This window comes from Streptomyces sp. NPDC015532 (genome assembly GCF_043078065.1).
GTDB lineage: Bacteria > Actinomycetota > Actinomycetes > Streptomycetales > Streptomycetaceae > Streptomyces.
This window is the reverse complement of sequence record NZ_JBIBSY010000014.1, coordinates 168,165-282,503: the sequence shown is the minus strand read 5'-3', so window position 1 is coordinate 282,503 and position 114,339 is coordinate 168,165. Positions and strand designations below refer to the sequence as shown.

Annotated in this window: 95 protein-coding genes and 1 pseudogene (1 of these 96 cut by a window edge); 45 read left to right on the top strand and 51 right to left on the bottom strand. The window is 72.6% G+C overall.

Annotation, left to right across the window (positions count from 1 at the left end):
* Positions 1-296 precede the first annotated feature (296 nt).
* Positions 297-2,522: an acetate--CoA ligase family protein gene (locus ACF07B_RS33405; protein ID WP_392181700.1), complete on the top strand. Its 2,226-nt coding sequence runs from the start codon at positions 297-299 to the stop codon at positions 2,520-2,522.
* Between the two features lie 73 nt (positions 2,523-2,595).
* Positions 2,596-3,456, top strand: a complete 861-nt coding sequence (locus ACF07B_RS33400) for an enoyl-CoA hydratase/isomerase family protein (protein ID WP_392181699.1) — start codon at positions 2,596-2,598, stop codon at positions 3,454-3,456.
* Between the two features lie 73 nt (positions 3,457-3,529).
* On the opposite strand, the gene ACF07B_RS33395 is transcribed toward ACF07B_RS33400, so the two are convergent.
* A complete protein-coding gene (locus ACF07B_RS33395) occupies positions 3,530-4,498 on the bottom strand; it encodes a hypothetical protein (protein WP_392181698.1) in 969 nt (322 codons plus the stop codon).
* Between the two features lie 165 nt (positions 4,499-4,663).
* On the opposite strand from ACF07B_RS33395, the gene ACF07B_RS33390 reads away from it, so the two are divergent.
* Positions 4,664-5,299, top strand: a complete 636-nt coding sequence (locus ACF07B_RS33390) for a flavin reductase family protein (RefSeq protein WP_392181697.1) — start codon at positions 4,664-4,666, stop codon at positions 5,297-5,299.
* 112 nt (positions 5,300-5,411) lie between these two features.
* Here the strand turns inward: ACF07B_RS33390 and ACF07B_RS33385 are convergent, their stop codons facing one another.
* On the bottom strand, positions 5,412-6,749 hold the full coding sequence (locus ACF07B_RS33385) for an MFS transporter (RefSeq protein WP_392181696.1): 1,338 nt from the start codon (positions 6,747-6,749) through the stop codon (positions 5,412-5,414).
* A gap of 71 nt (positions 6,750-6,820) precedes the next feature.
* Here ACF07B_RS33385 and ACF07B_RS33380 point away from each other — a divergent pair, with 71 nt between their 5' ends.
* The gene (locus ACF07B_RS33380; protein ID WP_392181695.1) at positions 6,821-7,822 is read left to right on the top strand and encodes a GlxA family transcriptional regulator; all 1,002 of its coding nucleotides are present in this window, start codon (positions 6,821-6,823) and stop codon (positions 7,820-7,822) included.
* 108 nt (positions 7,823-7,930) lie between these two features.
* Here ACF07B_RS33380 and ACF07B_RS33375 read toward each other — a convergent pair whose 3' ends face one another.
* The 3 genes from ACF07B_RS33375 to ACF07B_RS33365 all read right to left on the bottom strand — a co-directional run bounded on the left by ACF07B_RS33375 (position 7,931) and on the right by ACF07B_RS33365 (position 11,232).
* Positions 7,931-8,980: a Zn-dependent alcohol dehydrogenase gene (locus ACF07B_RS33375; protein WP_369486478.1), complete on the bottom strand. Its 1,050-nt coding sequence runs from the start codon at positions 8,978-8,980 to the stop codon at positions 7,931-7,933.
* A gap of 109 nt (positions 8,981-9,089) precedes the next feature.
* Positions 9,090-10,289, bottom strand: coding sequence for an acyl-CoA dehydrogenase family protein (locus ACF07B_RS33370; RefSeq protein WP_392181694.1), 1,200 nt, complete (start codon positions 10,287-10,289; stop codon positions 9,090-9,092).
* A 31-nt stretch (positions 10,290-10,320) separates the two neighbouring features.
* Positions 10,321-11,232 (bottom strand): SDR family oxidoreductase, encoded by a 912-nt coding sequence (locus tag ACF07B_RS33365; RefSeq protein ID WP_392181693.1) that lies wholly within the window; start codon positions 11,230-11,232, stop codon positions 10,321-10,323.
* Positions 11,233-11,328: 96 nt separating this feature from the next.
* On the opposite strand from ACF07B_RS33365, the gene ACF07B_RS33360 reads away from it, so the two are divergent.
* The gene (locus ACF07B_RS33360; protein ID WP_369483008.1) at positions 11,329-12,264 is read left to right on the top strand and encodes a cyclase family protein; all 936 of its coding nucleotides are present in this window, start codon (positions 11,329-11,331) and stop codon (positions 12,262-12,264) included.
* 676 nt (positions 12,265-12,940) lie between these two features.
* Here the strand turns inward: ACF07B_RS33360 and ACF07B_RS33355 are convergent.
* The 4 genes from ACF07B_RS33355 to ACF07B_RS33340 all read right to left on the bottom strand — a co-directional run bounded on the left by ACF07B_RS33355 (position 12,941) and on the right by ACF07B_RS33340 (position 17,246).
* The gene (locus tag ACF07B_RS33355; protein ID WP_392181692.1) at positions 12,941-13,402 is read right to left on the bottom strand and encodes an ATP-binding protein; all 462 of its coding nucleotides are present in this window, start codon (positions 13,400-13,402) and stop codon (positions 12,941-12,943) included.
* Positions 13,403-13,881: 479 nt separating this feature from the next.
* Positions 13,882-14,895 carry an acyl-CoA dehydrogenase family protein gene (locus tag ACF07B_RS33350; protein ID WP_392181691.1) on the bottom strand — a complete coding sequence of 338 codons (1,014 nt, stop codon included), beginning with the start codon at positions 14,893-14,895 and terminating at the stop codon, positions 13,882-13,884.
* Positions 14,896-14,904: 9 nt separating this feature from the next.
* Positions 14,905-16,059, bottom strand: a complete 1,155-nt coding sequence (locus tag ACF07B_RS33345) for an acyl-CoA dehydrogenase (RefSeq protein ID WP_392181690.1) — start codon at positions 16,057-16,059, stop codon at positions 14,905-14,907.
* The gene (locus tag ACF07B_RS33340) at positions 16,059-17,246 is read right to left on the bottom strand and encodes an amidohydrolase family protein (RefSeq protein WP_392181689.1); all 1,188 of its coding nucleotides are present in this window, start codon (positions 17,244-17,246) and stop codon (positions 16,059-16,061) included. Before ACF07B_RS33340 ends, ACF07B_RS33345 begins: the two co-directional genes overlap by 1 nt.
* A gap of 256 nt (positions 17,247-17,502) precedes the next feature.
* Between ACF07B_RS33340 and ACF07B_RS33335 the strand changes: the two genes are divergently transcribed.
* A complete protein-coding gene (locus ACF07B_RS33335) occupies positions 17,503-19,035 on the top strand; it encodes a class I adenylate-forming enzyme family protein (protein ID WP_392181688.1) in 1,533 nt (510 codons plus the stop codon).
* Positions 19,036-19,059: 24 nt separating this feature from the next.
* Here the strand turns inward: ACF07B_RS33335 and ACF07B_RS33330 are convergent, their stop codons facing one another.
* Complete coding sequence (locus ACF07B_RS33330) at positions 19,060-19,572, bottom strand: EF-hand domain-containing protein (RefSeq protein ID WP_369483003.1); 513 nt, start codon at positions 19,570-19,572, stop codon at positions 19,060-19,062.
* 260 nt (positions 19,573-19,832) lie between these two features.
* The gene (locus tag ACF07B_RS33325; protein WP_392181710.1) at positions 19,833-20,246 is read right to left on the bottom strand and encodes an STAS domain-containing protein; all 414 of its coding nucleotides are present in this window, start codon (positions 20,244-20,246) and stop codon (positions 19,833-19,835) included.
* 445 nt (positions 20,247-20,691) lie between these two features.
* On the opposite strand from ACF07B_RS33325, the gene ACF07B_RS33320 reads away from it, so the two are divergent.
* Entirely contained in the window at positions 20,692-21,273 is a 582-nt protein-coding gene (locus ACF07B_RS33320) for a sigma-70 family RNA polymerase sigma factor (protein WP_392181687.1), read from the top strand.
* Positions 21,274-21,380: 107 nt separating this feature from the next.
* Positions 21,381-22,667 carry an MDMPI N domain containing protein gene (locus tag ACF07B_RS33315; protein WP_392181709.1) on the top strand — a complete coding sequence of 429 codons (1,287 nt, stop codon included), beginning with the start codon at positions 21,381-21,383 and terminating at the stop codon, positions 22,665-22,667.
* Between the two features lie 74 nt (positions 22,668-22,741).
* On the opposite strand, the gene purU is transcribed toward ACF07B_RS33315, so the two are convergent.
* Both purU and ACF07B_RS33305 read right to left on the bottom strand, forming a co-directional pair.
* Entirely contained in the window at positions 22,742-23,626 is an 885-nt protein-coding gene (gene purU, locus ACF07B_RS33310; protein ID WP_392181686.1) for a formyltetrahydrofolate deformylase, read from the bottom strand.
* A 100-nt stretch (positions 23,627-23,726) separates the two neighbouring features.
* Entirely contained in the window at positions 23,727-24,227 is a 501-nt protein-coding gene (locus ACF07B_RS33305) for a hypothetical protein (RefSeq protein WP_369482999.1), read from the bottom strand.
* A 117-nt stretch (positions 24,228-24,344) separates the two neighbouring features.
* On the opposite strand from ACF07B_RS33305, the gene ACF07B_RS33300 reads away from it, so the two are divergent.
* The gene (locus ACF07B_RS33300; RefSeq protein ID WP_392181685.1) at positions 24,345-25,643 is read left to right on the top strand and encodes an ABC transporter substrate-binding protein; all 1,299 of its coding nucleotides are present in this window, start codon (positions 24,345-24,347) and stop codon (positions 25,641-25,643) included.
* An 83-nt stretch (positions 25,644-25,726) separates the two neighbouring features.
* Here ACF07B_RS33300 and ACF07B_RS33295 read toward each other — a convergent pair whose 3' ends face one another.
* Both ACF07B_RS33295 and ACF07B_RS33290 read right to left on the bottom strand, forming a co-directional pair.
* On the bottom strand, positions 25,727-27,364 hold the full coding sequence (locus tag ACF07B_RS33295; RefSeq protein WP_392181684.1) for a hypothetical protein: 1,638 nt from the start codon (positions 27,362-27,364) through the stop codon (positions 25,727-25,729).
* 590 nt (positions 27,365-27,954) lie between these two features.
* Positions 27,955-29,340 (bottom strand): transcriptional regulator, encoded by a 1,386-nt coding sequence (locus ACF07B_RS33290; protein ID WP_362392855.1) that lies wholly within the window; start codon positions 29,338-29,340, stop codon positions 27,955-27,957.
* Positions 29,341-29,646: 306 nt separating this feature from the next.
* On the opposite strand from ACF07B_RS33290, the gene ACF07B_RS33285 reads away from it, so the two are divergent.
* From ACF07B_RS33285 to ACF07B_RS33275, 3 genes are all read left to right on the top strand, one after another.
* The gene (locus ACF07B_RS33285; RefSeq protein WP_362392857.1) at positions 29,647-30,306 is read left to right on the top strand and encodes a bifunctional DNA primase/polymerase; all 660 of its coding nucleotides are present in this window, start codon (positions 29,647-29,649) and stop codon (positions 30,304-30,306) included.
* Positions 30,307-30,392: 86 nt separating this feature from the next.
* On the top strand, positions 30,393-31,190 hold the full coding sequence (locus tag ACF07B_RS33280) for an ABC transporter ATP-binding protein (RefSeq protein WP_369482996.1): 798 nt from the start codon (positions 30,393-30,395) through the stop codon (positions 31,188-31,190).
* Entirely contained in the window at positions 31,187-32,800 is a 1,614-nt protein-coding gene (locus ACF07B_RS33275; protein WP_392181683.1) for a transporter, read from the top strand. Before ACF07B_RS33280 ends, ACF07B_RS33275 begins: the two co-directional genes overlap by 4 nt.
* A 230-nt stretch (positions 32,801-33,030) precedes the next feature.
* Here the strand turns inward: ACF07B_RS33275 and ACF07B_RS33270 are convergent, their stop codons facing one another.
* Both ACF07B_RS33270 and ACF07B_RS33265 read right to left on the bottom strand, forming a co-directional pair.
* Complete coding sequence (locus tag ACF07B_RS33270; protein WP_392181682.1) at positions 33,031-33,909, bottom strand: alpha/beta fold hydrolase; 879 nt, start codon at positions 33,907-33,909, stop codon at positions 33,031-33,033.
* A gap of 703 nt (positions 33,910-34,612) precedes the next feature.
* On the bottom strand, positions 34,613-35,305 hold the full coding sequence (locus ACF07B_RS33265) for a metal-dependent transcriptional regulator (protein WP_326787123.1): 693 nt from the start codon (positions 35,303-35,305) through the stop codon (positions 34,613-34,615).
* Positions 35,306-35,698: 393 nt separating this feature from the next.
* Here ACF07B_RS33265 and ACF07B_RS33260 point away from each other — a divergent pair, with 393 nt between their 5' ends.
* A complete protein-coding gene (locus ACF07B_RS33260; protein WP_362392868.1) occupies positions 35,699-36,454 on the top strand; it encodes an SIS domain-containing protein in 756 nt (251 codons plus the stop codon).
* 61 nt (positions 36,455-36,515) lie between these two features.
* On the opposite strand, the gene ACF07B_RS33255 is transcribed toward ACF07B_RS33260, so the two are convergent.
* Positions 36,516-37,898, bottom strand: a complete 1,383-nt coding sequence (locus tag ACF07B_RS33255) for a PAS domain-containing protein (protein ID WP_392181681.1) — start codon at positions 37,896-37,898, stop codon at positions 36,516-36,518.
* Between the two features lie 718 nt (positions 37,899-38,616).
* Between ACF07B_RS33255 and ACF07B_RS33250 the strand changes: the two genes are divergently transcribed.
* Complete coding sequence (locus ACF07B_RS33250; RefSeq protein WP_392181680.1) at positions 38,617-39,681, top strand: isopenicillin N synthase family dioxygenase; 1,065 nt, start codon at positions 38,617-38,619, stop codon at positions 39,679-39,681.
* Between the two features lie 21 nt (positions 39,682-39,702).
* Here ACF07B_RS33250 and ACF07B_RS33245 read toward each other — a convergent pair whose 3' ends face one another.
* Positions 39,703-40,803, bottom strand: a complete 1,101-nt coding sequence (locus ACF07B_RS33245) for a citrate synthase 2 (protein ID WP_362392877.1) — start codon at positions 40,801-40,803, stop codon at positions 39,703-39,705.
* Positions 40,804-41,257: 454 nt separating this feature from the next.
* Here ACF07B_RS33245 and pdxH point away from each other — a divergent pair, with 454 nt between their 5' ends.
* Positions 41,258-41,896 (top strand): pyridoxamine 5'-phosphate oxidase, encoded by a 639-nt coding sequence (gene pdxH / locus ACF07B_RS33240; RefSeq protein ID WP_369483014.1) that lies wholly within the window; start codon positions 41,258-41,260, stop codon positions 41,894-41,896.
* A 52-nt stretch (positions 41,897-41,948) separates the two neighbouring features.
* On the opposite strand, the gene ACF07B_RS33235 is transcribed toward pdxH, so the two are convergent.
* The 11 genes from ACF07B_RS33235 to ACF07B_RS33185 form a co-directional block, all read right to left on the bottom strand.
* Entirely contained in the window at positions 41,949-42,566 is a 618-nt protein-coding gene (locus ACF07B_RS33235) for a TetR/AcrR family transcriptional regulator (protein ID WP_369482990.1), read from the bottom strand.
* Positions 42,554-43,288: an enoyl-CoA hydratase family protein gene (locus tag ACF07B_RS33230; protein WP_392181679.1), complete on the bottom strand. Its 735-nt coding sequence runs from the start codon at positions 43,286-43,288 to the stop codon at positions 42,554-42,556. Before ACF07B_RS33230 ends, ACF07B_RS33235 begins: the two co-directional genes overlap by 13 nt.
* Positions 43,285-44,850 carry a 4-coumarate--CoA ligase family protein gene (locus tag ACF07B_RS33225; protein WP_392181678.1) on the bottom strand — a complete coding sequence of 522 codons (1,566 nt, stop codon included), beginning with the start codon at positions 44,848-44,850 and terminating at the stop codon, positions 43,285-43,287. Before ACF07B_RS33225 ends, ACF07B_RS33230 begins: the two co-directional genes overlap by 4 nt.
* A 17-nt stretch (positions 44,851-44,867) precedes the next feature.
* A complete protein-coding gene (locus tag ACF07B_RS33220; protein ID WP_369482987.1) occupies positions 44,868-46,028 on the bottom strand; it encodes an acyl-CoA dehydrogenase family protein in 1,161 nt (386 codons plus the stop codon).
* Positions 46,029-46,143: 115 nt separating this feature from the next.
* On the bottom strand, positions 46,144-48,021 hold the full coding sequence (locus ACF07B_RS33215; protein ID WP_392181677.1) for an acetyl/propionyl/methylcrotonyl-CoA carboxylase subunit alpha: 1,878 nt from the start codon (positions 48,019-48,021) through the stop codon (positions 46,144-46,146).
* Between the two features lie 8 nt (positions 48,022-48,029).
* Positions 48,030-49,628: an acyl-CoA carboxylase subunit beta gene (locus ACF07B_RS33210; RefSeq protein WP_392181676.1), complete on the bottom strand. Its 1,599-nt coding sequence runs from the start codon at positions 49,626-49,628 to the stop codon at positions 48,030-48,032.
* Positions 49,625-51,298 carry an acyclic terpene utilization AtuA family protein gene (locus ACF07B_RS33205; RefSeq protein WP_392181675.1) on the bottom strand — a complete coding sequence of 558 codons (1,674 nt, stop codon included), beginning with the start codon at positions 51,296-51,298 and terminating at the stop codon, positions 49,625-49,627. The genes ACF07B_RS33210 and ACF07B_RS33205 overlap by 4 nt, the downstream gene beginning before the upstream one ends.
* On the bottom strand, positions 51,295-52,089 hold the full coding sequence (locus tag ACF07B_RS33200; RefSeq protein WP_392181674.1) for a TIGR03084 family metal-binding protein: 795 nt from the start codon (positions 52,087-52,089) through the stop codon (positions 51,295-51,297). Before ACF07B_RS33200 ends, ACF07B_RS33205 begins: the two co-directional genes overlap by 4 nt.
* Before the next feature lie 95 nt (positions 52,090-52,184).
* The gene (locus tag ACF07B_RS33195; protein ID WP_384233651.1) at positions 52,185-53,141 is read right to left on the bottom strand and encodes a DMT family transporter; all 957 of its coding nucleotides are present in this window, start codon (positions 53,139-53,141) and stop codon (positions 52,185-52,187) included.
* A gap of 236 nt (positions 53,142-53,377) precedes the next feature.
* Positions 53,378-54,502, bottom strand: coding sequence for a lipid II:glycine glycyltransferase FemX (locus ACF07B_RS33190; protein ID WP_369482982.1), 1,125 nt, complete (start codon positions 54,500-54,502; stop codon positions 53,378-53,380).
* Between the two features lie 46 nt (positions 54,503-54,548).
* On the bottom strand, positions 54,549-57,713 hold the full coding sequence (locus ACF07B_RS33185) for an FAD-binding and (Fe-S)-binding domain-containing protein (protein ID WP_392181673.1): 3,165 nt from the start codon (positions 57,711-57,713) through the stop codon (positions 54,549-54,551).
* A 229-nt stretch (positions 57,714-57,942) separates the two neighbouring features.
* Between ACF07B_RS33185 and ACF07B_RS33180 the strand changes: the two genes are divergently transcribed.
* The 7 genes from ACF07B_RS33180 (at position 57,943) to serC (ending at position 64,995) form a co-directional block, all read left to right on the top strand.
* The gene (locus tag ACF07B_RS33180) at positions 57,943-59,724 is read left to right on the top strand and encodes an ATP-binding protein (protein WP_392181672.1); all 1,782 of its coding nucleotides are present in this window, start codon (positions 57,943-57,945) and stop codon (positions 59,722-59,724) included.
* Positions 59,721-60,128, top strand: a complete 408-nt coding sequence (locus ACF07B_RS33175; protein WP_261701833.1) for a roadblock/LC7 domain-containing protein — start codon at positions 59,721-59,723, stop codon at positions 60,126-60,128. Before ACF07B_RS33180 ends, ACF07B_RS33175 begins: the two co-directional genes overlap by 4 nt.
* A complete protein-coding gene (locus tag ACF07B_RS33170; protein ID WP_384241464.1) occupies positions 60,125-60,481 on the top strand; it encodes a DUF742 domain-containing protein in 357 nt (118 codons plus the stop codon). Before ACF07B_RS33175 ends, ACF07B_RS33170 begins: the two co-directional genes overlap by 4 nt.
* Positions 60,462-61,100, top strand: a complete 639-nt coding sequence (locus tag ACF07B_RS33165) for an ATP/GTP-binding protein (RefSeq protein WP_392181671.1) — start codon at positions 60,462-60,464, stop codon at positions 61,098-61,100. Before ACF07B_RS33170 ends, ACF07B_RS33165 begins: the two co-directional genes overlap by 20 nt.
* A complete protein-coding gene (locus tag ACF07B_RS33160) occupies positions 61,097-62,317 on the top strand; it encodes a cytochrome P450 (protein WP_392181670.1) in 1,221 nt (406 codons plus the stop codon). The genes ACF07B_RS33165 and ACF07B_RS33160 overlap by 4 nt, the downstream gene beginning before the upstream one ends.
* Before the next feature lie 108 nt (positions 62,318-62,425).
* On the top strand, positions 62,426-63,649 hold the full coding sequence (locus ACF07B_RS33155; RefSeq protein ID WP_362392916.1) for a cytochrome P450: 1,224 nt from the start codon (positions 62,426-62,428) through the stop codon (positions 63,647-63,649).
* 227 nt (positions 63,650-63,876) lie between these two features.
* Positions 63,877-64,995: a phosphoserine transaminase gene (serC, locus tag ACF07B_RS33150; RefSeq protein WP_369482978.1), complete on the top strand. Its 1,119-nt coding sequence runs from the start codon at positions 63,877-63,879 to the stop codon at positions 64,993-64,995.
* 164 nt (positions 64,996-65,159) lie between these two features.
* Here serC and ACF07B_RS33145 read toward each other — a convergent pair whose 3' ends face one another.
* Positions 65,160-66,158, bottom strand: a complete 999-nt coding sequence (locus tag ACF07B_RS33145) for a WD40 repeat domain-containing protein (protein ID WP_392181669.1) — start codon at positions 66,156-66,158, stop codon at positions 65,160-65,162.
* Between the two features lie 176 nt (positions 66,159-66,334).
* Here ACF07B_RS33145 and ACF07B_RS33140 point away from each other — a divergent pair, with 176 nt between their 5' ends.
* On the top strand, positions 66,335-67,018 hold the full coding sequence (locus ACF07B_RS33140) for an SGNH/GDSL hydrolase family protein (RefSeq protein ID WP_392181668.1): 684 nt from the start codon (positions 66,335-66,337) through the stop codon (positions 67,016-67,018).
* A gap of 76 nt (positions 67,019-67,094) precedes the next feature.
* Entirely contained in the window at positions 67,095-68,087 is a 993-nt protein-coding gene (locus ACF07B_RS33135) for an aldo/keto reductase (RefSeq protein ID WP_369486143.1), read from the top strand.
* Between the two features lie 122 nt (positions 68,088-68,209).
* On the opposite strand, the gene thpR is transcribed toward ACF07B_RS33135, so the two are convergent.
* The 3 genes from thpR to ACF07B_RS33120 all read right to left on the bottom strand — a co-directional run bounded on the left by thpR (position 68,210) and on the right by ACF07B_RS33120 (position 70,931).
* The gene (thpR, locus tag ACF07B_RS33130; protein ID WP_369486141.1) at positions 68,210-68,800 is read right to left on the bottom strand and encodes an RNA 2',3'-cyclic phosphodiesterase; all 591 of its coding nucleotides are present in this window, start codon (positions 68,798-68,800) and stop codon (positions 68,210-68,212) included.
* Positions 68,801-68,892: 92 nt separating this feature from the next.
* Complete coding sequence (locus ACF07B_RS33125; protein ID WP_369486139.1) at positions 68,893-70,257, bottom strand: MFS transporter; 1,365 nt, start codon at positions 70,255-70,257, stop codon at positions 68,893-68,895.
* 236 nt (positions 70,258-70,493) lie between these two features.
* Positions 70,494-70,931 carry a MarR family transcriptional regulator gene (locus ACF07B_RS33120; RefSeq protein WP_362392952.1) on the bottom strand — a complete coding sequence of 146 codons (438 nt, stop codon included), beginning with the start codon at positions 70,929-70,931 and terminating at the stop codon, positions 70,494-70,496.
* Positions 70,932-71,075: 144 nt separating this feature from the next.
* Between ACF07B_RS33120 and ACF07B_RS33115 the strand changes: the two genes are divergently transcribed.
* Positions 71,076-71,258 (top strand): ribbon-helix-helix protein, CopG family, encoded by a 183-nt coding sequence (locus ACF07B_RS33115; RefSeq protein ID WP_103551026.1) that lies wholly within the window; start codon positions 71,076-71,078, stop codon positions 71,256-71,258.
* Positions 71,259-71,307: 49 nt separating this feature from the next.
* Here the strand turns inward: ACF07B_RS33115 and ACF07B_RS33110 are convergent, their stop codons facing one another.
* Positions 71,308-72,759 carry an NCS2 family permease gene (locus ACF07B_RS33110; protein WP_384238765.1) on the bottom strand — a complete coding sequence of 484 codons (1,452 nt, stop codon included), beginning with the start codon at positions 72,757-72,759 and terminating at the stop codon, positions 71,308-71,310.
* A gap of 238 nt (positions 72,760-72,997) precedes the next feature.
* Here ACF07B_RS33110 and ACF07B_RS33105 point away from each other — a divergent pair, with 238 nt between their 5' ends.
* Together ACF07B_RS33105 and ACF07B_RS33100 are read left to right on the top strand one after the other, a co-directional pair.
* On the top strand, positions 72,998-73,264 hold the full coding sequence (locus ACF07B_RS33105) for a DUF2530 domain-containing protein (RefSeq protein ID WP_392181667.1): 267 nt from the start codon (positions 72,998-73,000) through the stop codon (positions 73,262-73,264).
* Positions 73,265-73,391: 127 nt separating this feature from the next.
* Complete coding sequence (locus ACF07B_RS33100; protein WP_392181666.1) at positions 73,392-75,791, top strand: cation-translocating P-type ATPase; 2,400 nt, start codon at positions 73,392-73,394, stop codon at positions 75,789-75,791.
* Positions 75,792-75,836: 45 nt separating this feature from the next.
* On the opposite strand, the gene ACF07B_RS33095 is transcribed toward ACF07B_RS33100, so the two are convergent.
* From ACF07B_RS33095 to ACF07B_RS33075, 5 genes are all read right to left on the bottom strand, one after another.
* On the bottom strand, positions 75,837-76,688 hold the full coding sequence (locus tag ACF07B_RS33095) for a calcium-binding protein (protein ID WP_392181665.1): 852 nt from the start codon (positions 76,686-76,688) through the stop codon (positions 75,837-75,839).
* Between the two features lie 263 nt (positions 76,689-76,951).
* Positions 76,952-77,881: a hypothetical protein gene (locus ACF07B_RS33090; protein WP_392181664.1), complete on the bottom strand. Its 930-nt coding sequence runs from the start codon at positions 77,879-77,881 to the stop codon at positions 76,952-76,954.
* A 267-nt stretch (positions 77,882-78,148) separates the two neighbouring features.
* The gene (locus ACF07B_RS33085; protein ID WP_369486101.1) at positions 78,149-78,946 is read right to left on the bottom strand and encodes a hypothetical protein; all 798 of its coding nucleotides are present in this window, start codon (positions 78,944-78,946) and stop codon (positions 78,149-78,151) included.
* Positions 78,947-79,393: 447 nt separating this feature from the next.
* On the bottom strand, positions 79,394-82,555 hold the full coding sequence (locus tag ACF07B_RS33080) for a sacsin N-terminal ATP-binding-like domain-containing protein (protein WP_392181663.1): 3,162 nt from the start codon (positions 82,553-82,555) through the stop codon (positions 79,394-79,396).
* A 411-nt stretch (positions 82,556-82,966) separates the two neighbouring features.
* Positions 82,967-83,893 (bottom strand): DUF3027 domain-containing protein, encoded by a 927-nt coding sequence (locus ACF07B_RS33075; RefSeq protein WP_362392977.1) that lies wholly within the window; start codon positions 83,891-83,893, stop codon positions 82,967-82,969.
* Positions 83,894-84,314: 421 nt separating this feature from the next.
* On the opposite strand from ACF07B_RS33075, the gene ACF07B_RS33070 reads away from it, so the two are divergent.
* The 4 genes from ACF07B_RS33070 to ACF07B_RS33055 all read left to right on the top strand — a co-directional run bounded on the left by ACF07B_RS33070 (position 84,315) and on the right by ACF07B_RS33055 (position 87,890).
* Positions 84,315-85,739, top strand: a complete 1,425-nt coding sequence (locus ACF07B_RS33070) for an MFS transporter (protein ID WP_392181662.1) — start codon at positions 84,315-84,317, stop codon at positions 85,737-85,739.
* A 75-nt stretch (positions 85,740-85,814) separates the two neighbouring features.
* Positions 85,815-86,318 (top strand): DUF2771 domain-containing protein, encoded by a 504-nt coding sequence (locus ACF07B_RS33065; protein ID WP_362392983.1) that lies wholly within the window; start codon positions 85,815-85,817, stop codon positions 86,316-86,318.
* Positions 86,319-86,344: 26 nt separating this feature from the next.
* Entirely contained in the window at positions 86,345-87,043 is a 699-nt protein-coding gene (locus ACF07B_RS33060) for a futalosine hydrolase (protein WP_392181661.1), read from the top strand.
* A complete protein-coding gene (locus ACF07B_RS33055; RefSeq protein ID WP_369486104.1) occupies positions 87,027-87,890 on the top strand; it encodes a 1,4-dihydroxy-6-naphthoate synthase in 864 nt (287 codons plus the stop codon). The genes ACF07B_RS33060 and ACF07B_RS33055 overlap by 17 nt, the downstream gene beginning before the upstream one ends.
* Positions 87,891-87,959: 69 nt before the next feature.
* Here the strand turns inward: ACF07B_RS33055 and ACF07B_RS33050 are convergent, their stop codons facing one another.
* Positions 87,960-88,343 (bottom strand): cold-shock protein, encoded by a 384-nt coding sequence (locus tag ACF07B_RS33050; RefSeq protein WP_362392990.1) that lies wholly within the window; start codon positions 88,341-88,343, stop codon positions 87,960-87,962.
* A 197-nt stretch (positions 88,344-88,540) separates the two neighbouring features.
* On the opposite strand from ACF07B_RS33050, the gene ACF07B_RS33045 reads away from it, so the two are divergent.
* A complete protein-coding gene (locus tag ACF07B_RS33045; protein ID WP_362392992.1) occupies positions 88,541-88,792 on the top strand; it encodes a hypothetical protein in 252 nt (83 codons plus the stop codon).
* 136 nt (positions 88,793-88,928) lie between these two features.
* Here ACF07B_RS33045 and ACF07B_RS33040 read toward each other — a convergent pair whose 3' ends face one another.
* Positions 88,929-89,549: an HAD family hydrolase gene (locus tag ACF07B_RS33040; protein ID WP_369486106.1), complete on the bottom strand. Its 621-nt coding sequence runs from the start codon at positions 89,547-89,549 to the stop codon at positions 88,929-88,931.
* Between the two features lie 135 nt (positions 89,550-89,684).
* A complete protein-coding gene (locus ACF07B_RS33035) occupies positions 89,685-90,695 on the bottom strand; it encodes an HAAS signaling domain-containing protein (protein ID WP_392181660.1) in 1,011 nt (336 codons plus the stop codon).
* 192 nt (positions 90,696-90,887) lie between these two features.
* Here ACF07B_RS33035 and ACF07B_RS33030 point away from each other — a divergent pair, with 192 nt between their 5' ends.
* Positions 90,888-93,434, top strand: a complete 2,547-nt coding sequence (locus ACF07B_RS33030; RefSeq protein ID WP_392181659.1) for a helicase-associated domain-containing protein — start codon at positions 90,888-90,890, stop codon at positions 93,432-93,434.
* An 87-nt stretch (positions 93,435-93,521) separates the two neighbouring features.
* Here the strand turns inward: ACF07B_RS33030 and ACF07B_RS33025 are convergent.
* A pseudogene (locus ACF07B_RS33025) lies at positions 93,522-93,732 on the bottom strand (RNA-guided endonuclease TnpB family protein); the annotation flags it as partial.
* Here ACF07B_RS33025 and ACF07B_RS33020 point away from each other — a divergent pair.
* Both ACF07B_RS33020 and ACF07B_RS33015 read left to right on the top strand, forming a co-directional pair.
* On the top strand, positions 93,656-93,853 hold the full coding sequence (locus ACF07B_RS33020; protein ID WP_392181708.1) for an Arc family DNA-binding protein: 198 nt from the start codon (positions 93,656-93,658) through the stop codon (positions 93,851-93,853). The pseudogene ACF07B_RS33025 and the gene ACF07B_RS33020 overlap by 77 nt on opposite strands.
* A gap of 84 nt (positions 93,854-93,937) precedes the next feature.
* Positions 93,938-95,584, top strand: coding sequence for a DNA repair helicase XPB (locus tag ACF07B_RS33015; RefSeq protein WP_369485370.1), 1,647 nt, complete (start codon positions 93,938-93,940; stop codon positions 95,582-95,584).
* Between the two features lie 197 nt (positions 95,585-95,781).
* Here the strand turns inward: ACF07B_RS33015 and ACF07B_RS33010 are convergent, their stop codons facing one another.
* Positions 95,782-95,976 (bottom strand): hypothetical protein, encoded by a 195-nt coding sequence (locus ACF07B_RS33010; RefSeq protein ID WP_362393005.1) that lies wholly within the window; start codon positions 95,974-95,976, stop codon positions 95,782-95,784.
* Positions 95,977-96,514: 538 nt separating this feature from the next.
* Between ACF07B_RS33010 and ACF07B_RS33005 the strand changes: the two genes are divergently transcribed.
* Complete coding sequence (locus ACF07B_RS33005) at positions 96,515-98,479, top strand: HelD family protein (protein WP_392181707.1); 1,965 nt, start codon at positions 96,515-96,517, stop codon at positions 98,477-98,479.
* Between the two features lie 130 nt (positions 98,480-98,609).
* Here ACF07B_RS33005 and ACF07B_RS33000 read toward each other — a convergent pair whose 3' ends face one another.
* Together ACF07B_RS33000 and ACF07B_RS32995 are read right to left on the bottom strand one after the other, a co-directional pair.
* Positions 98,610-99,824 (bottom strand): trypsin-like serine peptidase, encoded by a 1,215-nt coding sequence (locus tag ACF07B_RS33000; RefSeq protein ID WP_384237921.1) that lies wholly within the window; start codon positions 99,822-99,824, stop codon positions 98,610-98,612.
* A 434-nt stretch (positions 99,825-100,258) separates the two neighbouring features.
* Positions 100,259-100,963: a copper homeostasis protein CutC gene (locus tag ACF07B_RS32995; RefSeq protein ID WP_392181658.1), complete on the bottom strand. Its 705-nt coding sequence runs from the start codon at positions 100,961-100,963 to the stop codon at positions 100,259-100,261.
* Between the two features lie 238 nt (positions 100,964-101,201).
* Between ACF07B_RS32995 and ACF07B_RS32990 the strand changes: the two genes are divergently transcribed.
* Positions 101,202-103,682 carry an N-acetylmuramoyl-L-alanine amidase gene (locus ACF07B_RS32990; protein ID WP_392181657.1) on the top strand — a complete coding sequence of 827 codons (2,481 nt, stop codon included), beginning with the start codon at positions 101,202-101,204 and terminating at the stop codon, positions 103,680-103,682.
* A 95-nt stretch (positions 103,683-103,777) separates the two neighbouring features.
* On the opposite strand, the gene ACF07B_RS32985 is transcribed toward ACF07B_RS32990, so the two are convergent.
* Entirely contained in the window at positions 103,778-104,455 is a 678-nt protein-coding gene (locus tag ACF07B_RS32985) for a maleylpyruvate isomerase family mycothiol-dependent enzyme (RefSeq protein ID WP_392181656.1), read from the bottom strand.
* Positions 104,456-104,534: 79 nt separating this feature from the next.
* Complete coding sequence (locus ACF07B_RS32980) at positions 104,535-105,566, bottom strand: saccharopine dehydrogenase family protein (protein WP_392181655.1); 1,032 nt, start codon at positions 105,564-105,566, stop codon at positions 104,535-104,537.
* 110 nt (positions 105,567-105,676) lie between these two features.
* Between ACF07B_RS32980 and ACF07B_RS32975 the strand changes: the two genes are divergently transcribed.
* The 4 genes from ACF07B_RS32975 (at position 105,677) to ACF07B_RS32960 (ending at position 109,953) form a co-directional block, all read left to right on the top strand.
* Positions 105,677-106,774 carry a helix-turn-helix domain-containing protein gene (locus tag ACF07B_RS32975; protein WP_392181654.1) on the top strand — a complete coding sequence of 366 codons (1,098 nt, stop codon included), beginning with the start codon at positions 105,677-105,679 and terminating at the stop codon, positions 106,772-106,774.
* On the top strand, positions 106,732-107,415 hold the full coding sequence (locus ACF07B_RS32970; RefSeq protein WP_392181653.1) for a hypothetical protein: 684 nt from the start codon (positions 106,732-106,734) through the stop codon (positions 107,413-107,415). Before ACF07B_RS32975 ends, ACF07B_RS32970 begins: the two co-directional genes overlap by 43 nt.
* A 259-nt stretch (positions 107,416-107,674) precedes the next feature.
* Entirely contained in the window at positions 107,675-108,826 is a 1,152-nt protein-coding gene (locus ACF07B_RS32965) for a Cmx/CmrA family chloramphenicol efflux MFS transporter (RefSeq protein WP_369485388.1), read from the top strand.
* Positions 108,827-108,870: 44 nt separating this feature from the next.
* Positions 108,871-109,953: a GNAT family N-acetyltransferase gene (locus ACF07B_RS32960; RefSeq protein ID WP_392181706.1), complete on the top strand. Its 1,083-nt coding sequence runs from the start codon at positions 108,871-108,873 to the stop codon at positions 109,951-109,953.
* A gap of 43 nt (positions 109,954-109,996) precedes the next feature.
* On the opposite strand, the gene ACF07B_RS32955 is transcribed toward ACF07B_RS32960, so the two are convergent.
* The gene (locus ACF07B_RS32955; RefSeq protein ID WP_362393028.1) at positions 109,997-110,260 is read right to left on the bottom strand and encodes a DUF4031 domain-containing protein; all 264 of its coding nucleotides are present in this window, start codon (positions 110,258-110,260) and stop codon (positions 109,997-109,999) included.
* Entirely contained in the window at positions 110,257-110,652 is a 396-nt protein-coding gene (locus tag ACF07B_RS32950) for a hypothetical protein (RefSeq protein ID WP_369485380.1), read from the bottom strand. Before ACF07B_RS32950 ends, ACF07B_RS32955 begins: the two co-directional genes overlap by 4 nt.
* A 56-nt stretch (positions 110,653-110,708) precedes the next feature.
* Here ACF07B_RS32950 and ACF07B_RS32945 point away from each other — a divergent pair, with 56 nt between their 5' ends.
* The 4 genes from ACF07B_RS32945 to ACF07B_RS32930 form a co-directional block, all read left to right on the top strand.
* Positions 110,709-111,629 (top strand): MurR/RpiR family transcriptional regulator, encoded by a 921-nt coding sequence (locus tag ACF07B_RS32945; RefSeq protein ID WP_362393034.1) that lies wholly within the window; start codon positions 110,709-110,711, stop codon positions 111,627-111,629.
* Positions 111,630-111,816: 187 nt separating this feature from the next.
* A complete protein-coding gene (gene murQ / locus ACF07B_RS32940) occupies positions 111,817-112,752 on the top strand; it encodes an N-acetylmuramic acid 6-phosphate etherase (RefSeq protein WP_392181652.1) in 936 nt (311 codons plus the stop codon).
* Positions 112,753-112,768: 16 nt separating this feature from the next.
* Positions 112,769-114,283 carry a PTS transporter subunit EIIC gene (locus tag ACF07B_RS32935; protein WP_392181651.1) on the top strand — a complete coding sequence of 505 codons (1,515 nt, stop codon included), beginning with the start codon at positions 112,769-112,771 and terminating at the stop codon, positions 114,281-114,283.
* 46 nt (positions 114,284-114,329) lie between these two features.
* Positions 114,330-114,339 carry the 5' end (the start) of a hypothetical protein gene (locus tag ACF07B_RS32930; protein ID WP_392181650.1) on the top strand. Its footprint extends 578 nt past the window's final position, so 10 of the gene's 588 nt are visible here — the first part of the coding sequence; the start codon lies at positions 114,330-114,332; the stop codon falls past the right edge of the window.

The following is a 114,339-nucleotide window of genomic DNA, read 5'->3' as shown; positions in this document are numbered from 1 at the left end:
GGGCCGTGCCGGTACATCGATGCCCGTCGCCACCGACGCCCACCCCTCACCCAACGGCGACGGGCTGATGCACCGGCACGGCCCCGACCCACAACGCACCCGAAGACGCCGACGCCGACGCAAGCGAACCCGCGAACGCCGGCGCAGCGAACCGGTCGGGACCGCGGTACGTCAGAACCCCCGCCGGGTACCTAACAGAAGCCCACCCCTGCACAACGGTTCCTGACACGGCGTCAGTTGCGTAATCTGACAGTGCGTCAGTTAACCATTGGCTGTCACACAGGAGCGGCGGACCGATGCTTGGATCAACCCACGGCACCCTCACCACCGACTCCCGCCGGGCCAGGGTCATCGCCTGCGGCGAGCAGCCCTCCCCGGTCGTGCACGGCCGGCCGGCCGAGGTCGACGACCTGGACGTCAGCGGTCGCCCGCTGTACGCCGCCGTACCCGACCTGGACCGCTTCTTCCGTCCCGAGTGCGTGGCCGTCATCGGCGCCTCGGACGCCGAAGGACGGCCGAACACCGGGATCACCCGGCAGCTGATCGACTGGGCCGGGCGGGTCGGCGCCCGGCTCCACCCGGTGCATCCCACGCGTCGGTCCGTCTTCGGTCTGCCGTGCCTCCCGTCCGTCGCGGACCTGCCGGAGCAGGTGGATCTGGCGGTGCTCCTCGTCGGTGACCCCCTTCCGGTGATCGGCGAACTGGCCGAGGCCAAGGTGAGGTTCGCCGTCGCCTTCGCCTCGGGATTCGCCGAGACCGGGGCCGAGGGCGCCGCCGCCCAGACCCGGCTCGCGGCCGCCGTGCGCGGCTCCGGCCTGCGGCTGCTCGGGCCCAACACCAATCTCAACGCGTTCGAGAACTTCCGCGACGACCTCGACGGCCCGGCCATCGCGCTCATCACCCAGTCCGGCCACCAGGGCCGCCCGGTGTTCGCGATGCAGCAGCTGGGCGTCCGCATCTCGCACTGGGCGCCCACCGGCAACGAGGCCGACCTGGAGACCGCGGACTTCATCTCCTACTTCTCCGAGCGGCCCGAGGTCGGCGCCATCGCCTGTTACGTCGAGGGACTCAAGGACGGCCGCTCCTTCCTGCTCGCCGCCGACCGCGCCGCCCGGCGCAAGGTGCCCGTCGTCGCCGTGAAGGTCGGCCGCACCGAGACCGGCGCCCGGACCGCCGCCTCGCACACCGGCAAGCTGACCGGCGCCGACACCGTGGTGGACGCGGCGATGCGGCAGTACGGCGTGATCCGCGTCGACGGACTCGACGAACTCCAGGACACCGCGGCCCTGTTGGCGCGGGCCCGCCCGCCGCAGGCCGACGGGGTCGTCGTCTATTCGATCTCGGGCGGCACGGGCGCGCACTTCGCGGACCTGGCGACCGAGGCGGGCCTTGACCTGCCGGTCCTCTCGGAGGCCAAGCAGGCCGAACTGCACACCTGGATACCGGAGTACCTGAACGTCGCCAACCCGGTCGACAACGGGGGCCACCCGGTCGGCGACTGGCGCGGCCGGAAGATCATCGACGCGATCCTCGCCGACCCCGCCGTCGGCGTGCTGATCTGCCCGATCACCGGACCCTTCCCGCCGATGAGCGACAAGCTGGCGCAGGACCTGGTGGACGCGGCGGAACAGACGGACAAGCTGGTGTGCGTGGTGTGGGGCTCGCCGGTCGGTACCGAGGCGGCCTACCGCGAGACCCTGCTCGGTTCCTCCCGGGTCGCGACCTTCCGTACGTTCGCCAACTGCATCACCGCGGTCCGCGCCCACCTCGACCACGCGCGGTTCACCGCCGCCTACCGCTCGCCCTTCGACGAGGCCCCGCGCACCCCGTCGCCCTCCTTCCGCAAGGCGCAGGCCCTGATGCGTCCGGGTCAGCAGCTCAGCGAGCACGGCGCCAAGCAGCTTCTGCGGGCGTACGGGATCCGCGTGCCGCGCGAGCAGTTGGTGACCAGCGCGGCGGCGGCCGTGCGGGCGGCGAGCCAGGTCGGCTACCCGGTGGTCATGAAGGCCTCCGGCGCGCAGATCGCCCACAAGACCGAACTCGGCCTGGTCAAGATCGGCCTGACCTCCGCCAGCCAGGTCCGCGACGCCTATCGCGAGCTGACCGACATCGCCCGCTACGAGGGAATCTCGCTCGACGGGGTCCTCGTCTGCCAGATGGTCGAGCGGGGCGTCGAGATGGTCGTCGGTGTCACGCACGACCAGCTCTTCGGACCGACCGTGACCGTCGGGCTCGGCGGGGTCCTCGTCGAGGTGCTGCGGGACACCGCCGTGCGCGTGCCGCCGTTCGGTGACGACCAGGCGCGGGCCATGCTGTCCGAGCTGCGGGGCCGGGCCCTGCTCGACGGGGTGCGCGGGGGCCCGCCGGTGGACGTGGACGCACTGGTCGAGGTCGTGATCCGGGTCCAGCGGATGGCGCTGGAACTCGGTGACGAGATCTCGGAGCTGGACATCAATCCGCTGATGGTGCTGCCCCGGGGACAGGGAGCCGTGGCCCTGGACGCGCTGGTGATGTGCCGCTGAGCCGAGGCCGACCCCGACGCGGGCCCGCCCCCGGACGAGACGGGCCCGTCCCCGGACGAAACGGAGCATCTTCATGACCGACTCCCCCCATATATCCCATGAAGCTCCTGATTCGCCTGAAACTCCCGCACCAGCCGAAAAGTCCCTCGACTCATTGATACGGCACGCCACTGACAACGCGGTCTCGTGGATCACCCTCGACCGGCCCGAGACGATGAACGCGCTCACCTGGGACCAGCGCGAACGCGTGATCGATCTGCTCGCGGCGGCCTCCGCCGACCCCGGCGTGCGGGCCGTGGTGATCACCGCCACCGGCCGCGGATTCTGCGCCGGAGCGGACCTGCGGGGCGGTCCACCCGCCGGGGAACGGGTGCCGGGTGATGTCGCCCGCACCATCCGGCTGGGCGCACAGCGCCTGATCGCCGCCGTCCTCGACTGCGAGAAGCCGGTGATCGCGGCGGTCAACGGCACGGCGGCCGGGATCGGCGCGCACCTCGCCTTCGCGTGCGACCTCGTCCTCGCGGCCGAACCGGCGCGGTTCATCGAGGTGTTCGTGCGCCGCGGTCTCGTACCGGACGGCGGCGGGGCCTATCTGCTGCCCCGCCTCGTCGGCCCGCAGCGGGCGAAGGAGCTGATGTTCTTCGGCGACGCGCTGAGCGCTTCGGACGCCGAGCGGATCGGGCTCGTCAACCGGGTCGTACCGGCCGAGGAGTTGGAGAAGACGGCCCGCGCGTGGTCCGAGCGGCTCGCCGCCGGGCCCACCCGCGCCCTCGCCCTCACCAAGCAGCTCGTCAACGCCTCCCTCGACACCGACCGGGCCGGCGCCTTCGCGGCGGAGGCGGCGGCGCAGGAGATCAACATGACGACGGCGGACGCCGCCGAAGGCGTGGCGAGCTTCGTGGAGCGCCGGGCCCCCCGCTTCAAGGGCCGCTGACAGACCGCACCCGGCGCACCCGGCGCGGCCCGACCCCCCCACCGGCCGAACCCGGACGCCCGGCCGGCCCCCTTCACCCCCGCCGCAATATGCGCAGATCCCCCGCGTCGGGGTCGCCGAACAGGACGAAGAGTTCCGGGTGGGCCTCGGTGCCGCCGATGGTCCAGTACGTGTCGTGGCCGCAGTCGCCGACGCGCACGACCACGCCGTCCCGCCGATCGGAGGCGGGCTCGTCGGCGTACGGGTCGTAGTGGCCGGCGGTGTCGAGGAACCACGTGCCGACGCCGTCGCAGCGCGTGAAATCCTTGGTGGCCACGTCCCCGAACTCGGGCTGCGCGGGCACGCCCGAGAGCTCGGCCCGCCCGTCGGCGCGCAGCCGCAGCTCGGCCCCGTGATCGCCGCGCCAGACGCCGGTGAGCCGGTCGACGCCGAGCTTCGGGGGCTCGTACTCCTGGACGAGTCCCGTGGCGAGCCCCACGGTGCCCGCCGCCACGACCAGGGCGCACGCCCCGAGGCTCACGAGCGCCCAGCGGAACCAGACGCGGTCGGCGCTCGGCGGGCGTCCGGTGACGCGTTCGCGCCGCCGCACGAAAGCGACACCCAGCGTCGGCGGGACACCGGACACGGCGATCAGCAGGGCCGTGGCGCCGGTGGGGGCGAGGCCGCCGAGTGCGACCGCGAGAGCGGCCCAGAGCGTGCCGAGCGCGAGGACGAAGGCCAGGTGCCAGGCGCCCTCGGGACCGGGTGCGCGCCGGGTCGCCCAGCGGGCGAGCGTGGCCGCCGGCATCGTATACATCGCCGTGTGCAGCAGTCCGAGGACGGCGAGCAGCTGCGGCCCGAAGACCAGCATGCACAGGAACCCGGCGCCGGCGAGTCCACCGCCCAGCCCCACGCCGTGGTCGTCGTCGTCGAACGTGGCGACCCACCGGACGGTGAGGGCGACCGCGAACTGCGCCGCGCAGATCGCCGCGGCGAGGTTCACCTCGCCGTCCGCCCATGTCAACCGGGAGCGCGCCCGCCTCCCTGAGTCTCCCCACCCCATGAGGCGAAAGATACGCGGGCGAAACACACGGCTCCCCGAGGGGTTCCCGCGGGCCGCTGCGGCGGGCTCCGCGGGGCCTTCGCCCCTGACCCGTCGCGATCCCGCCCTCCGGGCCTCGCCCACCCCTTCCTATCTGACATGCCGTCAGCTTCAATGGAAGGCGTGATGGGACACGCAGGGATGGCCGCCGCCGCCGTCCGCTACCTCAGGTCGGCCGGGGCCCCCACCGTCGCGGGGCCCGTCGAGGCGCTGCCGCGCCCGGATCTGCGCGCGGTCGGCGAGGACGAGCGGGCGCCGGTCGATCCGGCCCGGTTCCGGTACGTACTGGGCCACTTCGCGACCGGCGTGACCGTCGTGACGGCACCGGCCGCGGACCCCGAGGACCCGGCGGGCCCGGCCGGGTTCGCCTGCCAGTCGTTCGCCGCGCTCTCCCTGGACCCTCCGCTGATCTGCTTCATGGTCGGCCGTACGTCCACGACGTGGCCGCGCATCGCCCGTGCCGGCGTGTTCTGCGTCAACGTACTCGGCGCGCACCAGGGCGACTTGTGCCGCGGCTTCGCGGTGAGCGGTGCGGACAAGTTCGCCGGGGTGGTCCACGACGCCGCTCCGGTGTCCGGCTCCCCCCGCCTCGCGGGCGCCGCGGCCTGGATCGACTGCACGATCCACGCGGTGCACACGGGCGGGGACCATCTGATCGTGGTGGGCCGCGTGGACGCCCTCGGGGCGAGCGGCGACGGCGACGGCGACGAGGGCGCGGACGTGCCGCCGCTGCTCTTCCACAAGGGCCGGTTCCTCACCTGACGCGAGGACGGGTCGCCGGTTCCGCACCGCAGCCCGGCGGGCCGGGACGGGAGCGGCCCCGCCTGACGCGGGGCATGCCCCGCCCCACCGGACGCTGGGCGGGGCGCGACCGTCACGCGGGAGCCGGAGACACCGCCGGGGTCGCGGCCGCAACCGCGGGACGGTGGCGGCGGATCACCAGGGCCATCAGCGCGGCCGCGGCGCACAGCGCGCCCGAGGCGTACCAGACCACGTCGTACGAGCCGAAGCGGTCGCGGGCGACGCCGCCGAGGAAGGCGACGAGCGCGGCGCCGACCTGATGGGAGGCGAGCACCCAGCCGAAGACGATGGCGCTGTCCTCGCCGTAGCGCTCACGGCACAGGGCCAGGGTGGGCGGGACGGTGGCCACCCAGTCGAGGCCGTAGAAGACGATGAAGAAGATCATCGGCGGGTGCACGGCCGGGGCGAGCAGCATCGGGAGGAACAGCAGCGAAATGCCGCGCAGGGCGTAGTACACCGCCAGCAGACGGCGCGGCTCGAAGCGGTCGGTGAACCAGCCCGAGGCGATCGTGCCGATCACGTCGAAGACACCGACGACGGCGAGGAGCGAGGCGGCCGCGGTGATGGGCATCCTGTGATCGTGGGCGGCGGGCACGAAGTGTGTCTGGACCAGGCCGTTCGTCGAGGCGCCGCAGATCGCGAACGTCCCGGCCAGCAGCCAGAAGGGGCCCGTGCGGACGGCGGAGAACAGCACGGTCACCGCGCGCCGGGCGGCCCCCCGTACGGGCTCGGGCTTCGGTACGAACTCCTTCGCCCCGTAGGGCATCTGGCCGACGTCGGCCGGGTGGTCGCGCAGCAGCAGCCAGACGAAGGGGACGACCGCGAGGGCGGCGAGGGACACGGTCACCGCGGCCGGACGCCAGTCGTGCTCCGTGACGATCCAGGACAACAGCGGCAGGAAGATGAGCTGTCCCGAGGCCGAGGCCGCCGTCAGGATGCCCGTCACCAGGCCCTTGCGCTCGGTGAACCAGCGGTTGGTGACCGTGGCCGCGAAGGCGAGCGCCATCGAACCGGACCCCAGGCCCACCAACAGGCCCCAGCACAGGAGCAGTTGCCAGGCCGCCGTCATCCACACCGTCAGCCCGGAACCGACCGCGATGACGGTCAGGGCGACCGCCACCACGCGCCGGATGCCGAAGCGGTCCATGAGCGCCGCGGCGAACGGCGCCGTGAGTCCGTAGAGCGCGAGGTTGATCGAGACGGCCGCGCCGATCGTGCCGCGCGACCAGTGGAACTCCTCGTTCAGCGGATCGATCAGCAGCCCCGGCAGCGACCGGAAGGCCGCCGCGCCGATGATCGTCACGAAGGCGACGGCGGCGACGAACCAGGCGCGGTGGACGCGGTGAGACGGGGCGGGGCGGACGGGCCGGGAGTCCTCCGGGGCCTGCGCGGCTTCGGTTGTCTGGGTCACGTCATCGAGCTTCGGGGAACGGGCGCCGGTGGACCACTGGCCCGAAAGACAGCATTCGTTAGGATCGGGCCATGGCCCCTTCCGGTACGTCGCCCCGGCACCGCGTCGCCGTCCTCGCTCTGGACGGTCTGATCCCCTTCGAGCTGGGCATTCCGCAGCGCATCTTCGGCAAGGCGCGGGACACCGACGGGCGTCCGCTGTACGAGGTCGTCACCTGCTCGGTCCGGCCGCCGGGCCCCGTGGAGACGGACGCGGACTTCTCGGTCCTCGTCGGCAACGGACCCGAGACGCTGGCCACCGCCGACACCGTCATCGTCCCGGCCTCGTACGAACTGGGCCCCGTGCAGCAGGAGGGCATCCTGACCCCGGAGCTGGCGGCCGCCCTCACCCACATCCGTCCCGGCACCCGCCTCGTCTCCATCTGCACCGGCGGCTACGTCCTCGCCGCCGCCGGATATCTCGACGGGCGCCCCGCCACCACGCACTGGATGCACGCCGAGCACTTCCAGCGGCTCTTCCCGAACGTCGACGTCGACGCGGACGTGCTCTTCGTCGACGACGGGGACGTCCTCACCTCGGCCGGGGTCGCGGCCGGGATCGACCTGTGCCTGCATCTCGTACGCCGCGACCACGGGGCCGCCGTCGCCAACGAGGTGGCCCGCCGGACCGTCGTACCGCCGCACCGCGACGGCGGCCAGGCGCAGTACATCCAGCGCCCGGTCCCGGAGGCGCGGGCGGCCACCACGACCGCCGCCCGCGCCTGGGCGCTCGGCCGCCTCCACGAGCCGATCCAGCTCCGGGACATGGCCGGGCAGGAGTCCATGTCGGTCCGCACCTTCACCCGGCGTTTCCGCGAGGAGGTCGGTGTCAGCCCCGGCCAGTGGCTCACCCGGCAGCGCGTGGAGCACGCCCGCCATCTCCTGGAGTCCAGCGACCTGTCCATCGACCAGGTGGCCCGCGACGCCGGCTTCGGCACGGCCCAGTCGATGCGCCAGCATCTCCAGACGACCCTCGGCGTCACCCCGACCACCTACCGGCGCACCTTCAGATCCGGCGCCGCGGCCGAACGATGACCCCCCGGCGCGCGAACGGTGCCCGCGCGGGCGCTGGTGCCGCGTCAGCCAAGGTTCGCCCCGTCGCGACGCCCGGCCCTCGAAGGGCAAACCTTGACTGACACGGCACTAGAACGTCAGCACCGCCCGCGCCACCTTCCCCGCGTGCGCGTCCTCGGCCGCCCTCTCGAAGTCCTCGACCGGGTACGTCGCCGTCACCAGCTCGTCGAGCAGCAACCGGCCTTCGCGGTACAGCTCGGCGTACAGGGCGATGTCCCGCTGGGGGCGGGACGAGCCGTAGCGGCAGCCCAGGATGGACTTGTCGAGGTACATCGAGGAGACGAGGAAGGAGGCCTCGGCCGTCGCCGGGGGGACGCCGAGCAGGATCGCCTGGCCGTGCCGGTCGAGCGCGTCGACGGCCTGGCGGATGAGTTCGACGCGGCCGACGCACTCGAAGGCGTGCTGGGCGCCGGTCGGCAGGATGTCCTTCACCCCGTCCACCGAGGTGAGGAAGTGCGTCGCGCCGAACCGGCGGGCCACGGCCTCCTTGGCCGGATTGGAGTCGACGGCGACGATCCGCAGGGCGCCCGCGAGCCGGGCGCCCTGGATGACGTTGAGACCGATGCCGCCGGTGCCGATGACCAGGACGGTGTCGCCGCGGTCGACCCGCGCCCGGTTCAGGACCGCTCCGACACCCGTGAGGACCCCGCAGCCGATCAGCGCGGCCGAGGTCAGCGGAATGTCCTTCGGGATCCGGACCGCCTGCACCGCCTTCACGACCGTGCGCTCCGCGAAGGCCGAGTTGGCGGCGAACTGGTGGAGCGGTTCGCCCGAGCGCGCGAACGGCCGCTGCGGCATGCCGATCGCCTTGCGGCACATCGTGGGCCGCCCCCGGTCGCACTCCGCGCACGTCCCGCAGTTGGCCAGGGTGGACAGCGCCACATGGTCGCCGGGCCCGACATGGCTGACGCCCGCGCCCACGGCCTCCACCACGCCCGCCCCCTCATGGCCCAGCACCACGGGAACGGGGAAGGGGATGGTCCCGTCCACCACGGAGAGATCGCTGTGGCAGAGTCCCGCCGCGGCGATCGCCACCTGAACCTCTCCGGGCCCTGGATCGCGTACCTCCAGGTCGTCCACGACCTGGGTCCTCTTCCCGTCGAAGATCACGCCTCGCATCGCGCCGGCTCCCCTCTTCCCGGGCCACCCCGGGCCGATCCCGTTCCGTGCCGGGCTGTTCCCGGCCGTACCGGGCCGTTCTCACGCCGTACCCGGCCGTCCCGCCGGCTCATGGCCGGCCCCGGGGTTCCCTCGGCAGGCCGAGCGCGCGCTCGGCGATGATCGTGCGCTGGATCTCGTCCGAGCCGCCGTAGATCGTGTCGGCCCGGCTGAAGAGGAACAGGTGCTGGGCGGCGTCCAGTTCGTAGGGCAGCGCGGCCGACCGGTCCACCGGACCCGCCGCCGCGGCGGCCCCGCGTACCTGGACCGCCAGTTCACCGAGCCGCCGATGCCAGCCGCCCCACAGCAGCTTCGCCACACTCGGCGCCCCCTCGCCCCCGGAGCCGCCGGCCCTCCCGGGGCTCCCCGAGCCCTCGGAGGCGCCCAGGGTGCGCAGGGCGTTCCAGCGCATCGTGCGCAGCTCGGCCCACAGGCGCACGAGCCGGTCGCGTACGACGGGATCCCCGGCCGCTCCCGTCGCGACGGCCGTCCGCAGCACCCGTCCCAGCTCCTCGGCGAATCCGATCTGCTGGGCCAGCGTGGAGACCCCGCGCTCGAAACCGAGCAGGCTCATGGCGACTTGCCAGCCGTTCCCCTCGCCGCCGACCACGTCCTCGGCCCGGGCCACCGCGCCGTCGAAGAACACCTCGTTGAAGTCGCTCGTGCCCGTGAGCTGGCGGATCGGACGGACCTCGACGCGGCCGGGCTGGTCCATGGGGACGAGGAGGAAGGAGAGGCCGTGGTGGCGGGTGGACCCCGGCTCCGTGCGGGCGAGCACGAAACACCAGTCGGCCTCGTGGGCGAGCGAGGTCCAGATCTTCTGGCCCGTGATCCGGTACGCCCCCGCGGGGCCCGCCCCCGGGTCCCGTACGGCGGCCGTGCGCACTCCGGCCAGGTCCGAGCCGGCGCCGGGTTCGCTGTACCCCTGGCACCACAGCTCCCGGCCCTCGGCGACCGGCGGCAGGAAGCGGCGCTTCTGCCGCGCTGTCCCGTGCGCGATGAGCGTGGGCGCCAGCAGGTTCTCGCCGATGTGCCCGGAGCGGGCCGGAGCCCCGGAGCGGGCGTACTCCTCGGCCCACACGACCTGACGGGTCAGGTCCGCACGCCGGTTGCCGTACCCGTCCTCCTGCCAGCCGAGCCCGATCCAGCCGCCCTTCCCGAGTTCCCGCTCCCAGTCGCGGCGCCCGGGGGTGCCGGTCAGACGCTCCTCCAGCCAGGCCCGCGCCTCGCGCCGGAAGGCCTCGTCCTGCGGGCCGAATGCGAAATCCACGCGCTCTCCTCCCGCCGTGCCCGGGGCACGGCTACGCGTTGGGGCGTGCCTTGTCCGCCGCCGCCCGCGCCATCGCCTCCAGTTGTTCCAGCAGCGGCATCGGATCGACGCCGACGGTCCCGGGCAGGAAGTCGGCGATCCTCTCCGGGGTCCAGCCGCCCTCGGCGTAACCGGCGCGCAGTTCGCGGGGCTGGGCCCACACGGCGATCTTGGGTCCGGCGATCGTGTAGACCTGCCCGGTGATGCGTTCCGCACGGGCGCGGTCCGACAGCAGGTAGACCACGAGAGCGGCCACGTCCTCCGGTTCGCCGATCTCCTTCAGCTCCATGGGCACGTTCGCCGACATGCGGGTACGAGCGACGGGCGCGACGGCGTTCGCGGTGACCCCGTACTTGTGCAGTCCGAGGGCCGCGCTGCGCACCAGCGAGATGATCCCGCCCTTCGCCGCGCTGTAGTTGGCCTGGGCCACCGATCCCTGGTGGTTGCCGCTGGTGAAGCCGATCAGCGTGCCCGAGCCCTGCTTGCGCATCACCGCCGAGGCGGCCCGGAAGAGCGTGAACGTGCCCTTGAGATGGGTGGCGACCACGGGGTCCCACTCCTGCTCGGACATGTTGAAGAGCATCCGCTCGCGCAGGATGCCGGCCACGCACACCGCACCGTCGATCCGCCCGTACGAGGCGAGCGCGGTGTCGACGACCCGCTGCCCGCCGGCCATCGTCGAGATGTCGTCGGCCACCGCGACCGCTTCCCCGCCGGCCGCCTCGATCTCCTTGACGACGGTGTCGGCGACCGAACTCGTGGGCTCGCCGCCCTCGACGGACACGCCGTAGTCGTTGACGACGACGCGCGCGCCCTCGGCGGCCGCGGCGAGGGCGACCGCCCGGCCTATCCCCCGGCCCGCGCCCGTGACGGCGACGACCTTGCCCGCAAGGAAGTTCCCCATGCCCGGCCCCTTCCCGCAGTTTCTGACGGTCCGTTAGATTCAACTCGGATTCTACGACCCGTCAGATACCTGGAGACAAGCCCCCGGGGAGGACTCATGTCGCGGCCGACGCTTCATCCGGAGTTCCACGAGATCGCGAAGCGCGTCAACAACTGGGGGCGCTGGGGGGACGACGACGAGATCGGGACGCTGAACCTCGTCACCGACGAGGTGGTGCGGGAGGCCGCCGCGACGGTGCGGACCGGGCGCCGCGTGCCGCTCGCCCTGCCGCTCCAGCAGGACGGTGTGCAGACCGGGATGATCCCGGGGCGGGTCAATCCGCTGCACGCGATGGTGCAGATCAACCAGGAGATCTTCGGCCCCGGCACGGTGGCGTGCAGCGACGACGCCGTGACCATGGGCCTCCAGGCAGCCACCCACTGGGACGCGCTGCCCCATGTCTCGCACTCCGGCAGGCTCTACAACGGACGCCCCGCCTCCACCGTCACCCCGCACGGCGGCGCCGAGTTCGGCGGGATCGACAAGCCGCGGCACATCGTCTCGCGGGGCGTCCTGCTCGACGTGGCGCGGGCGCGCGGCGAGCACCGGCTGGCCGGCGGGCACGCTGTCACCCCCGAAGACCTTGAGGCGGCGGAGGAGTTGGCGGGCACGCGGGTGAGGGCGGGCGACATCGTGCTCGTACGGACCGGGCAGATCCAGGTCTATCTGGCGGGCGACAAGCACGGGTACGGGTATCCGTCGCCGGGTCTGTCGGTGCGCACCCCCGAGTGGTTCCACGCGCGCGATGTCGCGGCGGTCGCCAACGACACCCTGACGTTCGAGATCTTCCCGCCCGAGATCGAGGACCTGTGGCTGCCCGTGCACGCGCTCGATCTGGTCGAAATGGGGATGATTCAGGGCCAGAACTGGAACCTCGAAGAGTTGTCCACAGCCTGTGGACAAGAAAACCGCTACGCCTTCCTGCTGTCGGCGATGCCGGAACCCTTCGTCGGCGGGACCGGCACCCCGGTGGCACCCGTGGCCATTTTCTGACGATTCGTCCACCTCGGGCACCTCAGGGGGCAACGCTCCAAGGTTCCGTCCGACCGGGGGCCGGCCCAGGGCTTCTCCGTCCGAGGGCCGACCCCGAGCCTCTTCGCCCGAGGGCCGGCCGGCGGCGCGCCTCCCCCACTCTCGACTGCGCCCGGCCGGAAGGTCCCCACCTCTCCCCGGGCACGGCATCGCGCGCCGCCATCCGCCTCCGGCGTTCCCGCCCTGCCTCCCCTGACCGTGGGGGAGCCGACGCCGAATCACGACCCACACTCGCCGAGAGCCCCCGTCACCGGAACCCTCGCCGTCCCCTCGCGGCGAATCGCTGAACACAAGCGTGATCAAACGGACACGCCACGTCAACACCCGATCGGGGATTTGCGGTACTCCACCCTATTTGAGACCACGCGTACGGAAGCACGACCCGGCGCATTCGGCCACAACCGCGGCCGTGTACAGCGGTTTCGTGCATACATGCACAAAACGCGAGACGTGTGCGAGAAGGAGGGATCGCCCCGACGCCCCAGCATGCACACCGCAGCCCGGCACGGCACGACACAGCGCGGCCCGGCTCAGGCGCGGCGCCTACGAGAACCTGGCCGCACGGCATCCGCGAGAGTCATGCCGAGCCGGCCGGACGGACCGGATGGACCGGACGGACCGGCCGCCCGGAGAGCTCCTAGACCGCCTCGTACGCGAAGCCGCCACAGGCGCCGTACGGGGAGTCCTGCGCGGCGCCCGAGGCGCAGCGGTCCAGCTCGCACCAGATGCGCTTGCCGGCACCCTCGGGATTCCAGCCCCAGCGGTCCGCGAGGCCGTCGACCAGCTCCAGGCCGCGGCCGTTGGTCTCGTCACCGTCCGCGTGCCGGGGCATGGGCGGCCGGGCGCTGGAGTCGGCCACTTCGAGGCGCACGGTGGCGTCCCCGGCACCGCCCGGCAGACACAGCCGCAGCACGGCCGGACACCCGGTGTGCACCACGGCGTTCGTGACGAGCTCGGAGACGAGCAGGATCAGCGTCTCGGCGAGTGGTTCATCGGCATCTATCCCGGACCCCGCGAGCCTTGAACGGGCCCACCGCCGGGCTCGCCCCACCTCTGCGGGGTCGGGCCGGATCTCCAGCTGCACTTGAAGCACCTGCACCGCTCACACCATCCGAACCGGCGGACACATCGCCTCGCGCCTCACAAGGGCCACGATCGTAGCCATTTTCTGCATGGCCAGAACAAGGATCACGGAACGTGATTCCCTTACGAGACAGCATGGTTGACGTACAGTCACCCCAACAAGCGCTTCGGGCATATTCCAGCGCGAAGGAGTACGCGTGCGGCATACTGTGCGACGCTCGCCAAGGGGAGTCGAACAGGCAGGTACGGGGGTCCGTCCCGCCTTGCGAACGGCGCGCATCGCCGGGTCCGGCGCGGCCTCGGGGGCAACACCGGGATGGCTCAGCCTCAGAACCACTCGCATCCCACACAAGGTACCGGAGCCCGGCGCCGACTCCAGGCCGTGACAAGTCACGCCTAGGACACAACCCGGTCTCAACGCTCCGTGATGCCGTTCCGCCACGATCCGCGACATCCGCCCCCGTTCCTCCCGTGGCGCCCCGGTGCGGCCGGCCTTCACGCCGTCCCGGCCACCAGATCGTCCGCCAACTCCTCCTCACTCCGCGTGGCTCCGCCGGTGCGGTGCGTCCGCGTCCACGCTCTCTTCAGGTGCAGATGAACGTCGGACTCCCAGGTGAAGCCCATGCCGCCGTGCACCTGGAGGCAGTCGCGGGCACCGCGCACGGCGGCCCGGTCGGCGAGCAGGCGGGCCGCCGCGATGTCCACCGGGTCGGCGGTGACGGAAGCGGCGTAGACGGCCGCGCGGGCCACCTCGACCCGCGCGAGCATGCCCGCGCACAGATGCTGCACCGCCTGGAAGGCGCCGATCGGCTGCCCGAACTGTTCGCGCGTCCGGGCGTGTTGCACGGCGCTCTCGCAGGTCCGGGCGGCACTGCCGAGCTGTTCGGCGGCGGTGAACAGCGACGCGAGCAGCCCGTCCGGCGTCCGGGCCGCCCCGAGCACGCCCCCGCCGGGCGGCCGGCCGTCGGTCACGGGCAGCCGGTGCAGGGGGGTCAGCGGGTCCACCGGGACCATCGGCTCGGCTCCGGTGACGTCGCCGCGGACGACGTCGGCCTCCTCCAGCCATTCCACGAGCCCCCCGTCGGCGGACGTCACGACCACGTCCCCGGCGGCGGCCCCGGCCACGGTGCCCGCGGCGAGGTGCGTGGCGATCAGCGGGCCCGGCAGCAGGACGCGCCCCGCCTCCTCGAAGGCCAGCACGGCCTCCGGGAGTCCCTGCCCGACGCCTCCCTCGGCCTCGGGCAGGCGCAGCGCGAAGAACCCCGCCGCGCCCAGCTCGTGCCACAGCTCCCGGTCGAGCACCCGGCCGCTCCCCCGGCGCCCCCCGGCCGTCCCCTCTCTCCGGCCTGCCGTGCCCGTCCCGTCCGCCCTCTCCGGGGCGCCCGCCCCGCGCTTCGCGTCCGCCCGGTCCACGGCCGCGCGCAGCGCCTCCCGTCCGAACCGGCCCTCGAACAGGTCGCGTATGCCCTGCCTCAGGGCCCGTTGGTCCTCGGTCAGCCGGAAGTCCATCGCTCGAACTCACCTCCCCTTGGGCAGGCCGAGGATCCGCTCGGCCACGATGTTCCGCTGGATCTGCGACGTGCCCGCCGCGATGGTGTACGACAGCGACGACAGCCGGACCAGGGTCCAATCCCGCCCCAGGTCCAGGGCCTCGGGGCCGAGAACCTCCGCGGCGGCGTCGAACAGCTCCTGGCGGGCGTGCGAGTACCTCAGCTTGAAGACCGAACCGCCGACACCGGGCCCGCCCCCGGTGCTCTGCGCCTCGCTGACGTTCCACTGGGTGAGCCGCCACAGCGCGCGGAACTCGGCGTTCAGGCCGCCGAGACGGCGGCGCAGTACGGCGTCGTCCCAGCGGCCGTTCTTCCGCGCCTCGCGCGCGACCTCGGACAGGACGCGCCGGCAGGCGACCACCTCGCCGACGAAGGCGGTGCCCCGCTCGTAGGACAGCGTCACCATGGTCACGCGCCAGCCGTCGTTCTCGGCGCCCACCCGGTTGGCGACCGGGACGCGCACCTCGTCGAGGAAGACCTCCGCGAACTCGGTGGAGCCCGCGAGCGTGCGCAGCGGCCGGACGGTGATGCCGGGCGCGTCCATCGGCATCGCGAGCCAGGTGATGCCCCGGTGCTTACGCGCGGCGGGGTCCGTGCGCACCAGCAGCTCGCACCAGTCGGCCACCTCGGCGTGGGAGGTCCAGATCTTGGACCCGCTGACCACGTAGTCGTCGCCGTCACGCCACGCGCGCGTGCGCAGCGACGCGAGGTCGGAGCCGGCGTCCGGCTCGCTGAAGCCCTGGCACCAGACCTCCTCGCCGCGCAGCACGGGCGGCAGCCAGCGCGCCCGCTGCCCGGCGCTCCCCTCGGAGGCGATCGTGGGCCCCGCGTGCAGCAGCCCGACGAAGTTGGCCCCCACGTAGGGGGCGCCCGCCTTCTCGGTCTCCTCCAGGTAGATGAGGTGCTGGGTCGGCGTGGCACCCCGGCCGCCGGCGTCGACGGGCCAGTGCAGCCCCGCGTACCCGGCGTCGTACAGCATCCGCTGCCAGCCGAGGTCGTACGCCCGTCGCGCGGGCCAGTCGTGCGGGGACGGTTTCGGCGGCAGCGCCGGCAGGACCCCGGCGAGCCATGTCCGCAGCCGCGCGCGGAACTCCTCCTCCTCGGGGGTGTACGTCAGGTCCACTACAGGTCCAGCTCCAGCATGCGGATGGCGTTGCCCCGCATCAGCTTGTGGACGGTCTCGTCGTCGAGGCCCTTCACATGGTCGAGGGCGACCTCCTTGGTGTGCGGGAAGGTCGAGTCGACGTGCGGGTAGTCCGTCTCGAAGGTGGCGTTGTCGCGGCCCACCACGTCCAGGGACGCCACCCCGTGCTTGTCGCGGAAGAAGCAGCAGAAGATCTGCCGGTAGTAGTACGTCGACGGGGGCTCGGGGATCAGGTCCCTGACCCCGCCCCAGGCGCGGTGCTCCGACCAGACGTCGTCGGCACGCTCCAGGGCGTACGGGATCCAGCCCATCTGGCCCTCGGAGTAGGCGAGTTTGAGGCGCGGGAACTTCACCAGGACGCCGCTGAACAGGAAGTCCATCATGGAGGCCATCGCGTTGTTGAAGGACAGCGAGGCCTGGACGGCGGGGGGCGCGTCGGGGGAGGCGGCGGGCATCTGGGACGACGAGCCGATGTGCATGTTCACGACCGTCCCGGTCTCCTGGCAGACCGCGAAGAACGGGTCCCAGTAGCCGGAGTGGATGGAGGGCAGCCCGAGGTAGGTGGGGATCTCGGAGAAGGTGACGGCCTTCACGCCCCGGGCGGCGTTGCGGCGGATCTCGGCGACCGCGAGGTCGATGTCCCACAGAGGGATCAGGCACAGCGGGATCAGCCGGCCGCCGCTGTCGCCGCACCATTCCTCGACCATCCAGTCGTTGTACGCCCGCACGCAGGCCAGAGCCACCTCCTTGTCGTGCGCCTCGGCGAAGGTCTGGCCGCAGAAGCGCGGGAAGGTGGGGAAGCAGAGGCTGGCCTCGACATGGTTGAGGTCCATGTCCTTGAGCCGCTCGGCGGGGTCCCAGCAGCCGCGCCGCATCTCCGCGCGGGTGATGCCCTCCAGTGTCATCTCGTCGCGGTCGAAGCCGACGGCGGCGATGTTGCGCTTGTACGGGAACTTGAGGTCCTCGTAGATCCACCAGTCGGTCGGCGGACCGTCCGGGTCCATCGTGATCTGGTACTTGCCCGCGACGTAGGCGAGTTCACCGATTCCGGCGGTCAGCGGCTTCGGCCCCCGGTCGTGGTACTTCCGCGGCAGCCAGGTCTCGAAGAGGTGCGCGGGCTCGATCACATGGTCGTCGACGCTGATGATGCGGGGCAGTTCGGTCATGGTCCCCTCCGCCTGCGTGCGGGTCCGTCGGCGGGTGTCCCCGCGACGCGTCCGATGGGCCGTATCCGGTGAGCCGTGTCCGGAGCGCCGCTCCCGGAGTCCGGATCTGACGGATCTGATGGCCCGTCAGATCTCTGTTCAGAAGCAGGCTAGCCCCGCGCCTATGGACCGACAAGGCGGCGAGCCCTACGCTCTGCGCACGATCTGACTGTCCGTCAGCTCGGTTCGCCGAAGTGACCGACCACAGGGGGTCGCAGTGAACGACATCGCCCACGCCCTGAGTTCCGCGCGCACGCTGTGGGAACTGGTCGACCGCCGCGCCGACCTCACCCCCGACCGGCCCGTCCTGCTCCAGGGCGACCGTTCGCTGACCTTCGGCGAGCTGCGCGACCGCGCCGAACGGGTGGCGGCAGGCCTCCACGACAAGGGCGTACGGCCGGGCACGGTGGTCGCCTGGCAGCTTCCCACCCGGATCGAGACCGCCCTGCTGTCCTTCGCGCTGGCCCGCGTCGGCGCCGTGCAGTCGCCGGTGATCCCCTTCTACCGCGACCGCGAGGTCGGCTTCGCGCTGCGGGAGTCGAAGGCCGAGTACGTCGCCGTCCCGGGCGAGTGGCGCGGCTTCGACCACACCGCGATGGCCCACCGGCTGGACGCGAAGAACGTCTTCGAGGCGTACGACGATCTGCCCGACGGCGATCCCGCCGTCCTGCCCGACCCGCCCTCGGACGGCACCCGTGTCCGCTGGATCTACTGGACCTCGGGCACCACCTCCGACCCCAAGGGTGTGCTGCACACCGACCGTTCACTGATCGCGGGCGGCTCCTGCCTCGCCCACGCCCTGCGGCTGTCCGAGAGCGACGTCGGCTCGATGGCCTTCCCGTACGCGCACATCGCCGGACCGGACTACACGGTGATGCTGCTGCTGTACGGATTCCCGGCCGTGATGTTCGAGCACTTCGCGCTGCCCGCCGCCCTGGAGGAGTACCGCAGGCACGGGGTGACGGTGGCGGGCGGTTCGACCGCGTTCTACTCGATGTTCCTCGCCGAACAGCGCAAGCGGCCCGGGGAGCCGGTCATTCCCACGCTGCGGCTGCTCGCCGGCGGCGGGGCCCCCAAGCCGCCCGAGGTCTACCACTCCGTGGTCCGGGAGATGGGCGTACAGCTCACCCACGGATACGGGATGACCGAGGTCCCGATGATCACGATGGGCGCGCCGGACGACACGGCCGAGAACCTGGCCACCACGGAGGGCAGGCCCCCGCGGGGCATGGAGATACGGATCGTGGACGCGGCGGGCGCCGCCCGGCCGTGCGGTGCCGACGGTGACGTGCGGCTCAGGGGGGAGGCGGTCTGCCAGGGATACCTGGACCCGGAACAGACCGCGGAGGCGTTCGACGCGGACGGGTTCCTGATCACCGGGGACGTGGGGCATCTGACCGGGAGCGGTCACCTCGTCCTGACCGGCCGGGTGAAGGACATCATCATCCGCAAGGGCGAGAACATCTCGGCGAAGGAGATCGAGGATCTGCTGCACCGGCACCCGGCGGTCGGCGACGCCGCCGTGATCGGACTGCCCGACGCCGAGCGCGGGGAACGCGTGTGCGCGGTGGTGGAACAGCCGCCGGACGCCCCGGAGCTGACGCTGGCCGCCGTGACGTCGTATCTGCGCGGGGAAGGGCTGTCCGTGCACAAGCTGCCGGAGCAGCTGGAGGTCGTGGACGCCCTTCCGCGCAACGAGACGCTACGGAAGGTGCTCAAGTACCGGCTCAGGGAGCGCTTCTCGGGATGAGAGCCGCCCGACGGCCCGCTCCGCTCACTCCGGGACGGTGAAGTAGCGGGCGAACCCGCTCACGATCTCCGTCTCGCCGATCCGTCCGTCGGTGTCCGCGTCCAGGGCGGCGGCCACGGTGGCGGCGATGGCGTCGCCCACACCCAGGGCCCTGAGGACGCGCGTGGTCTCCTCGACCGTGGCCGCGCCGTCCCCGTCGGTGTCCGCCACGGCGAGGGCCGCGTGCAGGAAGGGGCGGGCGATCTCGGCGAACCGGTCGGGGTTGTCGCGCAGCCGCTTCACGGCGCCGCTCACGAACTCCTCGCGCGTGATCCGCTGGTCGCCGTCCCGGTCCGCTATCCCCGCCATGCCCTGCCAGAACGCCTCGGCGCCGATGTAGAGGGCCTGGCCCCTGTCCGACCGGGCCGGCGTGCCGAACTCGGCGAGGACGGCCTTGGTCGCGGCGTTGAAGTCCTCCCGGTCGATGTAGCCGTTGCCGTCCTGGTCGAAGCCGGCGAACCGGGCGGCGATCCTGCGCTCGTACTCGGAACTGACCATGGTGTGTCGGCCCGCCTCACTTCTCAGCCGGCCTCGGCCGGACTGCGGTTCATCTGGGACGGAGCGTACGACGCCCGAACGGTCCGGGGCGCCGGAAAGCGACGGTTGTACCAAGACCGCAAGAATTCCGCGACAACGGCGTGCTGGTGTGCCGGGCGGTGATCAGGGGATGTCGCTCCGGGCGAGGACGCGGGGGGCGCGGGGGCGCGGGGGCGCGGGGCGGCGAGGGAGGGCGAAGAGGACGGACCGTGAGCGGGACGTCAGGCCGACAGCGGGCTGGACTCCTCGTCCGTGGCCGCGTCGACGTCGGGGTACACGTCGAAGAGCCGGCGCACGCCGAGGGCCCCGAGGACACGGTTGACGTGGGAGCCGTCCACCGCGCCCTGCGCGGGCAGGATCAGCCGCAGACGCCCCCGGCAGGAGCGCATGAGGCGGCGGGCGGCGATCAGGACGCCGACGCCGCTGGAGTCGCAGAACACGACCTCGGACAGGTCCAGGACGACGCTGTGCCGGCCCGCCGCCACCACGTCGTGGACGTTCTGGCGCAGCGCGGGCGACGTCACGAGATCGAGCTCGCCCGACACCCGCAGCACGACCCACTCGCCCTCGTGGCCGCGCGGGGCGCCCGTACTCCCTCTCCCCGTGCGGTCCGCGCCGCCCTCGCCGTCGGTCATGTCGGGCACGTCGGTCACGTGCGTCACCTTGAGCGTCACCGCCACGCCTCTCGCTCGCCTCGCCCAGCAGAAACGGAAGCACTCCGTACGCTTCCTTCCAGCGCGGCTGCCCCGTCGTAGTTCCATGAAACACGGATCTCGCCAGGAAGAAACGCCTGTCTACGGTCGAAAAAGCTTCACGAGGGTTCTCTTTCGGTCGCATATGGCCAGTTGCGATCAGGTAGAAGGGTGGAAGTGGCGCGCTTCTACCATCCACGGCCCGCCCAGGGGCGCACATTGACGCAAAGGGGCGTGCGCTGCCGGGCGTGCCGACTACATTCAAGACAGCGGGTGCGCACAGGCTGGACGGCGGCACCGCATGACGGGACAGCGACAGGGGACACGGCCGGTACACCGGGCGGACGCAGGGACGGGCGCCGGGCACGACCAGGGGTGAGGGGGCCGTATGGCGACGCAGGACGCACCACCCCGCTGGGACCGCAAGATGCAACAGCGGCTCTCGCGCGGGGAGGCCGCCGCGCTCGGCGAGCTGTACGACCGGTTCGCCTCGCTCGTGCACGGTCTCGCGCATCGCGTGCTCGGGGACGAACGGGCCGCCGACGGGATCACCCGCGAGGTCTTCGCCCATGTCTGGGAGAACCCGGACGCCTACGACCCCAAGCAGGGCCCGCTGCGTTCCTGGGTCGCCACCCTGACCCACCGGCTGGCCGTGCAGCGCCTGCGCGCCACCGAGACCGCCGCGCTCGCCCGGGGCGGCGACGGCACCGCCGAGGAGCTGGAACGCAAGGTGCGCAGCGCGTCCGTCGCCGCCCGCGCGGACTACATCGTCACGTCCATGCCCACGCCGCTGCGGACCGCCCTGGAACTGGCGTATTTCCAGCGCCGCGACTACCGCCAGGCGGCCGCCGATCTCGGCGTCACCGAGGACGAGGCCCGCCGCCGGCTGCGCCTCGGCCTCCAGCTGCTGTCGACCGCCCACGACGCCGGGCCCGCCGGCGCACCGCCAAAACCCGGGGGTGCGCGGTGAGTGAGGAACCTGGCCGGTTCACGTCGTCCGACGACGGGGAGGGGCGCGCGGGCGGGCACGAGGACGGGCACGGGAACACGGACGAGAACGAGGACGGGCACAGCGGCATGCGCGAGGACGGGCACGAGGACGCCGACGGCGCCGGGCGGGGGCCGGGCGGGCCGCCGCTCATTCCACCGCCCCGCGCCTCCGTGGAGGACACCGGGCTGCCGCTGCCCGCACCGGCCGCCGCACCCGGCCCCGCGCCGCTGCTCCTCGAACACCGGGTCCTGAAGTCGCTGCTGGGCGCGTGGGCGCTGGCCGCCTGCTCGGCGGACGAGACGATCGCCGTCGAGGACCACCTCGGGTTCTGCGGCTCGTGCGCGGACGAGGCGCTGCGGCTGCGCGAGGCGGTCGGACTGCTGCACCCGGCGGAGAGCCTCGACCTGGACCCGACGCTGCGCACCCGTGTCCTGACGAGCTGCCTGGACCGGCGCCCGCCGCGCATCCCGGTACCCGGGTGGGCCGCTCCGTACGACGCGGAGACCGCGCGGCTCGACGCCCTGCTCCAGGACATCGGCGGCTCCGAGTGGCACGCGCCCGTGCGGCTGCGCTGGTTCGAGGGCGACGGGCCCGTGAGCCGCCGCACGACCGTCGCCGGGGTCATCGCCCATCTGCTGAGCGTCGACGGACTCGTCGCCGTCGCGCTGGGTCTGGACGACCCGCTCGGCGGATCCGAGGCGGAGCGGCCCTCACCGCAGGAGCGCACCGAGGCGTACTGGCGTTCCTCGCGCGTCCCGCCCACCCGGTCCGTGCGCGGACCCTGGCGGGAGCAGAGCCACGGCATCGTGCGGACCGTGTCGTTCGTGGAGGAGGGCGCCCCGGCCGCGGGCGCCGTCGCCGGCGGGGAGGCCTCCGGGCGGCTCACCGTGGCGTACGGCGGTTTCGAGCTGCCGCTCAGCGACTCGATGCTGGACCGGGCCTTCGAGTGCTGGGTGCACGCGGAGGACATCGCCGACGCGGTGGACTACCCGTACGAACCGCCCGCTCCCCGGCATCTGCACCGGATGATCGACCTGGCCGCGCGGATGCTGCCCGTCTCGCTCGCCGAGCGGCGCCGGGCCGGTCTCTCGGCCCGGTCGGTCCGGCATCTCGTCGCGGCGGGTGCTCCGGGGCGCAGCCTGCGCCTGGAGATCGAGGGCTCCGGGGGCGGGGAGTGGCTCATCCCGCTCGACTCGCCCGGCGCGGTCGGCTCCGCCGATCACGAGGTGGCCCATGTCGCGCTGGACGGGGTGGAGTTCTGCCGCCTGGCCGCGGGCCATGTGTCCCCGGAGGAGGCGGCCGCCGGACAGGACGGCGACCGCGAAGTCATCAGGGACGTACTGACCGCGGCGGCATCACTCAGCCGCATGTGACCCCCGGCGGTCAGACGGTCAGACGGTCAGACGGTCAGGCGGTCAGGCGGTCAGGCGGTCAGGCGGTCAGGCGGTCAGGCGAAAACGACCGTCCGGCGCCCGTTGAGCAGGATGCGGCGCTCGGCGTGCCACTTCACGGCGCGGGCGAGCGCCTGGCACTCCACGTCACGGCCGATGGCGACCAGCTGGTCGGGGGTGACGTCGTGGCCGACGCGCTCGACCTCCTGCTCGATGATCGGACCCTCGTCGAGGTCGGCGGTGACGTAGTGCGCCGTCGCGCCGATGAGCTTGACCCCGCGGGCGTGCGCCTGGTGGTACGGCTTGGCGCCCTTGAAGCTCGGCAGGAAGGAGTGATGGATGTTGATGATGCGGCCGCTGAGCTGCTTGCACAGGTCGTCCGAGAGGACCTGCATGTAGCGGGCGAGGACGACCAGCTCGACGCCCTTCTCCCGCACCAGCTCCAGCAGCTGCGCCTCGGCCTCGGCCTTCGTGTCCTTCGTCACCGCGATGTGGTGGAAGGGAACGTCGTACGACCCCACCAGCTCCGCGAAGTCGGTGTGGTTGGAGACCACCGCGGCGATGTCGACGGGCAGCGCGCCGATCCGCGCGCGGAAGAGCAGGTCGTTCAGGCAGTGGCCGAACTTGCTGACCAGGAGGACGACCCGCATCCGGTCCTCGGCCCGGTGGATCTGCCACTCCATGTGGAAGGCGTCGCCGATCGCCGTGAAACTCGCGCGCAGTTTCTCCACCGTCACCGGCGACTCCGCCGAGAAGTGGACGCGCATGAAGAACAGACCCGTGTCGTGGTCGCCGAACTGCTGGCTGTCCTCGATGTTGCAGCCGGTCATGAACAAGTAGCTCGACACGGCGTGCACGATGCCCTGCTTGTCGGGGCAGGACAGCGTCAGGACGTACTGCTCGGCGGCGGGCACGGTCTCGCGGACGGACGGCTCATTCATGCCGAACAGCGTTTCATATCAAGCGCCCGCGCAGGAGTGCCGTTCCGCCACCCGGACCGCGCCCGGGGCACGCACGGCCGCCGGACCACCGGGCAGGTGCTCAGGCGGACCGCGTCAGAATCCGCAGGACCTCAAGGGTGCGCGGAGGCGCGTCCGGGTCCTCCCCGTCGCTCGACGCCAGCCGTACGTGCGCGGCACGCGCGGCCTGGAGGGCGTCCGGCCACGCCTGGTGGTCGAGATAGGCCGAGACCGGCGCGTCGGGCCCGACCTGGTGCATGATCCGCAGGACCCGCAGGACGGCACTGTCCACGAGGGCCGCCTCCTGGGAGTCCCGGAAGATCGTGCCGACGTATTTCTCGGCCGACCAGTTGTCCAGCCAGGTGTCCTCGACGAGGCGGTACACGGCGTCGGTGACGTCGCCGTATCCCTCGACGCCGGCGAGCCAGACGTCTCTCTGGAAGGCGGGGTCGGAAAGCATGTGCAGCGCGGAGCGCACATTGCTGCGCCAGCGCCACCACGGCATGTCGTTCAGTGGCATGCCGCCCATGGTGGATGAGCGACGGCCACGACGGGAAGAGTTCTCCGAGTCTTGCACGGTCACCGATCGTACGTTCCCTGGGAAAATCAGTTCATCGACCCCTGCAATTCACCTCTGCGTCACTCCGTGTCGACCGTGCGTCACACAAAGGTTCTCGGTGTGGGGGAATCGTGCATGCCCATGACCGGTAGGCGACGTACTCGCATCACCTCCCCCACTCCGCCCCGGCCCCGCAAGGCCACGCTGCTGTACGCGAGCGCGCTGGCCGCGTGCGCGTCGGTCGCCGTCGGATGCGGGGTCATCCCTGGTGCCACGGGGGGCTCCGGGGATGGCCCCGTCAAGGTGATGACCTGGGCCCCCGAGAAGACCAACGCGACGAACAAGCCCGGAATGCCGGCCCTGGCGAAGGCCTACGCGCGCTGGGTCAACGCCCACGGTGGCATCAACGGGCGCCGGCTGGAGGTCCTCACCTGCAACGACCACAACGACTCGGTCGACGCCGCGCACTGCGCCGAGCGGGCCGCCGACGAGAACGTCGTCGCGGTCGTGGGCTCCTACAGCCAGCACAGCCGTGCGTTCCTCGCCCCGCTGGAGAGCGCGGGCATCCCCTACATCGGCGGCTTCGGGGTGACCGACGACGAGTTCACCAGCCCCATCTCCTACCCCGTCAACGGCGGTCAGGGCGTCCTGCTGGCGGGCCTCGGCGAGCAGCTCGGCAAGAGCTGCGGCCCCGTCTCGCTCATACGCCCCGACACCATCGCCGGTGACGAGCTGCCGGTGCTGCTCGACGCCGGCCTGAAGGCGCTCGGCCACCCGCAGGCCGCGGACCAGCGGGCGGCCGAGGACGCCACCGAGTACTCCCGGCCGACCCGGCTCGCGCTGGAGCACGCGACCTCCGACCCGAGCCGGCGGGGCTGTGTGGTCCCCGCGCTCGGTGACCACACGAAGACCTTCATGGACTCCTTCCGGCGCGATGCCGAGGAGTACCGGAAGGTGTACACCGGCACGGTCATCGGCAACGTCGACCAGTCGCTGATCGACGCCACCGGCGGCAGGTCGAGCCCCTACGAGGGTTCGTACGTCACCGGCTGGTACCCCACCGCCGACGACGCGCGCTGGAACCCGATGCGCGCGGTGATCAAGGAGCAGGCCTTCGGCGACAACCGGATCGATCCCGGCGACGCCGGGGTGCAGACCACCTGGATCGCCTACACCGTGCTGAAGAAGGCCATCGAGTCCCTCGGCGCGGGGGAGGTCTCGCCGCTCACCATCCGGCACGAGCTCGACAACGGCCTCAAGGTGAACACGGGCGGGGTCACACCGACCCTCGACTGGCGCTTCGACTCCGAGACCGCGGCCGCCGACTTCCCGCGCCTGGTCAACGCCGACGTCACCTTCCAGGTCATCCGCGGCGGTCAGCTCTCCTCGCAGCGACGCGGGTTCGTCGACATGGCGAAGACCCTGGCCACGGCGGGGTAGCGGGCCGGCCCGAAGCGGGCCCCGCACACGACGAAGCCCGGCCTTCTCACCGTTCGGCGAGGAGGCCGGGCTTTCGCGCGGGCTCAGAGCTGGGCGCGGGTCCGCTGCGTCAGGCCGTACTTGGACGCGATGGAGTTCCACAGCCGCGCGGCCTTCTCCTTCTGGGCCGAGGCCGTGCCGCTGGCCCGGTCGCCCGCCTGGGTCTGACCGGTGGTGCGGGCGTGGCCCTTGCGGCAGCCCTTCTTGTCGTTGGCGACCTGGTCGGCCCAGGCCGCGTAGTGACTGTCGGCCGAGGCGGAGGCCTTCCAGCCGCTGTTGAGGGCGGCGGTCAGCTCGTCGTGGTTCGGCAGCTTGTCGACCGCGAGGCCGGTGAGCCGGGTGACCAGTTCGCCGCGCTGCTTGGCCGCGTCCCGCAGATCACTGGCCGCCTGGCCGAGGTTGTTGCACGCCTTAACGTTCGCCACGGCGTTGATCACCGAGCCACGGCTGCTGGTGCTGTCCGCGAGGAGCTTGTCCAGTTCGACGGCCTGCGCCTTCACCGCGTCACCGGCGGGCGCCGACGAACCCGCCGACGCCGGCGCGGTCGCGGCCACCGTCTTGCCGGTGTCGTCCTTGGCGTCGTCGCTGCCGCCGCCTCCGCTGAGCAGGGCGCCGGCGCCGACACCGAGCACGATGATGCCGATGCCGACAGCCGCGATCACCGGGACGCGCGAGCCGCCACGGCCACCGCCGCCGCCTCCGTCACCGGCGGCCGGGGCGCCACGCCGTCCGCCGGCCCGCCCTCCGGGGGCGCCGGGCGCCGGCTGGGCGCCGTACATGTCACTCCCGCCGTACGGGGCCTGCGGGGGCCCCGCGTCGATACGGGGCAGCATCTGCGTCGAACCGGCCACCTCCGGCTCGCTGCGGAAGAGGCTGTCGAACTCCGCCGGGGGCTGCCGCTCCTCGGGCGCGCCGGAGGGCATCCCGAAGGACCCCGACGGCTGCCCTGGCACGGGCGGGATGTACTGCGTGGCGTCGGCGTCCGAACCGCCTCGCGCCGACTGCCCCAGGTACTGCGGCGCGCCGGTGTGGATCTCCGGCGGCAGAGCGCCCGGCCCCACCGGCGGGATGAACTGGGTGGCGCCCTCGTCCGGCGCGGCGGCGACCGGCGGTATGAACTGCGTCGCCCCCTCGTCGGCACCCGGGGCGGCCGGTATGTAGGGGATGTACTGCGTGGCGCCGTCCGCGCCGCCGGGCGGGAGCTGAGCGCCGGGTCCCGCGTGCCCGCCCTGCTGGTCCTGGGCCCCGTAGGAGCCGTAGCCGTCGTATCCGGAGGCGTGCGAGCCGTGCGCCCCGGGCGCATAGCCGCTCTGGGCGCCGTAGCCCGAGGACGGCGCGCTCTCGGGCGGCAGCGGTCCGGAGCCGGACCCCTGCGCGCCGAAGCCCTGCGCCTGCTGTGCGCCGTGCGGGTCCGCCGCCGGCCAGCCCTGGGAGTCGGTGGGCGCGGAGGCACCCCACGACGGAGCGGCGTTCGCGGGAGCACCCCAGCCGTCGGCGGACTGCGGGGCCGGGGCGGCCGACTGGTCGGGGCCCCACTGCCCACCCCAGGCCGGGCCGCTGGCCGGGGTCACACGGTCGCCCGTCGTGCCCGGCAGCATCGGCTCGCTACCGTCGGAGGGCAGCACGATGCCTTCGCGCGCGGGCCGCGCCGAGGGCTCCTCGCCCTGTCCGCTCTGCGTCACCGGGACTCCTACGAATGGGGGACCTTCGGAATCATCGGCTCACGCTACCGGGTCCCCGCAACCCGGTGCTACGCAGCACCTGCGGTGACCGCGGCGCCTTGTGACACGGGTAACGAAACCGCCCTCGAATGCGCTGTATCTCACTCCTCTCCCTCACGGTGCCCTCGTTTTCCCGGCGTTCACTCCCGTACGGGCCATATGTTCACGAGCGCGGGGCCGGCGGACGCGGGAGCGAAATGATCACACCCCCACCGGCGGGCGACGCCCGGCGTCCCCCGGCTCCCGTGACCAGGTCCCCCGCCGGGCCGCGCCCAGGTCCCCCGCCTGACCGGGCACAGGCCCCATGCCTGACCGGGCACAGGTCCCCCGCCGGACGCGCACACCCCCCGCGCGCGCGGACCGCGGTCCGGCCGGGGGCGCACGCGGCGTGCGCCCCCGGCCGACACACACCGTCCGGCCGCACCGGACGGCACACCCTCAACTCGGGTGCCAGAAACCCCTCTCATCACCGAAGACCCCGCAGCGCCCCAAGTCCCTTGAGCCCCTCAAGTCCCCAGGACCCTCGGGTCACCACCGCCCCCGGCGTACGGTCACGCCGCCGCCTGCAACTCCATGCGCGCCCCGAACTCCCGCACCACGGCCTCGTCCTGGAAGGGCTCCAGGCGCTGCTGCAGGTCCTCCAGGTACTCGGAGCCGCGGTTGGAGCGGAGCGTGCCGAGAAGTTCGACGGCGCGCAGCCCGGTGTGACAGGCCTGCTCCACCTCACGCTGCTGGACCTGTGCCGTGGCCAGCAGGACATAGCCGATGGCCCGGCGGCGGGCACGCGACTCGGGATGCCCGGCCAGGGACTCCTCGGCGCACCGCGCGGCGGCCTCGGCCTGGCCGAGGTCCCGGTGGCAGTGGGCCAACTCGTCGGCCAGATAGGCCTCGTCGAAGTGCGCGATCCACGTCGGGTCGTCGCCGGAGGCCGCGTCCGCGTTCTCCAGGGCCGTGACGGCCCGCCCGGACGCCACCTGCGCGGCGCGCGCGTCCCCCATCAGCGCGTGCCCGCGCGCCTCGGCGGCGTGGAACATCGACTCCGCCCGCGGGGTCACCCGCCCGCGCGCTCCTTCCTGGGCCGCGCGCGCCAACTGCGCGATCTCGCGCGGGTTGCCGAGCTGGGCCGCCAGGTGGCTCATGGACGCGGCGAGGACGTAGCCGCCGTAACCGCGGTCACCGGCCGCCTGCGCGAGCCGCAGCGCCTGGATGTAGTAGCGCTGGGCGAGCCCGGGCTGGCCGGTGTCGATGGCCATGTAGCCGGCGAGTTCCGTCAACCGGGACACGGCCGCGAACAGTTCACGTCCGACCGCCTCGCGGTAGGAGCCGGCGAGCAGCCCGGAGACCACGCTGTTCAGGTAGTGCACGACGACCGGGCGCACATGCCCGCTGCCGTACTGGTGGTCCAGGTCGACGAGGGCCTGGGTCATCGCGCGGACCGCCGCCACGTCCGAGAGCCCGACGCGCGGGCCCGCCGACCGGGCCACCTGCGAGTCCGGCGACGAGATCAGCCAGTCACGGCTGGGCTCGACGAGCGCGGAGGCGGCGACGGACGAGCCGGACAGGAAGTCCCGGCGGCCCACGTCGCTGCGCCACAGCTCGCAGACCTGCTCGATGGCGCCCAGTATCGTCGGCGAGAACTGGAGACCGACGCCGGAGGCCAGGTTCTTGCCGTTGGCCATGCCGATCTCGTCGATCGTGACCGTCCTGCCGAGTTTGCGGCCGAGCGCCTCGGCGATGATCGCCGGGGCCCGCCCCCGGGGCTGCTGACCGCGCAGCCAGCGCGCGACGGACGTCTTGTCGTAGCGCAGATCGAGTCCGTGCTCCGCTCCGCACATGTTGACCCGGCGGGCCAGCCCGGCGTTCGAGCAGCCCGCTTCCTGGATGAGCGCCTGGAGCCGCTCGTTCGGCTGCCTGGCGATGAGAGGCCTTGCGGCCATGGCGTACCCCCTGTGGCTGCGGTGCCTGCCCACGCACCGAGTTGATGTGTCCTCACCGGCCGGTCGCACCGAAGGAGGCCGGCCACGAAGATCAATGCCCCGCAGACATACCGAAGATGCGAGACATGTGAGGATTGCCGGGGTACGGAAGGTCGCCCGGCCCCACCCCTGATTACCCGCTACCGGCTGCCGCTGCCCCCGCGCGCCCCCACCCGTGCACCCATGCGCCCCAGGCGGGGAAACGATGCTCCTCCCCCGCGCGCGTGTCCCCCGTAACCCGAGGTGGACGCGGGAGTTGAGACCGACGTGGAAGAGACCATCGCAGGCACCGAGTCCGCACACGTCCCCCAGCAGCGTGGCGAATCGCTGCGGGACGCCGCCGTGCGCTATGCCGAGGAACGCCACTGGGACGTGTTCCCCGGCACCTGGCTGGAAGCGGACGGCGGGGTGCAGCTGTGCTCCTGCGGCGAACCCGCCTGTGCCGCGCCCGGCGCGCATCCGGCGCGCGAGGACTGGGCGAGCCTGGCCACGGGCAGCGCGACCGTCGCGGGGCGGCTCTGGTCGGTGCGGCCGACGGCGTCGATCCTGCTCCCCACGGGGCGTACGTTCGACGCGATCGAGGTGCCCGAGACCGCCGGGTTCCTGGCGCTGGCGCGTATGCGGCGGATGGAGCTCACCCTCGGGCCGGTGACGTGCACCCCGGACCGTCGCATGCACTTCTTCGTGCTCCCCGGAGCCGCGGCGAAGACCCCCGGCCTGGTGCGGGCCCTGGGCTGGCCGCCCGCCTCGCTCGATCTGACCACGCTCGGCGAGGGTGCCTACGTGGCCGCGCCGCCGACCCGGGTCGGATCCCGCGGTGCCGTGCAGTGGGCCTGCCGGCCGACGCCCGCGAACCGCTGGCTGCCGGACGCGGAGGAGCTGATCTCGCCCCTGGCCTACGCCTGCGGACGCGACCGCGACCGCTAGGCGGCGGAGGCCGGCCCGGACCGGTAGATCGACGGAGACTCGACGGACGCGGGTGACGGGAGGCCGGGGGCGCTTAGGGTGCCGGTATGAGCGAGGGAGCGAGGGACGGCGGCGTGCCCGCCGTGCGTGTGCGGGGGCTCTGGAAGCGGTTCGGTGACCAGGTCGCCGTGGCCGGGATCGATCTGGAGCTTCCCGCGGGGCAGTTCATCGGACTCGTCGGGCCGAACGGGGCCGGCAAGACCACCACCCTCTCGATGGTGACCGGGCTGCTCAGACCCGACCAGGGCACCGTCGAGGTCGTCGGTCACGACGTCTGGCGCGACCCGGCGGAGGTGAAGGCCCGGATCGGCGTCCTGCCCGAGGGACTCCGGCTCTTCGAGCGGCTCTCCGGACGCGAACTGCTCGCGTACACCGGCCGGCTGAGGGGGCTGCCCGGCGCCGAGGTCGACAAGCGCGCCACCCAGCTCCTCGACGTCCTCGACCTCGCGGGCGCCCAGCACAAGCTGGTCGTCGACTACTCGACCGGTATGCGCAAGAAGATCGGCCTGGCCTGCGCGCTCCTGCACAACCCCGAAGTCCTCTTCCTGGACGAGCCGTTCGAGGGGGTGGACCCGGTCTCCGCGCAGACCATCCGGGGTGTCCTGGAGCGGTACACCGCGTCCGGCGCCACCGTCGTCTTCTCCTCCCATGTGATGGAGCTGGTCGAGTCGCTGTGCGACTGGGTCGCCGTCATGGCCGCCGGACGCATCCGCGCGCACGGTCCGCTCGCGGAGGTGCGCGGCACCGCGCCCTCGCTCCAGCAGGCCTTCCTGGAGCTGGTCGGCGCCCATGGCCGCGGCACCACGGCCGACCTGGACTGGCTGGGCGGCGGGGCTCCCCGGTGAGCGCCGGCACCGGCGTCTCCGCCGCGTCGATCACCCCCGTCGTCGTACGCCTGAAGCTGTCGCTCCTGCGCAACGGCCTGCGGCAGTCCACCGGGCGGCGGGCCGCGTTCATCGCGTCCACGGTGCTCGTGCTGCTCTTCGCCGTGCTCCAGCTGCTCGGCCTGCTCGCGCTGCGCGGCAACGTGCACGCCCCGGCCGTCGGCGTGCTGCTGGTGGCGGTCCTGGCGCTCGGCTGGGCCGTGATGCCGCTGTTCTTCCCCAGCGGTGACGAGACACTCGATCCGACACGGCTGGTGATGCTGCCGCTGCGACCGCGACCGCTCGTGCGGGCGCTGCTGGCCGCCTCCCTGGTCGGGGTCGGGCCGCTCTTCACGTTCTGCCTGCTGCTCGGTTCGGTGATCTCGGTCGCGCACGGGGCGGCGGCGTACGCGACGGCGGTGGTCGCCCTCGTGCTCGCCCTGCTGGTCTGTGTGGCCCTCGCCCGGGCCGTCGCGGCCGCCAACATCCGGCTGCTGTCCAGCCGCAAGGGCCGCGATCTGGCGGTGCTCAGCGGACTGGTCGTCGCGATCGGCGCCCAGCTGGTCAACTTCGGCGCCCAGCGGCTCGGTTCGGCGGGCGGGCTGTCGGAGCTGGACCCGGTGACGGACGTGCTGCGCTGGATCCCGCCCGCGTCGGCGATCGGTGCCGTGGACTCGGTGAGCGGGGAATCGTACGGAGCCGGGTTCGTCCAGCTCGCGCTGTGCGTGGCCGCCCTGGCAGGGCTGCTGGCGCTCTGGACCCGTCATCTGACCCGGCTGATGACCTCGCCCGACGGGTCGACGCTCCAGGCCGCGGAGCCCGCGGGCCGCGAGCGCGGCTCCTCGGGGCTCGCGCGGCTGCTTCCGGCCGGGCGCACCGGCACGGTCATGGAGCGCAGTCTGCGGTACGTGTGGCGCGATCCGAAGACCAAGGCGGCCTGGGTGACCTCGCTGGCCATCGGTCTGATCGTGCCGGTGTTCAACGCGCTCCAGGGCACCGGCTCGGTCTACTTCGCGTGCTTCGCGGCCGGGATGCTCGGGATCCAGATGTACAACCAGTTCGGGCAGGACACGTCCGCGTTCTGGATGGTGGCGCTGACGATCTCCTCGACCCGTGACGCGTACGTCGAACTGCGCGGGCGGGCGCTGGCCCTGCTGCTGATCACCCTGCCGTACGCGACGCTCGTGACCACGGTGACGACCGGGCTGCTCGGCGCGTGGGAGAAACTGCCCGAAGTCCTCGGCCTCTCCTTCGCGCTGCTCGGCGCGATGCTGGCGACCGGCGCGTGGTCCTCGGCCCGCTTCCCGTACTCGATCCCGCAGGAGGGCTACAAGAACGTGGCCCCCGGTCAGGCCGGTCTCGCCTGGATCGCGATCTTCGGCGGCCTGATCTCGGCCGCTCTGCTCGCCTCCCCCGTCATCGCCCTGACGATCTGGACGAACGTGAGCGCCGACGGCGACGGCTGGGCCTGGCTGCTGCTGCCCCTGGGCGCCGGCTACGGGGCGCTGATCACGCTGCTGGGACTGCGGCTCGCGGCACCCAGGACGGCAGGCCGGCTGCCGGAGATCCTGGCGGCGGTCAGCAAGGGGTGAACGCGCGCCGTTCCAGGGGGCGGCGCGCGAGGTGAACCGGGTGACGACGCGCGAGGCGCCGCCGCACTCTTTCGCGGGTCGGTGCGCGTCTCCCTGAAAGGTGAGCTGAGCGGCCGAGACAGCGCACCGCACCGCAGGACCATTGGGCACAGGATGTGAACCGAAGGTGAAGATCCCATGAACCTTCGTGATCATCTCGTGACGCGTCAGGGCGACGACGGCCCCGCGGGTCACTCCACCTGGGGCCCGGTGAGCACTCCGTCCAGAAACGGCTCGATCGCGGCGCGCCACGCCTCGGGCTGGTCGTAGTGCACGAGGTGGCCGGCGTCCGCGACCTCGGCGTACTGGCCGCGCGGCAGGACCCGGACCATCTCCTGGGACTCGGCCCGGCCGAGCTCGCCGTCGAGGCCGCGTACGACCAGGGCGGGGCACTGGACCTGGGCCAGCTCCTCCCAGTGGGCGTCGTACACCCATGTCTGGCGGGACTTGAGCATCTGTTCCGGATCGAAGACGGGGCGCCAGCCGTCGGGGGACTCCTGCATCACCTCGGCGTAGAACTCGCCGCGGGAGGGATTGCGGCGCTCCACCCAGGGGTCGTCCTCGCCGAACCACTTCCGTACGTCGGCGAGGGTGGCGAAGGGGACGGGCCAGGCCTTGAACCAGTCCTCCCACTCGCGCTGGGAGGCGGCGCCGAGCGCCGAGGCCCGCATGTCGCAGATGATCAGGGCGCGGACGAGATCGGGACGCTTGGCGGCGAGCTGCCAGCCGGTCAGCGCGCCCATCGCGTGGCCGACGACGACGGCCGGTCCGAGACCGAGCTGGTCGAGGGCGGCTTCGGCGTCCTCGACGTAGGCCTCACGGGTGTACTCGGCCTCCGGGGCCTTGTCGCTCTGGCCGTGACCGCGCTGGTCGAGGGCGATGGCGCGGTGCCGCTCGGAGAGCCAGCGGGCGGTGGGCGCCCAGTGCGAGGCGCGGCCCATGAGGCCGTGCAATAACAGCACGCCGGGCGCCTCGGACGCCTTCGGCCGGTCGCTCTTGGGAGGGTCGGCGAACTCCCATGCGGCCAGGCGTACACCGCCCGCTCCCGTCACGTCGATGCGCCGCACCATCGGTAATGGCACCCCCCTGGCTCGCTCGGACCGCATTCCACCTCATCGTCACGTTATCGAATGGGGATTCGAAAATGGCCTTTCCGGCCGCAACACCCCTCGTTCGAGTGACCGCCCACAAGGATTGACCGTCGTCGCCCGGGGGAGATCTTCTGCGGGAGGCGGACCGCTCGGGGAAAACGGTCCGAAGGGAATGACCCTGGGAGCTCGGGGCTCCGGGTCAGCACAGGGGAGGACAGGCCCCGGCGCCGGACGGCGCCGGGGCCCTCTCCACATCTGCGGCACATCCTTACGCCCCCTCCCCGACCGTGCACGATCGCTCTCGGACACGGTCAAGAGCCCTCAGGTCATATGCCTCACGCGACAGCCTTGCACGCAAACGGTCCCGGCGCTGCGATTCCGCACACTGAATCTTCGTTTCGAGAAGGTCGCGAAGACATCACAACTGCCCCTGCCGTCACAGCAGTTGACACGCCCGGGGCGGTACGGGCCGGGTGTGTCCCACGGTGTCCGGCGTGCTCCCGGACGCCGACGTGGAGGTCAGCGACTGCCGGCCCCTCGGTCGGCGCCCGGGAACTGCCCCTCGCGGGTACCGGAAGCGCGGGTGGAGAAAGGCCGGAATCCGGAACCGGGGATACCGGAGGTACGGATACCGGAAGTGCGGCCACCGGCGGCACGGCTGCCGGTGAGCCCGCCGACCGTGTCAGCGCTTGGCGACGAACACATGAGAGGCAACGTCCGCCTCCAGCTCCGCGGCCTCGCCGCCGCTGCCGACGAGGACCCCGCCGGCCGACTCGGTCACGCTGACCACGGATCCGGGCTGCACGCCCGCCCGTCGCAGCGTGTACATCAGCTGGGCGTCCGTCTGGATCGGTTCCCCGATCCGCCGGACGACCACGGTCTTGCCGTCCACACCCGGGTCCAGCTCGGACAGCGACACCATGCCCTCGTCCAGGAACGGGTCCGCGCCGTCCTTCTCGCCCAGCTCCTCCAGACCCGGGATCGGGTTTCCGTACGGCGACTCGGTCGGGTGGCGCAGCAGTTCCAGCACGCGCCGCTCCACCGCCTCGCTCATCACGTGCTCCCAGCGACAGGCCTCCGCGTGCACCTGCTCCCACTCCAGGCCGATGACGTCGACGAGGAGACACTCGGCGAGGCGGTGCTTGCGCATGACCCGGGTGGCCAGCCGCCGTCCTTCGTCCGTGAGCTCCAGATGCCGGTCGCTCGCCACCGCCACCAGACCGTCGCGCTCCATCCGCGCCACCGTCTGGCTCACCGTCGGGCCGCTCTGGTCGAGCCGCTCCGCGATCCGGGCGCGCATGGGGACAACGCCTTCCTCCTCCAGCTCGAGGATGGTGCGGAGATACATCTCCGTGGTGTCGATCAGTCCGGACATTCGTGCCCCTCGATTAGCTCTGCCGGAGACTCGATGGTCCACCGGCGTGTGCGCTGGCCCTGAACTCAATTCTGACGCATAGCACTGACAACCGTGCCTCGCCGTCGAAACCGCTTGGCGGCGATCACCCCGCGGTCCACCCGGGCACGCCCCCTGGACGACCCCCGGCCGGCCCCCGGACACCCTCGCCGCCGTGCCCGGCGCGCCGCGCCGCCGCGTTCGGCAGCGCCCCCGGAAGCCGTATTGACAGGGCAGTGGTCCAGACCGCAACGTGATCCGCGACACGGCGGAGTACGGCCGCGCCGGGCGACCGGTTCAGCCGTCCGCCCGCCCTGCGCCGACCCGGCGCCGACGAGACGTCCAAGCCGACGAGAGTTCTAAGGGGCTTCGCCGATGAGCGACAGCAAGCTTGCCGGGCAGTTCTTCGACGCCGCGATCGGCCTGCTGCGGCGGGTACGGGACGAGGACGCCGGGGAGATCGAGGCGGCCGGGAGCCTGATCGCGGACACCGTCGTGGACGGCGGCCGCCTCTTCGCCTTCGGCGCCGGTCACTCCTCGCTCGCCGCGCAGGACATCGTCTACCGCGCGGGCGGCCTCGCCCTGATGAACCTGCTCGCCGTGCCGGGAGTGGTGGGCGTCGACGTCATGCCCGCGACCCTGGGCTCCGCCCTGGAGCGCGTCGACGGTCTGGCGAGCGCGGTCCTGGACTGCAGCCCGCTGCGCTCCGGCGACCTGCTGGTGATCATCTCGCTGTCCGGCCGCAACGCGCTCCCCGTGGAGATGGCGATGAACGCCCGCGCCCTGGGAGTGAAGGTCATCGGCGTCACCTCCGTCGCCTACGCCACCGAGACGACGTCACGACACGTGTCGGGCACCTACCTCAAGGACCACTGCGACGTCGTCCTCGACTCGCGGATCCCGGTCGGCGACGCGGAGCTGACCCTGGACTCCATCGAGGCACCCTTCGCCCCCGCCTCGACCGTCGTCACCTCGGCCCTCCTCCAGGCCGTCATGGCCACCGCGGCCGGCGCCCTCGCGGACCGCGGTGTCGAACCGCCCCTGCTCCGCTCGGGCAACGTCGACGGCGGCCACGAGTGGAACGGCCGGGTCATGACGGAGTACGGGGACCGGATCTTCTACCGGCGCTGAGGAGCCGGGTGGCGCCCCGGAGGACGGGCCGACAGGGCGCCCAGGGCGCCCCACGGCGTCCTCAGGCCTTTCCCGCCAGCTCCTCCAGGTCCAGGGCCGCCGCGATCCGTACGGCCACGTCCTCCGCGTACATCGCGTCTCCGCGCTCGAAGCGGCTGCGGCCCGCGCTCCGCAGGAACGTCACGACCCCCAGCGTCCGCCCGCGGCTGCGCAGCACCGCGCACAGGGCGTGCACGGAGTCCCGCGGCCACTGACGGGCGAGCGCCCAGTCGCGCGCCTGCTCGGGGTCGGCGGCGGCCGCGTCGGCCCGAACCGATCCGGCGCGGTCCACGCACTGGAGCGCGGGGTGCCCCTCCCCGTAGCGCACGGGCAGTCCGGCCTTCCCCGTGATGTGACTCGGTCCGGGCGATCCGGCGGGCGTGGCGACCGTCCGTACGAGCCGCACGGGCCCCTCCGCGTGGACCGGACCGCCCCCGGCCACCCGGTCGACCAGGGCGTGGTCGGCGAAGCCGGCGAGGGCGAAGTCGAGGTGGACGGCGGCGGCCTCGCCCGGGTTCTCGCACTCGGCCGCGGCCCGCGCGGCACGATGGAGCTGGTTGGCGCGGAAGCGCAGCAGCGCCGCCTCCTGCTCGGTCTGCTTGGCCTCGGTCACGTCCTGGAAGAGCCAGCCGACACCGAGCGGCACGGGTTCCTCCGCGAGCGGCGAGGCGAGCCGCACGAAGCCGCTGAGCCAGCACCGCCGCTTCTCGCCCTCCGCCGTGCGCAGGCTGACCCACATCTCCGCGGGGGCCGGCGGCGCGCCTTCGGACAGGACGTGGGTGAGGGCGCTCTCCAGTTCCTCGACGCCCTGGGAGAGCAGGTCCCCCAGGGGCCGGCCGAGGACGGAGCTGCGTCCGGTCCCGAGGGCCTGTGCGGCGTGCGCGTTGACCACGGCGGGCCGCAGGTCCGCGTCGACCAGCACGACGCCCCAGCCGGCGTCCTCGAAGAGCGCCTCGCTCAGCGCGATGGACCGTTCGAGGTCGATCTGGGTGTGCACCTCGCTGAAGGCGCAGTAGACCCCGGCGGGCTTGCCCTCCGGGCCGCGGACGGCGGCGGACTGGGTGCGGACGAGCACCCTGCCACCCTCCTTGGTGAGGAGCGCGAACTCGTGCACCTGGCGGCCGGGCGCCTCCATGGCGGACATCAGCCGGGCCTCGACCTCCTCGGCGTCCGCGGTCCGCACGGCCCAGCCGGCGAATCCGCGCCGCCCCACGGCCTCGGCCGCGGTCCACCCGAGAATGCGCTCGGCCTCGCGGTTCCAGTGGGTGAGGACCCCGTCGGCGTCGAAGGCGCACAGGGCCGCGTCCATGCCGTCCAACAGCGCGGCAAGCAGATCGGAGCCGTCCGGCTCGGGCTCGTCCGGCCCCAGCTCGTCCGTGGTCCCACTACGCCGGGAAGCACTCACCTGGACCCCCTGCAGGCTGCGTCCGTGTGTACGGCGCGACAGTTCGCTCACTCGTCACCATTCAACTCGAACGTGACCCAGCCCACACCTCGTTCCCCGAAGATGGGGGGAAATCGATGTACGCCGGATTTCCGCACCTCCCGCCCCAGGAGTCCCCGCTCCGCGCTTCCCGCCCCAGGAGCCCCGGTCCCGCGCCTTCCGATAAATCGCTTGAGGCTCCCGGGGCACCTTCCTAGAGTGGTTCTCACGTAGGAGAGGAGGTGGTTCGGCTCATGACGGAAATCCGGACATACGAGGTGACTGCGGGCTAGCGGCCCGTTGTCGGACTCGGTTCGGCGCCGGACCAGCGTGTGCGAAGCGCACGCAGCCGGCCCAATCCAACGCAGTCACCCGACCCGTGAGCTCGCCGGTACGTCCGGCCGGCCCCGTCGCCGCGAGGCGCAGGGACCCGAGCTCACGGGTCGTCTGCGTTTCGGCTCACCCTCGGAGTGACCCAGGTCACAGGTGGTTCGCCGGGAGAGCAGTACGCTGTGGCCATGCTTCCGATGCTCGTCCGACGCCGCCACGTGGATTTCGTGCGCGTCACGAGCATGGGCTGTCGGCGCTCAGCCTGACCCAGCCCCTTTCGCACGGCTTCTCCCCTTCACCCGGCACCCGTGGCCCCCGCCCCACCCCCGGCGGCCGTCCCGGGCACCCGTAGACCTCGCGGACGCACCTCATGACGACGAACACGTCTTCCACGTTCTCCACGCCTGCCCCGAACGGGCGGCCGTTCCCCTCGTACCAGCAGCTTCCGATCATCGACCTCTCGGCGGCCGACCGCGGCCCGCAGGCACGGGCGCTGCTCCACGCGCAGTTGCACAGCGCCGCCCACGACGTCGGGTTCTTCCAGCTCATCGGGCACGGAGTGACCGAGGCCGAGACCGGCGCGCTGCTGCGGGCCATGCACCGGTTCTTCGCCCTCCCCGAGGCCGACCGGCTGGCCCTCGACAACGTCGGCTCACCGCACTTCCGCGGGTACACGCGGACCGGCGACGAGCGCACCGGCGGCAGCCGGGACTGGCGGGACCAGCTCGACATAGGCGCCGAACGGCCCGCGCGGACGCCCCGCCCCGGGGAGCCCGCGTACTGGTGGCTCCAGGGACCGAACCAGTGGCCGGCCGCGCTGCCGGAGCTGCGGACGGCCGCGCTGACCTGGATGGAGCGGCTGAGCGCGGTCGCGGCCCGGCTGCTGCGCGAGCTGCTGACCGCCATCGGGGCTCCCGCCGGCTTCTACGACCCGATCTTCGGCGAGCGGGCGCACCCGCACCTGAAACTGGTGCGCTATCCGGGCAGCGCGGGCGACGGAGCCGATCAGGGCGTGGGCGCGCACAAGGACTACGGGTTCCTGACGCTGCTGCTCCAGGACCGGGTCGGCGGGCTCCAGGTGCAGCGCGAGGACGGCCGCTTCCACGACGTGCCGCCGCTGCCGGGTGCCTTCGTGGTCAACCTGGGCGAACTCCTGGAGGTCGCCACGAACGGGTATCTCCTGGCGACCAACCACCGGGTGGTGAGCCCGGCCGGGGCCACGGAGCGGTTCTCGGTGCCGTTCTTCTACAACCCGCGCCTCGACGCCCGGATCGAGCCGCTGCCCTTCCCGCACGCCTCGGCCGCGCCCGGCGTCACCGACGACCCGTCGAATCCGCTCTTCGCCGAGTACGGCTTCAACGAGCTGAAGGGCAAGCTGCGGGCGCACCCGCTCGCCGCCGCCCGCCACCACGCGGAGCTGCTCGCTCCCGCGTGATGACCGGCGGCCCGGACGGGGTCAGTGCGTGATGCCCTCGTGTCCCTCGATGTCCTGGACGGTGCGCGAGCCGGGGCCCACGTAGTGCGCGGAGGGGCGCACCAGGCGGCCGGTGCGCTTCTGCTCCAGGATGTGCGCCGACCAGCCCGCGGTACGGGCGCACGTGAACATGGACGTGAACATGTGCGCCGGGATCTCGGCGAAGTCCAGGACGATGGCCGCCCAGAACTCGACGTTCGTCGCGAGGACACGGTCCGGGCGGCGGGCGTGGAGCTCGGCGAGGGCGGCCTTCTCCAGGGCTTCGGCGACCTCGAAGCGGGGGGCGCCCAGCTCGCGCGCGGTGCGGCGCAGGACGCGCGCGCGGGGGTCCTCGGCGCGGTACACGCGGTGGCCGAAGCCCATCAGGCGCTCGCCGTTGTCGAGGGCGTGGCGGACGTAGGCGTCGGCGTCCCCGGTGCGCTCGATCTCCTCGATCATGCCGAGGACGCGGGAGGGGGCGCCGCCGTGCAGCGGGCCCGACATGGCTCCCACGGCCCCGGAGAGCGCCGCGGCGACGTCCGCGCCGGTCGAGGCGATCACGCGCGCGGTGAAGGTGGAGGCGTTCATGCCGTGCTCGGCGGCCGAGGTCCAGTAGGCGTCGACGGCGGCGACGTGCTTGGGGTCCGGCTCGCCGCGCCAGCGGATCATGAACCGTTCGACGATGGAGTGGGCCTTGTCGATCTCGTTCTGCGGGACCATCGGCAGGCCCTGGCCGCGCGCGGACTGGGCGACGTACGACAGGGCCATGACGGCGGCGCGGGCGAGGTCGTCGCGGGCCTGTTCCGCGTCGATGTCGAGGAGGGGTTTGAGGCCCCAGACGGGCGCGAGCATGGCGAGCGCGGACTGCACGTCGACACGGATGTCACCGGAGTGGACGGGGATCGGGAACGGCTCGGCGGGCGGCAGACCGGGGTTGAAGGCGCCGTCGACGAGGAGTCCCCACACGTTGCCGAAGGAGACATGGCCGACGAGGTCCTCGATGTCGACGCCCCGGTACCGAAGAGCGCCGCCCTCCTTATCGGGTTCGGCGATCTCCGTCTCGAACGCGACGACTCCTTCGAGTCCGGGTACGAAGTCGGACATCAGGCGGCTCCTCGTGATGTTTACGACGGATGGTGTTGTCGGGGTTGTGGTGACCCTGCGCCCCTGTGGGGGTGACGGTCGACGGTGAGGCGCTTCGCCGGCCGGTCCCACGGTCATCTGCGAAGACTCCCGAATGCTCCTCGATCAGTCTGCGCCGACTCGCGGTCCGAAAGCGGTCACCCCGGTGATGCCCCGTACGGCTGGTCCTCCAACCGGAACGGCACCAGCACGATATCCCTGAGTGCCATCTTCCGGGAGACTACGCGGCACTGAGTGCCACCGCGTGACGAAGCACACCCGCCCGCGCACCCGCCCCCGGAAGGGGGCCCGGATACGGCAGGATGACCCCGTGAACGATCGTTTCGCGGACGAATCCACGACCGAGCCCCTCATCCAGGCCGCGGCCGAGGCCGCCGAGGCCTCGCACGCGGAGATCGCCGCCGATCCCGCCTCCATGCGGGCTCACTACCGGGCGGAGGGGCTCGACGAGGGTGACCTCGCTGCGCACCCCATGGAGCAGTTCTCCCGCTGGTTCGAGCAGGCGGCGCAGGCCGCGGTGCACGGGTTCGTGCACGAGCCGAACGCGATGGTCGTCTCCACGGCTGACCCCGAGGGCCGACCCAGCTCGCGCACGGTGCTGCTCAAGCAGTACGACGACCGGGGCTTCGTCTTCTACACGAACTACGACTCGCGCAAAGCCCGCGAGCTGGCCCACAACCCGTACATCTCGCTGCTCTTCCCGTGGCACCCGATGGCCCGGCAGGTCATCGTCACCGGGACGGCGCGCCGCACGGACCGCGAGGAGACCGCCGCGTACTTCCGCACCCGCCCGCACGGCTCCCAGCTCGGTGCCTGGGCGAGCACCCAGTCCACGGTCATCCCCTCGCGCAGCGAGCTGGACGTCACGTACGCGGAGCTGGACGCCCGCTACCCGGAGGGTGAGCAGGTGCCGGTACCGCCGCACTGGGGCGGTTTCCGGATCGCCCCGCAGACGGTCGAGTTCTGGCAGGGCCGCGAGAACCGTCTGCACGACCGGCTCCGCTACGTGGCCGAGCCCGACGGCGGCTGGCGGATCGAGCGGCTCAGCCCCTGACGGCGGCCGGGACGACGCCCCGGAACCCGGGCCGGCCGGGCACGGCCGCGGCTCAGCCGAGTGTCTCCTCCACGATCGCCCCCCACTGGGCCACGACCCGCTCCCGGCGCGCGGCGTCGTCGGTGAGCAGGTTCGCGAGGCCGAGACCGCGCGCCATGTCGAGCAGGCCCTGCACCGTCTCGCGCACCCCGGGCCGGGACTCGTCCGCGCCCAGCAGGTCCACCGCGATCCGGTGGCTCTCGCGGCCGACGCGGCCTTCGAGCTCGGTCACCCGCGCGCGGAGCTGGTCCTCGTTCGAGGCCGCGACCCACAGGTGAAGGGCGGCACGGAACAGGGGCCCGGTGTAGAGGCCGACCAGGGCGGCGACCACGGCCCGCCGGTCGGCGGGGCCGTCGGGGAAGAGGTCGCGCAGCGCGGTGGAACGTTCCTCGGCGACGTACTCGACCGCCGCCGTGAAGAGGTCCTCGCGGGTGGGGAAGTGGTGCTGGGCCGCACCCCGGGACACCCCGGCGCGCTCGGCGACGACGGAGACCGTGGAGCCCGCCCAGCCGTGTTCGGCGAGGCAGGCCACGGCGGCGGCCAGGAGCCGTTGCCGGGTGGCCCGGCTGCGGTCCTGTTTGGGGACGTGCGGAGTACGTGCCGCGTGTTCCGTCGCGCTCACACCACCCATGCGGGATCCCGTCGTTCGAGGAAGGCCGTCATCCCCTCGCGCGCCTGCGCGGAGGAGAACAGCCGGGCCGAGAGCGCGGTCAGGTCCGCCGCGTCCCGGTCGAAGGTCTCCAGCACCTTAGCCGTGAGCAGCGCCTTCGTCTCGGCGAGGGCTTCGGGGGCCGCCCGGCGCAGCCCGTCGAGCACGGGCGCGAGGACGGCGTCCACGTCGTCCCCTGCCGCGGTGAGGAGCCCGCCGCGCACCGCCTCGGCGGCGTCGAAGCGCTCCCCGGTGAGGTAGTAGCGGGCCAGTGCGCGCGGGTCGGCGCGGGGCAGCAGCGGCAGCGAGATGACGGCGGGCGCGACCCCGATCCGTACCTCGGTGAAGGCGAAACTCGCCGCCTCGCCCGCCACCGCGATGTCACAGGCGCCGACCAGCCCGAGGCCGCCCGCCCGGACATGTCCGCTCACCCGGGCCACGACGGGCTTGCGCAGCTCGACGATCCCCCGCAGCAGGCCGACGAACGCGTCCGGGGGCGGGGGGTCGCGCAGGTCGGCGCCCGCGCAGAAGGTGTTCCCGGTGTGGGTCAGGACGACGGCGCGGACCTCGCCGTCCTTGCCGCAGCGGGTGAGCGCGTCGGTGATCTCGCCCACGAGGACGGCCGACAGCGCGTTGCGGGTGGAGGGCGAGTCCAGGGTGAGCGTGGTGATGCCCCGCTCGTGTTCCGTGCGGACGACGGTCATGACAGGCCTCGCAGTTCGCGGCGCAGGATCTTCCCGGAGACCGCCCTCGGGATCGCGTCGATGAAGGTGACGATGCGGACCCGCTTGTACGGGGCGACGCGCTCGGCGACGTACAGCATGACCTCGTTCCCGGAGAGGCCCTCGGCCGAGGGCTGGCGCACCACGAAGGCGTGCGGGACCTCGTTGTTGTCCTCGTTGTAGGACCCGATGACGGCGGCGTCGGCGATGCCGGGGTGGGTGAGCAGCAGTGCCTCCAGTTCGGCGGGGGCGACCTGGAAGCCCTTGTACTTGATGAGTTCCTTGACGCGGTCGACGACGAACAGCCAGCCGTCCGCGTCCACGTGCCCGACGTCGCCGGTGTGCAGCCAGCCGTCCGGGTCGATCATCGCGGCGGTCGCCTCGGGCCGGCCCAGGTAGCCCTTCATGACCTGCGGTCCCCGGACGACGATCTCGCCGCGTTCTCCGGCCCCGACGTCCTTGTCCGGGTCGTCGAGGGAGACGATGCGCATCTCGGTGCCCGCGACGAGCTTGCCGACCGTTCCCGGGGGCGGGTTCTCCGCGCCGAGCGGGACGACGTGCGTCCCGGGCGACAGTTCGGTCATGCCGTAGGCCTGGCCCACCGGCGGAAGCCCGAGCCGGGCCGAACAGGCGGCGGCCAGCGCGGCGTCCAGGGGCGCGGCCGAGCAGACGATGTACTGAAGGGAGGACAGGTCGTACTCCGCGACGGCGGGGTGCTTGGCGAGCGCCAGGACGATGGGCGGTGCCACGTACAGGCCGGTGATGCGGTGTTCCTGGATGGCGCCGAGGAACGTGTCGAGATCGAAGCGGGGCAGGACGACCACGGTGGCGCCCTGCCGCAGGGGCGCGTTCATCAGGGCCGTCAGTCCGTAGATGTGGAAGAACGGCAGCACGGCGAGGATGCGGTCGCCCGGGTTCATCGGCATGGCCGGGGAGAGCTGGGCGAGGTTGGTGGCTATGGAGCGGTGGGTGAGCATCACGCCCTTGGGGACGCCCGTGGTGCCCGAGGAGTACGGGAGGGCCGCCACGTCCTCCACGGGGTCGATGTCCACCCGCGGTTCGGGCGCGGTGCTGCCCAGCAGGTCGGCCATGGAGCGGTGGCCCTCCGCCTGGTCGCACACGAAGATCTCCCGTACGCCGCCCGCGAGTTCGGCGGCCCGGCGGGCCGTCTCCAACAGGGGCGAGACGGTCACGATCCAGCGGGCCGAGGAGTCGCGGAGCTGCTTGGCGAACTCCTCCGGTGTGGCGAGCGGATGGACCGTCGTGACCGACGCTCCCGCGCGCGTGGCCCCGTAGAAGACGACGGGGAAGGCGATGGTGTTGGGGCTGTGCAGGGCGAGCACGTCGCCCTTGCGCAGTCCCGCCTCGGCGAGCGCGGCGGCCAGTCGCCGGTGGTACTGGTCGACCTGTGCGTAGGTGAGCGTGGTGCCGTCGACGCCGTCGACGAGCGCGGGCGTCTCGCCGCGCTCGGCGGCGCGGCCCAGCACGGCGTCGTGAATGGGTTCCTCGACGGCCGGGACATCTGCGTACTCGCTGCGGAACACGGTTCCTCCTAGAGCGGTCAGTACGACTTGGGCAGGCCCAGGGTCTGGTGGGAGACGTAGTTGAGAATCATCTCCCTGCTGACGGGCGCGATACGGGACACGCGCGCCGCCGTGATCAGGGAGGCGAGGCCGAACTCACGGGTGAGGCCGTTGCCCCCGAGGGTGTGCACCGCCTGGTCGACAGCCCGCACGCAGGCCTCTCCGGCCGCGTACTTGGCCATGTTGGCGGCCTCCCCCGCCCCGATGTCGTCCCCCGCGTCGTACAGGCAGGCGGCCTTCTGCATCATCAGGCGGGCCAGTTCGAGCTCGATGTGGGCCTGCGCGAGAGGGTGGGCGATGGCCTGGTGGGAGCCGATCGGCGCCTTCCAGACGGTACGGTCCCGCGCGTACTCCACGGCCTTGGCGAGCGCGAAACGGCCCATGCCGATCGCGAACGCGGCCGTCATCACCCGCTCCGGGTTGAGGCCGGCGAACAGTTGCAGCAGTCCCGCGTCCTCGTCGCCGACCAGCGCGTCGGCCGGCAGCCGCACCTCGTCCAGCGTGAGCTCGAACTGCTTCTCGGCACTGGACAGTTCCATGTCGATCTGCCGCCGCCCGAAGCCCTCGGCGTCGCGCGGGACGATGAACAGACAGGGCTTGAGGCTGCCGGTGCGCGCGTCCTCGGTGCGGCCGACGATCAGCGTCGCGTCGGCGATGTCGACGCCGGAGATGAACACCTTGCGGCCGGTCAGGACCCAGTCGGTGCCGTCGCGGCGGGCCGTGGTGGTGATGCGGTGCGAGTTGGAGCCGGCGTCGGGCTCGGTGATGCCGAACGCCATGGTGCGGGTGCCGTCCGACAGGCCCGGCAGCCAGGTCCGCTTCTGTTCCTCGGTGCCGAAGCGGGCGATGACCGTTCCGCAGATGGCGGGCGAGACCACGAGCATCAGCAGCGGACAGCCCGCGGCGCCCAGCTCCTCCAGCACGATGGACAGTTCGGCGATGCCGCCGCCTCCTCCGCCGTACTCCTCCGGCAGGTTCACCCCGAGATAGCCGAGCTTGCCGGCCTCGGCCCACAGCTCGTCGGGGTGACCGCCTTCGGCGATGGCCTTGGTCATGTACGCGCGGCCGTAGCGCTTGCCGAGAGCGGCGACCGCGGAACGGAGCGCCTTGTGTTCGTCGGTCTCTGTGACAGGGCTCATGAGTGCTCCTCGGTACGGAGAGTACGGAAAACGCGTCCTGTGCGTAGCTGTTCGAGCCCGCGCGGCGCCCAGCCGCGCGGTGGTCCGTCCCGGCGCCCCGCCGCGGGGCGCCGGCTCACCGGGCGTCGGCCGGCGTTTCCCCGGGTACCGCTTCCTCCCGCACGACGGCCAGCAGCGCGCCCACCTCGACCTGCTGTCCGACCACGGCGTGCAGAGCGGTGAGCGTGCCCGCCGCGGGCGCCGAGATCCTGTGCTCCATCTTCATCGCCTCCAGCCACAGCAGCGGCTCCCCCGCCCGCACGGCGGCGCCCTCGGCGAGCCCCTCGGCCACCCGGACCACGGTCCCGGGCATCGGCGCGAGCAGCGAGCCCGGGGCCCGGTCCGCGGCCGGATCGGGGAAGCGGGGGAGCTCGGTCAGCGCGGTCGCGTTCACGAAGACCCGGCCGTCGGCGTACCGCGCCACCTCGAACGTCCGCCGCACGCCCGCCACTTCGAGGACCACCCGGCCCGCGTCGGCGTGCAGCACGAGCACCCCGTCGGCCACGAGGCCCTCGCGGGTGTGCCGGTACGCGGCCTCGTGCTCGGCTCCGTGCATCCGGTAGCGCTTGGTCTGCGGCCCCGCCGCCAGGTTCCGCCAGCCGCCGAACCGCGAACGCCCGTGCGCGTCGGCCAGGGCCGCGGCCAGCGGGGCATGCGGGTCCGGGACGGGCTCGGTCAGCGCGGCGAGGTGACGGTCGTAGAACCCCGTGTCCATCCGGGCCCCGGCGAACTCCTCGTGGCGCAGCGACCGTACGAGCAGATCCCGGTTGGTGACCGGGCCGTGGACCGTGGCCCGCTCCAGGGCGCCGGCCAGCTTGCGCACGGCCTCCGCGCGGGTGCCGGCGTGCGCGACGACCTTCGCGAGCATCGGGTCGTAGTGGATGCCGACCGAGTCGCCGTCGGCGAACCCGGTGTCCAGCCGGACGCCGTCCGGGACGGCGATCCGGTGCAGGGTGCCCGTCTGCGGCGCCCAGGCACCCGCCGGGTCCTCCGCGTACAGCCGGGCCTCCACCGCGTGGCCGCGCGCGGGCGGGGGCTCGCTCTCCAGCCGCTCCCCCTCGGCGACCCGCAGTTGCAGGGCGACCAGGTCGACCCCGAACACCGCTTCGGTCACGGGGTGTTCGACCTGGAGGCGGGTGTTCATCTCCAGGAAGTGCGCGGTGCCGCCGGCGACCAGGAACTCGACCGTGCCGGCGCCGACGTAGTCCACGGCGCGGGCGGCCCGCACGGACAACGCGTAGAGCTCCCGGGTGAGTTCGTCCCCGAGTCCGGGGGCCGGCGCCTCCTCGATCACCTTCTGGTGACGTCGCTGGAGGGAGCAGTCCCGGGTGCCGAGCGGCCAGACCGTGCCGTGCGCGTCGGCCAGGATCTGCACCTCGACGTGCCGGCCGCCCTCCACGTACGGCTCGACGAACACCTCACCGTCGCCGAAGGCGCTCAGCGCCTCCGCGCGGGCCGCCTCCAACTCCGCGTCCAGGTGCGCCAGTTCACGGACGATCCGCATCCCGCGCCCGCCGCCGCCCGAGGCCGCCTTGACCAGCACCGGCAGGTCCTCCGCGGTGACCCGCTCCAGGGGTTCGAGACCCATCAGCTTCTTGGCCCGGGTCTTGGACGCCATCGCCTCGATCGCCTCCGGCGGCGGACCGACCCACACCAGCCCCGCGTCGATCACCGCCCGCGCGAACCCGGCGTTCTCCGACAGGAACCCGTACCCCGGGTGCACCGCGTCCGCGCCCGCGTCCAGCGCGGCCCGCACGATCAGATCGCCCCGCAGATACGTCTGTGCGGGTGTCGCGCCCGGCAGCCGTACCGCGGCGTCCGCCTCGCGTGTGTGCAGGGCGTTCTCGTCGGCGTCCGAATACACCGCGACCGTGCGCACCCCGGCCTCACGGCAGGTGCGGAAGACCCGGCAGGCGATCTCGCCCCGGTTGGCGACCAGCAGACTCGAAATCACGGAAACCCTCACATCCGGAAGACGCCGAAGCCACCGCGCGCGCCCTCGAAGGGCGCCGTGTGGATCGCGGACAGGCACAGGCCGAGGACGGTGCGGGTGTCGCGCGGGTCGATGACCCCGTCGTCGTACAGCCGCCCGGACAGGAACATCGGCAGCGACTCGGACTCGATCTGCTGCTCCACCATGGCGCGCAGCGCCGCGTCGGCGTCGTCGTCGTACGGGTGCCCCTTCGCGGCGGCCGACTGCCGGGCGACGATCGACAGGACGCCCGCGAGCTGCTGCGGTCCCATCACCGCCGACTTGGCGCTCGGCCAGGCGAAGAGGAACCGCGGGTCGTAGGCGCGACCGCACATCCCGTAGTGCCCGGCTCCGTAGGAGGCGCCCATGAGCACCGACAGATGCGGGACCCGCGAGTTGCTCACCGCGTTGATCATCATCGCGCCGTGCTTGATGATGCCGCCCTGCTCGTACTCCCTGCCGACCATGTAGCCGGTGGTGTTGTGCAGGAAGAGCAGCGGGATGTCGCGCTGGTTGGCGAGCTGGATGAACTGGGCGGCCTTCTGGGACTCGGCGCTGAACAGCACACCCTGGGCGTTGGCGAGGACGCCGACGGGATAGCCGTGCAGGCTCGCCCAACCGGTGGTCAGGCTCGTCCCGTACAGCGGCTTGAACTCGTCGAAGTCCGAGCCGTCGACGATCCGGGCGATCACCTCGCGCGGGTCGAACGGGTGCTTCAGATCCCCCGGGACGATCCCCAGCAGCTCGTCCCCGTCGTACTTGGGGGGCTCGGCGACGGCCGGATCGCCGTACGCCTTGCGGTGGTTCAGCCGGGCGACGACCCTGCGGGCCTGGCGGAGCGCGTCCCGCTCGTCGACGGCGAAGTAGTCCGCGAGGCCCGACACGCGGGCGTGCATCTCCGCGCCGCCCAGCGACTCGTCGTCGCTCTCCTCGCCCGTGGCCATCTTCACCAGCGGCGGCCCGCCGAGAAAGACCTTCGCCTTCTCCTTGACCATGATCACGTGGTCGGACATGCCGGGGACGTACGCGCCTCCGGCCGTCGAGTTCCCGAAGACCACCGCCACCGTGGGGATCCCGGCCGCCGAGAGCCGGGTGAGATCACGGAAGATCGCGCCCCCGGGGATGAAGATCTCCTTCTGCGAGGGCAGGTCCGCGCCGCCCGACTCGACCAGGCTGATGCAGGGCAGCCGGTTCGCGAGGGCGATGTCGTTGGCCCGCAGCGCCTTCTTCAGGCTCCAGGGATTGCTGGCGCCGCCGCGCACGGTCGGGTCGTTGGCGGTGATCAGGCACTCGACGCCCTCGACCACCCCGATGCCGGTGACCAGGGAGGCGCCGACGGCGTAGTCGCTGCCCCAGGCGGCCAGCGGGGACAGCTCCAGGAACGGGGTGTCCGGGTCGAGCAGCAGCTCGATGCGCTCGCGGGCGAGCAGCTTGCCGCGCTTGCGGTGCCGCTCGACGTACTTCTCCCCGCCGCCCGCGAGGGCCTTGGCGTGCTCGGTGCCGAGATCGGCGAGCTTGCCGAGCATGGCCTCGCGGTTCGCCCGGTAGTCCGGGCCGCCCACGTCCAGGGCGGACGAAAGGACCGTCATAGCAGGACCTCCGGGATATCCAGGTGACGGGAGCGGAGCCATTCGCCGAGGGCCTTGGCCTGGGGGTCGAAACGGGCCTGGGAGGCGACGCCTTCGCCGAGGATCCCCTCGACCACGAAGTTGACGGCGCGCAGCTCGGGCAGGACGTGCCGGACGACCTTCAGCGGGCGGCTCTCCGGGATCAGCTCCCGGAAGCGGTCGGCCGTCAGCTCGTGGGCGAGCCAGCGCCAGGCCTCGTCGGTGCGGACCCAGACGCCGACGTTGGCGTTGCCGCCCTTGTCGCCGCTGCGGGCACCGGCGACGAGGCCGAGAGGGGCGCGGCGGGTGGGCCCGGCCGGCAGGGGTTCAGGGAGGGGCGGTACGGGTGCGTCGTCGAGGACGAGGGTGTCCTGGGCCGGGATCACCGAGAGGCGGCTCCCGTCGTGGAGGACGGCCACATGGTCGACGGCGTCCTGGGGGACGTACACATCCTCGAAGACCCCATAGGGCGCGCCCTTCCCGGGTGGCGCCACCACATGGAATCCGGGGTAACTGGCGAGCGCCAGCTCGATGGCGGCCCCGCTCAGCGCGCGCCCCACGATGCCCTGGTCGGGGTCGCGGACGACGAGCCGCAGCAGGGCGCTCGCCGTCTCCTCGGTGTCCGCGTCGGGCCGGTCGGTGCGCACCAGCTCCCACCGCACGTCCGCGGGCGGCGACTTGGCGAGCGCGTCACTCATCTGCTCGCGCACCAGCGCGGCCTTGGCCTCGATGCCGAGTCCGGTCAGGACGAAGGTCACCTCGTTGCGGAAGCCGCCGAGCCTGTTGAGGCCGACCTTGAGGGTGGGGGGCGGGGCCTCGCCGCGCACGCCCTCGATCCGCACCCGGTCCGGGCCGTCCTGGCCGAGCCGTACGGTGTCCAGGCGGGCGGTGACGTCGGGTCCCGCGTACCGGGCGCCCCCCGTCTCGTACAGCAGCTGCGCGGTGACCGTGCCGACGTCCACGAACCCGCCGGTGCCGGGGTGCTTGGTGATGACGCAGCTACCGTCCTCGTGGATCTCCGCGAGCGGGAAGCCGGGGCGGCGTACGTCACCGTCGCCGAAGAAGGCGTAGTTGCCGCCGGTCGCCTGGGTTCCGCACTCCAGCACGTGCCCGGCGACCACGGCGCCGGCGAGCCGGTCGTGGTCGCCGGGCCGCCAGCCGAAGTGGGCGGCGGCGGGCCCGGTGACCAGAGCCGCGTCGGTCACCCGGCCGGTGACCACGATGTCCGCGCCCGCCCGCAGGCACTCCGCGATGCCGAAGCCGCCGAGGTAGGCGTGGGCGGCGAGGCTGCCCGGGTACAGCGCGGTGAGGTCGTCGCCCTCGACGTGGGCGACGCGCACCGGGATGCCGAGCCGGCCGGCCAGCGTCCGCACCGCGTCGGCGAGCCCGGCCGGGTTGAGGCCGCCGGCGTTCGTCACGATCTTCACGGACCGCTCGTGCGCCAGGCCGAGACAGTCCTCCAGCTGGCGCAGGAAGGTACGGGCGTATCCCGCGGCGGGGTCCTTCAGCCGGTCCCGGCCCAGGATCAGCATGGTCAGCTCGGCGAGGTAGTCGCCGGTCAGGACGTCCAGTTCGCCGCCGGCGAGCATCTCGCGCAGGGCGTCGAAGCGGTCGCCGTAGAAGCCGGAGGCGTTGCCGATGCGCAGCGTCACTCCGCGTCCCCCTTCGGCGGGCGTCCGTCGCCGGGCGGGCCCGCGAAGGCCTGGGCGATGTCGAGCCAGCGGTCGGCGTCGGGGCCCTCGGCGCGTACGGCGACGTCGCCGCGGTGCGCCCGCTGGGTGACCAGCAGACAGAAGTCGAGGGCGGTGCCGGTGACGCGCTGGGAGGCGTCCTCGGGGCCGTAGGCCCAGGTGTCGCCGGAGGGGGCGAGGATCTCCACCCGGAACTCCTCGGCGGGCGCGGCGAGCCCCCGCGCGGCGAAGGCGAAGTCCCGGGTGCGGACCCCGATGCGGACCACATGCCTGAGCCGGTCGGTGGGGGGACGGACCACACCCAGGGCGTCGGCGACGTCCTGGCCGTGGGCCCAGGTCTCCATGAGCCGGCCGGTGGCCATGGAGGCACCGGACATGGGCGGGCCGTACCAGGGGAAGCGGGTGCCCGGCACGGACGCCCGCAGCGCCCGGTCCAGCGCGGCGCGCCCGGTGCGCCACCGGGCCAGCAGTTCGGCGGACGGGAGCCTGGCCCCCTCCTCGGCGCCCTCGTCCACGAACGTCGCGGGTGCCGCGAGCGCCTTCTCGACGAGGCCGTGGAAGGCGCCGGCGTCCGTGACGGAGAGGAGGGCGGAGTGATCGGTCCAGGCGAGGTGGGCGATCTGATGGGCGACGGTCCAGCCGGCGGCGGGCGTCGGGAGGGCCCACCGCTCCGGGCTCAACCCGGCGACGAGCCGGTCGAGTTCGTCGCTTTCGTCACGCAGATCGTCGAACACGGGCGTCGGATCGGACATGGGGGGAGCATGTCAGCACCCCCAGAAACAATCAAGCATGCTTGCATCAATTTCTTCCGCCCGGGTGGACCGTCCGGGCAGGCCGCCCCGAGCGGTCAGGGCGCGTCGACGGGGACCACTGCCTTCCCCCTCCCCACCTGGGTCCGCACGGCGCCCATGCTCGCGCCGATGACCAGGGCGATCGCCGCCGCCTGGGTGGTGGACAGGGACTGGTCGAGGATCAGGAAGCCCGCTGTCGCGGCGATGGCGGGCTCCAGACTCATGAGGACCGCGAAGGTGGAGGCGGGCAGGCGGCGCAGGGCGAGGAGTTCGAGGGTGTAGGGGAGGACCGAGGACAGGACCGCCACCGCGGAGCCCAGGGCCACCGTGGTCGGGTCCAGCAGCCGGGTGCCGGACGAGACGATCCCGAGCGGCAGGAACAGCAGCGCCGCCACCGCCATGGCCAGGGCCAGGCCGTCGGCCTGCGGGAACCGGCGGCCCGTACGGGCGCTGAAGACGATGTACGCCGCCCACATCGCACCCGCCCCGAGCGCGAAGGCCGCGCCCACCGGGTCCAGGTCCCCGAATCCTCCGCCGCCCAGCAGGAAGACCCCGCACAGGGCCAGGCCCGCCCAGACCGCGTTGACCGCGCGGCGGGAGGCGAGCACCGAGAGGGCGAGGGGGCCGAGCACCTCCAGGGTGACGGCGGCGCCGAGGGGGATGCGGGCGACCGACTCGTAGAAGAGGCCGTTCATCGCGCCCATGGCGATGCCGAAGACGGCGACGGTCCCCCAGTCGGTGCGCGAGTGGCCGCGCAGCCGGGGGCGGCAGACCACGAGAAGGATCACCGCGGCGGCGAGCAGGCGCAGGGTCACCACACCGAGTGCTCCGGCCCTCGGCATGAGGGTCACCGCGAGGGCTCCGCCGAACTGGACCGAGATCCCTCCGGCCAGCACCAGCCCGACGGGCCCGAGGGAACCGAGACGGCCGGGAGCCCCGCCCGAGGACACGGGGGCGTGCTCCGTCCCGGAGACGGGCGCGGGCGACGAGGTGGTGGCGCTGGAGGTGCTCACGGGCGGTCCTGGAGGCTGGCTCGGTCAGGTGTTCATCACGATGTACTGCCGAGTCCAGGGTAATAGACTTCGTCAGGAGTGTGAACTGCTTATGTAACTGTCCTGGATACCGAGACCGGACCCACCCCTGGGTGCCGGGACCCGGACCGGGACGCCCCGCCTAGCCGACGGTCCGGCCGGCGACGGGCCGGCCGAAGGCGGGCCGGCCGAAGGCGGGCCGTCCGGCCGCGGGCCGTTCAGCGACGGGCCATGTAGACGTCCAGTGCCTTGTGCAGCAGCCGGTTGATGGGGAGGTCCCACTCCCCGAGGTACTCCGCGGCCTCGCCGCCCGCACCCGCCTTGAAGCGCAGCAGGCCCACGAGGTGGTCGCTCTCGTCGAGGGTGTCGGTGATCCCGCGGAAGTCGTAGACGGCCGCGCCCAGCGCGTGGGCGTCGGTCATCATGCGCCACTGGATGGCGTTGTTGGGCTGGACCTCGCGCTTGCGGCCGGTGGAGGCCCCGTAGGAGTACCAGACATGGCTGCCGACGGTCAGCATGGTGGCCGCGGCGAGGACGTCGCCCTCGTGGCGGGCGAGGTAGAGCCGCATGCGGTCGGGGTCCTCGGCCGTCAGCGAGGTCCACATCCGCTGGAAGTAGGGCAGCGGGCGCGGGATGAAACGGTCGCGTTCCGCCGTCTCCGCGTAGAGCTCGTAGAACGCGGGCAGGTCGTCGTAGCCGCCCCGGACCACCTGGACGCCGGCCTTGTCGGCCTTCTTGATGTTGCGCCGCCACTGCTGGTTGAGGCCCCGGTGGATCTCCTCCAGCGACCGTCCGGCGAAGGGGACCTGGAAGACGTAGCGCGGCTGTCCCGCCGCGAAGCCGTCCTCGCCGCCCGGCTCGGTCCGCTGCCAGCCCATCGCCCGCAGCCGCTCGGCGATCTCGGCGGCGCCCGGTTCGTCCGCGGTGGCCGTCACCTCGCCGAGGCGCCGTGCCGCCGGGTCGGCGATGGCCGTCTTGACCGTGTCGGCGCTCCAGCGGCGCGCCACCACGGGCGGGCCCATCTTCACGGTGAACGCCCCGCGTGACTTCAGATGCGCCACCATCGGCCGGAGCCAGCGTTCGGCGAGGTCCGGGTCGTGCCAGTCGATGACGGGGCCCTCGGGCAGGTACGCGAGATACCGCTTGATCTTCGGCAGCGGGCGCAGCAGCACGAGGCCGGCCCCCTGGAGGCGGCCGTCCGTGTCGAACCAGCCGAGACTCTCCGCACGCCAGTCCGGCTTCACGTCCCCCCAGGACGGCACCTGCATATGGCTGGCCGAGGGCCGCGAGCGGACGAACGCCAGGTGCTCGTCGCGGGTGATCGCCTGCAGGCGGAGAGTCATGCGCGTCGCTCCTCGAAGGTCTTCGGCCGGTGAAAGCCCAGCGTACTTACGCGGTGGGCGCGGACCCGTCGTCCCGCGGGCCGTTCTCCAGCGCCTCGGCCAGGACCTCCGCCAGGTGGCGGCCCCGGCGGCCGGAGAGCTGGGCCAGCTGGGTGCGGCAGGAGAAGCCGTCGGCGAGGATCACCGCGCTGTCGTCGGCCGCCCGTACCGCCGGGAGCAGCTGTTCCTCCGCGCAGGCCCGCGACACCTCCTCGTGGCCCCTCTCGAAGCCGAAGTTGCCCGCGAGTCCGCAGCAGCCGCCCGCGAGGGTGCCGGTCAGGCCGGCCGCGTCGCGCAGCCGGCGTTCGGCCGCGTCGCCGAGGACCGCGTGCTGATGGCAGTGCGTCTGGCCGGCCGCCGGGCGGTCCAGGCGCGGTGGCGTCCAGCCCGGCGCGTGCCGCTCCAGCGCCTCCGCGAAGGTCACCACCGCCGCCGCCAGTCGCGCCGCGCGCGGGTCGCCCGGCAGCAGGTCGGGCAGGTCGGTGCGCAGGGCCGCGGCGCAGCTCGGCTCCAGCACGACGACCGGGAGGCCGTCCATGGCGAGGTAGGGCTCGACGAGGTCGAGGGTGCGTCGCAGGACGGCGCGGGCGCGGTCGAGCTGGCCGGTCGAGACGTACGTCAGCCCGCAGCAGACGCGATGGCGGCGGCGCGGGAGCAGGGTGCCGAGGCGCAGCGGGCCCCTGGTGACGCCGTCGCCGACGGGCCCGTGCCTCCACACCGTCCTCGGCGGCAGCAGGACGGCCAGTCCGGCGGCCTCCAGGACCCGCACGGCGGCACGTCCGACGGAGGGTTCCAGGTGCTCGGTGAAGGTGTCCGGCCACAGGAGGACCGTCGTGCGGCCGAAGCCCGGGAACAGCTCGTCCACGGGCCGCCCGCCCCCGCGCCTCTCCCCGCCCGGTCCGCCCGGTCCGCCCGGAGTGCCCTGCCCGCCCCGGCGCCGTTCGCGCTCGCCCGCCCGTGCCCGGTCCCGGAACCGGGCCGACCACCACCGGCTGAACGTCTCCGGCGCCAGCCGCGGGATCTCCCGTCCGGGTGCGACACCGGCAAGGCGCTTGGCGGCGGCGGCCAAGGGGCGCAGGGACGCGAGGGAGTTGACGAGCCGGGCCGAGCGGGTGCGGGTCACGGCCGCGAGCCAGAAGGGGAGCCGCCCCAGGGCGTAGTGCGCGGCGGGACGGCGGCGGCCCGCGTAGTGGTGGTGGAGGAACTCCGCCTTGTACGTGGCCATGTCGACGCCGACCGGGCAGTCGGACCTGCATCCCTTGCACGACAGGCACAGGTCCAGCGCGTCCCGGACCTCCGTCGAGCGCCACCCGTCGGTGACGATCTCCCCGGCGAGCATCTCGTGCAGCAGCCTGGCCCGCCCGCGCGTGGAGTGCGCCTCCTCGCCGGTCGCCCGGAAGGAGGGGCACATGACCTCGGCGCCGCCCGGGACCGACGCCGTACGGCACTTGGCGACACCCACGCAGCGGCGCACCGCCGCCGAGAAGTCGCCGCCGTCCGCCGGATAGCCGAACTCCACGTCCACCGGGCGCTTCGGCAGCACCGCGAACCGCAGGTTCTGATCCAGCCGGTGCGGGCGCACGAGCATGCCGGGGTTGAGCAGCCCCCGCGGGTCCCAGAGGTCCTTCGCCCGTTCGAAGAGGCGGACCATCTCCGCTCCGTACATCGCGGGCAGCAGTTCCGCGCGGGCCTGTCCGTCGCCGTGCTCCCCGGACAGCGAGCCCCCGTGCGAGACGACGAGGTTGGCGGCGTCCTCCGAGAAGCGCCGGAAGCGGGTGACGCCCGCCGCGGAGATCAGGTCGAAGTCGATCCGGACGTGGACGCAGCCGTCGCCGAAGTGGCCGTACGGGGTGCCGTGCAGCCCGTGGGCGGCGAGCAGGGCCCGGAAGTCCCGCAGATACGCGCCGAGGCGGGCGGGCGGCACCGCGCAGTCCTCCCAGCCGGGCCAGGCCTCCTTGCCGAGCCCGCGGCCCGCGCCGGGCGGGGAGCCGTCCCCGGCGTACGGCATCCGGGTCGCCGTGCCGCTCGCGTCCTCCCGCAGCCGCCACAGCGCCCGCTGCCCCGCCGGGTCGGTGACAACCAGGGCGTCCCCGGTGTCCGCGGCCCGCACGATCGTGTCCGCACGCGCGCGTGCCTCCGCCGGCGTTCCGCCGCCCGTCTCCACGAACAGCCAGGCCCCGCCGCGCGGCAGCCCCGCGTCCGCGGGCACGAGATCGGCGGCCATCCCCTCCACGGTCAGCGGCCCGTACCGGAGCAGGCCGGCCGCGGCGTCCGCGGCGGCGCTCTCGTCGGGGTAGGCCAGGACGGCCAGCGCCCGTGCCCGGGGTGCCTCGACCAGGCGGACGACCGCCTCGGTGAGCAGGCCCCAGGTGCCCTCGGAGCCGCAGAAGGCGCGGGCCACGTCGGCGCCGCGTTCGGGCAGGAGCGCGTCCAGGGCGTACCCGGAGATCCGCCGCGGCAAATCGGGGAAGCCGGTCCGCAGCAGCGCCAACTCGCTCTCGACCAGGGCCCTCAGGCCGTCCGGGGCGCCCTGCCAGTCCCGGCCGAGGCGGCGGGTGTCCCCGGCCGCGCCGACGACCGAGAGCTCCCGCACGTTGTCCGCCGTGGTGCCCCAGGCGACCGAGTGGGAGCCGCAGGAGTTGTTGCCGATCATCCCGCCGAGGGTGCAGCGGCTGTGCGTGGAGGGGTCGGGGCCGAAGCGCAGTCCGTGCGGGGCGGCGGCCTCCTGGAGACGGTCCAGGACGGCACCGGGCTGGACGACGGCCGTACGGGCCTCCGGGTCCAGCGCGAGGACCCGGTTCATGTGGCGGGTGAAGTCCAGGACGACGCCGGTGCCCGTGGCCTGTCCGGCGATCGAGGTGCCGCCGCCGCGCGCCACGACCGGCACCGCGTGGGCGCGGCACACGGCGAGCGCGGCGGCCACGTCCTCGGCGTCCCGCGGGGCCACCACGCCGAGCGGTACGCGCCGGTAGTTGGAGGCGTCCATGGTGGCCAGCGCCCGCGCCGTCGGGTCGAAGGAGACCTCGCCGCGCACGGCCCCCGCCAGCTCGGACCGGAGCCGTCCGGCCGGCCCGTCCGGCTGCCCCTCCGGCCGTCCGTCCGGCTGCCCCTCCGACCGCCCCGCGGGCCGTCCGTTCGGTCGTCCGTTCGGCCGTCCACCCAGATCCGTCATGTCTCCAGGATGCCGCCGGGCACCGGCGGCGGCCCTGCGGCCGGGCACCCGAAAGGCACCGAAATGCGGGGGCGATCATGAAACCGCTTCCCGAAGCCTCCCAATCGGATCACGAACTCTCATATAGTGACCGCGAGTTGAGCATCGAGTGTCGCTTCTCGCCCAGGACCGACCGAGGACACGACCGAGGACACGTTCTCCCCCCAGGAACACGACCGAGGACCGATTGATGACCCCGCCCCTGCCCTCCGGCGAACGACCCACCCCCCGCACGACGGCGAAAGCCGCGCTGGCCGCCGCCGTCCCGGCCGCGGCCGCGGTGGTGGCCGCCGTCCTGCTCGCCCCCGAACCGGCCCGCGTAGCCCTCGCCTGGGGCACCGGCACCGCCGCGGTGCTGCTGTGCGCCGCCGTCGCCGTGGCCGCCCACGCCGCGCAGAGCAGGCGACTCGCCCTGCGCCGCCTCGACAGCGTGACGAAGGACGCCGGCCGGCTCCTTCAGGAACGCGCCCGGCTGGCGGAGGAGTTCGGCCAGGACCGGGCCAGGCTCGCCGACGAGGCCGCCCGCGAACGCGCCCGCGCGGCCGAGAGCGCGGCCCAGGAACGGGTCCGCCTGACCGAGACGGCCGCCCGCGAACACGCCCGGCTCACCGAGGAGTTCGCCAGGGAGCGGGAACTGCTCACCGGCGACCGCGCCCGGCTCACCGAACGCAACGCCGAACTCTCCGAGCGGGTCAGACAGGCCGTCGCCGACCGCGCCGCCGCGATCTCGGCGATCGCCAACGCGGCCGGACGCATGCAGGCGCTGTCCACCGGCATGCTGGCCGACCTGCGCGCGATGGAGGAGAGGCACTCCGACGAGGACGTCCTCACGGACCTGCTCCACCTCGACCACCGCACCGCGCAGGCGGGCCGCCTCGCCGACTCCGTCGCCGTCCTCGCGGGCGCGCGCTCGGGGCGCCGCTGGGCCCGCCCGATCGTCATGGAGTCGATCCTGCGCGGCGCCATGGGCCGTATCGGCGGCTACCAGCGGGTGCGCGTCCACTCCGCCAGCGAGGTCGCGGTCGCCGGACACGCCGCCGAGGGCGTCATGCACGCGATCGCCGAACTCCTCGACAACGCCGCCAACTTCTCGCCGCCCACCGCCGAAGTGCACGTGTACGTCGAGGAGGTCCCCGCCGGTGTCATCGTCTCCGTCGAGGACAGCGGCCTGGTGATGGGAGACGTCCAGCTGCGCCGCGCCGAACGCGCCGTCACCGGCGTCGTCGGACCCCGGTCCGGGCTCGGCGGCCTCACCGGCACCCGCCTCGGCCTCTCGGTGGTCGGCCGGCTCGCCCGCAAGCACGGTCTGAAGGTGTCCTTCCGGCCCTCCGCCCGCGGCGGCACCGGCGTCCTGGTCCTGATACCGCAGGACATCCTCACCCAGCCCAGCCTCCACCTCTCCGCGGCCCCGCTGCCCGCCGAGCCCGTCGCCTCCGCCCCGGCCGCCGTCGAGGGCCACACCTCCGCGCCGAGGCCCCGAGATGACCAGGAACCGTCGGAGTCCCGGCGGTCCCCGGATCACCAGGAATCCGCGGCGTCCCCCGTGTCTCCGGCGTCTCCCGTTTCGTACGCCGCCGCCCGCGCGGCCCGCGACCTCGACCCGGAGCCCGTCCCGACCCACGACTCGCCCCGGCACGAGCAGGGCCTCCCGTCCACCGGCGGCCTGCCCAAGCGCCGCCGCGGACGCACCCTCGCCCACGCCGAGCGCAGCCGCTCACACGTCACACCCCCGGCCGCCCCCGAACCCCGTACCGGCGACGACCCGAAGACCCGGTCCGCCGCCCGCTTCGGCACCTTCCGCCAGGCGGTGCGCGGCACGGCACCGGGCGCCCCCGGACCCGTGCCGGCCGACGATCCGCCCCGGGCCGAAGCACCGGCACGGCCCGAGGACCACGCGACCGCGTCCACCAGTTCCCCCAACCCGATCCCCACCACCCCCACCGCGCTCCCGGAAGGCGACACCACCCCATGACCGGCACCATCACCGCCGACGAGAAGCTCACCTGGCTCATCGAGGGCCTCCTTGAGCGCACCCCGGGCGCACGGCACGCGCTTGTGCTCTCCCGCGACGGACTGAAGCTGTGCCGCACTCCGGAGCTGTCGGTCGACCAGGCCGACCAGCTCGCCGCCATCGCCGCCGGCATCCAGTCGCTGTCCCACGGCGCCTCCGTGGAGTTCGGCGACGGCAGCGGGGGCGTGCGCTCGGCGATGGCCGAGTTCTACGGAGGAGTGCTGTTCATCGTGGAGGCGGGCGACGGAGCGCACCTCGCCGTCGTCACCGCCGAGGACGCCGACGCCGGACTGGTGGGACACAACATGAGCGAACTCGTGGAACAACTCGGGGAGCACCTGACCTCGCCGCCCCGGTCGTCATGAGCCGTCCTGGCAGGGACGACGCGCCCGACCGGCTGTACACCCTCACCGGAGGGCGCACCCGGTCCGGCCCCGACACCCCCTTCGACCTCGTGACACTGGTGGTCGCCGAGTGCGACCCGGTGGTGGGCATGCAGTCCGAGCACGCCGCGATCCTGCGGATGTGCGAGCGGCCGACGGCCGTCGTGGAGATCGCGGCGGAGCTGAGACTGCCGGTGTCGATCACCCGCGTCCTGCTCTCCGACCTGCTCTCCACGGGCCGTGTCAGCGCCCGTCACCCGCACACCACTGTTCCCTCCGGTCTTCCCGATCCCGACATCCTGGAGCAGGTGCTCGTTGGACTCCGTAACCTCTGACGCTCGTGCGCCCCTGTCCGCGTCCGCCGACAACGGCCTCAAGATCGTGATCGTGGGCGGCTTCGGTGTCGGCAAGACGACGCTCGTCCGCTCGGTCAGCGAGATCCGTCCCCTCAACACCGAGGAGACGATGACGCAGGCCGGCGAGAACGTCGACGACATCAGCGAGGTGCGCGGCAAGTCCGCGACCACCGTCGCCTTCGACTTCGGACGCATCACGCTGGACACGCACAACATCCTGTACCTGTTCGGCGCACCCGGGCAGGAGCGGTTCTGGTTCCTGTGGGACCGGCTGTTCTCCGGAACGCTCGGGGCGATCGTCCTGGTCGACACCCGCCGCATCGACGAATCCTGGTACGCCATCGACCGGCTGGAGCACCACGGCACACCCTTCATCGTGGCCTGCAACGACTTCGGCGGGCCCCCGCACACCCCCGCGCAGATCCGCGAGGCCCTCGACCTCGACCCGGACGTACCGCTGCTCGACTGCGACGCCCGCTCCCGGGAGTCCAGCAAGCAGGTGCTGATCACGCTGGTGGAACACCTCCAGTCCCGCTACGCCCGTCACGGCGCCGCAGCCGCGGAAGGCGCCCTTCACTCACCGGAGCCCGCGCTGTGACCCCCGCTTCCGTAACCGCGCCCGTCCCCCTCGGCGGGCCGCGGTTCCAGACCGAACCCGCCGAGCTGTACCGGGAGATGCGGCGCGACCACGGATCCGTCGTGCCGGTCGTCCTCGACGGCGACATCCCCGCCTGGCTCGTGCTCGGCTACCGCGAACTGCACCAGGTCACCGGTGATCCCCAGCTGTTCAGCCGGGACTCGGAGCTGTGGAGCCAGTGGGACCGTGTCCCCGACGACTGGCCGCTGCTGCCGATGATCGGCCGCAAACAGCCCTCCATCCTGTACACCGTCGGCGAGCGCCACCGCGAGCGCGCCGCGATGATCAGCGACGCCCTCGAAGCCGTCGACCCCTCCGAACTGCGCTCCCAGGCAGAGAAGTTCGCCGACGAGCTGATCGACGCGATCTGCCCCAAGGGCGAGACGGACCTCATCGGCGACTACGCGGCCCTGCTGCCCGTACGGGTCCTCGCGACGCTCTACGGCTTCGCGGACGAGCAGGGTCCCGGCCTGGTCACGGCCCTGAACGACATGATCAACGGGCGTGCGGGCGCGCTGGCCGGACAGCAGCATCTGGCGTCCTCCATGGCCCAGTTGATCGCCGACCGCAAGGAAGCGCCCGCCGCCGACGTCGTGTCCCGGATGCTCGCGAACACCGCGGGCTTCGACGACATGGAGATCGTCCAGGACCTCATGGTCATGATGGCCGCCGGCCACCAGCCGACGGCCGACTGGATCGGCAACTCGCTGCGCCTGATGCTCACCGACGAACGGTTCGCCGCCTCCCTGTTCGGCGGCCGGCACAGCGTCGCCGAGGCCATGAACGAGGTCCTGTGGGAGGACACCCCCACCCAGAACGTGGCCGGGCGCTGGGCCTCCCGCAACACCCAGCTCGGCGGCCGCCGCATCCGGGCCGGCGACCTGCTGCTGCTCGGCCTCCAGGGCGCCAACTCCGACCCCCAGGTCCGCACCGACAGTTCCGCCCTCACCGGCGGCAACAACGCCCACTTCTCCTTCGGCCACGGGGAGCACCGCTGCCCGTTCCCGGCACAGGAGGTCGCCGAGGTCATCGCGCGGACCGGCATCGAGATCGTCCTGGACCGGCTCCCGGACATCGACCTGGCGGTACCCGCCGACTCGCTGACCCGGCGCCCCTCCCCGTGGCTGCGGGGGCTGAACGAACTGCCCGTACGTTTCACACCCGTACCCGTCCTCTGAGACCCCGTTGCCACCCGGCCGGCGCACCCGCCCGGCCGGGGCCCGGGGCTGTCCCCATGCCCCGGGGAAAACGCGTCACCCCCACCCAGCCCTTGGAGGCACCCCCGCATGACCACCGGTACCGAAGAGACCCGCATAGTCCTGGACCCCTTCGTCACCGACCTCGACGGCGAGAGCGCCGCGCTGCGCGCAGCGGGGCCGCTCGCCGCCGTCGAACTGCCCGGCGGTGTGCCGGTGTGGGCGGTCACCCACCACGCCGAGGCGCGCGCCCTGCTCACGGACCCCCGTCTGGTGAAGGACATCAACGTCTGGGGCGCCTGGCAGCGCGGCGAGATCGCCCCCGACTGGCCGCTGATCGGACTCGCCAACCCCGGCCGCTCCATGCTCACCGTGGACGGCGCGGACCACCGGCGGATGCGCACCCTGGTGGCGCAGGCGCTGACCCCCCGCCGGGTGGAGCAGATGCGGGAGCGGATCGCGAAGCTGACGGAGAGTCTGCTCGACAACCTCACCGGGGACGTCGTCGACCTGAAGGCCGACTTCGCCTACCCCCTGCCCATGTACGTGATCGCCGACCTCATGGGCATCGAGGAGTCCCGGCTGCCGCGTCTGAAGGAGCTCTTCGAGAAGTTCTTCTCGACGCAGACCCCGCCCGCCGAGGTCATCGCGACCCTCACCGAGCTGGCCGGGATCATGGCGGAGACGGTGGCGGCCAAGCGCGCCGAGCCGGGCGACGACCTGACGAGCGCGCTGATCCTGGCCTCCGAGGACGGCGACCACCTCACCGACGCCGAGATCGTCTCCACCCTCCAGCTGATGGTCGCGGCCGGCCACGAGACGACCATCTCCCTCATCGTCAACGCGGTCGTCAACCTGTCCGCCCACCCCGACCAGCGCGCCCTCGTGCTGTCCGGCGAGGCCGACTGGTCCGCGGTCGTCGAGGAGACCCTGCGCCACTCCACCCCGACCTCCCACGTCCTCATCCGCTTCGCCACGGAGGACGTCCCGGTCGGCGACAAGGTGATCCCGGCAGGCGACGCGCTCATCGTGTCCTACGGCGCGATCGGCCGCGACGAGAACGCCCACGGACCCACCGCGGGCGAGTTCGACGTCAGCCGCACCGGCAAGAACCGGCACATCTCCTTCGGCCACGGACCCCACGTCTGCCCCGGCGCGGCCCTGTCCCGCCTGGAGGCGGGCGTCGCCCTGCCCGCCCTGTACGAGCGCTTCCCCGCCCTGGACCTGGCCGTCCCGGTGTCGGAGCTCCGCAACAAGCCGGTGGTGACGCAGAACGACCTGTTCGAGCTGCCCGTCAAGCTCACCGCCGGATAGCCGGACCCCATGAGCCGCCGGCCCGGGGGGGGGGCCCCCCCCCGCCCCCCCCCCCCCCCCGCCCGCCCCCCCCCCCCCCCCCCCCCCCCCCCCCCCCCCCCGGGGGGGGGGGGGCCGGGGCCCCCCCGCGCCCCCCCCCCCCCCCCCGCCCGCGGCCGTCAACACGCCCCGTCTCAGCCGACGGACGACGTTTCACCGAGGTTTCCCGCACCGGCTAGGCTCCTGGCGTGGCTGATATCCAGATCCCCGCTGACCTCAAGCCCGCCGACGGACGATTCGGCGCCGGCCCCTCCAAGGTGCGGACGGAGGCCCTGGACGCGCTCGCCGCGACCGGCGGCTCCCTGCTCGGCACATCCCACCGCCAGGCCCCGGTCAAGAACCTGGTCGGCAAGGTACGCGAGGGCGTGCGCGAGCTGTTCTCCCTGCCCGACGGATACGAGGTCGTCCTCGGCAACGGCGGCTCCACCGCGTTCTGGGACGTCGCGACGCACGGCCTGATCGAGAACAAGTCGCAGCACCTCACGTTCGGCGAGTTCTCCTCCAAGTTCGCGAAGGCGGCCAAGCTGGCCCCGTGGCTCGCCGAGCCGACCGTGGTCTCCTCCGACCCGGGCACGCACCCCGAGCCGGTCGCCGAGGCGGGCGTCGACGTCTACGCCTTCACCCACAACGAGACCTCGACCGGTGTCGCCGCCCCGGTCAAGCGGGTCGCGGGCGCCGACGAGGGCTCCCTGGTCCTGGTGGACGCCACCTCCGGCGCCGGCGGCCTGCCCGTCGACATCGCCGAGACCGACGTCTACTACTTCGCCCCGCAGAAGTCCTTCGCCTCCGACGGCGGACTGTGGATCGGCGTGTTCTCCCCGGCCGCGATCGAGCGCGCCGAGCGCATCCACGCCTCGGGCCGCCACGTCCCGGAGTTCTTCTCGCTGCCCACGGCGATCGACAACTCGCGCAAGAACCAGACGTACAACACCCCGGCGCTGGCCACGATCTTCCTGCTCAACGAGCAGATCGAGTGGATCAACGGCCAGGGCGGCCTCGCCTGGTCGGCCGCCCGGACCAAGGACTCCTCGACCCGCCTGTACCGCTGGGCCGAGGACAGCAAGTACGCCACCCCGTTCGTGACGGACGCGGCCAAGCGCTCGCAGGTCATCGGCACGATCGACTTCGCCGAGGAGATCGACGCCGCCGCGGTCGCCAAGGTCCTGCGCGCCAACGGCATCGTCGACACCGAGCCCTACCGCAAGCTCGGCCGCAACCAGCTGCGCGTCGCCATGTTCCCGGCGATCGACCCGGCGGACGTCGAGGCGCTGACGCACTGCATCGACTACGTGATCGAGAAGCTGTAACCGTCCCGGCCTCGAAGGGGCGTCCGGCGCGCGAGCGTGCCGGACGCCCCTTCGCCGTGTGTACCGGGGCCCTGGCCGCCGTCCGTCGCGTACGGCCCTCGGCCGCCGTCCGTCGCGTACGGGCCCGCGGCCGCCGTCCGTCGTGACGCGGGCCGAGGCCGTGGTCAGCGGCGGCGCAGCCGCTTGAAGCCGAACACCACGGCGAACAGGGCCGCGACCGCGATGGCGCCGATCTTCACCTGACCGCTCGTTCCGTCGCCGCTGGCGCCCCCGTCCGCGGAACCGCCGTCCTTGGAGGGCGAGTTGGAGCCGGACCCCGCGGCACCCGGCGCGTCCTCGGGCTCCACGCCACTGTCCGCGCCCTCACTGCCGTACAGGAGCGTCGATCCGTCGGGGGTGTAGGTGATCGACTCACCCTGGCCCTGGAGGGGCACGTTCAGGCGCTCCAGGCGCTTGATCCGCCCGCCGTTCCAGGAGTAGGCGATGCCGCCGAAATAGCCACGCACGGCGAGCTGCCGGCCGTCGGGCGAGAAGGCGCCGTCGGTGACCCAGAGGTCGATGGTGGCGACGGGCTTGAAGACGTTGGTGGCGGAGGCGGAGAGCTCGGCGGGGCCCTCGTACAGGTGGCCGCCGTCCTCGTCCTTGTCGGCGATGTAGACGCGCCCCGTCTTGGGGTGCACCATCAGCGCCTCCGCGTTGCGGGGACCGTCCGCGTACTTCACGACGTACTGGGTGGCGCGGATCGTCTGATCCTTGAGGACCTTCGGCTCGGGGAGCTTGTAGATCCACACGTGGTCCCACGAGCCGCCGAGGTTGTCGCCGATGTCACCGACGTACAGGTCGCCGTCGGGGCCGAGGGAGATCGCCTCCACGTCCCGGGGAGCGCCGACCCCGCTCATGGTGACCGTGGCGACGGTCCGGCCCGTCCTGCTGTCGACCGCGTAGAGGTAGGGCCCGTCGTCACTGTCGTTGTGGGTCCAGTAGACGCCCGGGTGGGCGCGTGAGGCGGCGAGGCCGCTGGACTCCTTGATCCGGGGATCCTTGATGGTGAATCCGCCGTCCCCTCCGTCGGCGAGGGCGGGCGCCGCCAGGGCGAGGACGAGGGCCGCTCCGGCAAGGGTTCCGGCGGCGGCTCCGGACACGAACGAGTGCGATCGGCGCATGGCCCAAGCCTGCCATCCCACCGGCCTGTTCATGTGACCGGCGCCCGCCGGGACCCGTACCGCCCGGACCTCGCGCCCCGCCCGGCCCCCTGTACCGCGCCGGACCGCCCGCGGGCGTGTCCAGCTTCACACCGTGGCGGCCCGTGGCGCCCGGACCGATCGTTCATGATGATCGGATGCTCAGGTTCATGCCCGTCGGCGACTCCATGACGATCGGTAGCGCGGGCGAACACACGTGGCGTTACCGGATGTGGCAGCACCTGCGGGCGACGTACGGGGGCCCGTTCAAGATCGTCGGCCCGCGCGAGGCGCTCTACGACAAGGCCACGGGCTCCCCCGACTCGCACGAGTACGCGGACCCCGAATTCCCCCGCGCCCACCTGGCCGGCTGGGGCGAGGGCTGGCTGCACATGGCCCCGATGATCCGCGAGACGGTCCGCGCGCAGCGCGCCGACGTCCTGCTGGTCTCGCTCGGCCTCATCGACCTCGGCTTCTACACCAACGCCGCGCAGACCGCCGACAACGTCCGCGTCTTCGTCGAGGAGGCCCGCGCCGCGAACCCGCGCGTCCGCATGGTCCTGCTCCCGGTGATACCGAACGTCCGCGCCGAGTCCGACGCCCCCTTCGCCACCGAGGTGGCCGCCTTCAACGAGCTCCTCGCCAAGGCGGTCGCCGACCTCGACGAACCACGCTCCCCGCTGCTGCTCGCGTCCCCGCCCGCCTCGTACGACATCACCTTCGACACGTACGACGGCACCCATCCGAACGCGAGCGGCGAACACAAGATCGCGGAGGGTTTCGCGGAGGCGATGCACCAGGCCTGGGACCTGGGCGAGCCGTACACGGCCGCGCCGGCCTGACCACACCCCGGGGCGCCGTCGGCCGACCGGCCCCGCTCTTGCCTAGAGCGCACTCCACGCCGTTGGCTTGTGGTCCATGAAGTACACACAGCTCGGACGCACGGGGCTCAAGGTCAGCCGGCTCGTCCTCGGCACGATGAACTTCGGACCGCAGACGGACGAGGCCGACAGCCACGCCATCATGGACGCGGCGCTGGACGCCGGAATCAATTACTTCGACACGGCGAACGTGTACGGCTGGGGCGAGAACAAGGGCCGTACGGAATCGATCATCGGCAACTGGTTCGCCCAGGGCGGCGACCGCCGCGACCGGACGGTCCTCGCCACCAAGGTGTACGGGAACATGGGCGCCGAGGGCGACCCGTGGCCCAACCACGACAAGCTCTCCGCCCTCAACATCCGGCGCGCGGTCGAGGCCAGCCTGAAGCGGCTCCAGACCGACTACATCGACGTCTACCAGTTCCACCACGTCGACCGGTCCACCCCCTTCGAGGAGATCTGGCAGGCGGTCGACGTCCTGGTACGGCAGGGGAAGATCCTCTACGTGGGATCCAGCAACTTCCCCGGCTACAAGATCGCCCAGGCCAACGAGATCGCCGCCCGCCGCGGCGGGACCATCGGCCTGGTCAGCGAGCAGTGCCTCTACAACCTCGCCGAGCGCCGCGCCGAGATGGAGGTCATCCCGGCCGCCGAGGAGTACGGACTCGGCGTCATCCCCTGGTCGCCGCTGCACGGCGGACTGCTGGGCGGTGTGATCAAGAAGGAGGTCGAGGGCGGCCGCCGGGCGAGCGGCAGGTCCGCCGACGCCCTCGCCAACACGGCCGTACGCGCCCAGATCCAGTCGTACGAGGATCTGCTGGAGAAGCACGGTCTGGAGCCCGGAGAGGCCGCGCTGGCCTGGCTGCTGACCCGTCCCGGTGTCACCGGCCCCATCGTGGGTCCGCGCACCGCGGAGCAGCTCGAATCGGCGCTGCGCGCGGTGGAGCTTGAGCTGTCGGAGGAGGTCCTGGAGGGGCTCGACGAGATCTTCCCCGGCCCGGGCCCGTCCCCCGAGGCGTTCGCCTGGTAGGAGGAGCGCCCAGCGGTGGCGGTCGCTACCTGACCGCCGCCGCCATGGCCACGACGAAGAACATCAGCACGAGCACGCCGGCCATGATCCGGTTACGGGTCTTCGGGTTCACGCCAACGAGGTTAACGGGCCGCCGGACCGGTCCCGTCGCCCGCCCCCAGCGGGAAACCGGCCACCGTTTCGTATCGGGGCTGCTCACCGGGCACTCCCGACGTCGGCAGGTTGCTGCGGACGAGACACAGCTCACTCACCGTCCAGGGCTTCCCGGCGAACGCGTCCAGCGCGGCGACGTACGGCTTGAAGTCCGCGGAGTCGCGGCTGCGGGCCACCGTCAGATGCGGCCGGTAGCGGCGGTGCTCCTCCATCTCGACGCCCGCCTTGCGGCCCGCCGCCTCCGCCCGGTCCGCCAGCAGCCGCATGGTCTGGATGTCCCCCGCCGCGCCCACCCACAGGGCACGCCCGCCGAAGTGCCCGCCGCCGCGCAGGGACAGCGGGAACGGGTCGGTGCGACGGGCGGCCCGCAGCAGCCGTTCGGCGAGGTCCGGGACGCGGTCGTCGGCGACCTCTCCGTAGAACGCGAGGGTGAAGTGCCAGCCGGGGCGGCCCGTCCAGCGCAAGGCGTCCGCACCCGGCGTCCGCTGCAACGCGTCCACCGCGGGGGCCAGTTCACGCACCGCGCCGGCCGGGGGCAGTACCGCGGCGAAGAGTCTCATGGGGCCAGCCTTCCAGGGAACGGCGATCAGCACACCGGAGTACGCGAGGCGGCCGGCCGCGTGAACCGGCCGACCGCCTCCGAACCGCCTGGTCACACCGCGGTGGCGAGCTGCTCCTCGCTCCGCTCACGCGGGACGAAGCGGATCCTGGGGCGGCCGTGATGCCACCCGAGGGAGACCCGCAGGCCGCCGAGGCGGGCCAGGACCAGGCCGATCACCGTCGCCGCGGTCATCGAGACCAGCCCGCCGAGCGCGAAACCCACCCGGGGACCGTAGACGTCGGTGACCCAGCCGATCAGCGGCGCGCCGAGCGGTGAGCCGCCCACGAAGACCATCATGAACAGCGCCATGACCCGGCCGCGCATGGCCGGGTCGGTGGCCATCTGGACCGAGGTGTTCGCGGTGACGTTCACCGTCAGTCCGAAGATGCCGATCGGGACCATCAGGAGCGAGAACAGCCAGAGCGTGGGGGCCGTGGCGGCCACCACCTCCAGCGCGCCGAACGCCACCGCGGCGGCGATCAGCACGCGCAGCCGGGCCGTGCCGCGCCGGGCCGCGAGCAGCGCTCCGGCCAGCGAACCCAGCGCTATCAGCGTGTTGAAGAGGCTGTAGGCCCCGGCGCCCGAGTCGAAGATGTCGTCCGCGTACGCCGACAGCCAGACGGGGAAGTTGAAGCCGAACGTGCCGATGAAGCCGACGAGGACGATCGGCCAGATCAGTTCGGGGCGCCCTGCGACATAGCGCAGGCCCTCGCGGAGCTGGCCCTTGGCGCGCGGCGCCCGCTCGACGACGTGCAGTTCACGGGCCCGCATCAGCAGCAGGCTCGCCAGCGGGGCCACGAACGACAGGCCGTTCAGCAGGAAGGCCCAGCCGGTCCCCACGCCGGTGATCAGCAGGCCCGCGACGGCGGGTCCGACCAGCCGCGCGGACTGGAAGTTGGCCGAGTTCAGACTGACGGCGTTCTGGAGCTGGCCGGGGCCGACCATCTCGGAGACGAAGGACTGGCGTGCCGGGTTGTCGACGACGGTGGCCATACCGACGGCGAACGCGGCGAGATAGACGTGCCAGACCTGGACGTGGCCGGAGAGGGTGAGGAAGGCGAGCGCGAGACCGGTGAGGGCCATCGCCGTCTGGGTCACCAGCAGCGTGGGGCGCTTGGGGAGACGGTCGACGAGAACACCGCCGTACAGGCCGAAGAGCAGCATCGGCAGGAACTGGAGCGCGGTGGTGATACCGACCGCGGCGGAGGAGCCGGTCAGGCTGAGCACCAGCCAGTCCTGGGCGATGCGCTGCATCCAGGTGCCGGTGTTGGAGACGACCTGGCCCAGGAAGAACAGACGGTAGTTCCGGATCTTCAGCGAGCTGAACATCGAGGAGGAGCGGGGGGAGTCGCGGGCGGCCTCGGGGTCGTGGGTGGCTGGTGCGGGGGCGGAGTGTGCTCCGGATCCCGTACTCAAAAGGGCTCGCCTCCAGGGCAGTCGTGGACGTCGGCGTCATGGGGGCGTCGGCGCTTGCGGGGAAGGGCGGGCCCTCCGTTGCTCCGATCAGTGACCGGTGATCCGGACCGGGATCAGTGCTCCGGTCGGTGACCGGTGATCCCGGCCGAGACCGGTGATCCGGACCGAGATCAGTGCTCCGGTCGGTGACCGGTGCTCCGGACCGAGATCGGGGAGCGAAAGGAGGCCGCCGTCGGTCAGATGTGCGCGAGCTTCTCCAGGACGGGAGCGGCTTCGCGGAGCTTGGCCCATTCGTCCTCGTCGAGGGCCTCGACCAGTCCGGCGAGGAACGCGTTCCGCTTGCGGCGGCTCTCTTCGAGCATCGCCTCCGCCTTGTCGGTCTGCGTCACCACCTTCTGGCGCCGGTCGTCGGGGTGCGGCTCCAGCCTGACGAGCCCCTTGGCTTCGAGCAGCGCGACGATGCGGGTCATCGACGGCGGCTGCACGTGTTCCTTGCGGGCGAGCTCGCCGGGTGTGGCGCTGCCGCAACGGGCGAGGGTGCCGAGCACCGACATCTCGGTGGGGCTCAGCGACTCGTCGACCCGCTGGTGCTTGAGTCGACGCGACAACCGCATCACTGCGGAGCGCAAGGCGTTCACGGCGGCCTCGTCGTCGCCATGGGTGAGGTCAGGCATGTTCTTTAGCGTAACTCATTACTCTCGCTAAAGAACAATGGGGCCCCTGTGAAACGCGCCATCCGCCACGGAGATCACTCATATGAGTGAGATCGCTCCGGAAAGTGACCCGCATCCGGTCGGGAAGCGGCGACCCTCGACTGCATGGGGACCAGCGTGCTCAGCCTGCGTATCGACGGGGAGCTGCTCGACCGGCTCCGACAACATGCCGCGAAACGCGGAATGAGCGTCCAGGACTATGTGGTCCGGACGCTCATTCGCGACGACTTCGACGAGCGGTTCCAGACCGCCGTCGAGGAGACGGAGAAGTTCTACGGGGTCACGTGACCCCTGGCACGGTCGGGGGCCCCGTGACCCCCCGCTCGGCCGAGGCCGCTCAGGTCAGGCCGAGGGCCGGCATGAGGTAGTAGAAGGTGAACACGGCCGACACCACGTACATGGCGACCGGGATGTCACGGCCGCGGCCCGCCGCCAGGCGCAGGACGACGAAGGTGATGAAGCCCATCCCGATGCCGTTGGTGATCGAGTAGGTGAACGGCATCATCATCATCGTCACGAAGGCCGGGATGGCGATCGTGTAGTCCGCCCAGTCGATCTCCTTGACCGAGTGGGACATGATCAGGAAGCCGACCGCGATCAGCGCGGGGGTGGCCGCCTGGGACGGGACCATCGTGGCGACGGGGGTCAGGAACAGGGCGACGGCGAACAGCGCGCCGGTGACCACGTTCGCGAAGCCCGTGCGGGCACCCTCGCCGACGCCGGCCGTGGACTCCACGAAGCACGTGGTGGCCGAGGAGGAGGAGACTCCGCCCGCGGCGACGGCGACACCGTCGACGAAGAGGACCTTGTTGATGCCGGGCATGTTGCCCTGCGCGTCCGTCAGCTTGGCCTCGTCGCTGATGCCCATGATCGTGCCCATCGCGTCGAAGAAGCACGACAGCAGCACGGTGAAGACGAAGAGGATGCCGGTCAGCACGCCGACCTTGCCGAAGCCGCCGAACAGGCTGAACTGGCCGATCAGACCGAAGTCCGGGCTGGCGACCGGGTTGCCCGGCCACTTCGGGGTGGTCAGGCCCCAGGACGGGACGGTGGTGACAGCGTTGACGATCACCGCGGCGACCGTCATGGTGACGATCGAGATGAGGATGGCGCCGGGCACCTTGCGCACGATCAGCGCGAGGGTCAGCAGGGTACCGAGGACGAAGATCAGCACGGGCCAGCCGTGCAGGTGACCGTCGGTGCCGAGCTGGAGCGGGACGGTCGTCTGGGCGATGTCCGGGATGCGCGTGACGAAGCCCGAGTCGACCAGGCCGATCAGCATGATGAACAGGCCGATGCCGATCGCGATGCCCTTGCGCAGGCCGAGCGGCACCGCGTTCATGACGCGCTCGCGCAGACCGGTGGCGACCAGGAGCATCACGATGAAGCCCGCGAGGACCACCATGCCCATGGCGTCCGGCCAGGACATCCGGGGCGCCAGCTGGAGGGCGACGACCGTGTTCACGCCGAGGCCCGCCGCCAGCGCGATCGGCACATTGCCGATGACGCCCATGAGGAGCGTGGTGAAGGCCGCGGTCAGCGCGGTCGCGGTGACCAGCTGCCCGTTGTCCAGGTGGTGCCCGTACATGTCCTTCGCGCTGCCCAGGATGATCGGGTTCAGCACGATGATGTACGCCATCGCGAAGAAGGTGGCGAAGCCGCCGCGGATCTCCCGCGGAAGGCTGGAGCCCCGCTCGGAGATCTTGAAGAAGCGGTCGAGGGCGCTCTGCGCGGGCCGGGACTCCGGCTCCTGCGGGGCGGGGGCCTTGGTGGCGGCCGAGGTGGACATGCGAGTCCTCAAACGTGCGGGGGACGGGGAACATGATCGAGCCTGGTCAGCGATCGACCACCAGAAGGTTTCCCCCGGATCCCTTTTGGTGATTCATACGAATACAACTGGCCAGACTCGGACCGTTTCAGTATGAACATATGAGTTGGAAATCGCTATCTCCGCGCGTAGACCCTTGCCGTACAAGGGGAGGACGGGTGCGAACACAACCGGTCGCGGACCCTCGTAAGCTGTGCACATGGCGAAGTGGACCCCCAAGCACGAGGCGCCGGAGCCCCTGGAGGGCCCCGTCGTCGCCACCATCACGGGCGGCACGATCCTCTGGTTCGTCCTCTTCCTGGTGCAGCTGCCGTTCTACGGCTGGTTCGACGACCACGGACACCTGTGGTGGCTGTGGACCTGCCTGGCCGGCGCGGGCCTCGGGCTGATCGGCATCTGGTACGTCCGCAGGCGCGACACCGCGATCAAGCACGCCCAGGCGGCCGGCACCCCCGTGACGGAGTAGGGCAGGCAGGCCCTACGGGCTCCTCTCCACCCACGGTGGCATTCCCCGCCGCCTCCCCTCCTCCGCAAGTCGGAGGTTTGGCCCACTCGGCGGGTGAAGCGGCATATCCGCACGTACCGTCGAGGGCATGACCCACACCGACGCGGGCGCCGGACTCGATCCTGTTCACCCGGTGCCGATACCCGCCTCCCGGCGGGCCGAGGGGCTGTCGGCCGCCGAGGTGGCCGAACGGGTCGCGCGCGGCGAGGTGAACGACGTCCCGGTGCGCAGCAGCCGCTCCGTGGGCGAGATCGTCCGGGCCAACGTGTTCACCCGGTTCAACGCGATCATCGGTGTCCTGTGGCTGGTGATGCTGTTCGTGGCACCGTTCCAGGACAGCCTGTTCGGCTACGTGATCATCGCCAACACCGGGATCGGCATCATCCAGGAGTGGCGGGCCAAGAAGACCCTGGACTCGCTCGCGGTGATCGGCGAGGTGAAACCGACCGTCCGCAGGGACGGGGTCGCCGCCGAGGTGAGTTCCTCGCAGATCGTGCTCGGGGACCTCCTCGAGATCGGGCCGGGCGACAAGGTCGCCGTCGACGGCACCTGCGCGGAGGCCGACGGGCTGGAGATCGACGAGTCGCTGCTCACCGGCGAGGCCGACCCCGTGGTCAAGCACGCCGGCGACCCGGTGATGTCGGGCAGCTTCGTGGTCGCGGGCAGCGGTGCCTTCACGGCGACGAAGGTGGGCCGGGAGGCGTACGCGGCGCAGCTCGCGGAGGAGGCCTCGCGGTTCACGCTGGTCCACTCGGAGCTGCGCAGCGGCATCTCCACGATCCTCAAGTACGTGACGTGGATGATGATCCCGACCGCCATCGGCCTGGTCATCAGCCAGCTCGTCGTCAAGCAGCACGGCTTCAAGGACTCCGTGGCGCGGACCGTCGGCGGGATCGTGCCGATGGTCCCGGAGGGCCTGGTCCTGCTCACCTCCGTCGCCTTCGCGATCGGCGTCATCCGCCTTGGCCGAAAACAGTGCCTCGTGCAGGAACTTCCCGCCATCGAGGGCCTCGCTCGCATCGACACCGTCTGTCTCGACAAGACCGGCACCCTCACCGAGGGCGGCATGGACGTCACCGAGCTACGGCCGCTCGGCGGCACCGACGAGTCGTATCTGCGCAAGGTCCTCGGCGCCCTCGGCGAGTCCGATCCGCGGCCGAACGCCTCCCTCCAGGCGATCATCGCCGCCTACCCGGACAGCGAGGAGTGGCGCTGCACCCAGTCCCTGCCCTTTTCCTCCGCCCGCAAATACAGCGGCGCCGGCTTCAGCGAGGGCAACGGCGAGTCGAGCACCTGGCTGCTCGGCGCCCCCGATGTGCTGCTGCCCGCCGACGACGCGGCACTCGCCGAGACCGAGCGGCTGAACGAGGCGGGGCTGCGGGTGCTGCTGCTCGCGCGGACCACCAAGGATCTCGACGACCCCGGCGTCGCCAAGGCCGCCCGGCCCGCCGCGCTGGTCGTGCTGGAGCAGCGGCTGCGCCCGGACGCGGCGGACACCCTGCGCTATTTCGCCGACCAGGACGTCAAGGCCAAGGTCATCTCCGGCGACAACGCGGTGTCGGTGGGCGCGGTCGCCGGAAAGCTGGGGCTCACCGGCGAGGTCGTGGACGCGCGCCGGCTGCCGGACGAGCACGAGGAGATGGCGAAGTCCCTGGAGAAGGGCACGGTCTTCGGGCGGGTCACCCCGCAGCAGAAGCGGGACATGGTCGGCGCCCTTCAGTCCCGCGGGCACACGGTGGCGATGACCGGCGACGGCGTGAACGACGTCCTGGCCCTGAAGGACGCCGACATCGGGGTGAGCATGGGCTCGGGGTCCGAGGCGACCCGCGCGGTGGCCCAGATCGTGCTGCTGAACAACAGCTTCTCGACCCTGCCCTCGGTGGTCGGGGAGGGCCGCCGGGTCATCGGGAACATCACCCGGGTCGCGACCCTGTTCCTGGTGAAGACGGTCTACTCGGTGCTGCTGGCCGTCCTGGTGGTGTGCTGGCAGGTCGAGTACCCCTTCCTGCCGCGCCATCTGACCCTGCTGTCCACCCTCACGATCGGCGTCCCGGCGTTCTTCCTCGCCCTCGCCCCGAACAAGGAGCGGGCCCAGCCCCACTTCGTGCGGCGGGTGATGCGGTACTCGATCCCGGGCGGCGTCGTCGCGGGAGCGGCGACCTTCGCGATGTATCTGATCGCGCGCCACTACTACACGGGAGAGGGCTCGCTGGAGGCGGAGACGAGCGCCGCGACGCTGACGCTGTTCCTGGTCTCGATGTGGGTGCTCGCGATCATCGCCCGGCCCTACACCTGGTGGCGGGTGTGCCTCGTCGCCTCGATGGGCGGGGCGTTCCTGCTCGTGCTCGTGGTGCCGAGGCTCCAGCACTTCTTCGCGCTGAAGCTGGTCGGCACCACGATGCCGTGGGTCGCGGTGCTGATCTCGGTGACGGCGGCGGCCGTCCTGGAGTTCCTGTGGAGATGGGTCGACCGCCGCGTGCCCGCGTAGGGCTACGTCACCTGATGGCCCCGCGTCCGGCTACCGCACGTCGGTCTACTGCACGTCGACGTAGTCACCCGCGGCGCTGACGGCCGGGGTGGTCGTGGTGCCCGCGAAGCTGTAGCGGAAGTAACCGTCGACGGTGGCCGTCGTGGTCGTCTTCAGGTTGCCGACGCTGTCCGACTTGATCGTCTTGAGCGTGGTGTAGGTGCTGCTGGTCTTCTTGCGGAACTGCAGCTTCACCGACTGGCCCGTGTAGCCGTGGTACTTGAGGTCGTCCCAGTTGGCGCGGGACAGCTTGCCGGTGACCGTGACGGTCTTGCCCTTCTTCACCGGCTCCGGGGCGGCGTTGACCGTCTGCGTGGAGGCGCGCTGCACCCGGGCGGTCTTGTAGGCGTCGATGGTGGTGTAGTCGGCGTCGTTGCCCACGGCTCCGGCCCACACCTTCCAGGTGCCGGCCAGGATGTTGCCGTAGATGTTGTCGTTCGGGTCGGCGACGACCGTGACCTTGCAGGTCGCGGTGGTGGCGTTGGTGGCGGTGCAGGTGCCCGCGTCGGCGTCCGGGACGATCGCGCCGTCGACGTGGTCCATGTCCGAACCGTGCCACAGCATGGCGTAGCCGTCGTAGATGCCGGTCGGGTCGGTGGCCGTCACCGAGATGGTGAAGGTCTTCTTCTGGGTGGTGCCGACGACGATGTCCTTGCCGCTGTTGACGGTGACGCTCGTGATCTTGGTGTCGCCCACGACCTCGTCCGCGGGCGTGGAGCCGGTGAACGGCGTGATCTTCGAGGTGGACGGCGCCAGCGAGGCGAGAGACCTGTGGCCGTCCGCCTGTGCGGCCGGCGCGGCGAGAGCGGAGAGAGCCAGGGCGCCGGAGACGGCGGCCACAGTGGCACGTATGCGCATGCGATCCCCACGTGGAGTGTGGAGGCCCCGGCGATGGCCGGTCCTGACAGTTCGTCATCACTGGGGCCGAAGTGATGGTGGAGTCTGATGACCCGGAAGAGAAGATCAGCGAGAACGACCAAAGGTTGTACGCCAGTTGAACTTTTTTCCGCGGCCGTGCGAGCAGGCGGGGACAGACGGAATCCCCGGCCCGAGGAGGGCCGGGGATTCAGGTCGGATCAGGTGACCGGGTCGCGAGGGGATCACGCGCCCCGGACGAGGGGCTATCGCACGTCGACGTAGTCACCCGCGGCGCTGACGGCCGGGGTGGTGGCGGTGCCCGCGAAGCTGTAGCGGAAGTAGCCGTCGACGGTGGCCTTCGTGGTCGTCTTCAGGTTGCCGTGGCTGTCCGTCCTGACGGTCTTGACGGTGGTGTAGGTGCTGCTGTTCTTCTTGCGGAACTGGATCTTCACCGACTGGCCCGTGTAGCCGTAGTAGTCGTGGAGCTCCCAGTTGGCGCGAGTGAGCTTGCCCGTGACCGTGACGGTCTTGCCCTTCTTCACCGGCTCCGGCGCGGCGTTGACCCGCAGCTTGGAGTAGCGCTGGAGCTTGCTGGTGGTGAGCGCGTCCTGGTCGATGTAGCCGACCTTGCTCAGGTCGGCGTCGTCGTCGCCCGGGTCGACCCCGTTGAAGGCGACCGCGACGCCCATGGCCTTCCAGGTGGTGGCGTCGGCGTTGACCAGTTCGTCGCCCGGGTAGACGTCGATGGTGCTCTTGCAGGTGGCGGTGGTCGCCGAGGTGACGGAGCAGGACGGGAAGTCGTCGCCGACCAGGATGCCGACCGGCTCCGCGAAGGAGCCGCGGTAGAGCTCGACGTCCAGGAAGAAGTCGTCGGCGGTGATGTCGACGGAGGCGCCGTGCTTGACGCCGAAGGTGACCGGGACGGTGACCTGGTTGGCGATGCCGGCCACGATCGGCTTGCCGTTGTTGACCTTCACGTTCGAGAAGGAGAGGTCGAGGGCGTAAGGCGTGCCGGTGGTGTCGCCGGTGGATCCGGTGTAGGCGGCCTTGCCCGAGACGGTACGGGCGGCATCCCGCACCGTGGCGATGTCCGCGCGGTGGTCGGTGGAGCCTGCGGCGTGGGCACCCGGCGCGGCGAGCGCGGAGAGAGCCAGGGCGCCGGAGACGGCGGCCACAGTGGCACGAAGACGCATGCGATCCCCCAGTGGAGACAGGGCCCGGTTGTGGTCGTTCCTCGCGGCTCGTGGTCACAGGGGCCCAAGTGATGGCGGAGTCTGATGACTCGTCAACAAAGATCGCCGGGACACTCGAACGGTTGCACGAGAAAGGAGATCCTTGCGCGATCCGTGCGGAGATCGGGACGGATACCGGGACAAACAGAAATCCCCGGCCTCAAGGCCGGGGATTTCCGGTGACATCAGGCGGTACCGCGCGCTGAGGCGGTTCCGCGTGTTCAGGTGTTACTGCACGTCGACGTAGTCACCCGCGGCGCTGACGGCCGGGGTGGTCGTGGTGCCCGCGAAGCTGTAACGGAAGTAACCGTCGGCGGTGGCCGTGGTGGTCGCCTTCAGGTTGCCGGAGCTGTCCGTCGTGACCGTCTTCAGCGTGGTGTACGTGCTGCTGCCCGCCTTGCGGAACTGCAGCTTCACCGGCTGGCCCGTGTAGCCCTGGTACTTGGCGTTGTCCCAGTTCGCGCGGGTCAGGGCGCCGGTGACCGTGACGGTCTTGCCCTTCTTGACCGGCTCGGGCGCGGCGTTGACCGTCAGCTTCGACAGACGCTGGACGTTCTTGGTGCCCAGGTCGCCCTGCCACTTGTCGTTGCCGCTGTCGTCGATGGCGAGCGCGCCGACCTTCCAGGCACCGGCCTGGGCGTCGGTCAGGTCCACCTCGGCGGAGCCGGCCGGACGGAACTGGATCTTGGCCGTGCACTTGGCCACCGTGGAGGAGGAGGCGGTGCAGGTGCCGGGGTCGTCGCCGAAGACGACGTCGGTCGGGGAGGTGACCGAGGTGCCGCGGTAGAGCATCGGGCCGTTCGCGAAGGAGCTCAGGCTGACGCTGGAGGGGTGCGTCACCGTGTAGGTCGCACTGACCGTGACCTGCGCCGAGGCGCCGACCACGATGTTCTTGCCACTGTTGATCACGACGCTGGAGAAGGTGACGCCGGACACCGAGTTGCCTGCGGCCTGCGCGGCCGGCACGGCGAGAGCGGAAAGGGCCAGGGCGCCGGTGACGGCGGCCACGGTGGCTCGTATGCGCATGGGGTTCCCCAAGTGGAGAAAGGGGGTCCCGGCGGTGGTCGTTCCTCACGGCTCGTCGTCGGCACGGGACCCAAGTGATCAGTGAGTCTGTTGACTCAAGAGGTGAGATTAGTGAGAGGTGCGACGGGTTGTGCGGGCGGGGTGAGAAAGCCGCGGATTTTGCGTTCGCGTTACGTGGCGACGGCACATCACGGAAAAGGCCCGGCCCCGGAATACCCCGGGACCGGGCGAAAAAGGCACCGCCCGAATTCAGCCGCCCCGACGGTCCCGACCAGCCCGAAACCCTCAAGGCCGACCGGCCCGACCTCCGAGCCGCTTGACCGACCGGCCCGAAAACCTCAGGCCCGACCGGCCCGACCTCCGAGCCGCTTGACCCGACCGGCCGAAACCTCGGGTCCGACCGGGCCGGTCGGCGGTCTCCGGTCCGGTCGGGTCTGACCGGCTCGGTCAGTCGAACCAGCGGTCCCGGGCCAGTTCCGCCGTGCGGGACGGGTCCTCCAGCAGCGCGGCCACCTCGAAGCGGCGCGGCCACTGGCCCGCCGACCAGGCGAGCCCGGCGGCGACGCCCTCCAGGGTGGCGGCGTGCAGCACCCCGTCCCGGCTCCGGCGCCAGTCGAGTTCGGTTCCGTCGACCACGAGCTCCTCGTGCTCGACGTACGAGGCGGGGGTCGCGGGGCCCAGCAGGACCCGTACGGACTCCGGTACCTCGTGCTCGGTGCCCTCGGAGGTCACCTCGCCGGTGACGGACTCGCTCAGCCGCCGCACCTGGAACAGCTCGGCGAGCTCCGCGGCCCGCGACGGCGGCACCGGCAGCAGTGGCACCCCGGCGGTGAAGGCCAGCAGATCCGGGGAGTCCACGACCACCGCGTCGGCCGCGTCCACGACCTTCACCTCGCCGTCCACGACCGCCCGCAGCTCGTCCGGCAGTGTCACCCGCTCCGGGTCGAGATCGGCCAACGCGCTGTACAGGGCGTGCAGTTGGACTCCGGAGACGCGGCGTCCGGGGTCGGCGAGCCGGTCGAGCAGTTCGGCCGCGCCGCCCGGCTCGTCGAGCAGGGCGGCCACGGACGTACGGACGCCCAGTGCCCGCAGGACCTGCTCGTCGTCGAAGCCGGTCGCGTCGGCCTCGTCGTACAGGCCGCGCAGCAGCGGATCGCCGCCGGCGGCGAGCAGACCGGCCGGCCGGCGCCCGTCGAGCACCGGATGCCCGCGCAGCCACCACGCCGTGTACGGCCGGACGATCTCGTGCGTGCCGTCCGGAAGCAGGACGCGCACCTGCTGGATGATCGCGTCCCGCAGCGGCGGCTGGGCGAGCAGCGCGAGGGCCCGCGGCCACTGGTCGTCGTCCACCAGGTCCAGATCCCGTACGGCCGCGATCTCGGTGGCGACGGGCGGCACCGGCGAGTCGGGCAGCCGGTCCAGGACGTCCTCGCACCACACGTCCACCGCGTCCAGCAGACCCGCGTCGTCGGGTTCGGCGAAGTCCCCTTCGCGCGGCTCCAGTTCGTCCGGATCGAGGACGACGTCGGTGGCCCGCACCAGGGCGAAGCCGGCCAGCACACCACAGGCCGCGAGGGGCTGCTCGCCCCAGCGGTCGGCGAGTTCGGCGTCGACGAAGGCGAGTTCGTCCTCGCGCATGATCCGGGCGAACGGGCTGCCGGGCAGCACGAGTTCACCGGCGGGCACGAGCTCGCCCTCCTCGTCCGGCAGGGCGAGCGCGCCGAGCCAGGGCTCGTCGCCCGGTTCGAGCGCGGCGTCACGGACCAGCGCGAGGACGGTGTCCGCGAGCTCCTCCGCGTCCAGGGTGTCCTCGTCCCACGCCCCGCCCTCGTCGTCGAGCGAGGCGGCCACCGCGGCCCGCACCTGCGGCGTGGTGAGCACCGCGCGGGGCGAGGCCGGGAGAGCGCCCAGCTTCTCCAGCAGGGGGTGGGCCGCGTCCGGGTGCGCGACCTTGAGGCCGAGCCGGGCAAGGGTGCCGGGGGCCACCAGGGATCCCTCGGCGGTGGGCAGCAGGATCTGGCGGGGCCCGATCGTCGTGCGGCCGTCGGCCAGCGGCACCGGCAGTCCCGACAGCCGGTCCGGGTCGACCCCGGCGAGGCTGTCGTACAGGCGGTGCCACCACTCCGGGTCCTTCTCCAGGCCGGCCAGCCGGTCCACGGCCTCGGTGAGCGGCACCCGGGCGACGCCCAGCGTGCGCAGCTCCACCCGCCGTTCGAGCCCGGCGGGCAGCAGGCCGGTCAGCACCTCCGCGAGCACGCGGATGGTCTCGGCGCCCGCGCCCTCCACCACCTCGGCGTCGCGCGGCCGCAGGGCGGCGGGGTTCTCCGCGGGACTGCTCCCGGGCCAGTCCTCGGGGACGTCGACGTCCGGCAGCCGGGCCGGCGGGGTGGCGGGCGGCAGGAACGCGGTGCGCGGCAGCCGGTCCAGGATCGCCTGGCGCAGCGCTCCGTCGAGCTCGCCCTTGCCGAGCGGGCCGGGCACCAGGTCGATGATCCCGGTGTCCACCGGCCGCCAGTCGGCGAGGAGTTGGGCGTAGGCGTCGGCCGCGCGCTCCACCAGGAAGTCGGTCAGCGGGCCGGGGGCGGCGTGCCGCCGGGCGGTGTCGAGCGGGAGGGAGGCGATGAGGAGCGCCGGTACGCCGAGGGCTTCGTCGCTCGGTGTCGGCGCGTGCACGACGGGGCTGGTCCTCGGACGGGCCGGGGTTCCCTCCGCGTCGACCGGGACCGCCCAGGTCACGGACCAGTGCGGGCGCAGCCGCTCCTCGACCGGGCGGTCGGCGAGCAGGGCGGGGTCGAGGGGGCCGTGCGCCGCGACGGTGCGGTAGCGGGTGGTGCCGTCGCGGGAGTCGTCGATGACGGCGCCGTGCTCGGCGGTGGTCCGGCGCAGGGTGCGTACCTCGGCGTCGCCGATCTCCACCACCACTTCCTCCAGGCCGGGAAGGGCCAGCAGGAGGGCGTCGTCGATGCTCCGCAGGAGGCGTTCGGCGAGATCCGCCGCGGCGGTGTCGCGCAGCGGCAGGATCACGGCGGTGTCGTACGGGTCCGGGGCGGTGCCCTCGGCCGCGAACGGCAGCCTCAGCAGCGGCACATGGCCGTCCCGTCGGCGGATCTCGTCGCCGAGGCCGGGGCTGTCCTCGGCGACGCCGGCGGCGAGGTCGTGGGCCTCTGCGAGCGCCCAGCGGACGCCGCCGCCCCGGCCTACGACGGCGGGCTCGTCGGTGACGGCGAGGACCGCGGCGAAGCCGACGCCGAAGCGGCCCACGGCGGTGTCGTGCGCGTCCCGCTTCGCGGAGGCCCTGAGGGTGGCGAGGGACTCGACGCCGGCCGCGTCGAGGGGGGCGCCGGTGTTGGCCGCCACCAGGACGCCGTCGCGGAGCGTGAGACGCAGGCGGCCCGGGGTGCCCGCGCGGGCCGAGGCGTCCGCCGCGTTCTGGGCGAGTTCCACGACGAGCCGGTCGCGGTACCCGCCGAGGACCAGGTCCTCCTCGGCGTTGGCGTCCTCGCGGAACCGGGCGGGGCTGGTCGCCCAGGCGTCCAGCACTCCCCGGCGCAGGCGGGCCGTGCCGAACGGGTCCGCACCCTCGGCAGCCGGCCGCACGAACTTACTCACGGGTTCACTCTCCCTCTCACCTGGCGCGACCGCGAATGCTGCTCCGGTTCGCGGCTTGAAGGTACCGCGCGCCTCCGCCACACCGGCGTTCGCAGTACGGCCCGCCGGGTGGGTCCCGGCCGCGGGTGCGAGATCCAGTCCGTCCGGGCCAGTTCTTTGGCCGCGGGGCAAGATCCAGCCCCTCCGGCGCTTTGCGAGATCCAGTCCGGCCGGGCCGGTTTTGGGCCGTGGGGGCAAGATCCAGCCCCTCCGGCGTTTGAGGAGCGGGGGCTGGGGCGGAGCCCCAGGGTGGGACGGGCAGGGGCGGCGGGGGCGAGGAAGGCTGGGGGCGCACGGGTGCCGGGGACGGCGAGAGCACCGGTTCCCGGCACGGGTGAAGAGCACCGGCTCCAGCCCCCGGGGCCAGTAAAACTAGGAGTGGCCCAGTTCCGCCGTGGATTCGTCCGTGGTGGCCGGCACCGAGCCCGAGTCGGGGGACGGACGGAGCGGGAAGGGGTCCACCTGGGTCTCGTCGATCACCGGAAGCGGCGGCCGCGGAGGCGTCGGCATGACCGCGGCCTCGGAATGCCCCCCGCACCCGTAGGCGAGGGACACGACACGCCCGTCCGCCGGCGAGAACTCATTCGCACAGACACCGAACGCCTGTCCGAGCGAGCCCCCGATACGGTTCAGGAAGCCACAGCTCACGCACGTCGCGGGCGCGGCCTGCGCCATCGCCGTCTTGGCGCCGTACGAGTCCTCCCAGCGGTCGGCCGCGACATGCAGCCCGTACCGGGAGAGCACCCGGGCCCGGCGGAGCCCCAGTTCCTCGGCCACGGAGGCGATCGAGCCCCGGCGCGGAGCCATCGGCAGGTTCGCGGGCGTTCCCGCGGTCACCTCCGCGTCCTCCGCCTCCACCAGCTCGGCCATGTCCTCGGAGACCGCGGAGTTCGGCGCGGGCTCGTCCTCACCGGAGTAGCCCGGCTCCAGCCGGAGATCCTCGGCGTCCGTGGGAAGCAGGTCCCCCGGGCCCATGTCGCCGGGGCGCAGCCGCTCGCTCCACGGCACCCACTCGGGGGCCAGCAGCGCGTCCGTGCCGGGCAGCAGAACCGTCTCGTCGAGGGTGACGATCTTCGCCCGGGAGGCACGGGCCACGGTCGACGCCCAGCGCCAGCCGCGGTACCCGGGTTCCTTGCACTCGAAGTAGTGCGTGACGACGCGGTCCCCCTCGGAGACCATCCCGAGGTGCTCGCCGACGACGCCGGGGTACGCGGTTTCCTCGGCGGCCGCGCGGGCGAGGTCGACGGCCTCTGCGCACAGGCGGTCAGGGGTGCGGCTTCGCGTGGTCGCTGCGCTCACAGGTATCGCTTCTCTCCTACGCCGTCTCACGGGTGCGCCATTCCTCCGGCGGGGGTGCGGACGGAGCGGACCGTTGGGCCGCGTCGACGTCCGCGCCCGATCGCACTCGGGCGCACCTACGCCATCCATTCTGCGGGATGGCCGAGAGGCGCGCGGCCGAGAACAATCGCCGCAGGCGCGTTACGCACGCTACCTTCTCCTGGCCCCTGGGCCCACACCGGCGGCCGTCTTCGGCGCTCCGCGCCGACATCTCCGCCGCTCCGCGGCCCCCGGAACCCGCCGCTCCGCGCCATTCCCCCGTCGCTCCGCGCCGGAAGTTTCCCACCCACCACCCGTCTCGCCCAGCCCCGATGAGCCCCACTCGGCACCCATACGCGCGGTAACCGCACTACGCACCCCGAAGTCGGGGCACTATGACGGAGTGGCATCCGCAAGGTCACCCCAGGGAGCAACCGGTGTCGGTGGCGCCAAGGGGAACAACCGAAGTGGCGGATCGGGCCGGGTGACCGGATCCGTCCGTGCGGTGGGGCGTGCCCTGCACTTCCCGGTGACACGGACCGCCCGCGGCATCCGCAAAGCGACGCACGCGCACGGAGCGGGCGAGTCGGGCCTCGGGAAACTGATCGAACTGCACGCGGTGAACGGCGCGGGCGATGTCATGATCACGGTGGCCCTGGCGTCCACCGTGTTCTTCTCCGTGCCGACCGACGAGGCCCGCGGAAGAGTCGCCCTCTACCTGGGCATCACCATGGCGCCCTTCGCCGTCCTGGCCCCCGTCATCGGTCCGCTGCTCGACCGTCTGCCGCACGGCCGACGGGCCGCGATGGCGGGCTCGATGCTGGCCCGGGCGATGCTCGCCCTGATGCTGTCGGGCGCGGTCGTCACGGGCACCTTCGAGCTGTATCCCGCCGCGCTCGGCGTGCTCGTCGCCTCCAAGGCGTACGGCGTGGTGCGCAGCGCCGTCGTCCCCCGGCTGCTGCCGCCCACGTTCTCCCTGGTCAAGGCGAACTCCCGGGTCACTCTGGGCGGACTCCTGGCCACCGGTGTGGCCGGGCCGATCGCCGTCCTGCTCCATTCGCTGGGGGCGCGCTATCCGCTCTACGGCGCCTTCACGATCTTCATCGCGGGCACGTTCCTGTCGTTCTCGCTGCCGCCCAAGGTCGACTCCGCCAAGGGCGAGGACACGGCGCTGCTCGCCGCCGACCCCGAGCATCTGCACGGCCCGCGCCTGAAGAAACCCCCGCGCCCCGGGCTGCGGACCGTGGGGACGGCCGTCACCCACGCTCTGGGCGCCAACGCCTCGCTGCGCTGTCTGTCCGGCTTCCTGATCTTCTTCCTCGCCTTCCTGTTGCGCGAGAGCCCGCTCACCGGCAAGACCGCCGCGGTCTCGCTCGGCCTGGTGGTCGTCTCGGCGGGAGTGGGCAACGCGATCGGCACGGCCGTCGGCGCCTGGCTGAAGCAGCGCTCCCCGGAGATCATCATCGTGACGGTGGTGGCGGTCGTGCTGGGCACCGCGATCACGGCGGCGCTCTTCTTCGGCACCCTGATGGTGGCGTGCCTCGCGGCGATCGCCGGCTTCGCCCAGGCCCTCGCGAAACTGTCCCTGGACGCCCTGATCCAGCGAGACGTCCCCGAACTTGTCCGGAATTCGGCCTTCGCACGCTCCGAGACGCTGCTCCAGATGGCCTGGGTGCTCGGCGGAGCCGTCGGTATCGCGATGCCGCTCAACGGCCCGCTCGGCCTCTCCGTGGCGGCCGCGATCGTGGCCGTGGGGTGGCTGACGACCGTGCGGGGACTGCTCAAGGTGGCCCGGCGCGGCGGATCGGCCCGCGGTCACGTCTCCTGAGCCGCGCGGGGGCCACGCACGGCACGCCGCACCCCACGTGGGGGCACCGGTGAGCCTGCCCGATAGCCTTCGGTCATGACCTCCCTGCCCCGCGGCAGAGCCGCTAATGGACAACGCGCTGCGCGCCGTCGCCGCGCCGTCGCCACGGTCGGCGCCGTTTCCGCCGGACTCCTCGTCCTGTCCGCCTGTGACAAACCGACTCCGATGGCCACCGTCACGGTCGGCGACAAGTCGGTGAGCTCCGAGGCCGACTGCTACAACGACGGCGACGCCCTGAAGGCCACGGACCTGTCGGGCTGCCTGCGGTCCAAGGACATCAAGTCCATCACCGTCGACCCCGACGAGACCGTGCGGTTCGGCGTGGACCCGAAGATCGCGGACAAAGGCTGGACGCTCCTGATGAACGGGCAGCAGCTGCTGCCCGAGACCACCAAGAAGACGTACCTGACGATTCCGGGCAGCGTCTTCTTCAACCAGCAGTACGGCGCCACCGGCAGCTCGACGCTCGTCTCCATCAAGCAGGGCAAGGCGACAGCCACCGGCCTGTGGTCCTTCAAGTTCAAGAAGGACACGGACTGATCGCCGCCGCCGGGCCGAGGGTGCTCGTGGCCACCGCAGTCCCCGCGGAGCGGGAAGCGGTGGCCTCGGCGTCGTCCGGCACGGCGCGGGAGATACGGCTCCCGGGGGCGACGCTCCACCGGACCGGCGGGCACGACCTGCTCGCCGCCGGTGTCGGCCCCGCGCTCGCCGCCTCCTCCGTCTCCGCCGCGCTGACCGCCGCCGCCCTCGGCGGCACGCCCTACCGCCTCGTCGTCTGCGCGGGCATCGCCGGCGGATTCCAGCCCGGAGCGCCCGTGGGATCGCTCGTGGTCGCCGACGACATCGTCGCGGCGGACCTGGGCGCCGAGGCGCCGGAGGGCTTCCTGCCGGTCACCGAGCTCGGCTTCGGGACCGTCAGCCACCGGCCTCCGGAATCACTCGTACGAGAAGCCGCGGCCGTCACCGCCGGCCACGTCGGAACGGTCCTCACGGTGTCGACCGTGACCGGCAGCGCTGCACGCGCCGCCGAACTGCGCGCCCGGCACCCGCGTGCCCTCGCCGAGGCGATGGAGGGCTTCGGGGTCGCCGAGGCCGCCGCCGCGCACGGGGTGCCGGTGCTGGAGATCCGCGCGGTGTCCAATCCCGTCGGCCCGCGCGACCGCGCCACGTGGCGCATCGGCGACGCCCTCACGGCCCTCACCGACGCCTTCGGGAAGCTGGGACCCCTGCTGGAGAGTTGGAACCCTCATGAGCACACCGACTGAATCCGCCGAAGCCCTGCGGATCGCCTACTCGCCCTGCCCCAACGACACCTTCGTGTTCGACGCCTGGGCGCACGGCCGCGTCCCCGGCGCGCCCTCCCTCGACGTGACCTTCGCGGACATCGACATCACCAACGGCATGGCCGAGCGCGGCGAGTTCGACGTGCTGAAGGTGTCGTACGCCGTGCTGCCGTACGTCCTCGACGACTACGCGCTGCTGCCGTGCGGCGGCGCGCTCGGGCGGGGCTGCGGGCCGCTGGTGCTGACCAGGGACGCGGGCGCCGACCTGACGGGACGTACGGTCGCGGTGCCCAGCGAGAGGTCGACGGCGTATCTGCTGTTCCGGCTGTGGGCGGCTGACACGGTTCCCGGCGGGGTCGGCGAGATCGTGGTCATGCCGTTCCACGAGATCATGCCGGCCGTGCGGGACGGGAAGGTCGACGCGGGACTCGTCATCCACGAGGCGCGTTTCACGTACCAGAACTACGGGCTGCACAAGCTCGCCGACATGGGCGAGCACTGGGAGCACACCACCGGGCTGCCGATCCCGCTGGGCGCGATCATCGCCAGGCGGTCGCTGGGGGCCGAGCGGCTCCGGGAGCTCGCCGAGGCCGCCCGCGCCTCGGTCCGCGCGGCCTGGGACGACCCCGAGGCCTCCCGCCCCTACGTCCTGGAGCACGCCCAGGAGATGGACCCGGGCGTCGCGGACCAGCACATCGGCCTGTACGTCAACGAGTTCACGGCCGATCTGGGCGAGCCCGGATACGCGGCGGTCCGCGGGCTGCTCACGCGTGCGGCGGCCGAGGGGCTGGTGCCGCCCCTCGGACCGGACGCTCTGTCGTTTCCCTGATGTCCGGTTCGCGCACCGGAACCGGCCGGATTCCTCCGGAGCCCGGCGGCTCCGGCCGCTGACGGCCGGTCACACGTCGAGCTGGTCGGCGACCGCGCGCAGCAGGCCCGCGATCTTCTTGCCGGAGGCCTTGTCGGGGTAGCGGCCCTGTTCCAGGGTGGGCGTGATGTTTTCGAGGAGGGTCGTCAGGTCCTGCACGATGGACGCCAGTTCATCCGGTTTGCGGCGCTGGGCGGCCGCGACCGAGGGAGTCGGGTCCAGAATGGTCACCGAGAGGGCCTGATCGCCGCGCTGACCGGCGACGACGCCGAACTCGACACGCTGGCCGGGCTTGAGGGCGTCTACTCCGGCGGGCAGGACCGAGGAATGGACGAAGACGTCGCCGCCGTCGTCGCGGGAGAGAAAGCCGAAGCCCTTCTCGGTGTTGAACCACTTGACTTTGCCGGTGGGCACGTCTGTCCTCGTCCTCGTACTCGTCGGAAACTTCTCTGGGAACGCCCCGGGTGGTTGCGGGGGCAACTGCCCGGGAAACGCCTCTGGATAGCACTACAGCGGGTCAGCCGACCCGCCGGTACCAAGGCTAATGGTCCGTCGGCTCGTGACAAGACGTCGCTGGATTGTTCCTTCGCGCAGGGAACTACCCTGGTCGGGTGCGTGACAAAACCCAAGCGAATTCCCCTGAAGCCGGTGACGGCCTGATCCGTGCCGGTGCCATCGTGTTCTTCATCGGAGCGTTGGCCACACTGGTCACCGTGGCCCCGCTGTTGCTCGGTACTAAACCTTTTCCGTTCTACATGTTCGGCTTGAGCATGCTCATGGGTGTCGGATTCCTGCTGGCCGGCGCGGGCGTGCTCCAGTCCGCCGCCCACGGTCGCCGCCAGGCCCGCGCCGCCCGTTCCTGACGACGGCCGGTCGTCCTGACGGCCGGTCCTGACGACGGCCGTTCCCGACGGAGGCCGGACGGCCGGTCCTGACGGTGGTCACCCTCGCCGCGGCTGCTCCAGCGAGCCGCGGGCCGGGGCCCGGTTCGGCGTGCCCTCAGCGGTGGTTCTCCAGCCACGCCGGGAACTCCGTGAGGTCGCCGAGGACGACATCCGCGCCCGCCGCGCGCAGCTCCTCGGCGTCGCACGGTCCGGTCGCCACGGCCACGCTGTACGCCCGCGCGGTGCGCGCTCCGCGCACGTCGCCGGTGTGGTCTCCCACGTACACGCTCGCGCCGTGCTCGCGCAGCGCGACCGCCTTCTGTTCGGCCCACAGACTGCCGACCACCTCGTCCGCGTCGATGCCGAGGTGGTCCAGGTGCAGCCTGGCGTTGGGCTCCCACTTCGCGGTCACGACGACGGCGCGCCCGCCGGCCGCCCGCACCGCCGCGACGGACTCGCGCGCGCCGGGCATCGCGAGCGAGCCGGTGATCGCGTGCTCGGGATACATCGCGCGGTAGAGGTCGGCCATCGCCGGTATGTCCTCGCCCGGGAACCAGTGGGCGAGTTCCTCGTCCAGCGGGGGCCCGAGACGCGTGACCACGAGATCGGAGTCGATGTACGTCCCGGTCCGTGCCGACAGCGCCTCGAAGCAGGCGTGGATCCCGGGGCGGGAGTCGATCAGGGTCATGTCGAGGTCGAAGCCGACGGTCAGCGCTGGTGAGGTCATATACGCCATTGTGCCCAGGTCGCCGGGAGCCCGGTCCAGGCCTTTTCGCGGGGCCGCCTCCGGGCCCGGGCCGGGAACGCCTCACGGGCTCCGGTCGGGTTCCTCCCGGGCGGCCGGGAGCACGTCTCTCGTCCGTACCGGGTGTCAGCGGGCGCGCTGGGAGCGCCAGACCAGATACAGGGCCGAGGCGATCGCCGCGCCGCGGACGACGAAGGGCCAGGTCTGGGCCATCGCCTCGTTCATGTGGCCCTGGGCGACGGGAGTGCCCCAGCGGCCGTCCGAACGGCCCCAGAGCCAGATGATGCCGGCCGTGGCGGACAGACCGGGCAGGACGAGGACGGCCCACTTCGACTCCGCCCGGGTCAGCCGGCGCGAGCCGTAGGCGATCAGCCAGCCGAGGCCGAGCGCGAACCAGTTGCCGAGGACCGCCCCGGCGACGAGGAGGGCGGCGGCGAGCAGGAGCAGCGGGTTGGTGTAGCCGCTGAGGCGCGGCAGGAGGCGGCGGGGCAGGCGGCGTACGGCGACGGCCTCGGTGGCCGGTTCGTCCTCGGGGGCCGGTGCCGTCTCCTCGGCCGGGTTCGCCTCGTCCGCGGGCCCGCCGTCCTGGTCCCCGGGGGGTGGCTTGAGCAGCTCGGGAATCTCCACGCCGCCGACGAACCCGGGCACGCTGTCGCCGAGCCCGAAGGGACTGCCGGTCGCGCGCCACCAGTCGGGCCGCGTAGCACTGTCGCCCAGTTCGGACGCGCTCGCCAGATGGGGCGGGGACGGCGCGTCGGCCCCGGCGCTCTCGGCGGGCCGCTCCTGGGCCGGGCGTGGGCGGGGGACGACGCGGCGCAGCCTCTTGGGGCGCTCCTCCGGTTCGGCGGCGCGCTGGGACGGCACGGCGGCCCAGGTGCGGGCGCCGGCGGCGGCCTCGGTGCCTCCGGTGGCCCTTCCGGCCGCCGCGACGATCTCGTCGGGGGTGCCGAGGCGGTCGAGGATGCGGCGGACGGCGGCGGGGCCGTCGGCGATGGCTCCGGCCCGGCGGCGGCCGATCTCCTCGCGCAGTTCCGTGACCAGCCGCATGCGGGTCGCCGACGGCAACTGCCGCTGCTGGGCCAGGTCGCCGACCCGGCTCAGGTAGTCGAAGACCAGCTGGTCGCTCTCGATCCCCACGAAGTCCCCTCCGGGGCGGGTGCGTTGGATACCCCGTGGAAACGAAGGTACCGGTTTCCCGTGCGCGGGAGCGTCCGGTCCGGGGCTAGCTCTGCCGTGCGAGGTCCGCCGGCCGGAGATCGTGTGGCCCCCGGACGGTCCACCGGCCGGGGGCCGGGCCCGGCGGGCCCGCCACCCGCTAACGTTGACAGGATGAGCCCCGAGACGACCGCCCCGCGGTCCCTGGCGGAAGCACTCCGCGCGCGGGACGACGCCTCGCTGTCCGCCCTCCTGCGGTCCCGGCCGGACCTGATCACCCCCGTCCCCACCGATCTCACCCAGCTCGCCACACGGGCGGGCACCCGGGCGTCGGTCGTCCGCGCCCTGGAGCGTCTGGACCGTTTCACGCTGCAGACGGCGGAGGCGCTCGCGGTGGCGCGCGAACCGGCGACGTACGACGAACTGCTCGGGCTGCTCGCGGGCGACGACGCGGACCCCGCGGTCACCGCGGCCTTCCCGCACGCGCTCGGGACCTTGCGCGAGCAGGCTCTCCTGTGGGGGCCCGACGACCGCCTCCGGCTCGTCCGCACGGCACGTGAACTGCTCGCCCCCTCCCCGCAGCACCCGTCCCCGACGGGGCTCGGGCCGACCGTCGGCGAGGCCACGGCCGGCATGTCGCCGGGTCGCATCCAGGAGATCGTGGCCGCGGCGGGGCTGGCGTCCACCCATGACTCCGTGTCGGCGGTGGCGGCCCTGAGTGCCCTGTTCGCCGACCGGAGCCGGATGTCGGCGCTGCTCGACGAGGCGCCCGCCGACGCGGTGGAAGTGCTGTCCCGGCTGGTGTGGGGGCCGCCGTACGGGCAGGTGACGGCCGAACCCGCGGCGCATCTGCGCTGGCTGATCGGGCGGGGGCTGCTGCTGCCGACGGCACCGGGCACGGTCGTGCTGCCGCGGGAGGTCGCCCTGCATCTGCGGGCGGGCCGCGCGCACCGGGTGACGGAACCGGTGCCCCCCGTGGTCGAGGCCGCGGCCACCCGCCGTCCACAGGCTGTGGACGCCGCCGCGGCCGGCCAGGCGTACACGACGCTGGCGACCGTCGAGGAACTGCTGAAGGACTGGCACGAGGGCGGTCCCGCCGTGCTGCGCGCGGGCGGCCTGAGCGTGCGGGACCTGAAGCGGACGGCGGTGGCGCTCGACGTCCCCGAGCCGGTCGCCGCCTTCTGGGTGGAACTCTCCTACGCGGCGGGCCTGGTGGCCTCGGACGGCGAGGCGGAGGAACGGTACGCGGCGACGCCCGCCTACGACACCTGGCTGGAGCTGCCCGCCGCGGAGCGCTGGGCGCGCCTCGCCACGGCGTGGCTCGTGGCGACGCGCACCGCCGGTCTGGTCGGCGGACGGGACGCGAAGGACCGTACGCTCTCGGCGCTCGGCCCGGGCCTCGACCGCTCCGCGGCACCCGAGGTCCGCCACCGCGTCCTCGCCCTGCTCGCCGAGCTTCCCGAGGGCGCCTCTCCCGACCCCGACTCGCTCCTCGCCCGGCTGTACTGGGAACGGCCCTCGCGCAGTGTCCGGCCCTCTCCGGACGAACTGCGGGCCCGGCTGGCCCGCTGGACGCTGTCCGAGGCGGAGCTGCTCGGGGTGACCGGCCGGGGCGCGCTGTCCGCGCAGGGGCGGGCGCTGCTGGGCCTGCCCGCCCCGGCGGGCGCGCGGGCGGCGGAGCCGTCCGGTCCGGGCGACAGACTCCCGGCGCCGCACAGACGGCGCCCGCCGGTGACCGCCCCCGTCCCGCACTCCCCCGCCGAGCAGGCCGCGACGGCGGCCCGGGCCGCCGCGCTCCTCGCGCCGCTGCTGCCCGAGCCGCTCGACCACGTCCTGCTCCAGGCGGATCTGACGGCGGTCGCGCCCGGCCCGCTGGAGCGTCCGCTGGCCGACACGCTCGGGGTACTCGCGGACGTCGAGTCCAAGGGCGGGGCGACGGTCTACCGCTTCACCCCGGCCTCGGTGCGCCGGGCGCTCGACGCGGGCCGTTCGGCGTCCGACCTGCACGCCTTCCTCGCCACCCATTCCCGTACGCCGGTCCCGCAGCCGCTGGCCTATCTGATCGACGACATGGCGCGCCGGCACGGCCATCTGCGGATCGGGGCGGCCTCGGCGTACGTCCGCTGCGACGACGAGGCGGTGCTCAACGAGATCCTCGCCGACAAGCGTTCACAGGAGTTCGGGCTGCGGCGGATCGCTCCGACGGTGCTGGTCGCGCAGACCGACCCGGCGAGCCTCCTGACCGGCCTCAGGGCGATGGGCTTCGCGCCGGCCGCCGAGTCGGCGGAGGGTGACGTGCTGATCAGCCGGGCGCACGCCCACCGCACCCCGCCGCGCACGGCGCCCGAGCCCGTCCCGGACGGTCCGCCGGTCCCCGACGCCACGCTCCTCGGTGCCGCGATCCGGGCGATCCGGGCCGGTGACCTCGCCTCCACGGCCCCGCGCAAGGACGACCCGGCCGCCGGCCGTCCCGGCAACGGCACGCTGCCCCGCACCAGCTCCGCCGAGACCCTCGCGACCATGCAGGCCGCCGTGATGACGGGCGAGGCGGTGTGGATCGGCTACGTCAACGCCGAGGGCGCGGCCAGCCAGCGCGTCATCGCCCCCATCCGGGTCGAGGGCGGCTTCGTCACGGCGTACGACCACACGGCGGACGAGGTCCGCACCTATCCGCTGCACCGGGTCACGGGGGTCGCGGAGCTCGCCGACGACCAGCCGTGACCAGCCGCCGGTAGGGCACACTGGACGTTTGGCCGAGCATCCGCGCCGGGTGCCGCCACGCAGAAAGGGACGGGTTTGACTCCTCCCCCTGAACCGAGGATCCCTTGCGCAGCCACGCGGTCGCGGTACGGGCCTCGGTCAGCATCCTGTCGAGACGGGCCGGGCCGCACTTCTCGCCCTCGGCGTGAGCCTTCTTCGACCGGGCCACGCACTCGTTCCAGATCCAGCGGCACCGTGCCCACTCCGCCTCCGGCGCCGCACGGGCGGACGACGACACACGCAGAATCCGGCTCCCCAGCGAGCTCCACGACCGCCTCGCCGCACTGGCGAAGCGAGACCGCAGGTCGGTCAACGGCGAGATCGTGCACCTCCTGGAGGTCGCACTCGCCGACCGGCCGGAAAGCGCCGGTTCGCCCTGACGGCGATTCGGCTTTCCCTGTCCTGCTCCGCAGGAGTCCAATTCGTCCCCGGCTTGAAAACTGGGGCAGCCTCGGAGGAACCCTGTGAACGGACCCCTCATCGTCCAGTCCGACAAAACGCTTCTGCTGGAAGTCGATCATGAGCTGGCCGACGCCTGCCGTCGGGTCATCGCCCCCTTCGCCGAGCTGGAGCGGGCGCCCGAGCACATCCACACCTACCGGGTGACGCCGCTCGGCCTGTGGAACGCGCGGGCCGCCGGGCACGACGCCGAGCAGGTCGTGGACGCTCTGGTGGAGTTCAGCCGCTATCCGGTCCCGCACGCCCTGCTCGTGGACATCGCCGAGACGATGGACCGCTACGGACGCCTCACGCTGAGCAAGCACCCGGCCCACGGGCTCGTCCTGACCACCACCGACCGGCCCGTCCTCGAAGAGGTGCTGCGCTCCAAGCGCGTCGCGCCGCTCGTCGGCAACCGGATCGACCCGGACACCGTGGCCGTGCACCCCTCCGAGCGCGGCCAGATCAAGCAGACCCTGCTGAAGCTCGGCTGGCCGGCCGAGGACCTCGCCGGGTACGTGGACGGTGAGGCGCACGACATCGAGCTCGACGAGACCGGCTGGGCGCTGCGGCCCTACCAGCGGCAGGCCGTGGAGAACTTCTGGCACGGCGGGTCCGGTGTGGTCGTGCTGCCCTGTGGCGCGGGCAAGACGCTCGTGGGGGCCGGCGCGATGGCGCAGGCCAAGGCGACCACGCTCATCCTCGTCACCAACACCGTCTCCGCCCGGCAGTGGAAGCACGAACTGGTGAAGCGGACCTCGCTGACCGAGGACGAGATCGGCGAGTACAGCGGCACCCGCAAGGAGATCCGCCCGGTCACCATCGCCACCTACCAGGTGCTGACGACCCGGCGGAAGGGCGTCTACCCGCACCTGGAGCTCTTCGACTCCCGCGACTGGGGCCTCATCCTCTACGACGAGGTCCACCTGCTGCCCGCCCCGGTCTTCAAGTTCACCGCCGACCTCCAGGCCAGGCGCCGGCTGGGGCTGACCGCGACGCTGGTGCGCGAGGACGGGCGCGAGTCCGACGTCTTCTCGCTCATCGGGCCCAAGCGGTTCGACGCGCCCTGGAAGGAGATCGAGGCACAGGGCTACATCGCGCCGGCCGACTGTGTCGAGGTGCGGGTGAACCTCACCGACTCCGAGCGGCTCGCGTACGCCACCGCCGAGAACGAGGAGAAGTACCGCTTCTGCGCCACCACCGCGACCAAGCGGAAGGTGACCGAGGCGCTGGTGCGCAGGTTCGCCGGTCAGCAGATCCTCGTGATCGGCCAGTACATCGACCAGCTCGACGAGCTGGGCGAGCATCTGAACGCGCCCGTCATCAAGGGCGAGACCAGCAATGCCCAGCGGGAGAAGCTGTTCGACGCCTTCCGGCAGGGCGAGATCAGCGTGCTCGTCGTGTCCAAGGTCGCCAACTTCTCCATCGACCTGCCGGAGGCCACCGTGGCCATCCAGGTCTCGGGCACCTTCGGCTCCCGCCAGGAGGAGGCCCAGCGTCTGGGCCGCGTCCTGCGCCCGAAGGCCGACGGCCACCAGGCCCACTTCTACTCCGTGGTCGCCCGCGACACGATCGACCAGGACTTCGCCGCCCACCGCCAGCGCTTCCTGGCGGAACAGGGCTACGCCTACCGAATCATGGACGCCGACGAACTCCTGACGGACACCGAGTAGCAGAATCCGTCCCGGGCCGGCGAAGATTCCAGCCCCTCCGGCGTCAAGACCCAGCCCTCCGGGGTCAAGATCCAGCCCCTCCGGCGTTTGAGGAGCGGGGTCTGGGGCGGAGCCCCAGGGGCGGGCCGGTCAGCTGGGCCGGGCAATGCCGACGGGGCCGGGGTCAGGTTGTCGGCGAAGGAAAGCGGGCGTACACGTCAGCGGCGCCGTACGCCCGCCTCTTCGCCGTACTCGCCGAGCAGAACGACCCCGATGGCCGCGCGCCCGAACACCTTGACGGCCTTCAGCGCGTCGCCGAAGCGGTGGTGGTGCTGGATGGAAGTGACGGCCGTCGCGCCACGCGCGACCGGCCCGGGATGGGCAGGACCTGGGGTGAAAGTGGCTGCGCTCATATCTCCATGGTGCGGCCACACCGACCCGAACGGCGTCGGTCCATGGACCGAACCTCGCCCACCCCTCAGGTACCGCTCCGGGCCACCCGCCGTACGCCTCACGACGGACCCCGCCCCCTAGGGACTCCCGGGCCGGACCCCGAGGCGTCACGCGGGCACCAGGAGGACACGGCGCTCGGGCGCCGGGAAAACCATTGGCCCCGGCATCCATCCTTCGCCTAGAATCCTCGGTCTTGCCCGCCTCCCTCGACGGAGTGCCGCCGCCCGGCCGGAAACCGGACGGCACCCGGAATCACAGCGGATTCCGCAGGGATTCCCGACGGATTCCCGACGAAATCCGCAGCGATTCACGATCTGCATCATCGCGCAGCACTGCCAGAGCGCCGCGGCACTCCCGCAGCACCCCCACGCAGGTTTCCGGAGGCAATTCCCCGTGTCCACCCTGTCCGAAGGTCCGGCCGGCGCCCCGGCCGAGTCCGACGATCCCCTTTCCCGCGAGCGCTCCCACCTCGCCCGGTCCCGTTCCGCGCTCCGCGCGATGCGCGAGGACGCGGAGAACCTCGACATCCGCGACGTCACCGCGAACTGGGTGAACGCCGAGGTGCTGCACCGGCAGATCGCCGAGCGCATCAAGGCCCTCGCCGACCTCAGCCACACCCCGCTGTTCTTCGGACGGCTCGACTATCTGCACGCTCCGGGCTCCGACCTGGCGGAGGGCGCGGAGGGCGAGCGGTTCTACATCGGGCGACGCCATGTCCACGACGCCGACGGCGACCCGATGGTCGTCGACTGGCGCGCGCCGGTGTCCCAGCCGTTCTACCGGGCCTCGAAGAAGGACCCGATGGATGTCGGGCTGCGCCGCCGCTTCGGCTACACCGGCGGCGACCTCACGGCCTACGAGGACGAGCACCTCTCCGACCCGGCCGAGGCCGAGGCCACCAGCAAGCTGCTCCAGCAGGAGATCGAGCGGCCGCGTGTCGGCCCGATGCGCGACATCGTGGCGACCATCCAGCCCGAACAGGACGAGATCGTACGGTCCGGACTGTCCGGTTCGGTCTGCGTGCAGGGAGGCCCCGGCACCGGAAAGACCGCCGTCGGCCTGCACCGGGTCGCGTATCTGCTGTACGCGCACCGGGAGCGGCTCGCCCGCACCGGCACCCTGGTGATCGGGCCGAACAAGTCCTTCCTGCACTACATCGAGCAGGTCCTCCCCGCGCTCGGCGAGCTGGAGGTCAGGCAGGCGACCGTCGACGACCTCGTCGCGCATGTCGAGGTGCGCGCGAGCGACGACGCCGCCGCGGCCGTGATCAAGGGCGACGCCCGGATGGCCCAGGTGCTGCGCCGGGCCGTGCGCTCGCACGTGAGTGTCCCGACCGAGCCGGTGGTGGTGGTCAGGGGGTCCCGGCGCTGGCGCGTCCCGGCGTACGAACTGGAAGAGATCGTCCGGGAGCTGCTCGACCGGGACATCCGGTACGGCGCTGCCCACCAGGCCCTTCCGCAGCGCATCGCGCATGTCGTGCTGGTCCAGATGGAGCGCTCCGGGGAGGCGCCGGACGACCGGGTGCAGGACGCCGTCGCCCGCAACGCCGCCGTGAAGGCCGCCGTGAAGGCGATCTGGCCGCAGGTCGACCCCGCGAAGCTGGTGCTCCGGCTGCTGACCGACGCGGAGTTCCTCGCCGCGCACGCGGAGGGGCTGCTGGACGAGGGCGAGCAGAAGGAGATCCTCTGGGCGAAGCCGGTGCGCAGCGTGAAGAGCGCGAAGTGGTCGGCCGCCGACGCCGTGCTGATCGACGAGGCCACGGATCTCGTCCAGCGCACGCACTCCCTCGGGCACGTGGTGCTCGACGAGGCACAGGACCTCTCCCCGATGCAGTACCGCGCGGTGGGCCGGCGCTGCACCACGGGGTCGGCGACCGTGCTCGGGGACCTGGCGCAGGGGACGACCCCGTGGGCGACCCGGAGCTGGGAGGAGGCCCTTCGGCATCTGGGCAAGGGGGACGCGGTCGTCGAGGAGCTGACCGCGGGTTTCCGCGTCCCGACGGACGTCATCGCCTACGCCTCCCGGCTGCTGCCGCACATCGCGCCGGGGCTGGCACCGGTCGCCTCGGTGCGCGAGAACCCGGGCTTCTTCGAGGTGCGCGCGAGCACGGCGGACGCCGAAGTCCTGGACGCGGTGGAGGAGTTGCTGGGCCACGAGGGGTCGGTCGGGCTGATCGCCGCCGACGCCCGGATTCCCGCGCTCGCCGAGGCGCTGACGGCGGCCGGGCGGACGTATCTCGGTCCGGGCGAGGAGACGACGGCCGAGACCCGGCTGACGCTGGTGCCGGCCTCGCTCGCCAAGGGCCTGGAGTACGACTACGTGGTCCTGGACGAGCCGCGGGCCGTCGTCGACGGCGAGCCGGACGAGCGCACCGGGCTGCGCCGTCTGTACGTGGCGCTGACCCGGGCGGTCTCGGGGCTGATCGTGACCCACGCGGCGCCGCTCCCGGCCGAACTGGGCTGACCGCTCCCGGCCGAACCGGGCCGACCGGCCCACGGGCGGCCCCCGCCCCGCCCCGGCCCGCGCCCGCGGCACGGACGCCGACGGCCCCCGGCATGAACGCCGGGGGCCGTGAACGGCTTCACGCGAGGCCCTAATTGAACTTTCTACTGGTCGCCAGGTAGACCTGCTTGGCGTTCTCGCCGAGGCGCGGCCCGGTGATGAACGTCTTGCGGTCGCTCAGCGAGTTGTTGGAGACCAGATAGGTCCGGCCGTTGTGGCTCATGAACCAAGGCCCTCCGGAGGCACCGCCGTTCATGGTGCAGCCGATCATGAACTGGGCGGGGACGTTGCTCGCGAGCACGAACCGCTTCGTGGCGCCGTGGCAGTCGTACATCTTCGAGCCGTCGTAGGGCGACTCGGCCGGGTAGCCGCGGACCTTCATGGACGTGACCTTGTTGGCCGCCGGAGCGCCGAACCACACCGGCAGGGCCGAACCGAGCTGCTCCTGAAGGGACTTGCCGCCCTTCTCCGGCTTGACGTGGAGCACGGCGTAGTCGTACCCGGAGGCCGCATTGCCCGTGTGGGCGCCGCCCTTCATCCACTGGGACGAGGTGGTGGCCCAGTCGGCCCACCAGATGCCGTACGGGGAGACGGACTTGGCGCGCGGGTCGGTGATCTGGCGGCTGCTCAGGCTCGCGCTGTTGTTGTACGAGGGGACGAAGGCGATGTTGCGGTACCAGCCGCCGCCCTTGCCCGCGTGCACGCAGTGGCCCGCGGTCCACACCAGGTTGGACTTGCCGGGGTGGGCCGGGTCGGTGACGACGGCCGCCGAGCAGACCATGTTGCCCTGGGGCGAGGAGAAGAACATCTTGCCGACGGGCGGCGCGTAGTGGTGATAGGTGCCCCTGACCTTGGCGGCGGTCTGCTTCTTCACCTTGCCGTCGGGCAGGTAGGAGGTGGCACCGCTGCCCGAGCCCGAAGTGGTGCTGCCCGCCCGGGCGACCGGGATGCTGGCCTTGGCCTCGGCCATCTTCTCCGGCGACCAGAAGTCCTTGATGTACGGGTTGGCGAAGTCCTGCGCCTCGGAGGCCCAGTTGCTGTAGTCCTGCCACCCCCCGCTCTTCCACTTGTCCAGGGCGGCGCCGCTGAGTTCGGTGGGAATGCCCGCGGGCAGCTTGTAGCCGCCGATCGAGACGGAACCGTCGTCCTGACCGGTGTCGGCACCCTTGTCGGCCTGGGCGGACGACGTGGGCCGGGCGGCGGCCCCCTCGTCGTCCTTCTTGCCGTCACAGGCCGTGGTGGTGATCATGACGGCCGCGATCACGGCCGCGGCTGCCGCGAGCGTGCGGCTGCGTATGGATGGCATGAAGCCTTGTCCCCCTGATGCTGCTGTGCTGCCGCACCGCTTTCGCCGGCACGCACACATGTGTGATTGTCATGCCCCGGCCGATCGGGGCACGATCAAATATGCACGCAAAGGGCTGCCCGGTGATCGCCGCGTGACTCTCACAACACAACAACTACGTGGCGGAGATGGATCCGTGACCTGCCGGACCCGACCGCCCGCACACGACCGGCACGCGGGGCCGGCACGCGGGCCGGCACGCGGGGCCGGCACGCGGGGCCGGCGCAGCACACGGCACCGGTCACGGCACGCAGCACACGGCACCGGTCACGGCACGCAGCACACGGCACCGGTCACGGCACGCAGCACGCGGCACCGGTCGCGGCACACAACACACGGCACGCGGCACCGGTCGCGGGCCCGGCGCGCGGCACCGGTCGCGGGAAGCCGGCCGCCTACGCGTCGACGGCCGTCCGCCACTCCCGTACCGACTGCGCGGAGACCGGCCCCGTCCAGCCCCCGGGACGTGCGGCACCGCCGATGTGGAAGGCGTCGAGGCCCGCCGCGCGCAGCTCCGGCAGGTGGTCGAGGCGCAGACCGCCGCCGACCATGATCCGCGGCTCGTACCCCGGTTCCCCGCGGCGGGCGCCCTCGGCCGTGAGGATGGGGAGTCCGTCGTCGACACCCGTCGGGGACCCGGCGGTCAGATAGGCGTCGAGGCCGGGCAGGTCCGCGAGCTGCTTGCGCAGGGCGTCACGGTCGGCGGTGCGGTCGATCGCGCGGTGGAACGTCCAGCGGCAGCCGTCCAGTTCGGCGACGATCCGCTCCAGGGCGGGCAGGTCGGGGCCGCCGTGCTCGTCGAGGAAGCCGAGGACGAACTCGTCCGCGCCCGCGTCCCGCAGCTCGCCCGCGGCCCGTACGAGAGCGTCGACGCCCGTCGCGCCGCCCGCCGAGAAGCCGTCGGACAGGCGCAGCATCACGCGCAGCGCGATGTCGACGGAAGCACGGATCCCGGCGAAGGTCTCCACCGACGGGGTCAGCCCGTCGGCCGCCATGTCCGTGACCAGCTCCAGCCGGTCCGCCCCGCCGGCCTGGGCGGCGACCGCGTCCTCCACGTCGAGGGCGATCACCTCCAGGACTGCGCTCTTCCGCTCACTCATCGGACCTCTTCTCCTGGGCCGCTATAGGTCTAGTCCAATCAAACAGTACGCGGGCGGGGGCGGGGGCGCGAGAAGATCACGGCGAACAAAGGGGCGGTCACGGCGGTTTCCGGTCCGGCCCCCTCCCGGGAGCCGCCGACCCGCGCACCGGATTCCGCCCTGTTCCAGCCATAGTTGAACCCTCATGTACCCTCCTCAAGCGTGGAGATCTTGTAAAGGTCGCGTGAAGGGGTGGGCGGTGCGACGACGCGGGTGGGGTGCGGCCGTTCTGGCGGTCGCGGCGGTGTCCGGGACGCTGGTCGTCCAGGGAGCGGACGGCGGTTTTGAGGGCGCCGGGAGGTCCGGGCCGATCCGGACCCGTTCGAGCACCGCCGCGCTGACGGTGGCCCACGGCGGCACGTCCGCCCGGCTGGACCAGCGGGACACCGCTCCCTTCAGCATGCTCGGCGTCACCTGGGCCGAGGCTTCCGCACGGGTGAGCGGCACCATCGAGGTCCGGACCCGGGACACGGCCAGCCGCACGTGGTCGACGTGGCGGCGGCTGGACGGTGACAGCGGCGAGGGCGAGCGGGGCGCGTCCCGCGGCGGCACCACGCCCGCGTGGGTGGGCCCGTCCGACGGCGTCCAGTTGCGGATGTCGAGCGGTGCCGCGCGGCGGCTGCCCGAGGGCCTCCGGCTGGACATGATCGACCCCGGTGGTACGGCCTCGGCGCTGGAGCCCGCCGGGTATGTGATGGACCCGGTCGACCCGACCGGCGAGGCCGACCCGACCGGCACGGCGGACGCGACCGATCCGGCCACGACGGACGCCCCCGCGGACACCGCGTCGCCCGACCCGTCCCCGTCCCGGACCTCCGGGCCCCCGTCCGGTCCGACGGACTCCGCCGAACCCACCGGGACGGAGACGCCGTCGTCCACCGGGAGCGCGAGCCCTTCCCCGGCCGTCTCCGCGCCGGACCCGGCCTCGCCGACCGCGACCGTGCCCCCGGCCCCGCCCTCCACCGTGCCTCGCCCGCCGATCACCTCGCGCGAGGGCTGGGGTGCCGACGAGTCCATCAGCCCCGAGGAGCCCGGCTATCTGCCGGGAGGGCAGATCAAGGCGGTGGTGCTGCACCACACCGCCACCTCCAACGACTACACCTGCGCGGAGGCCCCGGCCATCATCCGGGCCGTCTACGCCTACGACGTACAGCAGTTGACCTGGAAGGACATCGGCTACAACTTCCTCGTCGACAAGTGCGGCACGATCTACGAAGGCCGCAAGGGAGGCGTCGACCGGCCCGTGATGGGCGCGCACGCCTACGGCTTCAACTCCGAGACCACGGGCATCGCCGTCATCGGTGACTACAGCGACGTGGCCCCCTCGAAGGAGGCGATGACCTCGGTCGCCCGGCTCGCCGCGTGGAAGCTCGGCCAGTACGGCGTCGACCCGACGGGCACCGCCACCCTCACCGCGGGCGCGAGCGGGCCGAACTACTTCCGCCAGACCTGGGACGCGGGCACCAGGATGACCTTCCCCGTCATCCACGGCCACCGTGACGGCTACAACACCGTGTGCCCGGGCGACGCGTACTACGCCATGCTGCCCACGGTCCGCGCCTGGGCGGGCGGGACGGTCGAAGGGCTCAGGCTGGACTCGGTCACTGGTACCGGCGTGTCCGGCACGACCGTCCTCACCGACACCGCCGTCACCGTGAAGTGGTCGGCCTCGACCCCGGCCTCCCTGGTCGAGCGGTACGCCGTCCTGGTCGACGGCGAGGTCGCGGCCACCGTCGCCGGCACCGTCTCCTCCGCCGAGGTGAGCCTGGCCCCGGGTACCCACAAGGTCGCCGTGCGGGGCGTCCACCAGTCCGGCAGGACCGCGATCACCGAGGACATGACCGTCCTCGCCGAAGCAGCCCCGGCCTCCACGCCCCCCGCCGCGACCACCCCGCCCACGACGAGCCCCGCCACCCCCGCGGCGACGACCTCGCCCACGGCCGGGGCGACCACCCCCGCCGCGACCACCTCGCCCACCTCGCCCACCGCGAAGGCGAGCACGCCCACCCCGACCGCCTCGCCCACCACGAAGGCCACCACCCCCGCCGACACCACGCCGCCCGTCTTCTCCACCCAGCCGAGCCTCGCCCTGCGCACCGGCACGGTGAGCACCACGGCCGTCCCGCTCACCCTGAAGTGGAAGGCCACCGACACGAAGGGGCTGAAGGAGGTCCGCCTCACCGCCCCGGTCGCCAGGACGTACGGCCCGACGGTCACGAGCGCGAGCATCACCGCCAAGTCCGGTGTGGCCACGACCTGGAGGATGGCCGCGTACGACCGGGCCGGCAACGCCCGCTCGGCCTCGGTGAGCGGCACCCCCGTGATCCTCCAGGAGAGCGCGGCCACCAGGAGCGGCACCTGGACGTCCAGGTCGTCGAGCAGCTACCTGGGCGGCACGTCGTACAGCAGCTCCAAGAAGAGCGCCTCGCTGACCTGGACCTTCACCGGGCGCTCGGCGGCCCTGGTGGTCTCGCGCGCCACGACCTCCGGCCAGCTGTACGTCTACGCGGACGGCAGGAAGACCGCGACCGTGGACCTGAGGTCGACGACCACCAGGTACCGCGACGCGATCTGGGCGACGGCCTGGACCGCCGCCGCCAAGCACACGGTGAAGCTCGTGGTCGTCGGCACCGGCGGGCGGCCCACGGTCACGACCGACGGACTGGTGTATCTCAAGTAGGCGGCCGGTCAGGGCCACCGCGCCGGGCCGGTGCGGTGGCCCTGACCGGCCGGATCCGTCGTACTCGCCATGGATCCGTCGGAACGGTTCCCCGGTCAACCGAACAGATTGAGCTCTTCCTCCCGCGCCCCCACCAGCTCGTACGCCGCCGTCTTCGGGACCGGCCGCCCCGAGCAGAGCCGTACGAGGGTCGCGGCGCCGCCGAGGTAGCGGGCCGGGGGACGGTCACCGGGGACGCCGCCCAGGCGCAGCGGGTCGTCGAGCTGGTCGAGGTCGGCGTGCAGCGGGACGCGGCCGCTCTCGCGGCTGAAGCGGACCAGGAGCGCGAGGGCGTGCGGGAGTCCTTCCCCCTCGTAGGCGCCCGGTTCGCCGAACGCCTCGCGCACGTCCCCGGCGTGGATCCACTCGCCGAGCGCGACCGCGTCGAGCGCGCCCCGGGTACGGGCGATCGCCGGGCCGGCCTCGGTCATCCCGTGTTCCAGCTCGTCGATGACCCGCGCCGTCGGCCAGTCGGCACGCTCGGCGATGTCGCGGTCGTTGGCCTCGGGCTCGAACACCCCTGGTTCGAAGCGGCGCTCGACGACCCGTGACAGCACGGCCGAGCAATGTGCCAGCACGTCCCGCACCGTCCACGCCGGGCACCCGGCCGTCAGGAGCGCGAAGTCGTCCTCCGGGCGGGCCCGCAGCAGCGGGATCAGCGCGTCGCGCTCGGTGCGCAGGAGCAGACCGGGCAGTTCCGGGTCCCGTACATCGTGTGCGTCTTGAGGAATCATGACTCCACGCTAGGGCTTGTCTGACAATTCGCGTCGTCGCCCGAAGGGCAGACGGGAATTGTCAGACGAGCCCTAGGGGCTACCCGCGCAGTTCGAAGGAGATGTGCGGGGACAGCGCGCGGAGGAAGTCCGGGGCGTCGAAGATCTCGCCGGCGGAGGCGACGCCGACCGTCCTGGTGCGTCCCGTCAGGACGCGTTCGAGCGCTTCCACCACGAGCGGCGCGGTGACGGCGTAGATGTCCTGGCCCCGTGCCACGGCGCGCCGTTCGGCACCGCCGGAGCGCACCACGACGTCGACGAGGAAGGTCTGCCCGGACCGCCCGCGCTCGTCGACCGGGCTCGGAGAGGGGGTCTCCGGGGCCGCCAGCTCCCCGGCCGCCTCGACGGTCATGTAGGTGCACACCTCGGAGACCGCGATGTGGCTGGGCACGGTGACCACGTCGGCCATCGAGAACTCCCCGAGGACGGCGCGCGGGCCCATCGGCTCGGGGAACGGCCACTCCAGGGCGGGCAGAGCGTCCTCGACGTACTCCAGCCGCCCTCCGGTGTAGCGGACGCGTCGGCCGCCGCGCCGGTCCCGGGAGACCGCGCCCGCGGCGCGCGTCCCCGCGGTGGGGTGCCAGCCGCTCAGCCCGTACGCGATGTGCGCCTCGTCGGCCGTCGTCCACTCGCCCATCGCGGCGGTGACCAGCAGGTCGCCGAAGCCGCCGTAGAAGGCCATCGCGGGGACGATCACCGTTCCCGCGGCCTCGGCCCGCTCCGCGAAGTGCGCGAACGTGTCGAGGTTGGCCTCGATCTCGGCCGCCACGTCCACGTACGGGATCCCGGCGCGCAGGGCCGCCTCGATCACGGGTCCGGCCGTCGTGGCGAACGGCCCGGCGCAGTTGACCACCGCCGCGGCGCCGGTCAGCGCGTGGTCGAGGGACGCCGGATAGTCGACCGTCGCCGGCCGGACGTCCAGGCCCGGCCAGGAGGCCGCCAGTTCCTTCAGCTTCTCGGCGTCCCGGCCGGAGAGCACCGGGGTGAACCCGCGCTCCAGCAGCTCGGCCACCACGAACCGACCGGTGTGCCCGTACGCGCCGAACACCGTCACCGCCTGCCCCGACTTCATGGGTTCTCCCCCGTGCTCGAAGTGAACTGCCTTGATCCGTAAGGACATCCTGGCGAGAACGGGCGCCCCGCACGAGTGTCCGGAACGCCATGCCCCATACAATTCCGGACATGACCTCTGTCGCGCTGGCCGTCACCGACGGGATGCTGCACTTCGAACTGGCCCTGGCCTGCGAGGTCTTCGGCTCCGCTCCGGACGCCGTACGGGTGCCCTGGTACGACCTCGCGGTCTGCGGGCCCAAGGCCGTGCGCGTCGGCCCGTTCCGGCTGGAGCCCGACCACGGCCTCGACCGGCTCCCGTACGCCGACACGGTGATCGTCCCGGGCTGGGCCGACATCGACCGGGAGCCGCCCGCCGCCCTCGTCGACGCGGTGCGCGCGGCCCACGAGGCGGGCGCGCGCGTGGCCTCCCTGTGCACCGGCGCGTTCGTCCTGGCCGCCGCCGGGCTGCTGGACGGCAGGCGCGCGACCACGCACTGGGCGCACACCCGGACCCTGGCCACCCGCCATCCGCGGGTGCTGGTGGACCCGGACGTCCTGTACGTGGACGACGGCGGCGTGCTCACCTCGGCCGGCAAGGCCGCCGCCATGGATCTGTGCCTGCACCTCGTCCGCCTCGACCACGGCTCCTCGGTCGCCAACACCGTCGCCCGCAACCTGGTCGTGCCCCCGCACCGGGACGGCGGCCAGGCCCAGTTCGTCAGCACGCCGGTGCCCGCGCCCGACCACCATCCGCTCGCCGAGCTGTTCCCCTGGGTCATCGAGCGGCTGGACCGTCCGCTGACCGTGGAGGACCTGGCCCGCCAGGCGCGGATGAGCTCGCGCAACCTGGGCCGCCACTTCAGGTCGGTGACCGGCACCACCCCGCTCCAGTGGCTGCTGACCCAGCGGATCCGCCATGCGCAGGAATTGCTGGAGACCACCGACGCGGGCGTCGACTCCATCGCGGCGGCCACCGGCATGGGTACCGGGACGACACTGCGCCGGCACTTCAACCGCACGGTGGGTGTGCCTCCGGACGCCTACCGCCGCACGTTCCGCGCACGGACCCGCCCCGGCCCCGCGCCGGCGGACAGCACCACAGCGGACAGCGCCACGGCGGGCACCACCACGGGCACCACGACAGGCCCTACGACGGGGAGTCCCGCGGCGGGGACAATGGCGGCATGGCAGCAGAGAGCAACCGCCACCCGGCCCACGCGGAGCTGACGAAGCGCTGGGCGGACACCGTCCTGACCGCACGTGACGGCGAGGGCGGGACCGGCCCGGCGCCGGAACCCTACGGGGCCGATCTCCTGGCCCGCTGGGCCGAACCCCGGCGCCGGTACCACACCACCGACCATCTCCTCGCGGTCCTCGGCCACATCGACGTGCTGGAGGCCCACGGGGAGCGCGCCGACGATCCGGCCGCCGTGCGCCTGGCCGCCTGGTTCCACGACGCCGTGTACCTCCCGGACCGTTCGGAGAACGAGGAGCGCTCCGCCCGGCTCGCCGAACGCGCGCTGGCCGAACTGGGCTTCGCCCCGGACCGCACGGCCGAGGTCGCCCGGCTCGTCCGGCTCACCGTCTCCCACGACCCCGCCGACCAGGACACCGACGGCGCCGTCCTGTGCGACGCGGATCTCGCGATCCTGGCCTCGCCGCCGGCCGCGTACGCCGCCTACACCGCCGCCGTCCGCGAGGAGTACGCCTTCGTCCCCGACGACGCCTTCCGCGTGGGCCGCGCGGCCGTCCTGCGTCAACTCCTCGACCTGCCAAGGCTGTTCAGGACTCCGTACGGCGAGCGCGTCTGGACGGCACCGGCCCGCCGGAACATGGAGGACGAACTGGCCACGCTGACGGAGGTCTGACGGGGACGGCTCCGGCCCTTCCGGCGGGCGAGGGGCGGGAACGGCCGCAGCGCCGGGTACGGGGAGGGGCGAGAGGTACGGGGAAGGCGGGGGTGCGGGGAAGGCCGAGGGAAACGGGTTCGACTGCGGGCGCCGGACCACGTACCAAGGAGCCATGCCTCCGAGCCCCGGCCCCCTGAAGCCGGACATACCCGCCACCGCCCGGGCCCTCGCCCCCGGCTCCTCCCCGGACGTCACCCCGGCCGCCGGCCGGCCCCGTATGCCCCTGTCCGTCCATGTCCTCGCCCTGTGCGTCTTCGCCCTCGGCACCAGCGAGTTCATGCTGTCCGGGCTGCTGCCGTCCATCGCGACGGACCTGGGCGTGACGATCCCACGGGCGGGACTGCTGATCTCGGCGTTCGCGATCGGCATGGTCGTCGGCGCGCCGCTGCTCGCCGTGGCCACGCTCCGGCTGCCGAGGCGGACCACCCTCGTCGCCCTGATCGCGGTCTTCGGGCTCGGCCAGGTGGCGGGAGCCCTGGCGCCGGACTACACCGTGCTCTTCGCCTCACGGGTCGTCAGCGCCCTGGCCTGCGCGGGCTTCTGGGCGGTCGGCGCGGCCGTGGCCGTCGCGGCGGTGCCGGTGACCTCGCGGGCACGGGCGCTGGCCGTGATGATCGGCGGCCTGTCGATCGCGAACGTGCTGGGCGTGCCCGCGGGCGCCTTCCTCGGCCAGGGACTCGGCTGGCGGGCCGCCTTCTGGGCCGTCGGAGCGGCGTCCGTCGTCGCGCTCGTGGGCATCGTGACCCTCGTCCCGCCCATCGCGCCCCCGGACGTGCGACCACGGCTCAGGGGAGAGCTGCTCGTCTACCGCGACCGGCAGGTCTGGCTGTCCGTCGGCACGATCACGCTCACCGCGGCCGGTGTCTTCTGCGCCTTCAGCTATCTCGCCCCGCTGCTCACCGAGGTCGCCCATCTCCAGGAGAGCTGGGTCCCGACCGTGCTGGCGCTGTTCGGCGTGGGCGCGATCATCGGGACGACGCTCGGCGGGCGGTTCGCCGACGCGTATCCGTTCACGGTCCTGCTGTGCGGTATGGCCGCGGACATCGCCGTCCTCGTCGCGTTCGCCCTCCTCGGGCGGTACGCCGTCGCGGCCGTCCTGCTCTCCTTCCTCCTCGGGGTCGCCTGCTTCAGCACCGCCCCGGCCCTGAACGCCCGGATGTTCCATGTCGCCGCTGCCGCCCCGACCCTGGCGGCCGCCACCACCACCGCCGCCTTCAATCTGGGCAACACCGCCGGTCCCTGGCTCGGCGGGGCCGTCATCGACGCGGGGCTCGGATACCCGGCCACCGCCTGGGTGGGCGCGGCACTGACGGCCGCCGCCGTCTGCCTGACCCTCGTGGCCAGGAATCCCGTACGTTCCAAGGGGTGATCCGTCCTATTCTCGGCCGCATGACAGACATGGGCGGGGATCAGATCGAGGAAGCCGTCGCGAGCTGCGCCGCGCTGCTGCGCGCGGCGGCCGGACGTGACTGGGACGGTGTACGGGCGGGACGGCTGGAGTGGAGCTGCCGGCGGACCGCCGAACACATCGCCAGTGATCTCATCGCGTACGCCGGGCAGTTGGCCGGGCGGGCCGGGACGGCGTACGTGCCGTTCGAGATCACGGTGGACGAGGGCACCGGCGCCGCGGGGGTCGTCGACGTGATCGAGACGACCGGCGCCCTGCTCGCCGCCGCCGTCCGCACGACCCCGCGCGAGGTGCGCGCCTTCCACCCGTACCCGTTCCGCAGCGCGAACCGCGAGGGCTTCGCCGCGATGGGGGTCGCCGAGGTCCTGCTGCACACGCACGACATCGCCGAGGGCCTCGGCCTGCCGTACGAGCCGCCGGCCGAGCTGTGCGCCCGGGTCCTCGCCACGATCTTCCCGCACGTGCGACCCGAGCCCGACGCGCCGTGGAGCACGCTCCTGTGGGCCACCGGGCGCGGTGACCTGCCCGGCCGGGAACCGCTCACCGAGTGGCGCTGGAACAACAACCTGGTGATCGACGCCGAGCGGCTCACCCTCCAGGGGGTCACCCCGGCAGCCGCCGCCGATCTGCGCGCGGGCGGCACGGGCGGCTTCGAGTGGATCGAGGGCGGCCCCTTCGACGGCACCCGGGACGCCTCCGGGATGATCGCGAGCGCCTACGAGAAGGGCGTGCACCGGCCGGAATGGGGGATGTTCGTGCTCGTACGGCGCGAGGACGGTCTCGCGGTCGGCGCGATCGGCTTCCACGGCGTGCCCGACGAGGAGGCGCGCGCCGAGGTCGGCTACGACCTCGCGGAGAACGCCCGCGGCCGGGGCTATGCCACCGAGGCCCTGCGCGCCCTCTCCGCATGGGCCCTCGCCCGCGACGACGTCAAGATCCTGCTCGCCGCCATCGACCGGGAGAACGCCCCCTCGCAACGGGTCATCGCCCGCGCCGGTTTCACCCGGGTGAGCGAGGACATGGAGAAGCTGGCCCGTGAACTGCACGGCCTGGAGGAGCCCTTGAGGCTGTACGCCCGCGAAGCCTGAGCCTCCCGGTGGCCGGGCAGCCCGCGACCGCGGTCCCGCCCGGTCATCGCGCCCGCTTGCGGCGGCGCAGTCCCGCCCCGTGCAGCAGCCGTACGACCTCACGGCTGCTGACCTCCACCGCGCCGGCGGCGACCGCGTCGGCGTAGCGGTGCGAGGGGATGTCGTAGTGGTCGCGCTCGAAGGCCCGCGGGGGCGCGCCCAGCCGCTCGGCGAACGCGTGGAGTTCGTCGTAGGAGACATCGCTGATCAGGTGGGACCACACACGGTCGTGGCCCGGCCAGGTGGGCGGATCGATGTACACGGTCACGAGGGCGGATTCGTTCCGGTCGCCGAGCCGAGCGAACCCACCGGGGAGATCTTCACGCCCGCCTGGTGGCACACCCAGTGCGGGTCGGGGCCCAACTCGGGCTCCACCTCCAGGGCGTGCGGGTCGCCGCTGGAGCACACCGGGCACAGCGGCCACCGTCCGTGCCGCTCCAGGATCGCGTCCTGCACGTCCTGGGCGACGAGCCCGGCGACGAACCCGGCGCCTTCCGGCCACTGCTCGACCCACCAACGGCGCTGCACCACCGAGTCCTCGACCAGGGAGACGACGTCCGCCTCGGCCACCTGGCCCGCGATCAGGTCGGCGAGCACGCGGGCGCGCGCCGCGTGCAACGCCTGCTCCAAGGGGCTGAGGGGGCTGCCGGTGGGGTCCATGTCCCCATTGTGGGCACCCTTGACCGTATGCCCCAAAGGAAAATATCTTTCATGGTGTGACCCATGACGTGAAGGAAATTTTCGCGGGTGAGGCACCGCCCGCCCCCGCGGCCCTCGCGGCCAAGGTGCGGACCCTCGCCCCCTCGATGACGCGCTCCATGCAGCGGGTCGCCGAGGCCGTCGCCGCCGACCCGGCCGGCTGCGCGGCCCTCACGGTCACCGGACTCGCCGAGCTCACCGGCACCAGCGAGGCCACGGTCGTACGCACGGCCCGCCTCCTCGGCTACCCCGGATACCGCGACCTGCGCCTCGCCCTCGCCGGGCTCGCCGCGCAGCAGCAGTCGGGCCGGGCCCCCGCCGTCACCGCCGACATAGCCGTCGACGACCCCATCGCCGACGTCGTCGCCAAGCTCGCCTACGACGAGCAGCAGACCCTCGCCGACACCGCCGCCGCGCTCGACACCGTCCAGCTCGGCGCCGCCGTCACCGCCATCGCCACCGCCCGCCGCGTCGACATCTACGGTGTCGGCGCGTCCGGGCTCGTCGCCCAGGATCTCCTGCAGAAACTCCTGCGGATCGGGCTCATCGCCCACGCGCACAGCGACCCGCACCTCGCGGTGACGGGCGCGGTGCAGCTGCGCGCCAAGGACGTGGCGATAGCCATCACGCACTCCGGCTCGACCGGCGACGTCATCGAGCCGCTGCGGGTCGCCTTCGAGCACGGAGCGACGACGGTGGCGATCACCGGCCGCCCGAGCGGACCGGTCGCGCAGTACGCCGACCACGTCCTCACCACCTCGACCGCCCGGGAGAGCGAGCTGCGCCCGGCGGCCATGTCGTCGCGCACCAGCCAGCTCCTGGTGGTGGACTGTCTGTTCGTGGGGGTCGCCCAGCGCACCTACGAGACGGCGGCGCCCGCGCTGTCCGCCTCGTACGAGGCCCTGGCGCACCGCCACTCCCCGCGCGGCGGCCGCTAGCCGCGCCGCCCGGCCGGCGGACCGGGATCCGGGGCCGCGGGACACACCGGGGAACTTCCATCAGCGGGGAGAGTGCGGCCCGGCGGGCGGCTGTCGGCGCCCGCGCGGCGGTCCCGCACGTCGTCCCGGCCCGCGCCCCGCCCGGGGCCGCGGATACGACACCTCACCGGAAAGAGCCGACCCTGTCATGACCTCCATGCCCAACCACGGCGATCTTCGAGCGGAGTTGGAGACGCTGACCACCGAGGCGTTCCGCCCCGAGCTGTCCGACATCGACCGTCTGTCCACGCTGGAGATCGCGCGGATCATGAACGGCGAGGACACGACGGTGCCGGCGGCCGTCGCCGCGCAGCTTCCGCTCATCGCCGCCGCGATCGACGACATCGCGGAGCGCATGGCCCGCGGCGGCCGTCTCGTCTACGCGGGCGCCGGCACCGCGGGCCGCCTCGGAGTCCTGGACGCCTCGGAGTGCCCGCCCACGTTCAACACCGATCCCTCCCGGGTCGTCGGCGTGATCGCGGGCGGCCCGACCGCCATGGTCACCTCGATCGAGGGCGCCGAGGACTCCCGGGACCTCGCGGCGGCCGACCTGGACGCACTCGCCCTGACGGCCGACGACACCGTGGTCGGTGTCTCCGCCTCGGGCCGCACCCCGTACGCCGTCGGCGCGGTCGAACACGCCCGCAAACAGGGCGCGCTCACGATCGGCCTGTCCTGCAACGCGCACAGCGCGCTCGCCTCCGCCGCGGACCACGGCATCGAGGTCGTGGTCGGCCCCGAACTGCTCACGGGCTCCACCCGGCTGAAGTCCGGCACCGCGCAGAAGCTCGTCCTCAACATGCTCTCGACGATCACGATGATCCGGCTCGGCAAGACGTACGGGAACCTGATGGTCGACGTACGGGCCTCGAACGAGAAGCTGCGGGCCCGCTCCCGCCGCATCGTCGCCCTCGCCACCGGGGCCTCCGACGAGGAGATCGAGCGCGCGCTCGCCGCCACCGACGGCGAGGTGAAGAACGCCATCCTGACGATCGTCGGCGGCGTCGACGGACCCACCGCCGCCCGCCTTCTGGAGGAGTCCGAGGGCCATCTGCGCGCCGCGCTGGCGGCTTCGGCCCGCTGACCAGCACGCTCGGGGAGTGAGCACAAAGGACTCCACCACAGCAGCGGCCATCCTCCCCCTCGTGGGCGGACCCGCGAACGTCCTCACCGTCGCCCACTGCATGACCCGGCTCCGGCTGGGGCTGCGGGACGGCGACCTGGTGGACGAGGCGGGCCTGCGGGCCCTGCCCGCCGTCCTCGGCCTGGTCGCGGACGACGGCTCGTACCAGATCGTGCTGGGCCCCGGCACGGTCGCCCGGGTGACGCCCGCCTTCGAGGCACTGCTGGCGGGCGCCCCGGCGCCCCTCGCCCCGCCCGGCGCGGAACCGGCCACCGCGCCGGGCACCGGACCGGCGACCACCGCGGACCGGCTCGCCCTGCGCGGCGCCGAGCTGAAGGCCTCCCGGACCCGCCGCAACGCCACCCCCCTCAAGCTGTTCCTGCGGCGGATCGCGGACGTCTTCGTGCCCCTGATCCCCGCCCTGATCGGCTGCGGGGTCATCGCCGGCCTCAACGGCCTGCTGATCAACCTCGGCGTCCTGAAGGGCCTGACCCCCGCGCTGACCGCCATCGCCGCCGGGTTCATGGCGCTGATCGCCGTCTTCGTGGGACACAACACGGCCAAGGTGTTCGGCGGCACCCCGGTCCTGGGCGGCGCGGTGGCCTCGGTCGTCGTGTACGCGGGGGTCGCCAAGGTGACCGTCCTCGGGGTGACGCTCGCCCCCGGCCAGGGCGGTGTCCTCGGCGCCCTGGCCGCGGCCCTGCTCGGGACGTACGTGGAGAAGTGGTGCCGCCGCTGGGTGCCGCCGACCCTGGACGTCCTGCTCACCCCCACCCTCACCGTGCTGCTGACCGGCCTGGTCACGCTGTACGCGCTGATGTACGCGGCCGGTGAGCTCTCCGCCGCCATCGGCAGCGCCGCCGCCTGGCTGCTGTCCACCACCGGCGCCCTCGCCGGGCTCGTCCTCGGCGCCCTGTTCCTCCCCCTGGTGATGCTGGGCCTGCACCAGGCCCTCATCCCCATCCACACCACGCTCATCGAACAGCAGGGGTACACCGTCCTGCTGCCCGTGCTCGCCATGGCGGGCGCGGGCCAGGTCGGCGCCGCCCTCGCGGTCTACGTCCGGCTGCGCCACGACACCTCGCTCCGTACGACGATCAGATCGGCGCTCCCGGCCGGGCTCCTCGGCGTCGGCGAACCCCTGATCTACGGCGTCTCCCTGCCCCTCGGCCGCCCCTTCGTCACGGCCTGCGCGGGCGGCGCGGCGGGCGGTGCCTTCATCGGCTTCTTCTCGATGCTGGGCGACCGCGTGGGCTCGACCGCCATCGGACCCTCCGGTGTGGCCCTGTTCCCGCTGCTGTCCGGCAACCGGGGCCTCGCCGTCACCGCGGCGATCTACGCGGGCGGCCTGCTGACCGGGTACGCCGTCGGATTCGCGGCCACCTACTTCTTCGGCCTCGGCGGCGCCCTGCGAAACGGTCCCGACGGCGGACTCGACCGTGACACCGGCGGCGCCTCACCGGCCCGCCGCTCGGAACAGGCCGCCGTCTAGGACCTGTCCCGGCCGCGCTGTCGGTGGCGCGTGCGACGCTGGGGGCATGAACCACG

Coding starts and splice junctions, on each gene's coding strand:
- ACF07B_RS33360 (WP_369483008.1), top strand. CDS start 11,329: ATGTCGCGGCCGACGCTTCATCCGGAGTTCCACGAGATCGCGAAGCGC.
- ACF07B_RS33085 (WP_369486101.1), bottom strand. CDS start 78,946: ATGCGCATACGAGCCACCGTGGCCGCCGTCACCGGCGCCCTGGCCCTT.
- ACF07B_RS33030 (WP_392181659.1), top strand. CDS start 90,888: ATGAGCCCCGAGACGACCGCCCCGCGGTCCCTGGCGGAAGCACTCCGC.
- ACF07B_RS32995 (WP_392181658.1), bottom strand. CDS start 100,963: ATGAGTGAGCGGAAGAGCGCAGTCCTGGAGGTGATCGCCCTCGACGTG.
- ACF07B_RS33055 (WP_369486104.1), top strand. CDS start 87,027: ATGAGCACACCGACTGAATCCGCCGAAGCCCTGCGGATCGCCTACTCG.
- ACF07B_RS33095 (WP_392181665.1), bottom strand. CDS start 76,688: ATGCGCATACGTGCCACTGTGGCCGCCGTCTCCGGCGCCCTGGCTCTC.
- ACF07B_RS33300 (WP_392181685.1), top strand. CDS start 24,345: ATGACCGGTAGGCGACGTACTCGCATCACCTCCCCCACTCCGCCCCGG.
- ACF07B_RS33100 (WP_392181666.1), top strand. CDS start 73,392: ATGACCCACACCGACGCGGGCGCCGGACTCGATCCTGTTCACCCGGTG.
- murQ (WP_392181652.1), top strand. CDS start 111,817: ATGACCTCCATGCCCAACCACGGCGATCTTCGAGCGGAGTTGGAGACG.
- ACF07B_RS33290 (WP_362392855.1), bottom strand. CDS start 29,340: ATGGCCGCAAGGCCTCTCATCGCCAGGCAGCCGAACGAGCGGCTCCAG.
- pdxH (WP_369483014.1), top strand. CDS start 41,258: ATGCGGGCTCACTACCGGGCGGAGGGGCTCGACGAGGGTGACCTCGCT.
- ACF07B_RS33110 (WP_384238765.1), bottom strand. CDS start 72,759: ATGTCCACCTCGGCCGCCACCAAGGCCCCCGCCCCGCAGGAGCCGGAG.
- ACF07B_RS33315 (WP_392181709.1), top strand. CDS start 21,381: ATGCGCGAGGACGGGCACGAGGACGCCGACGGCGCCGGGCGGGGGCCG.
- ACF07B_RS33235 (WP_369482990.1), bottom strand. CDS start 42,566: ATGGGTGGTGTGAGCGCGACGGAACACGCGGCACGTACTCCGCACGTC.
- ACF07B_RS33380 (WP_392181695.1), top strand. CDS start 6,821: ATGGCCCCTTCCGGTACGTCGCCCCGGCACCGCGTCGCCGTCCTCGCT.
- ACF07B_RS33000 (WP_384237921.1), bottom strand. CDS start 99,824: ATGCCATCCATACGCAGCCGCACGCTCGCGGCAGCCGCGGCCGTGATC.
- ACF07B_RS33365 (WP_392181693.1), bottom strand. CDS start 11,232: ATGGGGAACTTCCTTGCGGGCAAGGTCGTCGCCGTCACGGGCGCGGGC.
- ACF07B_RS33250 (WP_392181680.1), top strand. CDS start 38,617: ATGACGACGAACACGTCTTCCACGTTCTCCACGCCTGCCCCGAACGGG.
- ACF07B_RS33115 (WP_103551026.1), top strand. CDS start 71,076: ATGGGGACCAGCGTGCTCAGCCTGCGTATCGACGGGGAGCTGCTCGAC.
- ACF07B_RS33330 (WP_369483003.1), bottom strand. CDS start 19,572: ATGGTCAGTTCCGAGTACGAGCGCAGGATCGCCGCCCGGTTCGCCGGC.
- ACF07B_RS33145 (WP_392181669.1), bottom strand. CDS start 66,158: ATGCGCCGATCGCACTCGTTCGTGTCCGGAGCCGCCGCCGGAACCCTT.
- ACF07B_RS33140 (WP_392181668.1), top strand. CDS start 66,335: ATGCTCAGGTTCATGCCCGTCGGCGACTCCATGACGATCGGTAGCGCG.
- ACF07B_RS33390 (WP_392181697.1), top strand. CDS start 4,664: ATGGGACACGCAGGGATGGCCGCCGCCGCCGTCCGCTACCTCAGGTCG.
- ACF07B_RS33065 (WP_362392983.1), top strand. CDS start 85,815: ATGACCTCCCTGCCCCGCGGCAGAGCCGCTAATGGACAACGCGCTGCG.
- ACF07B_RS33350 (WP_392181691.1), bottom strand. CDS start 14,895: ATGGACTTCCGGCTGACCGAGGACCAACGGGCCCTGAGGCAGGGCATA.
- ACF07B_RS33175 (WP_261701833.1), top strand. CDS start 59,721: ATGACCGGCACCATCACCGCCGACGAGAAGCTCACCTGGCTCATCGAG.
- ACF07B_RS33340 (WP_392181689.1), bottom strand. CDS start 17,246: ATGACCGAACTGCCCCGCATCATCAGCGTCGACGACCATGTGATCGAG.
- ACF07B_RS33270 (WP_392181682.1), bottom strand. CDS start 33,909: ATGGTGCGGCGCATCGACGTGACGGGAGCGGGCGGTGTACGCCTGGCC.
- ACF07B_RS33260 (WP_362392868.1), top strand. CDS start 35,699: ATGAGCGACAGCAAGCTTGCCGGGCAGTTCTTCGACGCCGCGATCGGC.
- ACF07B_RS33325 (WP_392181710.1), bottom strand. CDS start 20,246: ATGACCGACGGCGAGGGCGGCGCGGACCGCACGGGGAGAGGGAGTACG.
- ACF07B_RS32980 (WP_392181655.1), bottom strand. CDS start 105,566: ATGAAGTCGGGGCAGGCGGTGACGGTGTTCGGCGCGTACGGGCACACC.
- ACF07B_RS33405 (WP_392181700.1), top strand. CDS start 297: ATGCTTGGATCAACCCACGGCACCCTCACCACCGACTCCCGCCGGGCC.
- ACF07B_RS32950 (WP_369485380.1), bottom strand. CDS start 110,652: ATGGACCCCACCGGCAGCCCCCTCAGCCCCTTGGAGCAGGCGTTGCAC.
- ACF07B_RS33010 (WP_362393005.1), bottom strand. CDS start 95,976: ATGAGCGCAGCCACTTTCACCCCAGGTCCTGCCCATCCCGGGCCGGTC.
- ACF07B_RS33200 (WP_392181674.1), bottom strand. CDS start 52,089: ATGTCCGATCCGACGCCCGTGTTCGACGATCTGCGTGACGAAAGCGAC.
- ACF07B_RS33375 (WP_369486478.1), bottom strand. CDS start 8,980: ATGCGAGGCGTGATCTTCGACGGGAAGAGGACCCAGGTCGTGGACGAC.
- ACF07B_RS33105 (WP_392181667.1), top strand. CDS start 72,998: ATGGCGAAGTGGACCCCCAAGCACGAGGCGCCGGAGCCCCTGGAGGGC.
- ACF07B_RS32965 (WP_369485388.1), top strand. CDS start 107,675: ATGCCCCTGTCCGTCCATGTCCTCGCCCTGTGCGTCTTCGCCCTCGGC.
- ACF07B_RS33155 (WP_362392916.1), top strand. CDS start 62,426: ATGACCACCGGTACCGAAGAGACCCGCATAGTCCTGGACCCCTTCGTC.
- ACF07B_RS33120 (WP_362392952.1), bottom strand. CDS start 70,931: ATGCCTGACCTCACCCATGGCGACGACGAGGCCGCCGTGAACGCCTTG.
- ACF07B_RS33090 (WP_392181664.1), bottom strand. CDS start 77,881: ATGCGTCTTCGTGCCACTGTGGCCGCCGTCTCCGGCGCCCTGGCTCTC.
- ACF07B_RS33185 (WP_392181673.1), bottom strand. CDS start 57,713: ATGACGGATCTGGGTGGACGGCCGAACGGACGACCGAACGGACGGCCC.
- ACF07B_RS33245 (WP_362392877.1), bottom strand. CDS start 40,803: ATGTCCGACTTCGTACCCGGACTCGAAGGAGTCGTCGCGTTCGAGACG.
- ACF07B_RS32970 (WP_392181653.1), top strand. CDS start 106,732: ATGGCAGCAGAGAGCAACCGCCACCCGGCCCACGCGGAGCTGACGAAG.
- ACF07B_RS33170 (WP_384241464.1), top strand. CDS start 60,125: ATGAGCCGTCCTGGCAGGGACGACGCGCCCGACCGGCTGTACACCCTC.
- purU (WP_392181686.1), bottom strand. CDS start 23,626: ATGAATGAGCCGTCCGTCCGCGAGACCGTGCCCGCCGCCGAGCAGTAC.
- ACF07B_RS33280 (WP_369482996.1), top strand. CDS start 30,393: ATGAGCGAGGGAGCGAGGGACGGCGGCGTGCCCGCCGTGCGTGTGCGG.
- ACF07B_RS33320 (WP_392181687.1), top strand. CDS start 20,692: ATGGCGACGCAGGACGCACCACCCCGCTGGGACCGCAAGATGCAACAG.
- ACF07B_RS33005 (WP_392181707.1), top strand. CDS start 96,515: ATGCGCGAGGACGCGGAGAACCTCGACATCCGCGACGTCACCGCGAAC.
- ACF07B_RS33040 (WP_369486106.1), bottom strand. CDS start 89,549: ATGGCGTATATGACCTCACCAGCGCTGACCGTCGGCTTCGACCTCGAC.
- ACF07B_RS33135 (WP_369486143.1), top strand. CDS start 67,095: ATGAAGTACACACAGCTCGGACGCACGGGGCTCAAGGTCAGCCGGCTC.
- ACF07B_RS33265 (WP_326787123.1), bottom strand. CDS start 35,305: ATGTCCGGACTGATCGACACCACGGAGATGTATCTCCGCACCATCCTC.
- ACF07B_RS33230 (WP_392181679.1), bottom strand. CDS start 43,288: ATGACCGTCGTCCGCACGGAACACGAGCGGGGCATCACCACGCTCACC.
- ACF07B_RS33190 (WP_369482982.1), bottom strand. CDS start 54,502: ATGACTCTCCGCCTGCAGGCGATCACCCGCGACGAGCACCTGGCGTTC.
- ACF07B_RS32975 (WP_392181654.1), top strand. CDS start 105,677: ATGACCTCTGTCGCGCTGGCCGTCACCGACGGGATGCTGCACTTCGAA.
- thpR (WP_369486141.1), bottom strand. CDS start 68,800: ATGAGACTCTTCGCCGCGGTACTGCCCCCGGCCGGCGCGGTGCGTGAA.
- ACF07B_RS33395 (WP_392181698.1), bottom strand. CDS start 4,498: ATGGGGTGGGGAGACTCAGGGAGGCGGGCGCGCTCCCGGTTGACATGG.
- ACF07B_RS33180 (WP_392181672.1), top strand. CDS start 57,943: ATGACCCCGCCCCTGCCCTCCGGCGAACGACCCACCCCCCGCACGACG.
- ACF07B_RS33220 (WP_369482987.1), bottom strand. CDS start 46,028: ATGAGCCCTGTCACAGAGACCGACGAACACAAGGCGCTCCGTTCCGCG.
- ACF07B_RS33400 (WP_392181699.1), top strand. CDS start 2,596: ATGACCGACTCCCCCCATATATCCCATGAAGCTCCTGATTCGCCTGAA.
- ACF07B_RS33210 (WP_392181676.1), bottom strand. CDS start 49,628: ATGACGGTCCTTTCGTCCGCCCTGGACGTGGGCGGCCCGGACTACCGG.
- ACF07B_RS32985 (WP_392181656.1), bottom strand. CDS start 104,455: ATGATTCCTCAAGACGCACACGATGTACGGGACCCGGAACTGCCCGGT.